The organism is Escherichia sp. E10V5 (genome assembly GCF_004212315.1).
Taxonomy (GTDB): domain Bacteria; phylum Pseudomonadota; class Gammaproteobacteria; order Enterobacterales; family Enterobacteriaceae; genus Escherichia.
Genome location: NZ_RHJM01000015.1, coordinates 114,672 through 230,014, shown reverse-complemented (window position 1 = coordinate 230,014; position 115,343 = coordinate 114,672). Strand labels below are relative to the sequence as shown.

Below are 115,343 nucleotides of genomic sequence, written 5' to 3'. Positions count from 1 at the left end.
CCTTTAAAATAGAATCAAAAGAGAAAATAATTCTCTGTGGATTGGCTATGTTAGATAAAATTGACCGTAAGCTGCTGGCCTTATTACAGCAGGATTGCACCCTTTCTTTGCAGGCACTGGCAGAAGCCGTTAATCTGACAACCACGCCTTGCTGGAAGCGTCTGAAACGGTTGGAAGATGACGGTATTCTTATCGGCAAAGTCGCGTTGCTGGATCCGGAAAAAATTGGCCTGGGTCTGACTGCTTTTGTGCTGATTAAAACGCAACATCACAGCAGTGAATGGTATTGTCGCTTTGTTACGGTCGTCACGGAAATGCCGGAAGTTCTCGGTTTCTGGCGCATGGCCGGTGAATACGATTATCTGATGCGGGTCCAGGTTGCTGATATGAAGCGCTACGATGAGTTTTATAAGCGTCTGGTTAACAGTGTGCCGGGGCTTTCGGACGTCACTTCCAGCTTCGCGATGGAACAGATTAAGTACACTACCTCGTTACCTATCGAATAATTATCCAGGATCAGGTCAGGACATAACGCGTGCGATTATTTGCTCAACTAAGCTGGTATTTCCGCCGGGAATGGCGCCGCTATCTCGGGGCTGTTGCCTTGCTTGTCATTATTGCGATTCTGCAACTGATCCCGCCAAAAGTCGTTGGTATTGTTGTCGATGGCGTGACAGAAAAACACTTTACTACCGGGCAGATCCTGATGTGGATCGCCACCATGGTGTTGATTGCAGTGGTGGTTTATCTCCTGCGTTACGTCTGGCGCGTACTGCTGTTCGGCGCGTCTTATCAACTGGCTGTTGAACTGCGTGAAGACTATTACCGCCAGCTAAGCCGCCAGCATCCAGAGTTTTATCTGCGTCATCGTACGGGCGACCTTATGGCCCGTGCGACAAATGACGTCGATCGTGTGGTATTTGCCGCCGGTGAAGGGGTGCTAACGCTGGTAGATTCGCTGGTGATGGGTTGCGCAGTGCTGATAATGATGTCAACGCAGATTAGCTGGCAGTTAACTTTAATAGCGCTGTTGCCGATGCCAGTGATGGCAATCATGATTAAACGCAACGGCGATGCCTTGCATGAACGCTTTAAGCTGGCACAAGCCGCCTTTTCCAGCCTTAACGATCGAACCCAGGAGAGTCTGACCAGTATTCGCATGATTAAATCCTTTGGTCTGGAGGATCGCCAGTCTGCGCTGTTCGCCGCAGATGCCGAAGATACCGGTAAGAAAAACATGCGAGTAGCGCGCATTGATGCTCGTTTCGACCCGACCATTTATATCGCGATTGGCATGGCGAATTTACTGGCGATTGGCGGTGGTAGTTGGATGGTCGTGCAGGGCAGCTTAACGTTGGGCCAGCTCACCAGTTTTATGATGTACCTTGGTTTGATGATTTGGCCGATGCTGGCGCTGGCGTGGATGTTTAACATTGTGGAGCGCGGCAGCGCGGCGTATAGCCGAATTCGTACCATGCTGGCCGAAGCGCCAGTCGTTATTGATGGTAAAGATAAGGTGCCAGAAGGTCGTGGTGAACTGGATGTGAATATTCGTCAGTTTACGTATCCTCAAACTCATCACCCTGCGCTCGAGAATGTCAGTTTTGCGCTGAAACCGGGTCAGATGCTGGGAATTTGCGGGCCGACCGGCTCCGGCAAAAGTACTGTGCTGTCATTAATTCAACGTCATTTTGATGTCACCGAGGGTGATATCCGTTTTCATGATATTCCTTTGACGCAGTTGCAACTCGACAGCTGGCGTAGCCGCCTGGCGGTAGTTAGCCAGACACCGTTCCTTTTTTCTGACACGGTTGCTAATAACATCGCGCTGGGTTGCCCGAATGCCACCCAGCAAGAGATTGAACACGTAGCGCGGTTAGCCAGCGTGCATGACGATATTTTGCGTCTGCCGCAAGGTTACGACACAGAAGTGGGCGAACGCGGCGTGATGCTTTCCGGTGGGCAAAAACAGCGAATCTCCATTGCCAGGGCATTGCTGGTCAATGCGGAAATCCTCATTCTTGACGATGCTCTATCGGCGGTAGATGGTCGCACGGAATACCAGATTCTCCATAACCTGCGCCAGTGGGGGCAGGGGAGAACGGTGATTATCAGCGCCCATCGCCTTTCTGCCCTGACCGAAGCGAGTGAAATTATTGTGATGCAGCATGGGCATATTGCCCAGCGCGGCGATCATGATGTGCTGGCGCAACAAAGCGGCTGGTATCGCGATATGTATCGCTATCAACAACTGGAAGCGGCGCTCAACGATGCTCCGGAAAATCACGAGGAGGCCGTTGATGCGTAGTTTTAGCCAACTCTGGCCGACTCTGAAGCGCCTGTTAGCTTACGGTTCACCATGGCGTAAACCGCTGGGTATCGCAGTGTTGATGATGTGGGTGGCAGCGGCGGCAGAAGTGAGCTGCCCGCTGCTCGTCAGTTACTTTATCGACAATATGGTGGCGAAAAATAATCTGCCGCTGAAAATGGTTGTCGGGCTGGCGGCGGCATATGTCGTACTGCAACTGTTTGCCGCCGGGCTACATTACGCGCAGTCGCTGTTGTTTAACCGGGCGGCAGTAGGCGTTGTACAACAGTTACGTACCGATGTGATGGATGCTGCACTGCGCCAACCGTTGAGTGAGTTTGATACTCAGCCGGTCGGGCAGGTGATTTCCCGCGTTACTAATGATACTGAAGTTATCCGCGATCTCTACGTTACCGTGGTCGCGACTGTTTTGCGTAGTGCCGCCCTGGTAGGGGCGATGCTGGTAGCGATGTTCAGTCTCGACTGGCGAATGGCGCTGGTAGCGATAATGATATTCCCTGTTGTGTTGGTGGTGATGGTGATATACCAGCGTTACAGTACGCCGATTGTCCGCCGAGTACGCGCCTATCTGGCTGATATCAACGACGGCTTTAACGAAGTTATTAACGGCATGAGCGTCATCCAGCAGTTCCGCCAGCAGGCGCGATTTGGCGAACGTATGGGCGAAGCCAGCCGTTCACACTATATGGCGCGAATGCAAACGCTACGGCTGGACGGCTTTTTACTGCGTCCCCTGCTGAGTCTGTTTTCATCGCTCATTCTTTGTGGCTTGTTGATGCTGTTTGGCTTCTCCGCCAGCGGCACCATTGAAGTGGGTGTGCTGTATGCGTTTATCAGCTATTTGGGGCGACTTAACGAACCCTTAATCGAACTGACCACGCAGCAGGCGATGCTGCAACAGGCCGTTGTTGCTGGCGAGCGAGTGTTTGAACTGATGGACGGACCGCGCCAGCAATATGGCAATGATGATCGCCCGTTACAGAGCGGCACCATTGAAGTCGAAAACGTGTCGTTTGCTTATCGCGATGATAATCTGGTGCTGAAAAATATTAATCTTGCCGTTCCTTCGCGCAGCTTTGTGGCGTTGGTGGGGCATACCGGTAGCGGCAAAAGTACCCTGGCAAGTTTGCTGATGGGCTATTACCCACTAACAGAAGGTGTGATTCGGCTTGATGGACGTCCGTTAAGTTCGCTCAGTCATAGCGCGCTGCGTCAGGGCGTGGCGATGGTGCAGCAAGATCCGGTAGTGCTGGCGGATACCTTCCTCGCCAACGTGACGCTGGGACGAGATATCTCCGAAGAGCGCGTCTGGCAGGCGCTGGAAACGGTACAACTGGCGGAACTCGCGCGTAGCATGAGCGACGGTATTAATACGCCGCTGGGCGAGCAGGGGAATAATCTCTCGGTCGGGCAAAAGCAACTGCTGGCACTGGCACGCGTGCTGGTGGAGACGCCGCAAATCCTGATCCTTGATGAGGCAACCGCCAGCATTGACTCCGGTACTGAACAGGCGATTCAGCACGCTCTGGCGGCGGTGCGTGAACACACTACGCTGGTGGTGATTGCTCACCGCTTATCGACCATTGTTGATGCTGATACCATTCTGGTGCTTCATCGTGGTCAGGCTGTGGAACAGGGCACTCACCAGCAACTGCTGGCCGCCCAGGGGCGCTACTGGCAGATGTATCAACTGCAACTTGCGGGCGAAGAGCTGGCAGCCAGCGTGCGTGAAGATGAATCTCTGAGCGCCTGATTAGCGCAAAATTTCATCGGTGGTGCAAAAATGTAACGCACTGTGCACTGTCATAGTGCGTTTTTATTTTCAATCTTCTTAACTTCCTGCTCTCTTTCTCGTTTTTCATTTCTGGCACACCGCTTGCAATACCTTCTTCGTGTAGCAGAACCATTACCGAATTCTGACCGGAGGGGATCTATGAAGCTGGTGACCGTGATAATCAAACCATTCAAGCTGGAAGACGTTCGTGAAGCGTTATCTTCCATTGGTATTCAGGGCCTGACCGTCACCGAAGTGAAAGGTTTCGGGCGTCAGAAGGGCCATGCTGAGCTGTACAGGGGCGCGGAATACAGCGTCAACTTCCTGCCAAAAGTAAAAATTGATGTGGCGATTGCTGATGATCAACTCGATGAAGTGATCGATATCGTCAGTAAGGCGGCTTACACCGGAAAAATTGGCGATGGCAAAATCTTCGTCGCTGAATTGCAACGCGTCATTCGTATTCGCACCGGCGAAGCCGACGAAGCGGCGCTGTAATCTCTGGCACACAGCAACAGGAACGAAACATGAAGATAGCGACGATAAAAACTGGGCTTGCTTCACTGGCGATGCTGCCGGGACTGGTAATGGCTGCACCTGCGGTAGCCGATAAAGCCGACAATGCGTTTATGATGATTTGTACTGCGCTGGTACTGTTTATGACTGTTCCGGGGATTGCCCTGTTTTACGGCGGGTTGATTCGCGGCAAAAACGTGCTGTCGATGCTAACGCAGGTGACCGTGACGTTTGCACTGGTCTGTATTCTCTGGGTGGTTTACGGTTACTCGCTGGCGTTTGGTGAGGGCAACAACTTCTTCGGCAACATTAACTGGTTGATGCTGAAAAACATCGAACTGACGGCGGTGATGGGCAGCATTTATCAGTATATCCACGTGGCGTTTCAGGGATCGTTTGCCTGCATTACCGTCGGCTTGATAGTCGGGGCGCTGGCGGAACGGATCCGCTTCTCAGCAGTGCTGATTTTCGTGGTGGTGTGGCTGACGCTCTCCTACATTCCAATTGCACATATGGTGTGGGGCGGCGGCTTGCTGGCTTCTCATGGTGCGCTGGATTTCGCGGGTGGCACGGTGGTGCACATTAACGCCGCAATCGCCGGTCTGGTGGGCGCGTATCTGATAGGTAAACGCGTGGGCTTTGGCAAAGAGGCGTTTAAACCGCACAACCTGCCAATGGTCTTCACCGGGACTGCCATTCTCTATATCGGTTGGTTTGGTTTTAACGCCGGGTCAGCGGGTACGGCGAATGAAATCGCGGCACTGGCATTTGTGAATACTGTGGTGGCAACGGCGGCGGCAATTCTTGGCTGGATCTTCGGTGAATGGGCGCTGCGTGGTAAGCCTTCACTGCTGGGAGCGTGTTCTGGCGCGATTGCCGGTCTGGTCGGCGTGACGCCAGCCTGTGGCTACATTGGGGTTGGCGGTGCGTTGATTATCGGCGTGGTAGCTGGTCTGGCGGGCTTGTGGGGCGTTACCATGCTCAAACGCCTGTTGCGGGTCGATGATCCTTGCGATGTCTTCGGTGTGCACGGCGTTTGTGGCATTGTTGGCTGTACCATGACCGGGATTTTTGCCGCCAGCTCGCTGGGCGGCGTGGGCTTCGCTGAAGGTGTGACGATGGGGCATCAGTTGCTGGTACAGCTGGAAAGCATCGCCATTACGATCGTCTGGTCTGGTGTGGTGGCATTTATCGGCTACAAACTGGCGGATCTGACGGTTGGTCTGCGTGTACCGGAAGAGCAGGAGCGAGAAGGGCTGGACGTCAACAGCCACGGCGAGAATGCCTATAACGCGTAACAAGCAATCAAATGCAATTTAGCCTGATGCGCTGCGCTTATCAGGCCTACATTAAAAATCACAATTTGTTGAATTTACAATAATTGGTGGGCCGGATAAGGCGTTTACGCAGCATCCGGCATCAACAAAAGCATGTTACCAACTATCTGGCAGCCGGACGGTTTTCACCTCCGGCTGTTTTTTTAATTGTGATTACGCATTACCCCTTCCTGAACGGTCGAGGCAACCAGTACGCCGTCCTGGGTATAAAACTCACCGCGCACAAATCCTCGGGCGCTGGACGCTGACGTGCTCTCCACGCTATACAGCAGCCATTCGTTTAAATTAAATGGTCGATGGAACCACATCGAATGGTCAATGGTGGCTATCTGAATCCCCGGTTCGAGAAAACCGATGCCGTGCGGCTGTAGAGCTACCGGCAGGAAGTTAAGATCAGAAGCGTACCCCAGCAGATACTGATGAACGCGCAGATCATCCGGCACGCTACCATTTGCGCGGATCCACACCTGACGATGCGGCGCGGCGACGTGACCTTTCAGTGGGTTATGAAATTCCACCGGACGCACTTCCAGCGGACGATCGCAGGTGAATTTATCTTTCAGCACTGGCGGCAGCAGGTGCGCCAGCGACTGGGCGATCTGTGTTTCCGAAGGCAAACCATCGGGCGCTGGGGCCGGAGGCATCTCTTTTTGGTGTTCGAATCCAACTTCTGGCGCCTGGAAAGACGCTGTCATATAAAAAATGGGGTTGCCGTTCTGAATCGCTGCCACACGGCGAGCACTGAAACTGTTGCCGTCGCGCAGCGTTTCAACATCATAAATAATCGGCTTCTTGCTATCACCAGGGCGAAGAAAGTAGCTGTGGAATGAATGCACCAGACGCTCTTCGGGTACTGTCTCCTTTGCGGCATACAGGGCCTGACCCACGACCTGGCCGCCAAACACCTGGCGTAAACCTAAATCTTCACTCTGGCCGCGAAAGAGTCCTTCCTCAATTTTTTCCAGATTCAACAATGTCAGTAAATTTTTTAAGGCCTGACTCATATTAACTCTCCAGTAACAAAGCTGCCGCAGCAAGCCAAAGTGAGTTGAGTATAACGCAATTTTGTCACTGGTCCGATGGGTGCAATGGTCTGAATTACGGGCTAAATGCAGGCGTAAATACGTGATTTGTGCCACACTTATTGACGTTACGATTTTGTTAACCACTCTTCCGGCGAGGAAAGTTAGCCCGCTGGTGCATTGATAATAAGGAGAAGTGAATGAAACTCGTGCACATGGCCAGTGGTTTAGCGGTTGCGATTGCGTTGGCGGCTTGCGCTGATAAAAGCGCGGATATCCAGACGCCAGCACCTGCTGCAAATACCTCTATTGCGGCGACACAACAACCTGCTATACAGCAACCTAATGTCTCCGGTACGGTCTGGATCCGTCAGAAAGTCGCACTGCCTCCTGATGCTGTGCTGACCGTGACACTTTCTGACGCGTCTTTAGCCGATGCGCCGTCTAAAGTACTGGCGCAAAAAGCGGTGCGTACCGAAGGTAAACAGTCGCCATTCAGCTTTGTTCTGCCATTTAACCCGGCAGACGTTCAGCCGAACGCGCGTATTCTGTTAAGTGCGGCGATTACCGTAAACGACAAATTGGTGTTTATTACCGATACCGTCCAGCCGGTTGTCAATCAGGGGGGAACCAAAGCCGACCTGACATTGGTGCCGGTTCAGCAAACCGCCGTGCCTGTCCAGGCCAGTGGTGGCGCAACAACTACCGTACCATCGACTTCACCGACCCAGGTGAATCCGTCTTCGGCAGTTCCAGTTCCTACGCAATATTAAGCGAAGTTAACCCTCTCCGCCCGGAGAGGGTTAGTAGTTCCAGCGATAACGCTGTAAGTCGATTTGTCCGTTTCCCGATACCATCACGCCTTCTGCCAGTAATGCCTGCCGCTGACGCTGTAAATCTGGTCCGGTTAATGAGATTGTGCCGTGGCGGTTAACCACCCGATGCCAGGGCAAAGTGCTGCCTTCGGGCAGGCGCTTTAACACACCGCCCACCTGGCGCGCGGCACGGGGCGATCCTGCCAGTTTCGCGACATCGCCGTAAGTAGTGACATACCCTTCGGGAATAGCGGCTACGATTTGCCACACGCGTTGGGGAAATGAATCTTCTTTTTCCATCTTTTCTTCCTGAGGTAATTTTTCAGCATAATCTGGAAAAACGTCCGAGTGAAGTCGCATTGCGCAAGAAACCAGCATCCGGCACGCAATGGGTTGCAATTAGCAGGGGCAGCAGTGATAATGCGCCTGCGCGTTGGTTCTCAACGCTCTCAATGGGGGCTCTGTTGGTTCTCCCGCAACGCTACTCTGTTTACCAGGTCAGGTCCGGAAGGAAGCAGCCAAGGCAGATGACGCGTGTGCCGGGATGTAGCTGGCAGGGCCCCCACCCATTTCTGCCTCCCACCGTTTCGTCAAAAAATCTCAATGTGGCTAAACTTTAACCACGACTGATGCCGCAAGAATTTTCTGGCTGCACGGTACGCTTCGGAGGTATGTCTGATGAAGTATGTTGATGGTTTTGTGGTTGCTGTTCCTGCCGACAAAAAGGATGCCTATCGTGAAATGGCCGCAAAGGCCGCGCCGCTGTTTAAAGAGTTTGGCGCCCTGCGCATTGTTGAATGCTGGGCCAGCGATGTACCGAATGGCAAAGTGACCGATTTTCGTATGGCGGTCAAAGCGGAAGAGAATGAGGAAGTGGTTTTTAGCTGGATTGAATACCCTTCAAAAGAGGTCCGCGACGCTGCCAATCAGAAGATGATGTCGGACCCACGGATGAAAGAGTTCGGTGAGTCCATGCCGTTTGATGGTAAACGAATGATCTACGGTGGGTTCGAGTCAATCATTGACGAGTAGCGTGACGGGCTGTGCGGCGTGCCGCCAGCCCCAAAATTCACAGATGGCGTTCTGCCCAGCGTATAAACTCCTCTTTCGGTAATGCTTTGCTGTACAACCATCCCTGGCCGTAATGCACGCCATGCTGGCGTAGCCACTCTTCCTGTTTGCTGGTTTCGATCCCTTCCGCCACCATTTTAAGTTTCAGCGTTTTTGCCATTTCGATGATATGCGGTGTGACATTTTTATATTCCAGCGCATCAACAAAAGATTTATCGATCTTCAGAATATCGACATCCAGATCCTGCAAATAACTTAAGCTCGAATAACCGGTACCAAAATCATCAAGATAAATTTCATGACCAACCTGTCGATATCGGGAGATTACCGGGGCGCTGATTTTTGGATCAGCAAACTCGCGTTCAGTGAGTTCAAGAGCGATCTGTTTGGGATTGACCTGGTAGTGATTGATCATTTCACGCAGCAATTGCGGGATTTTTTCCGAGGTGAGCACAGTGGATTCAAGATTGATCGAAATATGTTGCTGCGGATGCTGACGCAGCCAGTCGCCCATATCTTCAAAGACCGTTTTGATAATAAGCAGAGTCAGAGATTCTGACAGGCTCGTTTGTTGCGCCAGCGGGATAAAACTATCCGGTGACAACCAGCTACCGTCTGTCTGCGGCCAGCGCGCCAGCGCTTCGGCTCCGACAATCTTTCCATTCGATAAGGAGATAATAGGCTGATAGTGCACGCAAATATCGCGGTTTTCGATAGCATCTTGCAGGCGATGATGCGGTGACTGGATACGGCGTAAAATCCGCAGGACGAACATTGCCGCCAGTAGGCCAATTAACAATCCGACAGGCAACCAGATAAAGACCTGCCGATGCCAACCTTTTTGTAACGTTTTTGTCGAAGCCCAGGTGATTATGGAAATATTCATCTCGGGGAGAGGCAGGATATCGTAAATGATTCCATTCTTTTCGATGTGTTCACCCGGTGTTTTTTGCAGCTGGGTAATAATTCCCTGGGCTATTTCGTCACTGCTGGTAATGATAATGTTATGCACATTGCCAATAATCGCGGCATCAATTTGCCACGAGCTATAAGGAATCACATCTATAAATGAGGCGGGGTCAATCATCACTATGTAATGTGCAGTTCCCATTGCAACCATGTAGCGGGTAATACCTAAATCGTTGTGCGAGGTTAACCATACCCGATAACCATCGTTCGATATTTTACCTGGCTCGGGGAAGGTATCTGGCGGACTTTCATGTTCCAGAGAAGAGCACTGAGGCACGTTGTTATCAACATAGACCACTTCCTGAATATAACGATAACTATAAGATACCCGGCGCATTTCCATTAGATGAGCCTTGCTACAGGCTGCGCCTTGCCATTTTTCCAGTTTTTGTAGTGCATCTTTCCCTTGCGACGCCACTTTGTTGGCGCGAATAGCGACGCGGGATGAGTAGGTATGTAGCTCCTCAACAAATGACGTTTCTACCTGTTGATGAGCCAGCCAGATGCTTAAGCCCACTGGTAGAAGTACGGAAAGGATCAGTACTCCTGAAATTAGGCTGACCAGATGTCGTGTTCTCACCAGCATGTCCTTATTTACGCAGTGTAGGGAAAGTATATCCGATAGCGAATAAGGGCATGCAAAAGATAAGTGATGCGGGGGAGTTTCGTTAAATGCGTTGTGGCAACGATTGTTGTCAATTCACCAGGCGCGGATGTTTACGCCTGGTGAGGGCGATACAACTTATGGTGTCGCTTCGGTGCGGGCGAGAGTGAAAATATCGTAAAAGGACAACTCACCTTTACGAGCGATCATTTTCTGCAACTGTTCTTTGTGGATGTTCGCGACACGCGGCGAGTTCAGAATAGCGTCGACCAATGCAGTTGGAACAAAGCGTGTATTGTACCATTCGCCGTTGTAGCAAACCCGGAAATCAAGAACGTCGATATCTTCGTAATGGTAACGCGGATAAACGTCAAAAAAGAAGAAACCGTTAAGCAGGATGAACAATACCACCAGGAGCCAGACTGAACCAACCAGCGTTTCAGACTGTAACATCACAGCCAGAGTGGCAAAAAAAGCGACATACATACCGATAAACAGCCCCGGATGTTTACGGATAAAACTGATACTAAAGCGAGGTTTATTATCGCGTTTTTCGTGTGCATTTAGTGCATCAATTGTTTCGGTCAGCAGGCGTTGTATTTCAGTCATTTTTTGCCTTTGTGGTATCTGCAACTTTTCAGGGAACACCCTATTTTAACGTGGGAATCATATGATGAAAGTAACAGATTAACCACAATTTTGCATAACAGTTGCAACTATGGTTACAGTTTTTTAATGACAGTAGCCGGGTTACCGCCCACGACAACGTTAGCCGGAACATCTTTTGTGACGACGGCGCCAGAGGCCACCACGACGTTATCGCCAATGGTTACACCAGGGTTGATGACAGCACGTCCGCCAATCCAGACGTTATTACCGATAGTCACAGGTTTCCCCAGTTCAGCGCCACTATTACGGGCTACTGGGTCGACAGGGTGCGTTGCGGTATAAATGTGAACACCTGGTGCCAACATGCAATTATCACCGATACGAATTGGGCAGACATCGAGCATCACGCAATCGAAGTTGGCGTAAAATCCTTTGCCCAAAAAAATGTTATAGCCATAGTCGCAGCGAAAAGAGGGTTCAATATAAGCATCTGCTACCTGACTGAATAAATCGGTGAGAATTTTCTGGCGTAATGTTTGTTCTTCCGGTGCGGAGTGATTGTATTGGTGAATAAGCTGACGAGCGCGCAGGCGATCGCGAGATAACTCCTCATCTGCCGAGCGATACAACTCACCAGCAATCATTTTTTCTTTTTCTGTGCTCATTACTGACCTCCCGTTGCTGAAAATGCGGCAACACGGTAATGCGAATAGTCAGTTAAGAGAACGTTCCCGTTTTCCGAATGTGATGAAGGTCACATGCAGTATGCTTTCATTGCGAATAATATAATAATGTTAATAAACAGTCGGTTACATTTTCGAATGTCTGCTATTTAATTACCGAATAAATTTCCATACAGAGGAGGGGATCTTGTCGTACAGTTTATTCATGGTCAATTCTGCGAGGCGGTGATCTGCGGCTGAGTAAAATACCGCCAGTTCATTATCTGATAATTCGTATTTATTTTTCTCGATAACACGCTCTAGCGTGTCAATTGTCTGGCAACGACGCAGACGCATCAAATAATCGGTTTTCGTTAAAGGTTTATCGGACATACTTCTACCCATGGTTGTAATAATTCTAACAAGATAAACTCGCAGGATTCTCTTTAGTGGCATTCACAAAACAACGGAACAGTCGGTTACCTGACTTCCGCCATTTCTGGAGATCCTGCATATTAATACCATAACTACTGAACAACATAAAGGTGTCGTCCAGATATTCATCTATCTGCTCAATGAGCTTATTGTCTTCATTATACTTAATTTTGTAATTAAGTGCGAAGGTTGCTATATGTTCAATGAGTTCATTAAGCTGCAGATTGATGGCCGAGGTAGGGTCGTTAACCCAACCATGGTTACTTTCTTCAAGGTTTGCAAGACAGTCATGATACAAGGTTTCGCAGAGAAATTTAAGCTGCGCGACATCATGTCTTTTTGGTGAGTATTCATCCATAACGCGTCCCCCTTCTTAGCGGTTGAACTAACGGACACCTTTTGGGATGGAAAACTTACAGACCTGGCCTGCCCTCTCACTTGTTAGATTAACTATAAGCTACTCTTTGGCGGTTTTCATCGTATTATTACGAAAAATTACAATTAGGAGGAGGGAAGGGAAAAGACTCTCTTCCTCATTCCAGCGCTGACGACGTAATGGCTAAAGCACTTTGTCTGATGCTATTCATAACATAATGTAATCAGGATGTTTGAGAGTGATAAAATGGTCTGACGATTTGTCACACTAATACCCAGGATTACTCTGATTATGATGTAATTGACATGAACAAATAAAGAATTGCCGCAAATAATTAAGAATAGCCTCTAGATGCCTGGGGGTTATTAAATCCATCGGTACGACTTAATATAAATTAACTAACAATAAGTATTTTTTATGAATTTTATGCGGTGTTAAAACTAACTTACGTTTGAAATCATTAACTATAAACATTTCAACATTAAGATTACGCGTATAAAAAAGGCCGCTTGCGCGGCCTTAGTGATTACGACGTTAATCAATGATGATCGACTGTATGGTTATGTTCGATATCTTCATTTTTGCGGCTAAAGCGGCGGCGAACCACCACGAAGAACACCGGAACGAAGAAGATCGCCAGTACCGTTGCGGTCACCATCCCGCCCATTACACCAGTACCTACTGCGTTCTGCGCGCCGGAACCAGCACCGGTGCTGATAACCAGCGGCATAACACCGAGGATAAATGCCAGTGAAGTCATCAGGATTGGGCGTAAACGCATCCGCACCGCATCCAGAGTTGCTTCAATCAGACCTTTACCTTCTTTATCCATCAAGTCTTTGGCGAATTCGACGATAAGTATCGCGTTCTTCGCCGACAACCCAATGGTTGTGAGCAGGCCCACCTGGAAGTAAACGTCGTTGGTCAGGCCGCGGAAGGTGGCTGCCAGCAACGCACCGATAACCCCCAGCGGCACGACCAGCATAACGGAGAACGGAATCGACCAGCTCTCGTACAATGCCGCCAGACACAGGAACACGACAATCAACGAAATCGCATACAGCGACGGCGCCTGGTTGCCGGAGAGACGTTCCTGATAGGACATCCCCGTCCAGTCGTAGCCAACACCGGTAGGCAGTTTGCTCGCCAGTTGTTCCATCAGCGCCATTGCTTCACCGGTACTCTTACCTGGTGCCGCTTGGCCTAAGATCTCCATGGATGGCAGGCCGTTGTAACGTTCCAGACGCGGCGAACCGTACTCCCAACGCGAAGATGAGAATGCCGAGAACGGCACCATCTGGCCATCAGCAGCACGCACATACCAGTTACCGATATCTTCCGGCAGCATGCGGTATTTTGCTTCTGACATGACGTAAACTTTTTTCACACGACCGCGGTCGATAAAGTCGTTCACGTAGCTGCCGCCCCATGCAGCGCCCAGGGTAGTGTTAATATCGTTAATAGAAACACCCAGTGCCTGAGCTTTCTCCTGGTCGATATCAATCTTGAACTGCGGAGTATCTTCCAGACCGTTTGGACGCACGCTGGTCAACAGATCAGGATGTTTCGCCGCTTCGCCCAGCAGCTGGTTACGCGCTTGAGTCAGTTTTTCGTGACCGAGGCCCGCCTGGTCAATCAGCTCAAAGTCGAAGCCCGTTGCCGTACCCAGTTCCACAATCGCAGGCAGGTTAAAGGCGAAGACCATCGCATCTTTAATCTGCGAGAAAGCGCGCGTTGCACGCGTGGTAATCGCTTCAACTTTGTTTTCATCACCCGGACGGTCAGCCCAGTCCTTCAACGAAACGAACGCAATACCGGTGTTCTGACCACGTCCCGCAAAGCCGAAGCCGTTAACGGCGAATACCGACTCAACGTTGTTCTTCTCTTTGGTCAGATAGTAATCCGTCACCTCATTGAGCACTTTCTGCGTACGTTCCTGCGTCGCACCCGCTGGCAGTTGGACCATGGTCATAAATACACCCTGGTCTTCATCTGGCAAGAAGGAACTTGGCAGACGTACAAACAGATAAGCCATGCCGACCACAATGATCAGATACAGCACCAGATAACGCCCCGTGCTGCGCAGAATACCGCCTACGCTGTCGGTGTAGTGGTGCGTGCTCTTCTCGAACATGCGGTTAAACCAGCCGAAGAAGCCTTTTTTGCCTTCGCCGTGATCGCCTTTAGCGATAGGTTTCAGCATAGTGGCACAAAGTGCCGGAGTCAGGATCAACGCCACCAGCACTGACAGTGCCATTGCCGAAACAATGGTAATGGAGAACTGACGATAGATTGCACCAGTAGAGCCGCCGAAGAAGGCCATCGGGATAAATACCGCCGACAGCACCATCGCGATACCCACCAGTGCGCCCTGAATCTGTCCCATCGACTTACGTGTGGCTTCTTTCGGCGGCAAACCTTCTTCCGCCATTACACGCTCAACGTTTTCTACCACAACGATGGCGTCATCAACCAACAGGCCGATGGCGAGCACCATCCCGAACATCGTTAGCGTGTTTATCGAGAAGCCAAAGGCGGCAAGGACGGCAAAGGTCCCCAGCAATACCACCGGTACGGCAATGGTCGGAATCAACGTCGCGCGGAAGTTCTGCAGGAACAGATACATAACCAGGAACACGAGGATGATCGCTTCGACCAGGGTTTTAACCACTTCGTGAATAGAGATTTTCACGAACGGCGTCGTGTCGTACGGATAAACGATTTTCAGACCTGACGGGAAGAATGGCTCCATCTTCGCCAGTTCAGCACGGATTGCCGCAGCAGTTTCCAGCGCGTTCGCACCGGTTGCCAGCTTGATACCCAGACCAGAAGCCGGTTGTCCGTTAAATTCCGCGATGATGTCGTAGTTCTCACCACCCAGCTCAATCTTCGCCACATCACGCAGCAGCACGCGGGAACCATCCTGATTCACTTTCAGCAGAATTTTGCCGAACTCTTCAGTAGAGGTCAGACGCGTCTGAGCAATAATAGAGGCGTTAAGCTGCTGGCCTTTCACCGGCGGTGTACCGCCGAGCTGACCGGCTGCGACCTGGGCGTTCTGTGCTTTGATAGCGGTAATGACATCAACCGGCGTTAGCTGGTATTTGTTCAACTCATTCGGGTTCATCCAGATACGCATCGCGTACTGTGAACCGAACAGCTGAACGTCACCAACGCCCGACGTACGGCTAATGGCATCTTTCATATTTGCCGCTACGTAGTCGGAGATATCTTCCTGCGTCATGGTGCCGTCAGTGTTGATAACACCGACAACCATCAGGAAGCTGCTGGAAGATTTCTCAACGCTCACCCCTTGCTGCTGTACTTCTTGCGGCAGCAACGGCATCGCCAGTTGCAGTTTGTTCTGCACCTGAACCTGCGCGATATCCGCATCAGTACCAGACTCAAAGGTCAGGGTGATCTGCACAGTACCCGTGGAGTCACTGTTAGAGGACATATACATCAGGTTATCGATACCGTTCATATTCTGTTCGATAACCTGTGTCACCGTGTCCTGCACTGTTTTCGCATCAGCGCCGGGGTAGGAAGCGGAGATCGTGACCGCCGGTGGTGCAATCGTAGGATATTGCGCCACCGGCAGTTTGAGGATCGCCAGCCCCCCTGCCAACATGATAATGATGGCGATCACCCACGCAAAAATCGGGCGATCGATAAAGAAATTAGGCATGTCTTAACGGCTCCTGTTTAAGTTAAGACTTGGACTGTTCAGGCTGAGCACCGCTTGCGGCTTGCTGGTTATTATCAGCGGTAACTTCTTGTGCTTTTACCTGGACACCAGGACGCACTTTCTGCAGCCCACTTATTACTACGCGGTCGCCTGCTTTCAGACCTTCTGTCACCAGCCACTTATCGCCAATAGCCTGGCTTGCGACGATTGGGCGGGTTTCCACTTTGTCATCCGCGCCAACCACCAGAACGGTAGCCTCACCGCGTGGTGTACGAGTTACACCCTGTTGCGGAACTAAAATGGCGTTAGGATTAAGCCCTTCTTCCAGACGAGCGCGCACGAACATACCCGGCAGCAGAGTGTGATCCGGGTTCGGGAAGATAGCGCGTAAAGTGATAGACCCAGTGGTCTGATCGACAGTCACGTCAGAGAACTCCAGCGTACCGTCCTGCGGGAACTTAATGCCGTCGCTGGTGATCAGCGAGACTTTGGCCTTGCCGTTCTCTTGCTTCAGCGTACCGTTTGCCAGTTCCTGTTTCAGACGCAGGAAGTCGTTGCTGGACTGGGTAACATCCACATAGATAGGATCAAGTTGCTGCACGGTTGCCAGCGCAGTCGCCTGACCGTTTTGCACCAGGGCACCTTCCGTCACGTTTGATTTACCAATACGGCCAGTAATCGGAGAGGTGACTTTGGTGTAAGCCAGATTGATCCGCGCGGTTTCAACAGCCGCTTTTGCCGCAGTGACAGCCGCATTTGCCTGTTGCGCATCAGCCAGCGCCTGATCGTACTCTTGCTTACTGATGTACTGAGTACCCAGCAGTTTCTGGTAACGATTAACAGTCAGTTGCGCGATATTGGCTGCCGCCTGCGCTTTCGCCAGATCGCCTTTTGCACTGTCGTACGCCGCCTGGTAGGTAGCAGGATCAATCTGATAAAGAGAGACACCTGCTTCGATGTCGCTACCCTCTTTGAAATTACGCTTCAGGATAATCCCGCTAACTTGAGGACGAACTTCTGCGATCCGGAAAGCACTGGTGCGGCCCGGAAGCTCGGTTGTGATCTGCAGAGGTTCAGTTTTGACTGTTACTACCCCAACGGCGGGCATCTGCTGGCCACCTTGTTGGGCCTGTTTGTCGTCACATCCTGTAAGCGCTAAGCTGCCTGAGAGCATCAGAACGATCGCCAGAGGCGTAAACCCTCTGTTTTTGTTCATATGTAAACCTCGAGTGTCCGATTTCAAATTGGTCAATGGTCAAAAGTCGATAAACCCATTGCTGCGTTTATATTATCGTCGTGCTATGGTACATACATTCATAAATGTATGTAAATCTAACGCCTGTAAATTCACTAACATATGGCACGAAAAACCAAACAAGAAGCGCAAGAAACGCGTCAACACATCCTCGATGTGGCGCTACGTCTTTTCTCACAGCAGGGGGTATCATCCACCTCACTGGGAGAGATTGCAAAAGCGGCAGGCGTTACGCGCGGTGCAATCTACTGGCATTTTAAAGACAAGTCGGATTTGTTCAGTGAGATCTGGGAGCTGTCAGAGTCCAATATTGGTGAACTAGAGCTTGAGTATCAGGCAAAATTCCCTGACGATCCACTCTCAGTTTTAAGAGAAATACTAATTCATGTGCTTGAATCGACGGTGACGGAAGAACGGCGTCGATTATTGATGGAGATTATTTTCCACAAATGCGAGTTTGTCGGAGAAATGGCGGTTGTCCAACAGGCACAACGAAATCTCTGTCTGGAAAGTTATGAACGTATAGAGCAAACGTTAAGACATTGTATTGAAAAAAAATTATTACCAACCAATTTAATGACGCGCCGTGCGGCGATAATTATGCGCGGTTATATTTCCGGCCTGATGGAAAACTGGCTGTTTGCACCGCAATCTTTTGATCTCAAAAAAGAAGCCCGCGATTACGTAGCCATCTTGTTGGAAATGTATCTTCTTTGCCCGACTCTTCGTACTCCCGCCGCCAACGAAAAATCCTGAATCAGACTCCAGGATTTATCCTGGACATTTTCGCTGTTGCTATTCTGGCTCTCTACACCGTGATATTCTAGCCACCCGACTCGTTCAGGTCGTTCTTCAGGTTCAGAAACCTTCATTCATCATGACTATGTTCCAGTATTACAAACGATCACGGCATTTTGTTTTTTCAGCATTTATTGCTTTTGTTCTTGTCTTGTTATGCCAGAACACGGCGTTTGCGCGGGCGTCATCGAATGGTGATCTACCGACGAAAGCAGACCTGCAGGCACAACTTGACTCACTGAATAAACAAAAAGATCTTTCTGCCCAGGACAAGCTGGTGCAGCAAGATATTACTGACACGTTAGCCACCCTCGAGAAAATCGATCGCATAAAAGACGAAACGGTGCAATTACGGCAAAAAGTTGCCGAAGCGCCAGAGAAAATGCGTCAAGCGACCGCAGCGTTAACTGCGCTCAACGATGTGGATAACGACGAAGAAACCCGCAAAATTCTGAGTACGCTATCGTTGCGCCAGTTGGAGTTACGTGTCTCCCAGGCGCTGGACGATTTGCAGAATGCACAAAATGATCTGGCTTCTTATAACAGCCAGTTAGTTTCGTTACAGACGCAGCCTGAACGCGTGCAAAATGCGATGTATACCGCCTCGCAGCAATTGCAACAAATTCGCAGCCGCCTGGATGGAACCGAGGTCGGCGAAGCCGCCTTACGTCCCAGCCAGAAAGTGTTAATGCAGGCACAGCAGGCTTTGCTGAATGCCGAGATTGACCAACAGCGTAAAAGCCTGGAAGGGAACACTGTCTTACAGGACACCCTGCAAAAGCAGCGTGATTACGTGACGGCGAACAGTACGCGACTTGAACATCAGCTACAACTGTTGCAGGAGGCGGTGAACAGCAAGCGCCTGACATTAACCGAAAAAACGGCGCAGGAAGCCGTTACCCCGGATGAAGCTGCGCGTATTCAGGCTAATCCGCTGGTGAAGCAGGAGCTGGAAATAAACCAGCAATTAAGCCAGCGTCTGATTACCGCTACCGAAAACGGTAATGTCCTGATGCAGCAAAACATCAAAGTCAAAAACTGGCTGGAGCGGGCGCTGCAATCGGAACGTAACATCAAAGAGCAGATTTCTGTCCTGAAGGGCAGTCTGCTGCTTTCACGCATTCTTTATCAGCAACAACAAACGCTGCCCTCGGCGGATGAACTGGAAAATATGACCAACCGCATCGCGGACTTGCGTCTCGAACAGTTTGAAGTCAACCAGCAACGTGACGCGCTGTTCCAGAGCGATGCGTTCGTCAGCAAGCTGGAAGAAGGTCACGCCAACGAAGTCAACAGCGAAGTTCACGATGCGTTATTGCAAGTGGTTGATATGCGTCGCGAACTGTTGGATCAGCTTAACAAACAGTTGGGTAACCAGCTGATGATGGCCATTAACCTGCAAATCAACCAGCAGCAGTTAATGAGCGTATCGAAAAACCTGAAATCCATCCTGACTCAGCAAATTTTTTGGGTGAACAGTAACCGTCCGATGGACTGGGACTGGATCAAAGCGTTCCCGCAAACCCTGAAAGATGAGTTTAAATCGATGAAAATTACGGTGAACTGGAAAAAAGCCTGGCCCGCCGTATTTATCGCTTTCCTTGCCGGTTTGCCGCTGCTGTTGATTGCAGGGCTGATTCACTGGCGTTTAGGCTGGCTGAAAGCATATCAACAAAAACTGGCTTCGGCGGTAGGTTCCCTGCGTAACGATAGCCAGCTCAATACGCCAAAAGCGATTCTTATTGATCTGATCCGCGCACTGCCGGTGTGCCTGATTATTCTCGCTGTCGGTCTGATTCTACTGACGATGCAACTCAACATCAGTGAATTATTGTGGTCGTTCAGCAAAAAACTGGCGATTTTCTGGCTGGTGTTTGGCCTGTGCTGGAAAGTGCTGGAGAAAAACGGTGTTGCCGTGCGTCACTTTGGTATGCCGGAACAGCAGACCAGCCACTGGCGTCGGCAAATTGTCCGCATCAGCCTCGCGTTGCTGCCGATCCATTTCTGGTCTGTGGTGGCAGAACTTTCCCCGCTGCATCTGATGGATGATGTGCTGGGGCAGGCGATGATTTTCTTCAACCTGCTGCTGATTGCCTTCCTGGTGTGGCCGATGTGCCGCGAAAGCTGGCGTGATAAAGAGTCGCACACCATGCGACTGGTCACCATTACCGTGCTGTCGATTATCCCGATTGCGCTGATGGTGCTGACCGCTACAGGTTACTTCTACACCACGCTGCGCCTCTCCGGGCGTTGGATTGAAACCGTTTATCTGGTGATCATCTGGAACCTGCTCTACCAGACAGTATTGCGCGGTTTAAGCGTAGCGGCGCGGCGTATCGCCTGGCGTCGTGCGCTGGCGCGTCGGCAGAATCTGGTGAAAGAGGGCGCAGAAGGTGCCGAACCGCCGGAAGAACCCACCATCGCGCTGGAGCAGGTTAACCAACAGACGCTGCGTATTACCATGTTGCTGATGTTTGCGCTGTTCGGTGTCATGTTCTGGGCAATTTGGTCCGATTTGATCACCGTGTTCAGCTATCTCGACAGCATCACGCTCTGGCATTACAACGGCACTGAAGCTGGCGCTGCGGTGGTGAAAAACGTCACCATGGGCAGTCTGTTGTTTGCGATTATCGTCTCAATGGTGGCCTGGGCGTTGATTCGCAACCTGCCTGGTTTGCTGGAAGTGCTGGTGCTGTCGCGCCTGAACATGCGCCAGGGAGCATCGTATGCCATCACCACTATCCTTAACTACATCATCATTGCCGTTGGTGCGATGACGGTGTTCGGATCGCTGGGCGTCTCGTGGGATAAACTCCAGTGGCTGGCAGCAGCATTATCCGTAGGTCTTGGTTTTGGCTTACAGGAGATCTTCGGTAACTTTGTCTCCGGTTTGATCATCTTGTTCGAACGTCCGGTGCGCATTGGCGATACGGTAACCATTGGTACCTACTCTGGGACGGTCAGTAAGATCCGTATTCGTGCGACAACGATTACCGATTTCGATCGCAAAGAAGTGATCATCCCGAACAAAGCGTTTGTTACCGAGCGTCTGATTAACTGGTCGTTGACTGATACCACCACGCGTCTGGTGATCCGTCTGGGCGTGGCCTATGGCTCCGATCTGGAAAAAGTCCGCAGAGTCCTGCTCCAGGCAGCGACAGAGCATCCAAGGGTGATGCACGAGCCAATGCCAGAAGTCTTCTTTACTGCATTTGGCGCCAGCACGCTGGATCACGAACTGCGCTTGTATGTTCGTGAACTGCGCGACCGTAGCCGCACCGTCGATGAACTGAACCGTACTATCGATCAGTTATGCCGTGAAAACGACATCAACATTGCCTTTAACCAGCTTGAAGTGCATTTGCATAACGAGAAGGGCGATGAAGTGACGGAAGTGAAACGTGACTACAAAGGTGACGATCCGACGCCTGCGGTAGGATAATAACGAAAGGGGCGGCATTTAGTTGCCCCCGAGATTGCTGACAAAGTGCGCGTTGTTCATGCCGGATGCGGCGTGACCGCCTTATCCGGCCTACGAAACCGCGAAAATTCAATATATTGCAGGAGCGGTGTAGGCCTGATAAGCGTAGCGCATCAGGCAGTTTTGCGTTTGCCCGCAATCTTAGGGGACATTTAGCGGCCCCTTTTATTTATCACTTTTCGCCTCATCATCCCGCGTTAATTTCTTTTCATAATCACGCTTTACAATATCCAGCGCGCGCAGCACGGTGCTGGCAGGGATTTGATTTTCTTCCAGTAGCACAATTAAATCGACGGCCAGTTTGACATCGTCAGGGGCATTTTCCAGTGACATACTTTCTCCATTGTTAGCGGGTTAAACGCGCTAACCTGTTTTCGATTTTTTCCAACGCATGACGGCAACGCGCCAGGCGCGCTTCATAGGCTTCCACTTCACGATGTAGCGTTTGCTGTTCCACGAGATCGGTCGCCCGCACCAGACGGGCTTTACGTTCGGCAACCATTTCACGTAGCCGTCGTTCAAACTCCTGATGCTGAATACGTTTACGCTGCCAGCGGGCAATTTTTGGTGGTGCGCTATCCCACTCGCGTAGCGACCAGGCTGCGGCTTCACGCGCGATGGCTTCCAGTTGTGCCGCCAGATGTTCTGCCAGCCAGGCGACTTGCGGCAGTTGCTGTTGCTCAACCGCATGGCGAAGCGCTGACAAATTATCTCCCGCTTCTTCCAGGTACGCCTGTAACGTTGTCGCACGGGTCTGAAAAAGGTGCCTGTCGAAACGGGCGCTTAACGTGGCGAACTGCGCCACCGGGGCACAACGCTGGCGCAGCGTGGCGAGCTGACCTTCCAGTTTTTCCAGCAGCAGGGCAGTTTTCACGATAAGACCTCAATGAAAATGATAATTGTTATGCTAAAGTAGCCACTCTGTATGCTGACTACACATAATATGCAACGAATCATTTTAATCATCATTGGCTGGCTGGCGGTAGTGTTGGGTACGCTGGGCGTGGTATTACCGGTATTGCCGACGACGCCATTTATCCTACTGGCCGCCTGGTGCTTTGCCCGTTCATCGCCGCGCTTCCACGCCTGGTTGCTGTACCGCTCATGGTTTGGCAGCTATTTACGCTTCTGGCAGAAATATCATGCAATGCCACGCGGCGCAAAGCCTCGGGCGATATGCATTATTTTACTGACTTTTGCTATTTCACTTTGGTTCGTCCATATGACGTGGGTGCGGATTCTGTTATTGGTGATCCTCGGCTGTTTGCTGATTTTTATGTGGCGAATCCCGGTGATTGATGAAAAGCAATAAAAACGGCAAAGCACAACAATCGCTGTTGCAATTATCGCCCACAGCCAGTACATTCTGGCGTTTTCGAGCACAGGCGCAGGCGGTCAAAGGTTAAACAACTGTTACTTTTGACTCGTTTAAAACGCGCCGTGAGTACCACCGTAACAAGCAGGCATACACTTATGACCGCGACTGCACAGCAGCTTGAGTATCTCAAAAATAGCATCAAAAGCATTCAGGACTACCCGAAACCCGGCATTCTTTTCCGTGATGTCACCAGCTTACTGGAAGACCCGAAAGCTTACGCTCTCAGCATCGATTTACTGGTTGAGCGTTACAAAAATGCGGGCATTACCAAAGTTGTCGGCACTGAAGCTCGTGGCTTCTTGTTCGGCGCTCCGGTAGCATTGGGTCTGGGCGTTGGTTTTGTGCCGGTACGTAAACCAGGCAAACTGCCGCGCGAAACTATCAACGAATCTTATGAACTGGAATACGGCACCGATAAGCTGGAAATCCACGTTGATGCCATTAAACCTGGCGACAAAGTGCTGGTGGTTGATGATTTGCTGGCAACAGGCGGCACCATTGAAGCGACGGTTAAACTGATCCGCCGTTTAGGTGGTGAAGTTACTGACGCTGCGTTCATCATTAATCTGTTCGATCTTGGCGGAGAACAGCGCCTCGAAAAGCAGGGCATTACCTGTTATAGCCTTGTCCCGTTCCCGGGCCATTAATTTTCGCCAGCCCACGTCATGGGCAGCACAAGTTGTACATTCAGCCTCGCCGTTCTGACGGGGCTGTGTTAGCATTACCCCTTCGTGAATCCACCTTCCAGCGTTTCAGAGCCTGCCAATGAGTTATCAGGTCTTAGCCCGAAAATGGCGCCCACAAACCTTTGCTGACGTCGTCGGCCAGGAACATGTGCTGACCGCACTGGCGAACGGCTTGTCGTTAGGGCGTATTCATCATGCTTATCTTTTTTCCGGCACCCGTGGCGTCGGAAAAACCTCTATCGCCCGACTGCTGGCGAAGGGGCTAAACTGCGAAACCGGCATTACCGCGACGCCGTGCGGCGTATGCGATAACTGCCGTGAAATCGAGCAGGGGCGCTTTGTCGATTTGATTGAAATCGACGCCGCCTCGCGCACTAAAGTTGAAGATACCCGCGACCTGCTGGATAACGTTCAGTACGCTCCGGCGCGTGGTCGTTTTAAAGTCTATCTGATCGACGAAGTGCATATGCTGTCGCGTCACAGCTTTAACGCACTGTTAAAAACCCTTGAAGAGCCGCCAGAGCACGTCAAGTTCCTGCTGGCGACGACCGATCCGCAGAAATTGCCAGTGACGATTTTGTCACGCTGTCTGCAATTCCATCTTAAGGCGCTGGATGTCGAGCAAATTCGCCACCAGCTTGAGCACATCCTCAACGAAGAACATATCGCTCACGAGCCACGCGCACTGCAACTGCTGGCGCGCGCAGCCGAAGGCAGTTTGCGAGATGCCTTAAGTCTGACCGACCAGGCGATTGCCAGCGGCGACGGCCAGGTTTCGACCCAGTCAGTAAGCGCGATGCTGGGTACGCTTGACGACGATCAGGCGCTGTCGCTGGTTGAAGCGATGGTCGAGGCCAACGGCGAGCGCGTAATGGCGCTGATTAATGAAGCCGCTGCCCGTGGTATCGAGTGGGAAGCGTTGTTGGTGGAAATGCTCGGCCTGTTGCACCGCATTGCGATGGTACAACTTTCGCCTGCTGCACTTGGCAACGACATGGCCGCCATCGAGTTGCGGATGCGTGAACTTGCGCGCACCATACCGCCGACGGATATTCAGCTTTACTATCAGACGCTGTTGATTGGTCGCAAAGAATTACCGTATGCGCCGGACCGCCGCATGGGCGTTGAGATGACACTGCTGCGCGCGCTGGCGTTCCATCCGCGTATGCCGCTGCCTGAGCCAGAAGTGCCACGCCAGTCCTTTGCGCCCGTCGCGCCAACGGCAGTAATGACGCCAACCCAGGTGCCGCCGCAACCGCAACCAGCGCCGCAGCAGGCACCGACTGTACCGCTCTCAGAAACCACCAGCCAGGTGCTGGCGGCGCGTCAGCAACTGCAGCGCGCTCAGGGAGCAACCAAAGCAAAAAAGAGTGAACCGGCAGCCGCTACCCGCGCGCGGCCGGTGAATAACGCTGCGCTGGAAAGACTGGCTTCGGTCACCGATCGCGTTCAGTCGCGTCCTGTGCCATCGGCGCTGGAAAAAGCGCCAGCCAAAAAAGAAGCGTATCGCTGGAAGGCGACCACCCCAGTGATGCAGCAAAAAGAAGTGGTCGCCACGCCGAAGGCGCTAAAAAAAGCGCTGGAACATGAAAAAACGCCGGAACTGGCGGCGAAGCTGGCGGCAGAAGCCATTGAGCGCGACCCGTGGGCGGCACAGGTGAGCCAACTATCGCTACCCAAACTGGTCGAGCAGGTGGCGTTAAATGCCTGGAAAGAGGAGAGCGACAACGCTGTATGCCTGCATTTGCGCTCCTCTCAGCGGCATTTGAATAACCGCGGCGCACAGCAAAAACTGGCTGAAGCGTTGAGCACGTTAAAAGGTTCAACGGTTGAACTGACTATCGTTGAAGATGATAATCCCGCGGTGCGTACGCCGCTGGAGTGGCGTCAGGCGATATACGAAGAAAAACTTGCGCAGGCGCGCGAGTCCATTATTGCGGATAATAATATTCAGACCCTGCGTCGATTCTTTGATGCAGAGCTGGATGAAGAAAGTATCCGCCCCATTTGATCGTAAGCACTGCTTACGATCGTCATCCTTAACGTGATTGAGAGAGAAACCTATGTTTGGTAAAGGCGGTCTGGGCAACCTGATGAAGCAAGCCCAGCAGATGCAAGAAAAAATGCAGCAGATGCAGGAAGAAATCGCGAAGCTGGAAGTGACTGGCGAATCCGGCGCAGGTCTGGTGAAAGTGACCATCAATGGCGCTCACAACTGCCGTCGCGTAGAGATCGACCCGAGCCTGCTGGAAGACGACAAAGAGATGCTGGAAGATTTGGTCGCTGCGGCATTCAACGACGCAGCGCGTCGCATCGAAGAAACCCAGAAAGAAAAAATGGCCTCTGTTTCCTCCGGAATGCAGCTGCCGCCAGGCTTTAAGATGCCGTTCTGATGCAAACCAGCCCGCTGTTAACACAGCTTATGGAAGCACTGCGCTGTCTGCCGGGCGTTGGCCCGAAGTCGGCGCAGCGTATGGCGTTCACGCTGCTTCAGCGCGATCGTAGCGGCGGGATGCGTCTGGCGCAGGCGCTCACCCGGGCGATGTCGGAAATCGGCCACTGCGCCGATTGTCGGACCTTCACTGAACAGGAAGTCTGTAACATCTGTTCAAATCCGCGTCGTCAGGAAAACGGTCAAATCTGCGTGGTGGAGAGTCCGGCGGACATCTACGCCATTGAGCAGACGGGGCAGTTTTCCGGTCGTTATTTTGTGTTGATGGGGCATCTGTCACCGCTGGACGGTATTGGCCCGGATGATATCGGACTTGATCGACTGGAACAGCGTCTGGCGGCAGAAAAAATCACCGAAGTGATCCTCGCCACCAACCCGACGGTCGAAGGTGAAGCCACCGCTAACTACATTGCCGAGCTTTGCGCGCAATATGACGTGGAAGCCAGCCGAATCGCTCATGGCGTACCGGTTGGCGGCGAGCTGGAAATGGTCGATGGCACCACGCTGTCACACTCCCTTGCCGGGCGTCATAAGATTCGTTTTTAAGCAAACGAGAGCAGGATCACCTGCTCTCGCTTGAAATTATCCTTCCTTGTCCCCATTTACCCCTCATCCTGTTTTTAACCTTAAAATGGCATTATTGAGGTAGACCTACATGAAAGGACAAGAAACTCGTGGTTTTCAGTCAGAAGTGAAACAGCTTCTGCACCTGATGATCCATTCTCTGTATTCCAATAAAGAAATCTTCCTGCGTGAGCTTATCTCTAACGCCTCCGATGCGGCGGACAAGCTGCGTTTCCGCGCGCTCTCTAACCCGGATCTGTACGAAGGTGACGGCGAACTGCGCGTTCGTGTTTCTTTCGATAAAGACAAGCGCACGCTGACCATCTCCGATAACGGCGTGGGGATGACCCGCGACGAAGTGATTGACCATCTGGGGACTATCGCTAAATCCGGCACCAAATCATTCCTCGAATCCCTGGGCTCTGACCAGGCAAAAGACAGCCAGCTGATCGGTCAGTTCGGTGTTGGTTTCTACTCTGCGTTTATCGTGGCCGATAAAGTGACCGTGCGTACTCGTGCGGCGGGCGAAAAACCAGAAAACGGCGTGTTCTGGGAATCGGCTGGTGAAGGTGAATACACCGTTGCCGACATCACCAAAGAAGATCGTGGTACTGAAATCACCCTGCATCTGCGTGAAGGCGAAGACGAGTTCCTCGATGACTGGCGCGTGCGTTCCATCATCAGCAAATACTCCGACCATATCGCGCTGCCGGTAGAGATCGAAAAACGCGAAGAGAAAGACGGCGAAACCGTTATCTCCTGGGAGAAAATCAACAAAGCGCAGGCGCTGTGGACCCGTAACAAGTCGGAAATCACCGATGAAGAGTACAAAGAGTTTTACAAACACATCGCCCACGACTTTAACGATCCGCTGACCTGGAGCCACAACCGCGTTGAAGGTAAGCAGGAGTACACCAGCCTGCTGTACATCCCGTCGCAGGCACCGTGGGATATGTGGAACCGCGATCATAAACACGGCCTGAAACTGTACGTCCAGCGCGTGTTCATCATGGACGACGCAGAACAGTTCATGCCGAACTATCTGCGCTTCGTGCGTGGTCTGATTGACTCCAGCGATCTGCCGCTGAACGTTTCCCGTGAAATCCTCCAGGACAGCACCGTAACCCGCAATCTGCGCAATGCGCTGACCAAGCGTGTGCTGCAAATGCTGGAAAAACTGGCGAAAGACGACGCGGAAAAATACCAGACCTTCTGGCAACAGTTTGGCCTGGTACTGAAAGAAGGTCCGGCGGAAGATTTCGCTAACCAGGAAGCGATCGCCAAACTGCTGCGTTTTGCGTCTACCCATACCGATTCTTCTGCGCAGACCGTGTCTCTGGAAGACTACGTTTCCCGCATGAAAGAAGGGCAGGAGAAAATCTACTACATCACCGCAGACAGCTATGCGGCAGCGAAGAGCAGCCCGCACCTGGAACTGCTGCGTAAGAAAGGCATCGAAGTTCTGCTGCTTTCCGACCGCATCGATGAGTGGATGATGAACTATCTGACTGAGTTCGACGGTAAACCGTTCCAGTCAGTGTCTAAAGTTGACGAGTCGCTGGAAAAACTGGCTGATGAAGTCGATGAAAGTGCGAAGGAAGCGGAAAAAGCACTGACTCCATTCATCGACCGTGTGAAAGCCCTGCTCGGCGAGCGCGTGAAAGATGTCCGTTTGACTCACCGTCTGACCGATACGCCAGCGATTGTTTCTACCGACGCGGACGAAATGAGCACCCAGATGGCTAAACTGTTCGCCGCAGCGGGCCAGAAAGTGCCAGAAGTGAAATACATCTTCGAACTGAACCCGGATCACGTACTGGTGAAACGTGCTGCAGATACTGAAGATGAAGCCAAGTTCAGCGAGTGGGTAGAACTGCTGCTGGATCAGGCGCTGCTGGCAGAACGCGGTACGCTGGAAGATCCGAACCTGTTTATTCGTCGTATGAACCAGTTACTGGTTTCCTGATGTAATGCCGGATGAATTTTATCCGGCATACAGCTGAATGTGGTGCCGGATGACCTTCGTGTCATCCGGCATTTTTCTTTTCATCCTCTGCACTTTCCGCAAATTATCTCACCATTAACCGTTTCAGCCCCGGGCGCCTTTCTTGAGGCAATCGCCTGTTGGTGGTATCGTTTATCGCTTTTTCAAAAAATTCGACACAATTTAAGGGGATTTTCGCAATGCGTATCATTCTGCTTGGCGCTCCGGGCGCGGGGAAAGGGACTCAGGCTCAGTTCATCATGGAGAAATATGGTATTCCGCAAATCTCCACTGGCGATATGCTGCGTGCCGCAGTCAAATCTGGCTCCGAGCTGGGTAAACAAGCTAAAGACATCATGGACGCTGGCAAACTGGTCACCGATGAACTGGTGATCGCGCTGGTTAAAGAGCGCATTGCTCAGGAAGATTGCCGTAATGGTTTCCTGTTGGACGGCTTCCCGCGTACCATTCCGCAGGCAGACGCGATGAAAGAAGCGGGCATCAATGTTGATTACGTTCTGGAATTCGACGTGCCGGACGAACTGATTGTTGATCGTATCGTGGGCCGCCGCGTTCACGCGCCGTCTGGTCGTGTATATCACGTTAAATTCAATCCGCCGAAAGTAGAAGGCAAAGACGACGTGACCGGTGAAGAGCTGACTACTCGTAAAGACGATCAGGAAGAAACCGTACGTAAACGTCTGGTTGAATACCATCAGATGACTGCACCGCTGATTGGCTACTACTCCAAAGAAGCAGAAGCGGGTAACACCAAATACGCGAAAGTTGACGGCACCAAACCGGTTGCTGAAGTTCGCGCGGCTCTGGAAAAAATCCTCGGCTAATCAAGCCGCAGCAGATCTGCTCTCGGGCAGGTCTGCGTATCCTCCTCAGGCCAGGCCTCTCACAGCAATTAGTTCTTCTTCCTCACTTTTCCGCTACAATTATCAACAAGTTGAATCGATAAGAGGCGGTAATGCGTCAGACTAAAACCGGTATCCTGCTGGCAAACCTGGGGACGCCCGATGCCCCCACTCCTGAAGCGGTAAAACGCTATCTGAAACAATTTTTAAGCGATAGACGCGTGGTTGATACCTCACGGCTGTTGTGGTGGCCGTTGCTGCGTGGTGTGATTTTGCCGCTGCGCTCACCGCGCGTGGCGAAGCTGTACGCCTCGGTCTGGATGGAAGACGGCTCGCCGCTGATGGTTTACAGCCGCCAGCAACAGCAGGCGCTGGCACAACGTTTACCGGATACGCCAGTGGCGCTGGGCATGAGCTACGGCTCGCCATCACTGGAAAGTGCCGTCGATGAACTACTGGCAGAACATGTTGATCATATTGTGGTGCTGCCGCTCTATCCGCAATACTCCTGCTCTACGGTTGGCGCTGTGTGGGATGAACTTGCACGCATTCTCGCGCGCAAGCGTAGCATTCCGGGGATTTCGTTTATTCGTGATTACGCCGATAACCACGATTACATTAATGCGCTGGCGAACAGCGTGCGGGCCTCTTTCGAAAAACATGGCGAGCCGGATCTGCTGCTGCTCTCTTATCATGGCATTCCTCAGCGTTACGCGGATGAAGGTGATGATTACCCGCAGCGTTGCCGCACAACGACTCGCGAACTGGCTTCCGCACTGGGGATGGCACCGGAAAAAGTGATGATGACCTTTCAGTCGCGCTTTGGTCGGGAACCCTGGCTGATGCCTTATACCGATGAAACGTTGAAAATGCTCGGAGAAAAAGGTGTCGGTCATATTCAGGTGGTGTGTCCGGGCTTTGCGGCGGATTGTCTGGAGACGCTGGAAGAGATTGCCGAGCAAAACCGTGAAGTCTTCCTCGGCGCTGGCGGGAAAAAATACGAATATATTCCGGCGCTTAATGCTACACCGGAACATATCGAAATGATGGCTAATCTTGTTGCAGCCTATCGCTAAAGAATCGAGCACCGTCGCGTAGAGCATCGTCGGCGGTTTTCATCATCCGTGAATAATGCAAAAAGGCGTGCAGCGTACCGGAGTAGAGTTTGAACTCACAAGGTTGCTGATGCGCCGCTAACGTCTGGTAAAGCAGGCGACTGTCATCCAGCAGCGGATCGAACTCCGCTCCGGCGATATAACAGGGCGGCACATTTCGAGTGAGATCATTATTAAACAGGCAGTAATACGGCGACTCGCGATCCGCTTCGCTGCCTAAATATGCCTCTTCATACATCTGCAAATCCTGTTGCGTTAAGCCATCCCAGGCACCGCCCAGCAGGCGACGAGTCACGGAATCCCGTAACCCATAAAGTCCATACCACAGCAAAACGCCCACAACCTTACCGCAATCGATCTGTTTATCCCGCAGCCACAAGGCGCTGGCGAGCGCCAGCATTGCGCCAGCGGAATCACCGGCAAAGCCAATATGTGACATATTAATTTGATAATCGCCCGCCTGCTGGTGGAAGTGACAACAGGCGGCCACGATTTCCTCTATCGCCTGCGGAAAACGCGCTTCTGGCGAAAGGGTGTAATCAATGCCAATCACCGTACACTGAGTGTAGATTGCCAGCAGGCGCATGATGCGATCGTGAGTATCGAGATTGCCGAGAATAAAACCTCCGCCGTGAAGATAAAATAGCGTCGCTGGGCTATCTGAATTTGGACAAAATAAACGGGCCTCCACTTGTCCATATTTTGTCGGAACTGCGTAATCCTTGGTTTCCATTTCTGGAGCGCCCGCATTCCAGAATCGCCGCTCGAGCGTGTAATGCTGACGCTGCTCGGCAAGTGTTCCTTCTGCGGGCCAGGGCGGTAAATCAGGCTGAAGCGTATTAACAACGGCCCTCATTTCGGCAGAAATCAGTTCCAGTGCGGGTAATTTGTTTTCCATCTTCATAGAAAAACTCCTTTCAAATTACGCCATTGTAAGGAAGCTCTGCCATGATAATGCGATCTCGTCTGCTGATATTGAAACTGGCTGCATCTCGCGCGTTCCCGTGAGATTGTGTTAACATTCGCCGCTCAGTTAACCACCCGTAAAAACAACCATGAAATTTCCCGGTAAACGTAAATCCAAACATTACTTCCCTGTAAACGCACGCGATCCGCTGTTGCAGCAAATCCAGCCAGAAAACGAAACCAGCGCTGCCTGGGTGGTGGGTATCGACCAGACGTTGGTAGATATTGAAGCAAAAGTGGATGATGAATTTATTGAGCGTTATGGATTAAGCGCCGGGCATTCACTGGTGATTGAAGATGATGTTGCCGAAGCACTCTATCAGGAACTTAAAGAGAAAAACCTGATTACCCATCAGTTTGCGGGTGGCACTATTGGTAACACCATGCATAACTACTCGGTACTGGCGGATGACCGCTCGGTACTACTGGGCGTGATGTGCAGCAATATTGAAATTGGCAGCTACGCCTATCGTTATTTGTGTAATACCTCCAGCCGTACCGATCTTAACTATCTGCAAGGCGTAGACGGCCCGATTGGACGCTGCTTTACGCTGATTGGCGAGTCTGGCGAACGCACTTTTGCCATTAGCCCTGGCCACATGAACCAGCTACGGGCAGAAAGCATTCCGGAAGATGTGATTGCCGGAGCGTCGGCGCTGGTACTCACCTCATATCTGGTGCGCTGCAAGCCGGGCGAACCGATGCCGGAAGCGACCATGAAAGCCATTGAGTACGCGAAGAAATATAACGTGCCGGTGGTGCTGACGCTGGGGACTAAATTTGTCATCGCCGAGAATCCGCAGTGGTGGCAGCAATTCCTCAAAGAACACGTTTCCATCCTTGCGATGAACGAAGAAGAAGCCGAAGCGTTGACCGGAGAGAGCGATCCGCTGCTGGCGTCTGACAAGGCGCTGGACTGGGTGGATCTGGTGCTGTGTACCGCCGGGCCAATCGGTTTGTATATGGCGGGCTTTACTGAAGACGAAGCGAAACGCAAAACCCAGCATCCGCTGCTGCCGGGCGCTATCGCGGAATTTAACCAGTATGAGTTTAGCCGTGCTATGCGCCACAAGGATTGCCAGAATCCGCTGCGCGTCTATTCGCACATTGCGCCGTATATGGGCGGACCAGAAAAAATCATGAACACCAACGGTGCCGGAGATGGGGCGCTGGCGGCGCTGTTGCATGACATTACCGCTAACAGTTATCACCGTAGCAACGTACCAAATTCCAGCAAACATAAATTCACCTGGCTGACGTATTCGTCATTAGCGCAGGTGTGTAAATACGCCAACCGTGTGAGCTATCAGGTGCTTAACCAGCATTCTCCACGCTTAACGCGCGGGCTGCCGGAGCGTGAAGACAGCCTGGAAGAATCTTACTGGGATCGTTAAGTTATCGTCGGTTCGTAGGCCAGATAAGGCGTTCACGCCGCATCTGGCATTTTGCGCTCGATGCCTGATGCGACGCTGGCCGCGTCTTATCAGGCCTACATATCCGCGCCTATTATCCGGCAACCACCGTTTACCCCGTCACCACTTCACCTGCCGGTGGCGTTTCCAGCAGTTCCAGCATGGTGCGGGCAATTTCACGCTCGCCCATCACCACCTGATTTGCGCCACGTTCGGTGATATATGCCACCTCGTCGTCATAATGGGCGCGGGCGATAATCTCAATATCCGGGTTTTTCGCGCGAGCAGACGCCACAATCTCGCCGGCTTCGTAACCGTTGGGAATCGTCAGGATCAGCCATTTTGCACATTCCAGATGCGCCAGTTGCATAATCTCTTCGTTAGCCGCGTTGCCTAATACCGCCCGGACTCCGCGCTCACGCAGTTCGTCGACGCGAGTACGTGACGTCTCAATCACCACTAAAGGAATATCAGACGCGAGCAATTTCTCCCCCAGCAGGCTGCCCACACGACCATAACCTACCAGCAGCGCATGGTTGCAGATATCAACCGGAATCTGCTTCTCTTCTTCGATAGCTTCCTCCAGCGTCTGCTCTTCCAGCGTTTCGGTTTTCGCCAGGTATTTCTCCAGCAGCGCGAACAGCACCGGGTTGAGCATAATCGACAAAATCGCCCCCGCCAGCACCAGGTTTTGCCCGGCCTGCGGCAGCAGATTCAGCGCCATCCCCAGACCCGCCAGAATAAAGGCGAACTCACCAATTTGCGCCAGGCTGGCGGCGATGGTCAATGCCGTACGCTGGGAGTGACCAAACAACCGGACGAGGAAAAGCGCCGCAACCGATTTACCAAACAGAATAATCGCCAGCGTAGCCAGCACCGCCAACGGCTGCTGAATCAGGATTAACGGATCAAACAACATCCCGACAGAGACGAAGAACAACACTGCAAACGCATCACGTAATGGCAGTGTATCGTGGGCGGCACGGTGGCTAAGTTCGGACTCATTCAGCACCATCCCGGCAAAGAACGCGCCGAGTGCAAAGGAGACGTCAAACAGCTCCACCGCGCCAAAAGCAATCCCTAACGCCAGCGCCAGCACCGACAGGGTAAACAGCTCGCGCGAACCCGTTGCCGCGCTACGTGCCATAATCCACGGCACCAGACGGCGACCTACCAACATCATAATGGCAATAAACGCGACGACTTTGCCGATGGTGATACTCATATCCAGCGCCAGCGTCGCAAAGCCCACATCGCCCTGTTCCAGCATTCCGGCTACCGCTGGCAGCAACACCAGCGTCAGGACCATCACCAGGTCTTCCACAATCAGCCAGCCAATGGCGATTTGCCCTCGCTGGCTGTCTATCAACTGCCGTTCTTCAAGTGCGCGCAGCAGCACCACGGTACTGGCGGTGGAAAGACACAAACCGAACACGATGCCGGTCATTAACGACCAGCCGATCACGGCAGAAAGAGCCATACCCAGCAGTGTCGCCACGGCTATCTGGGCGACCGCGCCGGGAATGGCGATGGACTTTACCGCCATCAAATCCTTGAGCGAAAAATGCAAACCGACGCCGAACATCAGCAAAATAACGCCCAGTTCCGCCAGTTCAGGCGCAAGTTTTGTATCGGCAACAAAACCTGGGGTAAAGGGGCCTGCCAGCACACCCGCTAACAGATATCCCACCAGAGGAGAAATACGCAGTTTATTGGCCAGCATGCCGAGGATAAAGGCAAGCACAAGGCCGCCAACAATTGTGGTGATAAGCGGGGTGGCGTGATGCATTCCGTCTCCTTTTCCTGGTGGTGGTTGTCCATATTTTGGCCGGGAAAACCAAAATTACAGGTAATAGTTTATGACAATTTCATAGATGATGTTTATGAATAATTATTGAATTTTGCAGAAAAATGGAATCAGCCGCAAAAAAGGCACGGATCGGAAAAGTGATGAGGTGTATGAAGAGGAAAGGCTTATGGTTACTGCAAAATGAAGCAGCCAAAGTTTACCTTTGGCTGCCGGGAATTCAGGATTTATGCCGATTATCAGGTAAGAATATGGTCAACATGCCAAGAAGCGGCAGGAAAGCACAGATTTTATAAACTAACTCGATACTGGTATGGTCGGCGATAAGCCCCAGAACTGCGGCTCCAAGGCCACCCATGCCAAAAGCAAAACCGAAAAAGAGCCCGGAAACCATGCCGATACGCCCCGGCAACAGCTCTTGCGCATAAACCAGAATGGCAGAAAACGCCGAGGCGAGGATAAATCCAATAATCACCGTCAAAACCCCCGTCCAGTGCAGGCTTGCGTACGGTAAAATAAGCGTAAAAGGCGCAACGCCGAGGATAGAGCCCCAAATTACATATTTTCGACCAATCTTATCGCCAACAGGCCCGCCAATCACCGTCCCCGCCGCAACGGCAAACAGGAAGGCAAACAGATGAAGTTGGGCATTCTGGATGGATAATCCGAATTTTTCCATCAGATAAAAGGTGTAATAGCTGCTGATGCTCGCCATATAGAAATATTTCGAGAAAATCAGCACTAACAGTACGCAAACAGCCAGCACGACCTTATTTCGTGGCAGCGGATTGATTATTGGCGCTTTCGGCTTGCCTTTACTCATTCGGTGCTGCGCAGAGTACCAGCGGCTGATTTGCGCCAACACCACGATTGCCAGCAGTGCCGCCAGTACAAACCATGCAACGTTGCCTTTGCCATAGGGGGCGATGAGCACCGCCGCCAGCAAAGGTCCCAACGAACTGCCAAAGTTACCGCCGACCTGGAAGATGGATTGCGCCAGACCATGACGTCCGCCTGACGCCATACGTGCCACGCGGGAAGATTCCGGATGAAAGACCGACGAACCGGTACCGACCAGCGCCGCCGCCAGCAACACCGAGCCAAAACTGCCCGCCAGCGCCAGCAATACCAGGCCGCTTAAGGTAAAGCACATGCCAATTGGCAACGACCACGGCATTGGGTATTTATCTGTCCAGTAGCCGACGACCGGTTGCAGCAGCGAAGAGGCGAGCTGGAAGGTGAGGGTTATCAGCCCAATCTGCATAAACGTCAGGGAAAACTCTGACTGTAATAGCGGATAAATCGCCAGAATCAGCGATTGGATCATGTCGTTCAGCAGATGCGAAAGGCTGATAGCGCCTAAAATGCCAAACGATGTGCGAGCCTTAGTGGTCGATGCAGCCGCGCCCGCCACAGGCTGGGTTTGTTCACTCATTGCCATAGGAAAGTCACTTTTTTAGGGTTGCGATGTAAAGAATGATCTTATTTGTGATTATTACCCGACTAACATACCTGTATGCGCTGATTGAAGGAAGTCTCAATGTGGAAAACAGAATTTCCAATCTGGATGTAGATTTATCGTAACCGAACGCAGACTTGTCTATGATGTCGCGTCATACTAATTTTCAACACGTTATTATCTGGTCAGGGAGAGAAGTATGAAATTATTGCAGCGAGGTGTGGCATTAGCACTGTTAACCACATTGTCACTGGCGAGTGAAACTGCGTTGGCCTATGAGCAGGATAAAACCTATAAAATTACGGTTCTGCATACCAACGACCATCACGGTCATTTCTGGCGCAATGAATATGGCGAATACGGTCTGGCGGCACAAAAAACGCTGGTGGACGGTATTCGTAAAGAGGTCGCCGCTGAAGGCGGGAGCGTGCTGCTACTTTCTGGTGGCGACATTAATACCGGTGTGCCGGAGTCTGACTTACAGGACGCAGAGCCAGATTTTCGCGGCATGAATCTGGTGGGCTATGATGCAATGGCGATTGGCAATCATGAATTTGATAACCCGCTCACCGTATTACGCCAGCAGGAAAAGTGGGCAAAGTTCCCGTTGCTCTCTGCCAATATCTATCAAAAAAGTACCGGCGAGCGCCTGTTTAAACCCTGGGCGCTGTTTAAGCGCCAGGATCTGAAAATCGCCGTTATCGGTTTAACAACTGATGAAACAGCGAAGTTAGGTAACCCAGAAAACTTCACCGACATTGAATTCCGTAAACCTGCCGACGAAGCCAAACTGGTGATCCAGGAGCTGCAACAGACAGAAAAGCCGGACATTATTATCGCGGCGACCCATATGGGGCATTACGACAACGGTGAGCACGGTTCTAACGCGCCGGGGGATGTAGAGATGGCGCGCAGTTTGCCGGCCGGATCGCTGGCGATGATTGTCGGCGGACATTCGCAAGATCCCGTTTGTATGGCTGCGGAAAATAAAAAGCAGGTAGATTACGTTCCTGGTACGCCATGCAAACCGGATCAACAAAACGGCATCTGGATTGTACAAGCACATGAGTGGGGCAAGTACGTTGGTCGGGCCGACTTTGAGTTTCGCAACGGCGAAATGAAAATGGTCAACTACCAGCTGATTCCGGTGAACCTGAAGAAAAAAGTCACCTGGGAAGACGGGAAAAGCGAGCGTGTGCTGTACACCCCTGAAATAGCTGAAAACCAGCAAATGATCTCGCTGTTATCGCCGTTCCAGAACAAAGGCAAAGCGCAGCTGGAAGTGAAAATAGGCGAAACCAACGGTCGTCTGGAAGGCGATCGTGACAAAGTGCGTTTTGTACAGACCAATATGGGGCGGTTGATTCTGGCAGCCCAAATGGATCGTACTGGTGCTGACTTTGCGGTGATGAGCGGAGGCGGGATTCGTGATTCTATCGAGGCAGGCAATATCAGCTATAAAAACGTGCTGAAAGTGCAGCCGTTCGGCAATGTGGTGGTGTATGCCGACATGACCGGTAAAGAGGCGATTGATTATCTGACTGCCGTCGCGCAGATGAAGCCGGATTCCGGTGCCTACCCGCAATTTGCCAACGTCAGCTTTGTGGCGAAAGACGGCAAACTCAACGACCTGAAAATCAAAGGCGAACCGGTCGATCCGGCAAAAACCTACCGCATGGCAACATTAAACTTTAATGCTACTGGCGGTGATGGTTACCCGCACCTTGATAACAAACCGGGCTATGTGAATACCGGCTTTATTGATGCCGAAGTGCTGAAGGCATATATCCAGAAAAACTCGCCGCTGGATGTGAGTGTCTATGAACCGAAAGGTGAGGTGAGCTGGCAGTAATCTGAAAGTGCCGGATGCTCACATCCGGCACAATGCTTAATCGCGACGGGCGATATCAGCAAATTTAGCATCGAGGATCTTCGCCAAGTCGCCTGCCGCCAGTTCGATATCCAGCCCGCGTTTACCGCCGGAAACATAAATAGTGGCAAATTCTTGTGCGGGGGCGTCGATAATCGTCGGCAGACGTTTTTTCTGCCCTAATGGGCTAATTCCCCCAACCAGATATCCCGTTGAACGCTGCGCGACCATCGGATCGGCCATCTCTACTTTCTTGGCACCCAGCGCCTTTGCTACTTTTTTGAGATCTAATTGACCTGCGACTGGCGTGACGGCCACGGCAAGGTGTTTCATATCGCCATTCACTGCGACCAGCAGCGTTTTGTAGACCTGATCCGGATTCAAACCTAATTTTTTGACGACTTCATCGCCAAAATTGGTTTCTGCCGGATCGTGTTCGTAGGTATGAACCTGAAAAGAAATTTTGTTTTTTTCGAGTAATTTAACTGCCGGTGTCATCGTAATTTTCCTGCCTTAAACAAAAAAACGAAGCAAGCATACGCCTGATGGTGGTCCAAAAAAAGTGCCATCTTGCCTAAGAGTATTGGCAGGATGGTGAGATTGAGCGACAATCGACTTACACCGTCGTTTAAAGCGACGGCATAATAATAAAAATATGAAATTCCTCTTTGACGGGCCAATAGCGATATTGGCCATTTTTTTAGCGCAACATTTGCGGCAAATTTCCTTCTCCATACAGATGTAAAGCACCGACCGCGACCACATAGCGCCCTGGCGGCATGGCATGCAGTTTATCCCGCCAGGCGAGATTTCTCTGGTGCATCAGGACATCGTACAGCGACTGACTGAACGTATTGGGCAGCGTTATTTCATTATTTTGTGGCGGTGCATTCAGCCACCAACTCATCATTTGTTGCAGCAACCGTGCGTTGGTATGCCAGTGGGTCAGCGTATCGTCCAGCAGCGCCTGTCCTTTGTCGGGAAGCTGGAGCAACATGGCAATTTGCTTTTCTGCCCCTTCCAGTTCAATTACAGGTTTATGTTGTTGCTTCGCCGCCTGCAATAACTGGTAATCGATACCGTATTCTGCCCGCAGCCCCAGTTTTTGCGCCTGTGTCGCCTGAAGAACCATCGCGATTTGCCACAACGGTTGGGTAGAAAAGAGTGAGGGAGAAATGCCCATCTCCTGGCTAATGTGCTGCAGATTTTGCAATTGTTCTTCGCTAATGCGCTCTTCCAGCGCCTCGCAGGCTGGCAAATTGGCAAAAGGCGTATCGCTGGTGGAAACATCCGCCTCGACGATCAGCGCATCGGCGTTTTTGAGTTTTTTGAGCAAACGGGTGGGCAGGGGAGCCATATCGTGACTCCCCATATGAATACTGCCAATCAGATGAAAATGGCGATTGCCGGGAAGAGAGATATCGATAGCAGGCCAGGTGTAATGATTACCGCGCAGCGCGGCCCAAAGCGTTTTTACCCGGTACAACAGATCCATACGACCTCCCTTTGTGAAATATCATGCTAGCGCGCGGGGAGGGATGGCGCAAATAGCAAATGGAGTTGGGGACTTGTTTGATGTGTTTGTATGCTTCAGTATGTTCCTGTATCGCTATTTCACAAGGAAGCAACAGTTAAAAACCATGAAACAGGCGACAAGAAAACCGACGACACCCGGAGATATTCTTCTCTATGAATATCTGGAACCGCTCGATTTGAAAATCAATGAGTTAGCAGAGTTGCTGCATGTTCATCGTAATAGCGTCAGTGCACTGATCAATAACAATCGTAAACTCACCACTGAAATGGCATTTCGTCTGGCTAAAGTTTTTGATACCACAGTCGATTTTTGGCTAAACCTCCAGGCGGCGGTTGATCTTTGGGAAGTTGAAAACAACATGCGTACACAAGAAGAATTGGAACGGATTGAAACAGTGGCTGACTATTTGGCACGCCGTGAAGAGCGTGCAAAGAAGGTTGCGTAAGGTCAAAACATCGCTTCATCTCGTTGGTCGGATAAGGCGTTCACGCCGCATCCGGCATCCGAGCACCATTGCCTGATGCGACGCTGGCGCGTCTTATCAGGCCTACAAACTAATGCCTGAACCGTAGGCCGGATAAGGCGTTTACGCCGCATCCGGCAGTCATGCGTCGATGCCAAATGCGCCGCCCTAAGCAGCGCATCCGCAATGACGTACTTATTCCTTCGGTTTAAACCGCAGCAATCGGTTGGCGTTACTCACTACGGTAATCGACGAGAGCGCCATTGCCGCTCCGGCGACTACCGGGTTAAGCAGTGTTCCGGTGAACGGCCACAAAATACCGGCGGCGACCGGAATACCGATACTGTTGTAGATAAACGCGCCGAGCAGGTTCTGCTTCATGTTGCGCAGCGTTGCACGGGAAATCGCGAGCGCATCCGCAACACCCATCAGGCTATGGCGCATCAGGGTAATCGCCGCGGTTTCAATGGCAACATCACTGCCGCCCCCCATCGCAATACCGACATCCGCCTGGGCCAGCGCTGGCGCGTCGTTAATGCCGTCGCCCACCATTGCCACCTGACGTCCTTCACTTTGCAGACGTTTGATCGCTTCGGCTTTGCCGTCCGGCAGCACCCCGGCAATCACTTCATCAATTCCAGCTTCTTTGGCGATTGCTTTGGCGGTGGTTGGGTTATCCCCGGTCAACATCACCAGACGATATCCCGCTTTATGCAGACGTTGCAGCGCCGCCACGCTATCATTACGCAACGGATCGCGTACTGCCAGCAAGGCCACCGCTTTCCCGTCAACCGCCAGCAGCACAGGCGTTGCGCCTTGCGATGCCTGAGCTGAAATATCTGCTTCAATCGCTTTAGTATCGACTTGCTGGTCATTTAGCAACGCCTGATTACCCAGCAATAACGCATGACCTTCTGCTTCACCGCTCACGCCCAGCCCGCGCAATGTGCGGAAATCGTTGACCTGCGGTAGCTGCATATCGCCTGCTTTATCGAGGATCGCTCGTGCCAGCGGATGGCTGGAACCTTGCTCCAGCGCCGCCGCCAGACGCAATGCCTGCGCTTCATCAACATCAGCAAATGTTTTTACCGCGACAACCTGCGGCTTCCCTTCGGTCAGCGTCCCGGTTTTATCGAACACGACGGTATCAAGCGTACTGGCGCGTTGCAGTGCGTCGGCGTCCCGCACCAGCACACCAAACTCAGCCGCCCGCCCGACGCCGGAAATAATCGACATCGGCGTCGCCAGCCCCAGCGCACACGGACAGGCGATAATCAGCACCGTGGTGGCGATCACCAGGGTATAGACAATCTGCGGTGCCGGACCAAAGAAATACCAGATTGCCGCACTGATCAGCGCAATAACCACCACTACTGGCACAAATACGGCAGAGATTTTATCCGCCAGCTGACCGATTTCTGGCTTGCTGCTCTGGGCCTGGCGCACCATGCGAATAATCCGCGACAGCGTGGTATGGCTGCCAACCGCACTGGCACGAAACAGCACGCTACCGTCCTGAACCACTGTCCCGGCATGGACGCTATCGCCTTCGCCCTTTTGCTGCGGGATAGGTTCGCCCGTCAGCATCGCTTCATCCAGCCACGCTTCGCCCTGGGTAATTTCACCATCTACCGGCACGCGGTCGCCCGTCGTCAGGCGCAGTAGCATGCCTGGCTGAACTTCCGCCAGCGGCACGCTTTTTTCACCTTCGTCAGTAACCAGGCGCGCCGTTGGCGGCGTTAAATCGAGTAACTTCTCCAGCGCCTTTGAAGAACGCTGACGTGCGCGCGCTTCCAGCATATGACCGAGATTGATCAGACCGATAATCATCGCGCTGGCTTCGTAATAAAGATGTCGCGCTTCCATCGGGAACCACTGCGGCCACAGGTTGACGCTCATTGAATAGAGCCACGCCACGCCCGTACCCAGCGCCACCAGCGTATCCATCGTCGCCGCACCGTTGCGCAGGCTTTTCCATGCGCTACGGTAAAAATGTCCGCCCGCGAAAACCATCACCGCCAGCGTTATCAGGCCGATAACCAGCCACAGGCTGCGGTTGTCGGCGGTAACCATCATGTTATCGCCGATCATCCCCCAGACCATCACCGGGATACCCACCGCCAGGGCGACAATCGCCTGCCAGCGGAAGCGCTTCATTGTAGCGATGGCGGTTTCTTGCTGGCGCTCACGACGTTTAGCGTCATCTTCAATTGCCTCTGCGCCGTAACCTGCTTTCTCCACCGCCTGGACTAAATCTTGTGGGGAGGCACTGCCCATCACCAGCGCAGTACGCTCCGCCAGGTTTACCCGTGCCTGGGTGACGCCCGGTACGCTTTGCAGCGCATTTTGTACGCGGGTGACACAGCTGGCGCAGCTCATGCCGCTCAGCAGCAACTGCTGGCTGTCATCGTCATCGGCGGTCGCTGCCGGAAGCTCATCAGAAACCGCTGTCAGTGCTTCCGACGGGATTGATGACTCCGCCAGCGGTTTAGCCTTTGGGTGGCTTAGAGATGCGTCATAACCCGCTTGTTTGATGGTTTCGATCAGCTGTTCTGCACTTGCAGTGCCGGTAACGTGTGCTTCAGTGACAGACACATCCGCCTGCTCAACGTCCGGGCGCTGTTCGAGACTTTCTTTCACGCGTTTAACGCAGTGACCGCAGGACAGGCCGTCCAGGGTCAGGTCGATAGTTTGTGACATAACGTACTCCTTTAAGACAGTGTTGACTGACTGTGATAAAGGGTAAACCTTCCAGCAAGGGGAAGGTCAAGAAATTATTTATCAGCGAAATGAAAAGTCGGCAGAGATTAAAAAATTGGCGCAATTAGCATCAGAATTAGACATTTATCTCTTTGTTTTCCTTTATCTAAAGTACGGGTGCTAAGTTAAATCAGGATGCCTGAAAACTGGCATCGGGGTGAGGAAATACCTCCCGCATCTATAAAAAGGAGTTAACAAAAGATGTTAGATGCAAACAAATTACAACAAGCAGTGGATCAGGCGTATACCCAATTTCACTCACTTAGCGGCGGACAAAACGCCGACTACATCCCCTTTCTGGCGAATGTCCCCAGCCAACTGGCGAGCGTCGCTATCGTAACCTGCGATGGCAATATCTATAGTGCCGGTGACAGTGATTACCGCTTTGCGCTGGAATCCATCTCCAAAGTCTGTACGTTAGCCCTCGCGTTAGAAGATGTCGGCCCGCAGGCTGTACAAGATAAAATTGGCGCAGATCCCACCGGACTTCCCTTTAACTCGGTCATTGCCTTAGAGCTTCATGGTGGCAAACCGTTATCACCGCTGGTTAATGCGGGGGCTATCGCCGCCGTCAGTCTGATTAAAGCCGAGAATGCAGAACAACGCTGGCAGCGAATTTTACATATTCAACAACAGCTTGCAGGAGAACAAGTCGCGCTCTCTGACGAAGTCAACCAGTCGGAACAAACAACCAACTTCCATAACCGCGCTATTGCCTGGCTGCTGTACTCCGCCGGATATCTCTATTGCGATGCGATGGAAGCCTGTGATGTCTACACTCGCCAATGTTCCACGCTCATCAATACCGTGGAACTGGCGACGCTTGGCGCGACGCTGGCGGCGGGCGGTGTTAATCCGCTAAGTCAAAAACGCATTCTGCAGGCCGACAACGTGCCATACATTCTGGCCGAAATGATGATGGAAGGGCTGTATGGTCGCTCCGGTGACTGGGCGTATCGCGTTGGTTTGCCAGGAAAAAGCGGCGTTGGCGGCGGCATTCTGGCGGTAGTACCTGGCGTGATGGGGATTGCCGCGTTCTCCCCGCCGCTGGATGAAGACGGTAATAGTGTTCGGGGTCAGAAAATGGTGGCATCTGTTGCTAACCAACTCGGCTATAACGTGTTTAAGGGCTGATCATGATGAACGCGGAAGGTGATAACGGTAACAAACCCCTCGGGCTATGGAACGTCGTTTCCATTGGCATCGGGGCAATGGTGGGGGCAGGGATCTTTGCCCTGCTGGGGCAGGCGGCGTTGTTAATGGAAGCCTCAACCTGGGTCGCCTTTGCCTTTGGCGGCATAGTGGCGATGTTTTCCGGTTATGCCTATGCGCGACTTGGGGCGAGTTATCCCAGTAATGGCGGGATTATTGACTTCTTTCGCCGGGGATTAGGGAACGGCGTCTTTTCACTGGCATTATCCTTGCTTTACCTGATGACGCTGGCGGTGAGTATTGCTATGGTTGCCCGCGCATTTGGTGCTTATGCCGTGCAGTTTCTGCATGAAGGCAGCCAGGATGAGCATCTTATTTTGCTGTACGCGCTGGCTATCATTGCGCTGATGACTCTCTTCAACTCTTTAAGCAACCACGCGGTAGGTCGACTGGAAGTTATCCTCGTTGGCATCAAAATGATGATCCTGTTGTTGTTGATCATTGCGGGTGTCTGGTCGCTACAACCTGCGCACATTTCTGTCTCCGCGCCCCCCACTTCCGGCGCGTTCTTCTCTTGTATCGGGATTACCTTCCTTGCCTACGCGGGCTTTGGCATGATGGCGAACGCAGCGGATAAAGTGAAAGATCCGGCGGTCATTATGCCACGGGCGTTTCTGGTGGCGATTGGCGTTACTACGCTGCTTTACATCGCACTAGCGCTGGTACTGCTTAGCGATGTTTCGGCATTAGAGTTAGAAAAATATGCCGATACCGCGGTAGCGCAGGCCGCTTCTCCGCTGCTCGGGCATGTGGGGTATGTGATTGTGGTGATCGGCGCTTTACTGGCGACGGCTTCAGCCATTAACGCTAACCTGTTCGCGGTATTTAATATCATGGACAACATGGGCAGCGAGCATGAACTGCCGAAGCTAATGAATAAATCCCTGTGGCGGCAGAGCACATGGGGCAACATCATCGTGGTGGTGTTGATCATGCTGATGACGGCGGCGTTGAATTTAGGCTCGCTCGCCAGCGTCGCCAGTGCCACTTTTTTGGTCTGTTACCTGGCGGTGTTTATGGTCGCTATCCGCCTGCGTCATGATATCCACGCCTCGTTGCCAATCCTCATCGTTGGCACGCTGGTTATGTTGTTGGTGATCATCGGTTTTATTTACAGCCTGTGGTCCCAGGGCAGCAGTGCGCTGATGTGGATTATAGGCGCACTATTACTAAGCCTTATTGTGGCAATGGTAATGAAACGGAATAAAACGGTATAAACCTTCTTGTGCGCAGTGCTTTCTGCACTGCGCTTTTATTTTTTATCCTTAATTTAATCCCTTGCTTATGCTTTTAATAAATAATTCACACCAAAAAGATATATAGACGATAAAACTGTGATTTCTATCACTTCTTATCGTGGATTATTCTTAACGAGGATGATGGTAAACTAAAAGTCGTAGTGTATTCTTAATAAATAACGTATAAGCTTTTTCACTGCATTTCTTTTAATGGGGGAAGTAAAAACAAAAGAGATGCACAAGTTATTACCCTTCTTAAATAAAATGATGCTGGTTATAAAGATCAGTTAAAATAATGACCTGGAAGGAAGTGACTTATCTATGGCGCGATTACAATTAAAAAACCGTAAAAATAAAGGTCTGATATTTTTAATCAGTTTTATTGTGATGGGTGGAGACGCGCTTGCTGCGCCATTACCGCAATGGGCCAATGCTCCTGCGGTTACGCCGGTTGCCAGTTTATCGTTACAGGAAAGCATATTGCGTGCCTTTGCGCGAAACCCCGACGTCACCCAACAGGCGGCGCAGATAGGTATTGGTGAAGCGCAAATCGATGAAGCCAAAAGCGCCTGGTATCCGCACATCGGTTTAACGGGTAATGCGGGGCCTTCCCGGCAAACGGACTCCAGCGGCAGGCTGGATAACAACGTTTCTTATGGCATAACCCTGACGCAGCTGGTGTATGACTTTGGTAAAACCAGTAACGATATCAAACTGCAAACTGCTGCTCGTGACAGCTACCGCTTTAAATTGATGGCAACCTTAACCGACGTAGCCGAAAAGACGGCGACGACCTATATGGAAGTCAGTCGTTATCAGGCTTTGTGCGACGCAGCGCAACGTAACATTCACTCTCTGGAAAACGTCTACAACATGGCCGCACTACGCGCCAACGCCGGGCTTAATTCATCATCCGATGAGTTACAGGCGCAAACGCGTATAGCGGGAATGCGCTCGACGCTGGAACAATATCAGGCACAGATGACAAGCGCCAAAGCACAGCTGGCGGTGCTCACAGGCGTACAGCCGGAGGCGATAGCTTCGCCGCCAGCCGCATTAGCCGAACAGCCAGTGTCGCTAAAAAATATCGACTATCAGTCCATCCCGCTGGTACTGGCGGCAGAAAACTTACGCCAGTCTGCCCAGTACGGCGTGGAGAAAACCAAATCGCAATACTGGCCTACGCTCAGTATTCAGGGCGGCAAAACGCGCTACCAGACCAGCGACCGCTCGTATTGGGATGATCAGTTACAACTGAACGTCAACGCGCCGCTGTATCAGGGCGGCGCGGTTTCAGCCCAGGTGCAACAGGCCGAAGGGCAACAAAAAATCTCTGCTTCGCAGGTTGAGCAGGCAAAACTGGACGTGCTTCAACGAGCGTCGGTGGCGTATGCCAACTGGACTGGCGCACGGGGTCGTGAAGAGGCTGGGTTAGCGCAATCTGAAAGTGCGCACAAAACGAGAGATGTGTACCAAAATGAATATAAATTGGGTAAACGCAGCCTGAATGATCTATTAACCGTCGAGCAAGATGTCTTTCAGGCGCAATCGGCTGAAATAAATGCCAATTATGATGGCTGGGTCGCCGCAGTGAATTATGCCGCTGCGGTTAATAACCTTATTCCATTAGCGGGAATTAAACAGGGCTTATACAACGACTTACCCGACTTGAAATAATCCTGCCATTATTAATATCAGGTATGCATCGTTGTTGAGTGATTACCTTTGTCTTATTTAGATAAATGGACTCGCTAAGGATGTGCGCCATTTATCAGGAATGCCATTATGAGCCTGATTATTGATGTTATTTCGCGAAAAACATCCGTCAAACAAACGCTGATCAATCCTGGCGACGTTACGGTTGTCATTTATGAGCCCTCTGTGGTGCAGGTTCATGCTCAGGCATCTGCCGTTGCGCGTTATGTTCGTGACGGAAATGACTTGTTGATCTATATGCAGGACGGCACGGTGATCCGCTGCAACGGTTATTTCCTGCAAGCGGCAAATACCAGCGAACAATCCGAACTGGTGTTTGCCGATGGTCAACAGCTGACTCATGTCACCTTTGCCGATACCGCGGCAGGTGGATTAGCGCCTGTGGAGCTGACCGCTCAGACCACCGCAATTGAAAGCATTGCGCCATACCTTGATATCGTCGGCCAGACGACGGCTTTCCCGTGGGGATGGCTGGCGGGGGCGGCGGTAGGTGGCGGCGCGCTTGGCGCTTTACTGGCAAGCGGTGGCGATGATGGCTCAAAAACTGAAGTGGTTAACAACCCACCGCCAGCCGAGCCCGGCAACGCCACGCCATCGTTTTTGGTAACCGATAATCAGGGCGATCAACGCGGTATTCTTTCCGCCAACGATACCACCGATGACACTACGCCAACCTTTAGCGGCAGCGGGCAGGCGGGGGCGACCATCCAGATTAAAGACAGCAATGGTGACACCATCGCCAGTACTCAGGTCGGTAGCGATGGACGCTGGAGCGTCGATTTGCCCACGCAAAGCGCGGGCGAACATACCTGGTCAGTGGTGCAAATCGTCGGTAGCACCATTACCAACGCCGGGTCGATAACGTTAACCATCGACAATAGTCAGGCCGCCATACAGCTCGCCACTACCGCAGGCGACAACATTATTAACGCCAGCGAACAGGCCGCTGGATTTACGCTTTCTGGCACCAGTAGCCATCTGGCACAGGGAACAGAACTCACCGTTACGCTAAACGGCAAGACCTACACCACCACCGTTGGGGCTAACGGTGTCTGGAGCGTACAAGTACCGACCGCCGATGCACAGGCGTTAGGCGAAGGGAATCAGGCGGTGCTGGTCAGTGGGAAAGATGCCACGGGCAATACGGTCACTGGCGCGCAACTGTTAACGGTCGATACCCAACCGCCGACACTTGCTATCAACACCATCGCCCAGGACAACATTGTCAGTGCCGCGGAACATAACGCCGCGCTGGTGTTAAGCGGTACATCGAATGCGGAAGCGGGGCAAACCGTAACCCTGAACCTGAACGGCGTCACCCACACAGCAACCGTCGGTAGCGACGGAACCTGGCAAGTGACGCTGCCTGCCGCAGAAGTGCAGGCGCTGGCCGATGGCAACTACGCCGTAAATGCCAGCGTCAGCGACCGGGCAGGAAATACCACCAGTAACAATGCGAATTTCACGGTAGACACCACTGCGCCAGTGGTCAGCGTTAACACCATCGCTGGCGACGATATTCTTAACACCGCTGAACAGATTGTGGCGCAGATTATTTCCGGTCAGGTCAGTGGGGCTTCTCCGGGGGATATCGTCACCGTGAAGTTAGGTGCCACTGTTCTGACAGGCGTAGTGCTGGCGGACGGCACATGGAATGTGGCGCTGGATCCGGCGGTAACCCGTACTCTGGCGCGTGGCCCTAACGACATCATCGTCACGGTGACCGATGCCGCTGGAAATACCGGTACAGCGACCCATAACATCACGCTGGCAGGCGTCGCGCCGCAGGTGGCAATAGATACCATCAGCGGTGATAACGTACTGAATGCGCTGGAATCTCAGCAGCCGCTAACGTTAAGTGGCACCAGCAATTTACCTGACGGCGGCACGGTTAACGTGACGCTGAATAATGTCACGTATAGCGCTCAGGTCAGCGGCGGCGTCTGGTCGCTGAATGTTCCGGTGAGCGATGTCCTGAATCTGGCAAACACCAATTACACCGTTACCGCCAGCGCCACCGATGTGACCGGCAACACCGGCACCGCGCAGAGCAATTTGCTGGTCGATACGGTGCTGCCGCAGGTGATCATCAACACCTTTGCAGGCGACAACATTGTTAACAACGCCGAAGCAGCGGCAGATCAAACCCTCAGTGGGCGCGTCGTGGGTGCGGTGCAGGGCGATACCGTCACTATTGAACTGGGCGGTCATACCTACACGGCGACGGTGGGCAGCAACCTTACCTGGAGCGTGAACGTACCGACGGCGGATTTACAGGCGCTGGGCGATGGGGCGTTAACGATAAATGCTTCTGTGACGAACGGGCATGGCAACACTGGTAATGGTGAGCGTGATATCACCATCAGCGCCACGCTGCCGGGACTGCGTATCAATACTGTCTCCGGCGATGACGTTATTAACGCTCTCGAACAGCAGCAGGATTTGGTCATTTCTGGCAGCAGTAGCCATTTACCTGCGGGCACTACCGTGACGGTAACACTCGGCAACGAAAGCTATCAGGGCGTGACCGACAGCAACGGCAACTGGCAGGTGGGTGTTCCAGCTGCGGACTTGCAGGCGCTCACTGCGGGCACGGTTATTGTTACCGCCAGTGCGGAAGATCCGGCAGGTAACCCGGTTTCTATCAACCATAATGTGCTGGTTGATGCGGGTAGCGTGGCGATTGTTATCAATACCGTCTCCGGCGATGACATTATCAATGCCGCAGAAAAAGGTGCGCCGCTGACGCTGACCGGCACCACTCAAGGAGTAGAGGCCGGGCAAACGGTAGTCGTGAAATTTGCCGGGCAAACCCTGACGACCACTGTTCAGAATGACGGTTCCTGGAGCCTGACCGTTCCCGCCAGCGCGGTAAGCAGCCTGCCCGATGGCGCAGCGGAAATCACCGCGACCGTCACTAATATCAGCGGTAACACTGGCGACACCTCCCGCACCATTACCGTCGACAGTCAGGCGCCAGCCTTAAGTATCGATTCGCTGACCGCCGATAACATCATCAACGCCGCCGAAAGTGGTCAGGATCTGCAAATCACTGGCACCACTGACGCCCAGCCGGGGCAGACGGTGACCGTCACGCTGAATGGGCAGACGTATCAGGGCGTCGTGCAGGCAGACGGCACCTGGAGTGTGACCGTACCTGCCGCCAACGTTGGCGCACTGGCTGACGGCAACGCCACGGTCACCGCCAGCGTGAACGATGTCGCAGGTAATCCGACCAGCGTCTCACGTGTGGCGCTGGTGGATGCCACGCCGCCCGTGGTGACCATTAATCCGGTGGCGAGCGATAACGTCATCAACACGCCGGAACACACCCAGGCGCAAATCATCAGCGGCACGGTCGCTGGCGCGCAGGCTGGCGATATCGTCACTGTGACGTTGAATAATGTGAATTACACCACCGTGGTGGATGCTTCCGGCAACTGGAGTCTGGGCGTTCCGGCCTCGGTGGTCAGTGGGCTGGCGGACGGCAGTTATCCTGTCAACGTTTCAGTGACTGACCGCGCCGGAAACACGGGCAGCCAGTCACTGACCGTCACGGTCGATACCGCCGCGCCAGTAATTGGTATTAACACCATTGCTGGCGATGATGTGATAAACGCCAGCGAAAAAGGGGCCGATGTCCAGATTACCGGTACCAGCGATCAGCCAGCCAATACCGCCATCACCGTGACGCTGAACGGGCAAAATTACACCACCACGACCGACGCCTCCGGCAACTGGAGCGTCACGGTTCCGGCATCGGCGGTCACCGCACTGGGCCAGGCCAACTACACGGTGACGGCAGCGGTGACCAGCAGTATCGGCAACAGCGCCACCGCCAGCCATAACGTGCTGGTCGACAGCGCGCTGCCCGGTGTGACCATTAACCCGGTGGCAACCGACGATGTTATTAACGCCGCCGAAGCGGGCGTTGCGCAAACCATCAGCGGGCAGGTTACCGGAGCCGCCGTTGGCGACACGGTAACGATTACGCTGGGCGGCAATACTTACACCACCACCGTCCAGCCGGGATTAAGCTGGAGCGTGAGCGTTCCGGCGGCAGATATTCAGGCGCTGGGTAATGGCGATTTAACGGTGAGCGCCTCGGTCACCAATCAAAACGGCAACACCGGCAGCGGCACGCGGGATATCACCATCGACGCTAATCTGCCCGGTCTGCGGGTCGATACGGTGGCGGGCGATGATGTGGTCAATATCATCGAACACGGGCAGGCGCTGGTTGTCACCGGCAGCAGCTCGGGGCTGGCAGAAGGCACGCCGCTTACCGTTACGATTAATAATGTGGACTACACCACTGCGGTGCAGGCCGATGGTAGCTGGAGCGTGGGCGTCACGGCGGCGCAGGTTAGCGCCTGGCCTGCGGGGACGGTTAATATTGCCGTTTCCGGGGAAAGTAGCGCCGGAAATCCGATAAGCATTACGCATCCGGTAACGGTGGATCTCACTCCGGCGGCTATCACCATCAACACTATCGCCACGGACGATGTGATTAACGCCGCAGAAAAAGGCGCTGATTTAACGCTTTCCGGCACCACCACGAATGTAGAAGCCGGGCAAACGGTCACCGTGACCTTTGGCGGTAAAAACTACACCGCTACCGTGGCGAGCGATGGTAGCTGGACCGCCACCGTTCCCGCCGCCGATCTGGCGTCATTAACCGATGGCAGCGCCTCCGCGCAGGCCAGCGTCAGCAATATCAATGGCAATAGCGCCTCGGCGGTGCATAACTACAGCGTCGACAGCAGCGCGCCGACCATCATTATCAATACCGTTGCCAGCGACAATATCGTTAACGCCAGCGAAGCTGACGCGGGCGTGACGGTGAGCGGCACCACCACTGCCGAGGCAGGGCAGATCGTTACGATAACGCTCAATAGCCCGACCGTGCAGACGTATCAGGCAACGGTACAGGCCGACGGCAGCTGGAGTATTAATATTCCGGCGGCAGATCTTGAGGCATTGACGGATGGCAGCCACACCCTGACGGCGACGGTCAATGACAAAGCGGGCAACCCGGCGAGCACCACGCATAATCTGGCGGTGGATCTCACCGTTCCGGTACTCACCATCAACACCATTGCGGGCGACGATATTATTAACGCCACCGAGCACGGGCAGGCGCTGGTGATTTCCGGTTCCAGCACAGGCGGAGAAGCGGGAGATGTCGTCAGCGTCACGCTAAACAATAAAACTTACACCACCACCCTGGATGCCTCCGGCAACTGGAGCGTCGGCGTTCCGGCAGCGGACGTCACGGCGCTGGGCAGCGGCCCGCAAACTGTTACCGCCACGGTGACTGATGCGGCGGGTAATAGCGATAACGAGACGCACACGGTTACCGTTAACCTTACTGCGCCGACCATTGGCATCAACACCATCGCCACCGATGACGTGATTAACGCCACCGAAAAAGGCGCGGACCTGCAAATTTCCGGCACCAGCAATCAGCCCGCAGGCACCACAATTACGCTGACGCTTAACGGGCAAAATTACTCCGCCACGACGGACGCCGCAGGCAACTGGAGCACCACGGTGCCAGCCTCCGCCGTCGGTGCGCTGGGCGAAGCCAGTTACACGGTGACGGCGAACGTCACCGACAGCGCAGGCAACAGCAATTCCGCCAGCCATAACGTGCAGGTCAATACCGCGTTGCCGGGTGTCACCATTAATCCGGTAGCGACTGACGATATTATTAACGCCGCCGAATCGGGCGTGGCGCAGACCATCAGCGGTCAGGTGACGGGCGCGGCGGCGGGCGATACGGTTACCGTGACGCTAGGCGGGAAAACCTACACCGCTACCGTGCAGGGGAATTTAAGCTGGAGCGTGGACGTTCCGGCAGCGGATATTCAGGCCATCGGTAATGGCGACCTCACGGTTAACGCCTCGGTGACCAACGGCGTTGGCAATACCGGCAGCGGTTCGCGCGATATAACTATCGATGCCAACCTGCCAGGTCTGCGCGTTGATACCGTGGCGGGCGATGATGTGGTCAATAGCATCGAGCATGGTCAGGCGCTGGTGATTACAGGTAGCAGCAGCGGGCTGGCGACGGGCGCGGCGCTGACGGTGGTGATAAACACGGTCACTTACGCTGCGACAGTATTAGCCGATGGCACGTGGAGCGTTGGTGTTCCGGCGGCAGATGTGGGCAACTGGCCTGCGGGGACGGTGAATATCATGGTTTCAGGTGCTACTAGCGCAGGAAACCCGGTCACCATCACCCATCCGGTCACCGTCGATCTGGCGGCGGTGGCTATTTCCATTCACACCGTTTCCGGCGACGATGTGATTAACGCCGCCGAAAAAGGGGCCGATTTAACCCTTTCCGGCAGCACTTCCGGCGTGGAAGCGGGGCAAACCGTCACCGTCACCTTTGGCGGTAAAACCTACACCGCCACCGTAGCGGGCGATGGTAGCTGGACAACCAGCGTGCCTGCCGCCGATCTCGCCGCATTACGCGACGGCGACGCCACGGTACAGGCCAGCGTCAGCACTATTAACGGCAACACGGCTTCGGCAACCCACGCTTACAGCGTCGATGCCTCAGCCCCGACGCTTGCCATTAACACCATCGCCACCGACGATATTCTTAACGCCGCCGAGGCGGGCAATCCGCTAACCATCAGCGGCAGCAGTACCGCCGAAGCGGGGCAGACGGTAACCGTCACGCTTAATGGCGTGACTTACAGCGGCACCGTCCAGGCGGACGGCAGCTGGAGCGTCAGCGTGCCGACGGCAGATCTCGGCAATCTGACCGCCAACCAGTACACGGTCAGCGCCTCGGTGAACGACAAAGCGGGTAACCCGGCGACTGCGACTCACGGTCTGGCGGTAGATCTCAGCGTTCCAGTGCTGACCATCAACACCGTCTCCGGCGATGACATTATTAACGCCGCCGAACACGGGCAGGCGCTGGTGATCTCCGGTTCCAGCACTGGCGGCGAAGCGGGCGATGTCATCACCGTCACGTTAAACAGTAAAACCTACACCACCACGCTGGACGCTTCCGGCAACTGGAGCGTCGGCGTTCCGCTGTCAGATGTCACTGCGCTGGGCAGCGGCCCGCAAACCATCACTGCCACCATTACCGATGTAGCAGGTAATAGCGATGACGCCAGCCGCACGGTCACTGTGAATCTCACCTCGCCAACCATTGGCATCAACACTATCGCCAGCGATGACGTCATTAACGCCACGGAAAAAGGCGCGGATCTGCAAATCACCGGCACCAGTAATCAGCCCGCAGGCACCACCATTACGGTGACGCTGAACGGGCAAAATTACACCACTACTGCCGATGCCTCAGGTAACTGGAGCGTGACCGTTCCGGCATCCGCCGTGAGCGCGCTCGGTGAAGCTACTTACACGGTAACCGCCTCCGCTACTGACGTTGATGGCAACAGCGGTTCCGCCAGCCATAACGTGCAGGTCAATACTGCGCTGCCGGGCGTCACCATTAACGTTGTGGCGAGCGACGATATTATTAACGCTGCCGAAGCGGGCGCGGGCCAGACCATCAGCGGTCAGGTCACAGGCGCGGCGGCGGGCGACACGGTAACCGTCACGCTCGGCGGGGCGACTTACACCGCCACGGTGCAGGCGAATTTAAGCTGGAGCGTCAATGTTCCGGCAGCCGCTTTACAGGCGCTGGGAAACGGCGAACTGACCATTTCGGCTTCGGTAACGAACAGCGTAGGCAACACCGGTAGCGGCACGCGCGAAATCACCATCGACGCGAATCTGCCCGGTCTGCGGATTGGTACCGTGGCTGGCGATGATGTGGTCAATATCATCGAGCACGGGCAGGCGCTGGTGATTACCGGCAGCAGTTCCGGTCTTGCGACGGGCAGTAACGTCACGCTGACCATTAACGGGCAAACCTATGTTGCGGCGGTGCTGGCGGATGGCACCTGGAGCGTCGGCGTTCCGGCGGTGGATGTCAGCGCCTGGCCTGCGGGGACGGTCACAATTACGGCGAGCGGCAACACCACCGCCGGAAACCCGGTCAGCGTCACGCATCCGGTGACTGTTGATCTCACAGCGGTGGCGGTCAGCATCAACGCCATTACCGCCGATGATGTGATTAACGCCGCTGAAAAAGGCGCGGCGTTAACGCTCTCCGGCAGCACCTCTGGCGTGGAAACCGGGCAAACGGTTACCGTCACCTTTGGTGGCAAAACCTACACGGCAAGTGTCGCGGCGAATGGTTCCTGGAGTACCACTGTTCCGGCGGCGGATATGGCAGCCCTGCGTGATGGCGATGCCAGCGCACAGGCCAGCGTCAGCAATGTTAACGGCAACAGCGCCACCACGACCCACGCTTACAGCGTCGATGCCAGCGCGCCAACGGTGACCATCAACACTATCGCGAGCGACGATATTCTTAACGCTACCGAAGCGGGTACGGCGCTGACCATCAACGGCAGCAGCACGGCGGAAGCGGGGCAGACGGTGACCGTCACGCTCAATGGCGCAAACTATACCGGCACTGTACAGACGGACGGCAGCTGGAGCGTCAGCGTGCCGCCCGCAGCCTTAAGTGCGCTGACCGCCAGCAACTACACCGTCAGCGCGGCGGTGAGCGACAAGGCCGGAAACCCGGCCTCGGTTAATCACAACCTGACGGTGGATACTTCCGTTCCGGTCGTCACCATCAACACGGTGGCGGGCGATGATGTGATCAACGCGACGGAACACGCCCAGGCGCAGATTATCAGCGGCTCCGCTACTGGCGCGGCAACCGGTAGTACCGTGACGGTGACTATCGGCACAAACACCTTTACCACCGTGCTGGATGCCAGCGGTAACTGGAGCGTCGGCGTTCCGGCAAGCGTCGTCTCGGCGCTGGCGAACGGCACGGTGACCATTAACGCCAGCGTCACCGACGCCGCCGGAAACAGCGGCAGCACCACGCATCAGGTGACGGTCAATACTGGCCTGCCGTCAATTACCTTTAACGCCATCAGCGGCGATAACGTCCTGAACGCCGATGAAAAAGGCCAGCCGTTGGCCATTAGCGGTAGCAGTACGGGGCTGGCGACAGGCGCACAGGTTACCGTCACGCTCAACGGTCATAACTACAGCGCCACCACCGACGCAGCAGGCAACTGGACCTTAACCGTGCCGGTGAGCGATCTGGCGGCTTTAGGCCAGGCAAACTATACCGTCAGCGCCAGCGCCACCAGTCCGGCAGGCAACACCGCCAGTAGCCAGGCGAATTTACTGGTCGACAGCGGCCTGCCGGGCGTCACCATCAATACTGTGGCGGGTGACGATATTATCAACGCCGCCGAAGCGGGCGCCGATCAAACCATCAGCGGGGTGGTCACTCGTGCCGCCGCTGGCGATACGGTCACCGTGACGCTGGGCGGCAACACTTACACCACCACGGTACAGGGCAACTTAAGCTGGAGTATCAGCGTTCCTGCAGCCGATCTCCAGGCGCTGGGCAATGGTGATTTGACCATTACCGCCTCGGTCACCAACGCGAATGGCAATACGGGTAGCGGCACGCGGGATATCACCATTGACGCCAACCTGCCGGGGCTGCGCGTGGATACGGTAGCGGGCGATGATATCGTCAACAGTATCGAACACGGGCAGGCGCTGGTAATCACTGGTGGCAGTAGCGGCCTGAATGCAGGCGCAGCGCTGACGGTCACCATCAACGGTGTGGCCTATGCCGCCACGGTACAGGCGGATGGGAGCTGGAGTGTCGGCATTCCGGCGGCAAACGTCAGCGCCTGGCCTGCGGGGCCGTTAACCGTTGACGTGGCAGGACAGAGCAGCGCCGGAAACCCGGTCAGCGTCAGCCATCCGTTCACCGTCGATTTAACGACGGTGGCGATCAGCATCAATACGGTTGCCAGCGATGACGTGATTAACGCCGCCGAAAAAGGCACCAATCTGACCCTTTCTGGTAGCACCAGCGGGATTGAAAGCGGGCAAACCGTTACCGTCACCTTTGGCGGCAAAACCTACACCGCAAGCGTCGCCGCTAACGGGAGCTGGAGTGTAACGGTTCCGGCGGCGGATCTGGCAACTCTGCCAGACGGCGCGGCGAACGTGCAGGCCAGCGTCAGCAGCGCGAGCGGCAACAGTGCCTCGGCGACCCATGCGTATAGCGTTGACGCCAGCGTGCCGACGCTCACCATTAATACCATCGCCAGCGACGATATTCTTAACGCCACGGAGGCCGGAAGCCCGCTCACCATCAGCGGCACCAGCACCGCCGAAACCGGCCAGACGGTCACCGTCACCCTTAATGGCGCAACCTACAGCGGTAATGTACAGGCGGACGGTAGCTGGAGCATCAGCGTTCCCACCTCAGCCTTAGGTGCGCTGACCGCAAGCAATTACACCGTCAGCGCCACAGTCAATGACAAAGCGGGTAACCCCGGCAGCGCCAGCCATAATCTGGCGATAGACACCACCGCGCCCGTTCTCACCATTAACACCGTGGCGGGCGATGACATCATCAACGACGCCGAACACGGGCAGGCGCTGGTGATTTCCGGCACCAGCACGGGCGGGGAAGCGGGCGATGTGGTGAGCGTCGTGCTCAACGGCAAAACCTACACCACCACCCTGGATGCCTCCGGCAACTGGAGCGTCGGCGTCCCGGCGGCGGATGTTACGGCACTCGGTAGCGGTGCGCAGACGATCACCGCCAGCGTCAGCGATCGGGCGGGCAACAGCGACGACGCCAGCCGCACCGTTACCGTCAGCCTCACCGCGCCAGTGATTAGCATCAACACCATCGCGGGTGATGACGTGATCAACGCCACTGAAAAAGGATTGAATCTGGCGCTTTCCGGCACCAGCGATCAACCTGCGGGCACGGCGATCACCGTGACGCTGAACGGACAAAACTACAGCACTACCACCGACGCTTCCGGCAACTGGAGCGTTACCGTACCCGCCTCGGCAGTCAGTGCGCTGGGCGAAGCTACCTATAGCGTGACGGCGAGCGTCACCAACGCCCAGGGCAACAGCAGCACCGCCAGCCATAACGTGCAGGTCAATACCGCGCTGCCGGGTGTGACCATTAATCCGGTGGCGACGGACGATATTATCAATGCCGCCGAAGCAGGCAGCGCACAAACCATCAGCGGTCAGGTAACCGGTGCGGCGGCGGGCAGCACCGTCACCGTTGAACTGGGCGGTAAAACTTACACCGCCACCGTCCAGCCAGATTTAAGCTGGAACGTGAGCGTACCAGCCGCCGACTGGCAGGCGCTGGGCAACGGAGAGTTAACCGTCAACGCCTCGGTGACCAACGCCGTTGGCAACACCGGCAGCGGCACGCGCGATATCGCCATCGATGCCAGTCTGCCAGGTCTGCGAGTCGATACCGTTGCAGGCGATGATGTGGTCAATATCATCGAGCACGGTCAGGCGCAGGTGATTACTGGCAGCAGTTCAGGTTTTGCCGCAGGTACGGCGTTGACGGTGGTGATTAATAACCAAACTTACGCCGCCACGGTGCTGGCGAACGGCACCTGGAGCGTCGGCGTTCCGGCGGCGGATGTCAGCAACTGGCCTGCGGGAACGCTGAACATTAGCGTGAGCGGCGCGAACAGTGCCGGAACGCAAACCAGCATTACCCATCCGGTCACGGTTGATCTCACTACCGTCGCCATCAGCATGAACAGCATCACCAGCGATGATGTGATTAACGCCGCCGAAAAAGGCGCGGCGCTAACGCTCTCCGGCAGCACGTCCGGCGTCGAAGCGGGGCAAACCGTTACCGTCACCTTTGGTGGCAAAACCTACACCACCACGGTGGCAGCAAACGGTAGCTGGAGCACCACCGTTCCGGCTGCGGATATGGCGACGTTGCGTGACGGTGATGCCAGCGCTCAGGTGCGGGTGACCAACGTTAATGGCAACAGCGCCACGGCAACACATGAATACAGCGTCGATAGCGCCGCGCCGATCGTCACCATCAACACGATAGCCAGCGATAACATCATCAACGCCAGCGAAGCCGCGGCGGGCGTAACGGTGTCTGGCACCAGTACGGCGGAAACGGGGCAGACGCTGACCGTCACGCTTAACGGCAGTAACTACCAGACCACGGTGCAGGCGGACGGTAGCTGGAGCTTAACGCTGCCTGCCAGCGCCTTAACCACGCTTGCTAATAACGGCTACACCCTGACCGCCACGGTCAGCGATCTGGCGGGTAACCCCGGCAGCGCCAGCAAAGGCGTGACCGTCGATACCACCGCGCCCGTCATCAGCTTTAACACCGTGGCGGGCGATGATGTGATTAACAACGTCGAACATACTCAGGCGCAGATTATCAGCGGCACCGCCACGGGCGCGGTCGCGGGCGACCGCCTGGTGGTGACCATCGCCGGGCAGCAGTACGTTACCAGCACCGATGCCAGCGGCAACTGGAGCGTTGGCGTGCCAGCCAGTGTGATTTCCGGCCTTGCGGACGGCACGGTGACCATCAGCGCCACCATCACCGATAGCGCAGGCAACAGCAGCACGCAGACGCACAACGTGCAGGTGAACACGGCGGTGGTGTCGCTCTCGGTCAGCACCATCAGCGGCGATAACCTTATTAACGCCGCCGAAGCAGGCAATGTGCTGACCCTTAGCGGCACTGGCACTAATTTTGCGACAGGCACGGTGGTGACCGTGTTGCTTAACGGCAAAGGCTACAGCGCCACTATTCAAAGCAACGGGAGCTGGAGCGTGAATGTGCCAGCGGCAGACGTTGCGGCGCTGGCGGATGGTACCAGCTACACGGTCAGCGCTTCCGCTCAGGACAGCGCCGGAAACAGCGCCACGGCCTCGCGCAGCGTAGCGGTGGATCTCACCGCACCGATTATCAGCATTAACACCGTTTCGACGGACGACCGACTTAACGCCGCAGAACAACAGCAGCCGTTAACCCTTAACGGCTCGACCAGCGCGGAAGTGGGGCAGACGGTCACCGTCACCTTTGGCGGCAAAACCTACACCGCCACGGTTGCTGCCAATGGCACCTGGGCGCTGAACGTGCCTGCGGCGGATCTGGCAGCGCTCGGGCAGGGCGCGCAGACCATTACCGCCAGCGTGAACGATCGCGCGGGCAACCCCGGACAGGCCACGCACGCTCTGACCGTTGACACCGTTGCGCCAACGGTGACCATCGCCACCGTGGCGGGTGACGATATTATCAACAACGCCGAGCAGCTTGCCGGGCAGACCATCAGCGGCACCACCACCGCCGAAGTGGGTCAGACGGTGACCGTCACCTTTAACGGTCAGAGCTGGACCGCCACGGTCGGCAGCGGCGGAAGCTGGTCGGTCTTTATTCCGGCGCAGCAGTTTACCGGATTAAGCGACGGCAGCTACACCATTAGCGCGACGGTCAGCGATCAGGCGGGAAACCCCGGTAGCGCCAGCCGTGGCGTGACGTTGAACGGCGATGTGCCTACCGTCACCATCAACACTTTTGCGGGCGACGATGTAGTGAACGCGGCGGAACATGGCTCGTCGCTGGTGATCAGCGGCACCACCACCGCCCCAGTTGGGCAGACGCTGACCCTGACCTTAAACGGCAAAACCTACACCACCACCGTGCAGACGGGCGGTAGCTGGAGCTACACGCTCGGCAGCGCCGATGTCACTGCGCTGGCGGACGGCAACGCCTACGTGATTAACGCCTCGGTGAGCAACGCCATTGGCAACACCGGCATCAGTAATCACACTATTACCGTCGATCTCAGCGCCCCGGCGATGGGCATTAATATTGATTCCCTGCAAGCAGACACCGGGCTTAGCGCCAGCGACTTTATCACCAGCGTCAGTCCGGTGGTGGTCAACGGCTCGCTCACCGCCGCGCTTGCCAGTAACGAGACGGCGCAAATCAGTATCGACGGCGGCGCAACCTGGACCACGCTTACCGTCACTGGCACGACCTGGCGCTATAACGACAGCCGCACGCTGACCGATGGCAACTATCTCTATCAGGTGCGGGTGATTGACGCAGCGGGCAACGTTGGCGCGACCGACAGCCAGAACGTGGTGATCGACACCATCGCGCCAGATCCAGCGGTGAAAACCATCGCCATCAGCGCGATCACTACCGATACCGGCTTGATCACTAACGATTTTGTCACCAGCGACACGACGCTTGCGGTAAGCGGCACGCTGGGGGCGACGCTGGCTGCCGGTGAGTTCGCGCAAATCAGCATCGACGGCGGCACCACCTGGCAGAATCTGTCGGTAAGCGGATTAACCTGGACGTACCTTGACGGACGCACGCTGGCTGACGGTAACTACAACTATCAGGTGCGGGTGATCGACACCGCCGGAAATATCGGTGCGACCGCCAGCCAGATTGTCACCGTTGACACCACCGCGCCGCTGGCGAGCAAAACCATCGCCATTGCGGGCATCAGCGATGACACCGGGTTAAGCAGCAGCGATTTTGTTACCCGCGATACCACGCTGACCGTGCGCGGGACGCTCGGTGCGGCGCTGGCCGCTGATGAACGGGCGCAAATCAGCCTCGACGGCGGTGTCACCTGGACAACCTTAACCGTTATCGGCACCAGCTGGAGCTATGCCGATGGTCGCACACTGACCGACGGCACCTGGAACTACACGGTGCGGGTGGTGGATCTGGCGGGGAATGTTGGGCAGACCGCAACGCAAAACGTGGTGGTCGACACCACCAGCCCGGAAGCGGCGAAAAGCATCACCATTACCGGCATCAGCGATGACACCGGAGCCAGCAGCAGCGATTTTATTACCAGCGATACCTCGCTTACCGTGCGCGGCGTACTGGGCGCGGCGCTCGGCACTAATGAATTCGCGCAAATCAGCACCGACAACGGTGCAACCTGGGTGAACGTAACGCTGGCGGCAGACGGCTTGAACTGGAGTTACGTTGACGGACGCACGCTAACGAATGGCACGACGACCTGGCAGGTACGAGTGGTCGATCTGGCGGGCAACGTTGGCGCAACCGGCAGCCAGTCGGCGCAGATTGACACCGTTAACCCGGCGCAGGTGTTGACCATCGCCAGCATTAGCACCGACACGGGGAGTTCGTCCACCGACTTTATCACCAGTGATACCACGCTCACGTTGACCGGTTCGCTGGGGGCGGGGCTTGCCAGCGGCGAAGTGGCGCAGATTAGCCTTGATGGCGGTGCGACCTGGACCACGCTCACTACCAACGGCACGCAGTGGACTTACACCGACAGCCGCACGCTGACCGATGGCAGCTACGTTTATCAGGTTCGGGTGCTGGATCTGGCGGGGAACACCGGCCCGGTGGTGTCTAAAACGGTGGTGGTCGATACGATTAACCCCACCGCCACGCCGACCATTGTGTCGTATACCGATGATGTCGGGCAGCGGCAGGGGACGTTAAGCAGTTCGCAGGCCACCGACGATACCACGCCACTGCTGAACGGCGTGCTCTCCGGCCCGCTGGCCAGCGGTGAAGTGGTTTACCTCTACCGCAACGGCCTGCTGTTAGGCGCGGTGACGATGGTAGGTGCGCTGAACTGGACCTACAGCGACAGCGGTCTGGTCAGCGGCGCCTATACCTACAGCGCGCGGGTAGTGGATCTGGCAGGGAATATCACCTCCTCCAGTGATTTTATCCTGACGGTCGATACTTCTATTCCGACCACGCTGGCGCAAATCACCAGCCAGACCACGCGCGATACCACGCCGATTATCAGCGGGGTGATCACTGCCGCGCTCGCCAGCGGGCAGTATGTCGAAGTGGTCATCAATGGCAAAACCTACACCTCGCAGCCGGGCGGTGCGGTGGTAGTCGATCCGGCGCATAACACCTGGTATGTGCAGTTACCGGATACCGATGTGCTGGCGGCGTCCGCGACCGCCTATAACGTCACCGCGCAGGTAAAAAGCTCGGCGGGCAACGGCAACACCGCCAACGTCAGCAACGGCACGGTGACGGTCAACGCGGCGATTGATTACACGCCCGCCTGGACAACTGCCAATAAAACGACCGCCTGGGGGCTGACCTACGGCCTCGACAACCACGGGATGTGGACGGTGCTGGCTAACCAGCAAATTATGCAATCAACCGATCCGCTCACCTGGTCGAAGACCGCACTGACGCTGGTGCAAAGCGGCAACAACTACGCCACCAGTTCAATTGCCGATTATGACCGTAACGGCACGGGCGATCTGTTTATCACCCGTGATGACTACGGCACGGGCTATATCAACGGTTTTACCAACAACGGCGACGGCACCTTTTCCAGCGCGATTCAGGTGAACGTCGGCACGCTGACGTGGTATGGCTCGATTGTGGCGTTTGATAAAGAGGGCGACGGCTATCTCGATTTCTGGATTGGCGACGCAGGCGGGCCGGACTCCAACACCTTCCTGTGGAATAACGCAGGCACCTTGGTAGGCAACTCCACCACCGCCAACAACGGAGGGAGCGCCACGGTCGGCGGGGTGGTGAACGGCTATCTTTCCCTTAACGAAGGTTCCGGCGTCGATCTCAACAATGACGGCAGGGTAGACCTGGTTCAGCACACCTTCAACCTGAATAACTACTACACCCTTTCATCGCTCATCAGCCAGGGCAACGGCACGTTTGTCTGGGGGCAGAACACCATCAACACCTTCCTCAGCGTTGCAGGCAGCGGTGGTAACTCGACGTCTGTGTCCATGACCTGGGCAGATTTCGATGGTGACGGCGATATGGACCTCTTCCTGCCCGCCAGCCAGGGAAGAGCTAACTACGGCTCTCTGTTATTCAATACCAACGGCGTGTTGGGGAATCCGGTGGCGGTGGGGGCAACGGGTACAACCTATGCCAGCCAGTTCAGCGTGGCAGTGGACTGGGATCATGACGGGTTAATGGATATCGCGCGTATTGCTCAGACCGGGCAGTCGTACCTCTATACTAACGTCAGTAATGCCAGTAACTGGACACAATCTACCCTCGGCGGCAGCCAGAGCGGCATCACCAGCGGCGTGGCGGCAATGGATTACGACTGGGACGGCGCGGTGGATGTGCTGGTGACCAAACAGTCGGGCAGCGTGTTCCTGATCCGCAATACTAACACGGTGAGCTACGGCACCTCGCTGCACCTGCGTATCACCGATCCCAACGGCATTAACGTCTATTACGGTAATACCGTAAAACTCTACAACTCGGCGGGAGTGCTGGTCGCTACGCAAATCATCAACCCGCAGTCGGGGATGGGCGTCAACGACACCTCGGCGCTGGTCAATTTCTACGGGCTGAATGCCGGAGAAACCTACAACGCGGTGCTGATCAAATCCACCGGCACCACTGCCAGCAATATCGACCAGACGGTGAATACCAGTTGGGGCGGTTTACATGCCACTGATGCTACCCACGCTTACGATCTCAGCGCCGAAGCAGGCACGGCGAGCAACAACGGTAAGTTCGTTGGTACCGGCTATAACGACACCTTCTTCGCTACTGCTGGCACCGACACCTACGACGGTTCCGGCGGCTGGGTGTACAGCTCCGGCACCGGAACCTGGCTGGCGAACGGCGGGATGGACGTGGTCGATTTCCGCCTCTCCACAGTGGGGATCACCGCCAACTTAAGCACCACCACTGCCCAGGCGACCGGCTTTAACACCTCGACATTTACCAATATCGAAGGCATTTCCGGCTCCAACTTTAACGACACCCTGACGGGCAGCAGCGGCGATAACCAACTGGAAGGGCGCGGCGGTAACGACACCATCAACATCGGCAACGGGGGCCATGACACCTTGCTCTATAAACTGCTCAACGCCAGCGACGCCACTGGCGGCAATGGCTCGGACGTGGTGAATGGCTTTACGGTAGGGACATGGGAAGGCACCGCCGACACCGATCGCATTGATATCCGCGAGCTGTTACAGGGCAGCGGCTATACCGGCAACGGCAAAGCCAGCTACGTCAACGGCGTGGCAACGCTGGATGCGCAGGCCGGAAACATCAGTGATTTTGTCAAAGTCACCCAGAGCGGCAGCGACACCATCGTGCAGATCGACCGCGACGGCACGGGCGGCACTTTTGCGGCAACTAACGTGGTCACGCTGACGGGCGTGCATACCGACCTCGCCACTTTGCTGGCGAATCATCAGTTGATGGTGGTGTAGATAATGAAAAAAAATGCCCAGTCCGTGGAAGCCTGGCTGGAGGCGATGATCGCCGTGGCGCGCTATTATCGCCTTGATTTTTCACAGGAGAACGTGCGCGCGACCGTCAACTGGGAGCGCGACAGCAAACGGGAAGAGTTGCTCACCGATATGGCGCGGCAATTGGGAATGGGGCTGCGATTGGTGGAGTTTTCTGCCGATTCGCTTAACCCGTGGCGGCTGCCGCTGATTGCGGTTTTTGATAATCAGCAGATTGGCGTAATCACCCGCCGCGACAATCACGACAATATCAGCGTTCAGTTCAGCGGTGACGAAGGGCTGGAAACCACGCTGAACGTCGCGGATATTGAAGATAAAATCGTCGAACTGGCGCTACTGCGCCCGCTTAGCGCCATCCCTGATGCGCGGGTGGATGACTACATTCGCCCGTATCAGGCGAACTGGTTCTGGAGTCTGTCGCTGAAAGACTGGCGGCGCTACGGCGATATTATGCTGGCCTCACTGGTGGCGAACGTGCTGGCGCTGGCGGCGATGATTTTCTCGATGCAGGTTTACGACCGCGTCGTTCCGGCGCAATCGTACCCGACGCTGTGGGTGCTGTTCGCCGGGGTGATGATGGCGATTCTGTTTGAGTTCTGTATGCGCATGGTGCGCACGCACCTCTCAGATATGATTGGCAAGCGGGCGGATCTGCGCATTTCGGATCGCGTTTTTGGTCACGCATTACGGCTGAAAAACAACGTGCGATCGAAATCCACCGGATCGTTTATCTCGCAGATCCGCGAACTGGAATCGGTGCGGGAGCTGATCACTTCCACCACCATTGGCGCGGTGGCGGATCTGCCGTTCTTCCTGCTGTTTGTCTTTATTCTGTGGATGATCGGCGGCTGGCTGGTGCTGGTGGTTTTGCTGGCGCTGCCATTACTGGTGATCCCCGGTCTGCTGATTCAACGCCCGCTGGCGCGGCTGGCGAACGAAGGGATGCGCGAGTCAGCGGTACGCAACGCTACGCTGGTGGAAGCGGTGCAGTCGATTGAAGACATTAAACTGCTGCGCGCCGAGCAGCGTTTTCAGAATCAGTGGAACCACACCAACGACGTGGCCTCGTCCATCAGCATGAGGCAACGTTTTCTCACCGGGCTGCTGCTTACCTGGACGCAGGAAGTGCAGTCCATCGTCTACGTGGTGGTACTGCTGGTGGGCTGCTTTATGGTGATGAACGGTGACATGACCACCGGCGCGCTGGTCGGGACGACGATCCTGGCTTCGCGCACTATTGCGCCGCTGTCGCAGATATCCGGCGTGCTCTCGCGCTGGCAGCAGGCGAAAGTGGCGCGTAACGGGCTTGATGAACTGATGAAGCGCCCGGTGGATCAGCCGGAACACGGCAAACTGGTGCATAAAGCGGTGCTGCACGGCAATTATCAGTTCAGCAACGCGGTGTTTTATTACGACGAAGAAGAGAAAATTGCCGATGTGGCGATTGGCAAACTCAACATTCAGGCCGGAGAGAAAATCGCCATTCTTGGCCGCAACGGCGCGGGTAAATCGACGCTACTGCAAATGCTCGCCGGAATGCGTATCGCCCAGCAGGGGCAGGTGCTGCTGGATAACATCAGTATTGGGCAGCTTGATCCGGCGGATCTGCGCCGCGACATGGGGCTGCTCAGCCAGACCGGACGACTGTTCTTCGGCTCGCTGCGGGAAAACCTCACCATGGGGATGCCGGAAGCCAGCGATGAAGATATCGAACGCGCGTTAACCCTCAGCGGGGCGCTGCCGTTTGTGCAGAAGCAGAAAAACGGCCTCAACTACATGATTCAGGAAGGGGGATTTGGCCTCTCTGGTGGTCAGCGGCAAACGCTGTTGCTGGCGCGGCTCCTCATCTCTCAACCGAATATCGTCCTGCTCGACGAACCCAGCGCTTCGCTGGACGAAATGGCGGAAGCGCACTTAATCGAACAACTGAAACAGTGGATTGGTCATCGCACGCTGGTCATCGCCACTCACCGCACGGCAATGCTGCAACTGGTGGACAGGATAATCGTGATGGATCAGGGGCGGATTGTGATGGATGGTGCGAAAGAGGCCATTTTGCGTGAACAGGGCGAACCCACGGCGCGACGGGTGGTGTTGCAGGAGAAGAATAAGGGGTCTGCCGCATGAACGGACAACTGCAATATAACCGTGGCCTGACTGAACCCCGCCTGCCGCGCTCGGCACTGGCGGTACGTGTGACCGTCGTCATGCTGCTCTGTTTTCTCGGCTGGGCGTGGTATTTCCAGCTTGATGAAGTCACTACCGGTAGCGGCACCGTAGAACCTTCCGGGCGTGAACAGGTGGTGCAGTCGCTGGAAGGCGGGATTTTGTATCATCTCGACGTGAAAGTGGGCGATATTGTTGAGCAAGGCCAGCCGCTGGCGCAGCTTAACCGCACCAAAACCGAATCCGACGTGCAGGAAGCAATGTCGCGGCTGTACGCGGCGCTTGCGACCTCGGCGCGGCTGCGGGCAGAAGTGAGCAATAAACCGCTGGTGTTCCCCGACGAACTGAATAAATTCCCCGAGCTTATCGAGTCGGAAACGGCGTTGTACAACACTCGCCGCGACGGGCTGAACAAAGCCACCACCGGGCTGACACAAGGAATTAGCCTGGTCAATCGCGAACTGGCGATGACCCAGCCGCTGGTGAAACAGGGGGCGGCGAGCAGCGTCGAAGTGCTGCGTTTGCAACGCCAGGCCAATGAACTGGAAAACAAACTCAGCGACGTGCGCACGCAATATTACGTTCAGGCACGGGAAGAGTTAGCAAAAGCCAACGAAGAGGTCGAAACCCAGCGTTCGGTGATCCGCGGGCGGGAAGACTCTCTCACCAGGCTGGACTTTACCGCGCCGGTGCGTGGCATTGTCAAAGACATTGACGTCACTACGGTTGGCGGCGTCATCGCCCCAGGTGGTAAACTCATGACCATCGTGCCGCTGGATGAGCAACTGCTGATTGAGGCGAAAATCTCCCCGCGCGATGTGGCGTTTATCCATCCGGGGCAAAAATCACTGGTGAAAATAACCGCTTACGATTACTCCATCTATGGCGGCTTACCAGGAGAAGTTGCGGTGATTTCACCGGACACCATTCAGGATGAAGTACGGCGCGATGTTTATTACTATCGAGTGTACATTCGCACCTTCAGCAACCATCTGGAAAATAAACATAAACAGCAGTTTCCGATATTCCCCGGTATGGTGGCGACGGTCGATATCCGCACGGGTAAAAAAAGCGTGCTGGATTATCTGTTGAAACCCTTTAACAAAGCACAGGAGGCGTTGCGCGAACGATGAACATTAGCGATGTGGCAAAAATTACCGGCCTGACCAGCAAAGCCATTCGCTTCTATGAAGAGAAGGGACTGGTGACACCGCCGATGCGCAGCGAAAACGGTTATCGTACCTATACGCAGCAGCATCTCAACGAACTGACCTTACTGCGTCAGGCACGCCAGGTGGGCTTTAACCTGGAAGAGAGCGGCGAACTGGTGAATCTGTTTAACGACCCGCAGCGTCATAGCGCCGATGTAAAACGGCGCACGCTGGAGAAAGTCGCGGAGATCGAGCGACATATTGAAGAGCTGCAAGCCATGCGCGACCAGCTACTGGCATTGGCGAATGCCTGCCCCGGCGATGACAGCGCCGACTGCCCGATTATCGAAAATCTCTCCGGCTGCTGTCATCATCGGGCGGGGTGAAAATCAGTTAATCCCCGTTTGCACTGAAAGAATATGCTGCAAACTTTCTACCATAATGCGCCCCGACTGAAATAAGCTTTCCTGGATTTCGTTGTTAACATTCACAGCGTGAACCAGGGAGGCTAATAACACCACTTGCAGGAAGGCAAAAATAAACGCACCGATAATCATAATATGCGTCATGGCTATTTTCTTTTGCTCCTTCATTTTAAATAGCCCACAAACTGGCCTTCTTTCATTAAGGCGACTTTTCCTGTGTGATGATAAACAATGACGTTATACAGACCCGACTGATATACGGTGGCATCTTTATTATCTTCATCTATGGCACATAATGAATCATTGAGATAAGCGAAGTTCTTACTGCTCATTCTGAAGGTAAGGCCAAATCCTTTATAAATGGATTTTTTAGTGGCCTGGGCATGTTGTGCGGCTTCTGCATTTTTAAATGCCTGCGCCTCTGATGCACTTAAAATAGCCGCCTGACGCTGTTGTTCTGCGAGATAACAGGTGTCATGACTGACGCCCTGCGCCTGGCAATCTGCGATGCGGGAAGTGGGGGAGCTACAGCCAGCCAGTAATATAACCGCCAGCAGGGAAAACGATTTAATGGTGCTATTCATCATTGTTAACCTTAAATAATGTGCGGATAATTGCGAATAAGAAATTGCTATTAAAATTAGAACGAATATCCCACGCCGACACCTGCGCCAAAATCAGATTGTGTATCCGCTGAGACTCCCGCTTTAATTACCGTATGAATTCCGGCATTAAAAGATGTTCCGACAGACACCGCAGATTCACCGTTGAACGTTCCTGCTCCCGCTGACACCATCATTAAATCACCGGTTTTCACCTGCGGCTGTGAGGCAATGGCAATGGCTGACGCGATCCCCGCATTAGCATCTTTACGGTTATCTTCAACTTCGTTTTTCAGCGAACTGAAATTGTTATTGAGCGTGTTAATCTGCTGGCTGTTATCAGCGACCTGGTTTTGGGTGTTGGTTAACTGTTGCTGCGTTTGTGCGGAATCTTGTCTCAGACTTTCAATTTGCTCATGTGCCTGGGCTGACTTCTGCGCCAGACTTTGCATTTGTTTATCGTATTGAGTCCTTTCATTTTGCTGTTGTGCTGCCACATCGGTTGTCAGCGCATTCATTTTCTGCCCTTGTTCAGTGGTAGTGCGCTGATTAGCCTCATTTTGAGCCGCCAGTCTGGCATTAATCATCTCCTGATAATGCGCGGTATTTTGCGTATCTCCAGTCGCGGCGAGCGTTTTTTGTGTGGCTACGATCTGCGCCTGTTGCTCTGTAATTTGCGTTTGCTGGGCATCAGTTACCGCAGACTGTCGGGCGTTGATCATGCTCTGATAACGGGCAGTTGTCTGTACATCACCTGTAGCGGCAACGGTTTTTTGTCCTGCGTCAGGATCTGTCTGGACAGGGGGAGGCTGAGTGGTATCAGATGTTTCAGAAGGGATGTAGTGATGTTCAGTCAAATAGGTATACGCAGCGGGGCTGTTGTCTGTGCGTTCTAAAAAGCGGGTAATCTTCTGCTCAATCTCCGATTGCGACATGCCAGAGTTAATGGCTGAAAGCTCTGTTGCCGCCGCTTGAATGGTATCACCAGCTAAAACAACAGGGCTGGATGTTGCTGAAATTATGAGTGCCAGTAAAGCTACGTTTACAGTTTTCATTCATTTTCTCTCGTGCAAAATAAGTCGCATTAGTGTTTCTATAAGAAACAAATAATATTATTTTAAGAAATAAACTACGTTGCAATTTAATCGAAATCTACGCCGCCATTTGTGTGATGTAAAGCGCATTTTTGGTTGGTGTAAGCGTAAATATCGCCAATAAGAAACAAAAAATGTTTCTTATATAAATAAAATAGAAAATCATTTTGTGCTTTTTCAATGTAAAAAAGAGTAAAGACTTGTTTTGATAAGCGAAATAAATGTTGTTTCTAGGCTAAACGTGAAGCTGTTCCTGATGTGTGCTAGAATGCGTTTCTTTGATAAATCTCAATTTTTAAGAGGTTTACGCCAGGCAGGAAAATTAAATGAATGAATTTGAGAAGATTTTTAATGAAATGAATCTGGACAGGGCGCTGCTCCCCATCCTTTTTCGTTCGAATCGCTCTACGGTGTGGAAGTATTTAAGCGGCGATAGTACGGCTCCTGCCTCTGCCATGTCGCTGATCATGCTGTTGCAGTTGATCCAGAAGAGAAACCCCGATCTGTTAGCCGAATGGTTAACGCTTTCTGATTTCACCATTCCGCCAGAAGTTTACCTGGACCAGCCTGATTACTGGAAAGGGTGGGTGTATACCCAACACAAGGTCAATAAAAACGTCCTGGAATATCTAAAAAAACACTATCCGGATGAAGACCAAAAAAACATGAATAAAGGCAGTGACGAGTAATTTGCCAATGCCAGTTAATATGGCGGAGGCGGCCGACGCGCCCGCGTTGCATCAGGCGTCGGTGCGCGACTGCCGGATGCGGCGTAAACGCCTTTCCGGCCTACGTTCAGGCACAGATTTCCAGGCATGATAAGACGCGTCAGCGTCGCATCAGGCGATGACCGCACGGATGATCAGCGTTATCCCTTCAATCGCAATAACCTCAACATGCGTACCTGCACCGAGATCCTCGCTGGCGCTGACGGGCCATGAACTGTCGCCGACGCGCATATGACCGCGCCCGTTGACTAACGGTGATTCCAGCACAAATCGTCTGCCGATCAATTGCTGTCCGCGCTGGTTTAAATGACTGTCACTGTGCTTTTGTTCGCGCACGCCTCGTGCCAGCCATTTCCACCACAGCCAGGCGGCAAGTAGCGTCAGGACGGCAAACATCACCCCTTGCCACTCCCAACCCAGCGGCAGCAACCAGACCACCAGGCCAGTAATCACCGCCGCGACACCGCTCCACAACAGATAACCATTGCCGCCCAACATCTCGGCTGCCAGCAGCAGACCGCCGAGACTCAGCCAAAAAATATGCGGATGGATAACTATCATCTCGATCATGATTTATTTCGCTCGTTCGCGCTGTCTTTCACCAGTTCAGCAATCCCGGCAATCGATCCCATCAGGCTGCTGGCGTCTAATGGCATCATCACCACTTTGCTGTTGCTGGAGGAACCAATCTGCTGTAACGCTTCGGTGTATTTCTGCGCCACGAAGTAATTCACCGCCTGAATGTCACCAGAAGCAATGGCTTCAGACACCATTTGGGTTGCGCGTGCTTCTGCTTCAGCCGAACGTTCACGCGCTTCGGCCTGTAAGAATGCCGACTGACGTTCACCTTCCGCTTTCAGGATTTGTGACTGTTTTTCACCTTCGGCTTTGAGAATTTCCGCCTGACGAATCCCTTCTGCTTCAAGGATGTAAGCGCGTTTGGTACGTTCCGCTTTCATCTGCGCGTTCATTGAAGAGATAAGTTCAGCCGGTGGGCGCACATCGCGAATTTCAATACGGGTGACTTTTATCCCCCACGGATTAGTGGCTTCATCGACAATATGCAGCAGACGCGAGTTAATGCTGTCGCGCTGAGAGAGCATTTCATCAAGTTCCATCGAACCCAGAACGGTACGGATGTTGGTCATGGTCAGGTTGATGATTGCCAGTTCCAGATTGCTAACTTCATAAGCCGCGCGCGGGGCATCAATCACCTGAATAAAGCAAACGGCGTCGATAGTGACGTTGGCGTTATCTTTCGAGATAACTTCCTGGGATGGGATGTCGAGCACTTGCTCCATCATATTGATCTTACGACCAATGCGGTCCATAAACGGCACCACCAGACTTAGCCCCGGCTGTAACGTTTTGGTATAACGACCAAATCGTTCTACCGTCCACTGATAGCCCTGCGGCACGATTTTGACGCCCGCGCCAACAATCACCAGCGCGACAAAAATGAGAATCGGGATAAAAATAAGCATCGGAAAAACCTCCTGTTGTACCGTCCATAAAGAGCAAAGTTGCTGCTTGATTAAACAAATTATACCTGATTACTGAAAGAGAGTTCCCCCTTATTCTTGCGGAGGATAAACTGTTTTTAGTAAAAATCAGAAAAAGGGATGGGCAATGCAGGAAAATAGTCTTTTTCTCCAACTGCAAAATGTTGGATATCGGGCGGGCGATACGAACATTCTCAATAACATCAATTTTTCGCTGCGTGCTGGCGAATTTAAGTTAATTACCGGCCCTTCTGGCTGCGGTAAAAGTACGCTACTAAAAATAGTTGCTTCATTAATCAGCCCGACCTGCGGAACGTTACTGTTTGAAGGTGAGGATGTCAGCACACTAAAGCCAGAAACCTATCGCCAACAAGTTTCTTACTGCGCCCAAACGCCGGCTCTGTTTGGCGACACGGTCTACGATAACCTGATCTTTCCCTGGCAGATCCGTAACCAGCAGCCTGATCCGGCCATTTTTCTCGATTTTCTCGAACGTTTTTCCTTGCCGGACACCATTTTGACGAAAAATATCGCCGAGCTATCTGGTGGTGAAAAACAACGCATCTCATTGATTCGTAACCTACAATTTATGCCGAAGGTTTTATTGCTCGACGAAATCACCAGTGCGCTGGATGAAAGCAACAAACGCAACGTCAATGAGATGATCCACCGCTATGTACGTGAGCAAAATATTGCTGTGTTGTGGGTGACGCACGATAAAGACGAAATTAATCATGCGGATAAAGTGATTACACTGCAACCGCATGCCGGAGAAATGCAGGAAGCACGCTATGAACACGCATAATATTACCAACGAGTCACTGGCACTGGCATTAATGCTGGTGGTTGTCGCAATCTTAATTAGCCATAAAGAAAAACTGGCGCTGGAGAAAGATATTCTCTGGAGTGTGGGGCGCGCGATAATTCAGCTGATTATTGTCGGCTATGTATTGAAATATATTTTCAGCGTTGATGATGCCAGCCTGACATTATTGATGGTGTTATTTATCTGCTTTAATGCGGCGTGGAATGCGCAAAAACGCAGTAAATATATTGCTAAAGCGTTTATCTCATCGTTTATTGCCATTACGGTCGGGGCGGGAATTACCCTGGCGGTGCTGATTCTCTCAGGGTCGATTGAATTTATCCCGATGCAGGTGATCCCTATTGCCGGGATGATAGCCGGTAACGCGATGGTGGCAGTCGGGCTGTGTTATAACAATCTCGGGCAGCGGTTTATCAGCGAACAGCAACAGATTCAGGAGAAACTGAGTCTTGGGGCGACGCCGAAACAGGCTTCAGCGATATTGATTCGCGACAGTATTCGCGCGGCTTTAATTCCGACGGTCGATTCAGCAAAAACGGTTGGCTTAGTGAGTTTACCGGGAATGATGTCCGGGCTGATATTTGCCGGGATTGATCCAGTGAAGGCGATTAAATATCAGATTATGGTGACCTTTATGTTGCTCTCAACCGCCAGCCTGTCGACCATTATTGCCTGTTATTTAACCTATCGTAAATTTTACAATTCGCGCCACCAGTTGGTGGTGACGCAATTGAAGAAGAAATAATGTGATGCCGGATGCGCAGCATCGCATCCGGCGTTGTGGTTCATGCGCCGATCAACGGAAAATCAATACAACAACGCATACAGCTGGCGGCGATACTTCGACGCCAGTGCATCCCCCGTACCCAGCGCAGCGAGGATCTCCTGGAACGTTTTACGCGTCTGACCGTCTGCGGCGGTGAGATCTTTACGCAGATGCCCAAACAGTAACTCCAGCGCCTCTTCATTGCGCCCAACTTGATGCAGTTGCAGTGCCAGTTGCGTCGCCAGTGCGGCATCTTCTGGGTTCTCCGCCACCTGCTGTTGCAGCTGTTGAATTTCCGGCGTATCTGCCGCCTGCTTCAGCAGTTCGATTTGCGCCACCAGCCCCTGATAGCGGGTGTCCTGATCCTGCAACGGAATGGTTTTCAGCACGGCTTCTGCATCTTCAGAACGGTTCAGCGCAATCAGCGTTTCTGCCAGCAGCAGACCGATTTCCCCGTTCTGATTCGACAACTGCCAGGCGTCTTTCAGCAATGGCAGGGCGTCGGTGTAATTGCCTTCCTGCATCAGTTGCATCGCCTGCTGCGCTTTCAGCTCTTCTTCACGCGGCAGCACTTTATCCAGCAGGGCGCGGATCGCTTCTTCCGGTTGCGGTCCCTGGAAGCCGTCTACCGGTTGCCCGTTCTGGAACAGATACACGGTCGGAATCGCGCGCAGACCAAACTGGGCGGCAATCATCTGCTCCGCGTCGCAGTCCAGCTTCGCCAGAATAAATTGCCCGTTGTACTGCGCCGCGAGGCTTTCCAGAATTGGGGTTAACTGCAAACAGTGCTGGCTACGTTCAGACCAAAAATAGAACAGCACAGGTGTGGTCATTGACTGTTCAAGAACCTGTTGCAGGTTAGATTCGTTAATGTTGACAATATTTTCTACGGACATGGAGTCGCTCTCTGTTGTCGATATTTTCTTTGACATGGGGGCTTAAGCGCGCGCTTCAACTCACCCCTGCAATATTTTGTCCATCGCGCACCCTGGCAGCAGGCGCTTAAGCACCATGACTGCCCAGGTCACCAGCGTCACCGGATAGCGCATCTTCGGCTTCTCGCTGATAAAAGCATGGCGCACTTTGGCAACCACCGCTTCCGGCCCCAACGTAAAGCGGGCGGCGATGCCGGGGTTTTCGACCGGTTTATCGCTTTGCGTCTGGTTGACGTTGTCGGTGAAACGAGTACGAATGGGACCAGGCTCAACCAGGCTGACCTTGATTCCGCTGTGGCGCAGTTCCATGCGCAGTGCGTCTGACCACGCCTCCAGCGCATATTTACTGGCCGCGTAAGCGCCGCGGCCCGGCGTGGAGATTAATCCCATCACCGATGAGGTCATCACAATACGCCCTTCACCGTGCGGCAACATAGCCGGTAACAGGCGCATGGTGAGCTGGTGTGCGCCGAAAAAGTTGGCGGAAAACTGCTGTTCCATCTGCGCACGGCTGATGGTGGAAAGGGGGCCATACATGCCGAATCCGGCATTGTTAAAGATCCCATACAGACAATTATCGGTCAGGGCGATCACTTCGTCGGCTGCGCGATCAACACTTTCTGGCGAATCCAGATCGATCAACACGCCGGTGAATCCCATATTGTTCATGCGCTCAACATCATCCGGTTTCCGGCAACCTGCCAGCACATGAAAACCCTGGCGTTTTAATTCGAGCGCGCTTTCCAGGCCAATTCCACTGGAACATCCGGTAATTAAGACCGATTTTTGCATAACTTTACCTGTCAGGATCTCCGTTGCTTTATGAGTCATGATTTACTAAAGGCTGCAACTGCTTCGCCATCCAGTCGGCAATAAACGGCTGGGCGTCGCGGTTGGGATGAATACCGTCATCCTGCATCCATTGTGGCTTGAGGTAGACCTCTTCCATAAAAAAGGGCAGCAGCGGAACATCAAACTCTTTGGCGAGTTTGGGGTAAATGGCACTAAAGGCTTCATTATAACGGCGACCATAGTTTGCAGGCAGACGTATTTGCATTAACAATGGTTCAGCGTTGGCGGCTTTGACATCCTGCAAAATCTGGCGCAGCGTTTGCTCGGTTTGTTGTGGCTGAAAACCACGCAAACCGTCATTGCCGCCCAGTTCAACCAGCACCCAGCGCGGCTGATGCTGTTTCAGCAGAGCCGGAAGGCGCGCCAGCCCTTGTTGCGAGGTGTCGCCGCTGATGCTGGCATTGACTACCGACGTTTTGCTCTGCCACTTATCATTCAACAAGGCAGGCCAGGCCGCGCTGGCAGACATTCGATACCCGGCGCTCAGGCTATCACCCAGAATTAATAACGTGTCCGCTGCGGCGGCACGGAAAGTTAACAGGACCAGGAACAGGAAGGGCAAATGCCAGCGGAAAACATTGTTGAAGTTCATCATCTTAAGAAGTCCGTCGGTCAGGGGGAGCATGAACTCTCCATCCTCACCGGAGTTGAGCTGGTTGTCAAACGTGGCGAAACCATCGCGCTGGTGGGCGAGTCGGGATCGGGTAAGTCAACCTTGCTGGCGATCCTCGCCGGGCTGGATGACGGCAGCAGTGGCGAAGTGAATCTGGTAGGACAACCGCTACATAATATGGACGAAGAAGCGCGGGCAAAGTTGCGCGCGAAGCATGTAGGCTTTGTTTTTCAGTCATTTATGTTAATTCCGACCCTTAACGCGCTGGAAAACGTCGAGCTTCCGGCGCTGCTGCGCGGTGAGAGTAGCGCGGAAAGTCGTAACGGGGCGAAAGCATTGCTCGAACAGTTAGGGCTGGGCAAACGTCTTGATCATCTTCCGGCACAGCTTTCCGGCGGCGAACAGCAACGTGTGGCGCTGGCGCGTGCCTTTAACGGTCGGCCAGATGTGCTATTTGCTGATGAACCTACCGGCAACCTTGACCGCCAGACGGGTGATAAAATTGCCGACCTGCTGTTTACCCTCAACCGTGAGCATGGCACCACGTTGATTATGGTGACCCATGACCTGCAACTGGCGGCACGCTGTGACCGCTGCTTACGGCTGGTGAACGGGCAGTTGCAGGAGGAAGCATGATTGCACGTTGGTTCTGGCGCGAATGGCGCTCGCCGTCGCTATTAATTGTCTGGCTGGCGCTTAGCCTGGCGGTGGCCTGTGTGCTGGCGCTGGGCAATATCAGCGATCGCATGGAGAAAGGTTTAAGCCAGCAAAGCCGGGAGTTTATGGCGGGCGATCGGGCGTTGCGCAGTTCGCGCGAAGTGCCGCAAGCGTGGCTGGAGGAAGCGCAAAAGCGCGGCCTGAAAGTCGGCAAGCAGCTGACTTTCGCCACGATGACATTTGCAGGCGACACACCGCAGCTGGCGAACGTCAAAGCGGTGGATGAGATCTACCCGATGTATGGCGATCTGCAAACTAATCCCCCTGGCCTGAAACCGCAGGCGGGCAGCGTATTGCTGGCCCCACGCCTGATGGCACTGCTTAACCTGAAAATCGGCGATACCATCGACGTGGGCGATGCCACGCTGCGGATCGCCGGAGAAGTGATTCAGGAACCGGATGCCGGTTTTAACCCCTTCCAGATAGCCCCACGCCTGATGATGAATCTGGCGGATGTCGATAAAACCGGAGCCGTGCAGCCGGGGAGTCGGGTCACCTGGCGCTATAAATTTGGTGGCAGCGAGAATCAGCTCGACGGCTATGAGAAATGGCTGTTACCCCAGCTTAAACCCGAACAACGCTGGTACGGTCTGGAACAGGACGAAGGCGCGCTGGGGCGCTCGATGGAACGCTCGCAACAGTTCCTGCTGCTTTCGGCGCTTCTGACCTTGCTGCTGGCAGTGGCTGCGGTGGCGGTGGCGATGAATCATTACTGTCGCAGTCGCTACGATCTGGTGGCGATCCTCAAAACGCTGGGGGCAGGGCGAGCGCAACTGCGTAAGTTAATCGTCGGTCAGTGGTTGATGATTCTGGTGCTTTCAGCCGTTACCGGCGGGGCGATTGGCCTGTTGTTCGAAAGCGTATTGATGGTACTGCTCAAGCCCGTTCTGCCTGCCGCACTACCGCCTGCCAGCCTCTGGCCGTGGCTGTGGGCGCTCGGCACCATGACAGTCATCTCGCTGCTGGTGGGGCTACGACCGTACCGCCTGTTGCTGGCAACGCAGCCTTTACGCGTACTACGTAATGATGTGGTAGCGAACGTCTGGCCGCTGAAGTTTTATCTGCCGGTTGTCACTGTGGTGGTTGTGCTGCTGCTCGTCGGGCTGATGGGCGGCAGTATGCTGCTGTGGGCGGTGCTGGCGGGCGCGGTGGTGCTGGCTTTGCTGTGCGGTGTGCTGGGCTGGATGCTGCTGAATGTACTTCGCCGCATGACGCTGAAATCGCTGCCTCTGCGCCTGGCGGTCAGCCGCCTGTTACGTCAGCCGTGGTCAACGTTAAGCCAGCTTTCGGCATTTTCGCTCTCCTTTATGCTGCTGGCGCTGCTGCTGGTGTTGCGTGGCGATCTGCTTGACCGCTGGCAGCAGCAGCTACCGCCAGAAAGCCCGAACTACTTTTTAATCAACATCGCCACAGAACAGGTTACGCCGCTAAAAGCGTTCCTCGCGGAACATCAGATAGTCCCGGAATCATTTTATCCAGTGGTGCGTGCGCGGCTGACGGCGATTAACGACAAGCCGACAGAAGGTAATGACGATGAGGCGCTTAACCGCGAACTCAATCTTACCTGGCAAAATACGCGGCCCGATCATAATCCGATTGTCGCTGGTAACTGGCCGCCAAAAGCCGATGAAGTGTCGATGGAAGAGGGGCTGGCGAAACGCTTAAACGTTGCCCTCGGCGATACCGTGACTTTTATGGGCGATACCCAGGAGTTCCGCGCTAAAGTGACCAGCCTGCGCAAAGTGGACTGGGAAAGTCTGCGGCCTAATTTCTATTTTATTTTCCCTGAAGGGGCGCTGGATGGACAGCCGCAAAGCTGGCTCACCAGTTTCCGCTGGGAGAATGGCAACAGCATGTTGACGCAACTCAACCGTCAGTTCCCGACCATTAGCCTGTTAGACATTGGCGCGATTTTAAAACAGGTCGGTCAGGTGCTGGAGCAGGTAAGTCGGGCGCTGGAAGTGATGGTAGTGCTGGTCACCGCCTGCGGTATGTTGCTGTTGCTGGCACAGGTGCAGGTGGGAATGCGTCAGCGTCATCAGGAGCTGGTGGTGTGGCGCACCCTAGGCGCGGGCAAAAAACTGCTGCGCACAACATTGTGGAGTGAGTTCGCCATGCTCGGGTTTGTTTCTGGTCTGGTGGCCGCAACTGGTGCGGAAACGGCGCTGGCAGTGTTGCAGGCGAAAGTGTTCGACTTCCCGTGGGAACCGGACTGGCGGTTGTGGATTGTGCTGCCGTGCAGCGGTGCACTGCTGCTGTCACTTTGCGGCGGCTGGCTCGGCGCGCGACTGGTTAAGGGTAAGGCGCTGTTCAGGCAGTTTGCGGGGTGATGACAGGCGTTAGATTGCCTGATGCGCTACGCTTATCAGGCCTACGAGGATCGTGCAATATATTGATTTTGCAAGATTGTGTAGGCCGGATAAGGCGTTTACGCCGCATCCGGCAGTCTTGCTACTAGCGTCGGGATTGTATCGCCAACATAGCTGTTTGAATATGTAGGCATCCTGACTTATAATTCACTTGCTAGATGAGGACTGTTTCATTTCTGCCCGGAACCACCAAGTCTTGGGCGGAAAAAATAAAAAAACCGACTGTCATGTCGGTTTTTTTATATCTGTATTCTGGTGCAACCATTCTGTTCTCACGACAATCGCCGTTTCAGAATACCGCCCATTACCGCGCCTTAACCCATTCCGCTACTTCCGCCCACTCACCGCGAAAGACAACTTTTTCCGCTTTTTTCTCAAGCTGATAGCGATACATCGGGTCGTAATACTCTTCAAGCAGCGGCACCAGCCAGGCCAGATGACCGTCGGTTGTGCCGGTTGAAAGTTGCGTTGTCAGCGCTGCATCCAGCCTTGCAGCCAGTTCGTTATAGCGCTGTAGCCCCAGCCGACGCTTAATCGCCGAAAGACCATGATGCAGGTATTCGCAATACTCTTGCCAGCCCTGTTCGTCGCCGTACGCATGGGTAAAATCATGATGCATACGCAAGAAATACTCTTCGTTCAGGCGCTCAAGACGGATCTCAAACGGATCTTCTACCACCGCAATCGTCGCCTGAGTCATTCGTTCGCGCAGGCATTCCGGCAGGTGATTCGAACCGATCATCCGGCTTTCATCTTCCAGCACCCACAGGCGCAGCTCCTGACGGGCGTCGGTTTTTAGCATTTCGGCAGCCAGCAGGTTTTCAAAACTCGCCTGGCTAAGTTGCGGCTGCAATGTGCGACCAAAAGCAGAACCGCGATGGCGCGCCAGCCCTTCCAGATCAACACCGTTCGGCTGTTGTTGCACTAACAGCGTTTTACCGCTGCCGGTACAACCGCCAATCAGCACTATCGGTTTTTGTGACAGTTCAATGGTCGCCTGAATCGCAGTCTGGCGCAGTACCTTATAACCGCCTTCCACCAGCGGATAATCAATCCCCGCTTCATGCAGCCAGCGTTGCACAATATGTGAACGTTGACCGCCACGGGCGCAGCAGAGAATACCTTGCGGATTTTGCAGACACGCTGCCCGCCAGGCATCCATGCGCTGCTGACGAATTTCACCCGCCACCAGTTTATGCCCCAGCGCCAGCGCCGCGTCAGACCCTTGCTGTTTATAGCAGGTGCCAACGGCGGCGCGTTCATCATTATTCATTAACGGCAGATTGATAGCGGCGGGCATTGCGCCTTGCTCAAACTCGATGGGGGCGCGAACATCAATAATGGGCGTATCAGCAATCAGCAGGGCACGATAGTCCTGTTCCGTGTGTCTCTCTTGCATAGTAAAAAGTGAACCTCAAATCAGCTTGCGCGCTATTTTACGCGCCAACGCGCAAGGAAACTTGATTTTTAACTGTGTGAGTTGCCGAAAATTTCTAAAAATCCACTGATTTCCGGCCTGCGCTGGGTAAATAAGGCCACAATATCTTCCACCGCCTTGCCGCTGCCAAATTTACGCCATGCCAGACTCAATGGCGAAGGCGGGCGCATCGTCGGGATGACCCGGCTGACCAGTTGTTGATTATCAATCATCGACTGGCAAAGTGATTTTGGCAAAAAAACAATGCCAACGCCCGCCAGATGGGCGGCGATTTTCGTTTCCATATCAGGAACAATAATCTCTTTTTGTCCCGGCAAACGCCAGGCGACGCGTTTGGTTAAGGTGCGGGCGCTGTCTTCAATATTGACCGCAGGAAAGCGCCGCAATTGCGCTTCTGTTAGCGGCTCTTCAACCTTTGCCAGTGGATGATCTGCCGCCATGACAAAGCGCCATTGCACCGAACCTAAGGGATCAAGGCTAAAAGTATTTGCCAGTGCTTCTGTTCCCGTGACGCCGATAGCCAGTGAAAAACCTTCGTACAATAGCGAGTCCCAGACGCCCATATAGATTTGTCGGGAGATGTGAAACTGGGTAAAGGGGTAACGTTCATTCAACCACGCCAGCAACTGGGCGACGGCCTCGGAATTATAGAGCAGGTTGTTGATGACGATATTCACCTGGCGTTCCACGCCATCATTCACCTGTTGTAGCTCGCTCGGCATGCTTTCCAGCCAACTCAGCCAGTCTCTGGCCTGACAAAGCAGATGCTCGCCAGCCGCTGTCAACGTCACGCTGCGAGTCGTGCGGAAAAACAGCGCTACTCCGGTATTCTCTTCCAGAAGCTTAATGCGATAACTGATGGTCGCTGTCGTTTTACATAATCGTTCTGCCGCTTTTGAAAAACTTCCCGTTTCGGCAACAGCAATGAAAGTCCGCAAAGTTTCTGGATCAAACATCTTCAGGTATCCCCTTTTAAATCAGCAGGTTGCGTGATTTTCCTGTTCGTTGATTTACCTGTATTTTCACATGATAACCCTGCGTGATTTGTGGGCTAAATCTAGTTTTGGAAAAATATTCCAACTTTTGTATTGATGTTGTTCTCTTAAGGTTTTAGATTGCCTGTTATTGAAACCTGGCTGACCGGTCGGCGGTGGTTGAACGGAATTATGTTACAAGGACAAAAAGATGAAACTTCAGGTATTACCGTTAAGTCAGGAAGCCTTCTGTGCTTATGGCGACGTTATCGAAACGCAGCAACGGGATTTTTTCCATATTAACAATGGCCTGGTGGAGCGCTATCACGATTTGGCGCTGGTTGAGATTCTTGAGCAAGACCGTACGCTTATCAGCATTAACCGCGCGCAACCGGCGAATCTGCCGCTGACCATCCACGAACTCGAACGTCATCCGCTGGGTACTCAGGCATTTATCCCGATGAAAGGTGAAGTGTTTGTAGTGGTCGTGGCGTCAGGTGACGATAAACCAGACCTGTCAACGCTGCGGGCGTTTATCACCAACGGTGAGCAGGGGGTGAATTATCATCGTAACGTCTGGCATCACCCGCTTTTCGCCTGGCAGCGCGTCACCGATTTTCTGACTATCGATCGCGGCGGCAGTGACAACTGTGATGTTGAAAGTATTCCTGAGCAGGAACTCTGTTTTGCGTGACGCCTGCAACCGACTTGCATAAGATAAACTAATTGTTCATTGTTTATGCTCACTTGTAGGTCGGAGTTAACGTAGGTATGACGGAAGTTAGACGGCGCGGCAGGCCAGGACAGGCGGAGCCTGTGGCACAGAAGGGCGCACAGGCGTTAGAGCGGGGAATTGCGATTCTGCAATATCTGGAAAAAAGTGGGGGAAGTTCGTCGGTTAGCGATATTTCTCTCAATCTGGATTTGCCGCTCTCGACGACCTTTCGCCTGTTAAAGGTTTTACAGGCAGCGGATTTTGTCTATCAGGACAGTCAGTTAGGCTGGTGGCATATAGGATTAGGTGTCTTTAACGTCGGCGCGGCGTACATCCATAACCGTGATGTCCTCTCCGTTGCCGGGCCGTTTATGCGCCGCCTGATGCTGCTTTCCGGCGAGACGGTCAATGTCGCGATTCGTAACGGCAATGAAGCGGTATTAATTGGTCAGTTAGAGTGTAAATCGATGGTCAGGATGTGTGCGCCGCTGGGCAGTCGTCTGCCGCTGCATGCTTCCGGTGCGGGCAAGGCGCTGCTTTATCCGCTGGCGGAAGAGGAGTTGATGAGCATCATTCTGCAAACCGGTTTGCAGCAGTTTACGCCAACTACGCTTGTGGATATGCCTACCTTGCTGAAGGACCTGGAACAAGCGCGTGAACTGGGCTATACCGTAGATAAAGAAGAGCATGTTGTAGGCCTGAATTGCATAGCTTCAGCAATTTACGATGATGTAGGTAGTGTTGTTGCCGCTATCTCCATCTCCGGGCCTTCATCAAGACTGACAGAAGATCGTTTTGTCAGTCAGGGTGAGCTGGTCAGAGACACCGCCCGCGATATCAGCACGGCGTTGGGGCTGAAAGCACATCCATAGTGTCTGTCGCATCCCGCTCTGCGGAGCGGGTTTTTTTGACAAAATTTGAAAGTTGGAAAATTTTTCCAATTAATAGAGGTAGGAATAAAATGGCAAAAATGAGAGCCGTTGACGCGGCAATGTATGTGCTGGAGAAAGAAGGTATCACCACCGCCTTCGGCGTTCCGGGAGCAGCAATCAATCCTTTCTATTCAGCGATGCGTAAGCACGGCGGTATTCGTCACATTCTGGCGCGTCACGTGGAAGGTGCGTCGCACATGGCGGAAGGCTATACCCGCGCAACGGCTGGGAATATCGGCGTTTGTCTGGGGACTTCAGGTCCGGCGGGTACTGACATGATCACCGCGCTCTATTCTGCTTCTGCTGATTCAATTCCTATTCTGTGCATTACCGGCCAGGCACCGAGAGCCCGTCTGCATAAAGAAGATTTTCAGGCCGTAGATATCGAATCTATCGCCAAGCCGGTCAGTAAAATGGCGGTTACAGTACGTGAAGCGGCGCTGGTGCCTCGTGTGCTGCAACAGGCATTTCACCTGATGCGTTCTGGTCGTCCGGGGCCGGTACTGGTGGATTTACCGTTCGACGTACAGGTTGCGGAAATCGAGTTTGATCCTGACATGTACGAGCCGCTGCCGGTCTACAAACCTGCAGCCAGCCGTATGCAGATCGAAAAAGCGGTAGAAATGTTAATTCAGGCCGAACGTCCGGTGATTGTTGCCGGGGGCGGGGTGATCAACGCTGATGCCGCGGCGCTGTTACAACAGTTTGCCGAACTGACCAGCGTTCCGGTTATCCCAACGCTGATGGGCTGGGGCTGTATTCCGGACGATCACGAACTGATGGCCGGGATGGTGGGTCTGCAAACCTCGCATCGCTACGGTAACGCAACGCTGCTGGCGTCGGACATGGTGTTTGGTATCGGTAACCGTTTTGCTAACCGTCATACCGGTTCGGTAGAGAAATACACCGAAGGGCGCAAAATCGTTCATATCGATATTGAACCGACGCAAATTGGTCGCGTGCTGTGTCCGGATCTCGGCATTGTCTCTGATGCTAAAGCGGCGCTGACGCTGCTGGTTGAAGTGGCGCAGGAGATGCAAAAAGCAGGTCGTCTGCCATGCCGTAAAGAGTGGGTTGCTGAGTGCCAGCAGCGCAAACGTACTTTGTTGCGTAAAACTCACTTCGACAACGTGCCAGTGAAACCACAGCGCGTGTATGAAGAGATGAACAAAGCCTTTGGACGTGATGTTTGCTATGTCACCACCATCGGCCTGTCACAAATCGCTGCGGCGCAAATGCTGCATGTCTTTAAAGACCGTCACTGGATCAACTGTGGTCAGGCAGGCCCGCTGGGCTGGACCATTCCGGCGGCGCTGGGCGTGTGTGCTGCTGATCCAGAACGTAATGTGGTGGCGATTTCCGGTGACTTCGACTTCCAGTTCCTGATTGAAGAATTAGCCGTTGGCGCACAGTTCAACATTCCGTACATCCATGTGCTGGTGAATAACGCCTATCTCGGTCTGATTCGCCAGTCGCAACGCGCATTTGATATGGATTACTGCGTACAGCTCGCGTTCGAAAATATTAACTCCAGTGATGTGAACGGTTATGGCGTTGACCACGTGAAAGTAGCGGAAGGTTTAGGTTGTAAAGCTATTCGCGTTTTCAAACCGGAAGATATTGCTCCAGCCTTTGAACAGGCGAAAGCCTTAATGGCGCAGTACCGTGTCCCGGTGGTGGTGGAAATTATGCTGGAACGTGTAACCAATATTTCGATGGGCAGTGAACTGGATAACGTCATGGAATTTGAAGATATCGCCGATAACGCAGCGGATGCACCGACTGAAACCTGCTTCATGCGCTATGAATAAGGGAGATAAATAATGTTACGTTTCTCTGCTAATTTATCGATGTTATTTGGTGAATATGATTTTCTTGCCCGTTTTGAGAAAGCTGCGCAGTGTGGTTTTCGCGGTGTTGAATTTATGTTCCCTTATGACTACGACATTGAAGAATTAAAACAGGTGCTGGCGAGTAATAAACTCGAACATACGCTGCACAATTTACCGGCAGGTGACTGGGCGGCGGGCGAGCGGGGTATTGCCTGTATTCCTGGCCGTGAAGAAGAGTTTCGGGATGGCGTAGCAGCAGCGATTCGTTATGCTCGTGCACTGGGTAATAAAAAAATTAACTGTCTGGTCGGTAAAACGCCGGCTGGTTTCAGCAGTGAACAGATTCACGCAACGCTTGTAGCAAACCTGCGTTATGCCGCGAATATGCTGATGAAAGAAGATATTTTATTACTGATTGAACCTATTAACCATTTTGATATTCCTGGTTTCCATCTCACCGGAACTCGGCAGGCGCTGAAATTGATTGATGATGTTGGTTGCTGCAATTTGAAAATTCAGTATGACATTTATCACATGCAGCGGATGGAAGGTGAATTAACCAATACCATGACTCAGTGGGCCGATAAAATTGGTCACCTGCAAATTGCCGATAATCCACATCGCGGCGAACCAGGGACCGGAGAAATTAATTACGAATATCTCTTTACGGTAATTGCGCAATCAAACTACGATGGGTGGGTAGGATGTGAATATAAACCGAAGACCACTACGGAAGAGGGATTAGCGTGGATTACCCCTTACTGCTAAATTAAAATATGCTGCAGACAAGGTTTTTAATACCTGGCTGGTGGGGAATGAAGTTATCTGTATTCGATAAATGATAGCAGTTGGCGCGATTTTAACAGGTGTTCCTATGTTTAATATTTCATTTAACCGCGAAAATATGTTGTCTGGTTTTCAGTGGTTTTTCTTCATTTTTTGTAACACCGTAGTGGTTCCGCCAACGTTGCTTTCGGCATTTCAGCTACCGCAAAGCTGTTTGCTGACACTGACGCAATATGCATTTCTGGCAACCGCATTAGCCTGTATCGCTCAGGCATTTTTCGGTCATCGCCGCGCTATTATGGAAGGGCCTGGAGGTTTATGGTGGGGAACGATCCTCACCATCACGTTGGGTGAATCATCGCGAGGTACACCGCTCAATGATATTGCCAATAGTCTGGTAGCAGGAATTGCGATTTCCGGCGTACTGACTATTTTAATTGGTATTAGTGGGTTAGGTCACCGTCTGGCACGCTTGTTCACCCCAACCGTGATGGTCGTTTTTATGTTGATGCTGGGCGCGCAGCTTACCACTATCTTCTTTAAGGGAATGTTAGGTTTGCCGTTTGGTATTGCCGACCCAAATTTTAAAATTCAGTTTCCAGCGTTTGCTCTGTCGGTAGCGGTAATGTGTCTGGTGCTGGCGATGATTATTTTTCTTCCCCAGCGTTTGGCACGTTATGGGGTATTGGTGGGGACAATACTAGGTTGGCTACTTTGGCGTTTCTGCTTTCCTTCATCGCCAATCATTCATTCTGAACTGCACTGGCAATGGTTTCCCTTGGGGAGCGGAGGCAAGTTATCCCCAGGGATTATTGTGACGGCGGTAATTACCGGTCTGGTTAATATCAGCAATACTTATGGCGCAGTCCGGGGTACTGATATTTTTTACCCACAACAAGGGGCGGGAAACAGACGTTATCGTCGAAGTTTCGTGGTCACAGGGGTGATGACGCTGGTGACGGTGCCGATGGCTATTATTCCCTTTTCGCCGTTCGTTTCGTCTATTGGTTTATTAACGCAAACTGGCGATGCGACACGTCGTTCATTTCTCTACGGTAGTGCGATTTGTTTGTTGGTAGCGATGACTCCGCCACTGACGCGCTTATTCAGCAGTATTCCGCTGCCGGTAACGAGTGCGGTAATGTTAGTGTCTTATTTGCCATTACTCTTTTCTGCGCTACTTTTTAGCCAACAAATTAACTTTACGGCGCGTAATGTTTATCGACTCGCACTACCGTTATTTGTTGGGATCTTTTTAATGGGATTACCGCCTGTCTATTTACAGGATCTGCCATTAACGCTTCGCCCATTATTAAGTAACGGATTGCTGGTTAGTATTTTGTTGGCGGTGTTAATGGATAATCTGATTCCGTGGCATCGGCTGAAATGAGGTGACGGGTGACGAGAATTAGCCACCCGATATGGCTCAACTGAACTTACTCTGCGCCCACATCACGCCGCTGGCATACTCCGGCGGCAGTAATGGGATCAGCGCTTCCAGCGTCGCGGTCAGACGCGATGTGTCGCTGTCGGTCAAATTCAGATGCCCCACTTTACGGCCCGGACGGACTTCTTTGTCGTACCAGTGCAGATGCACCAGCGGCAGTTTCAGCCAGTCATAATTCACATCGCTACCAATCAGGTTGATCATCACCGACGGACTATTCACTACCGGTTGCGGTAACGGCAGATTGGTAATCGCCCGCAGATGCAGCTCAAACTGGCTGATGCTGGCACCGTTTTGCGTCCAGTGACCGCTGTTATGCACACGCGGTGCCAGTTCGTTGATCAGCAGACCTTGCGGGGTGACAAAACACTCCATCGCCATCACGCCCACATAGCCCAGTTCCTGCATTATCGCCGACAGCATCTCTTCGGCTTGCGCCTGTTGCTGTGCGTTGGCCTGCGGAAAAGCGACGCTGGTGCGCAAAATACCGTCCTGGTGCAGGTTATGCGTCAGCGGATAAAACACGGTGCTGCCGTCAAAGCCGCGTGCGCCAACCAGCGACACTTCACCAGAGAAGTTAATGCCCTGCTCGACAATACATTCGCCGTAACACTCTGCCGGTAACTGTTTGGTTTCATCGGCGCGTAAACGCCATTGACCGCGACCGTCATAGCCACCAGTGCGACGCTTAACAATCGCCAGCTCACCTAAACGATCAAACACCGCAGGCCACTCGCTACGATCGGCAAGTAACTGCCACGGCGCGGTCGGCAGGTGGAGCTTGTCGAAAAGCTGCTTCTGAGTCAGACGGTCGGCAATAATCGGGAACACATCGCGGTTTACAAATGCCGGATGGCGCGCCAGCTCGCGGGTTAATGCGGTTTCCGGCCAGCGTTCGATCTCAGCGGTAATCACGCTTTGTTGAAAAGGCACCGCCGCCGGTTCAGCGTCCAGCCCAACCGGCCAGACAGTAATGCCTAACGGTTCGCCTGCCTGACGCAGCATACGGCCTAACTGCCCGTTCCCGAGGACGCAAACCTGTTTCATGCCGCACCTCGAGGGTCCGGGTTTTCCAGCACTTCGTCGGTCTGGGCTTTGCGCCAGTCATTCAGACGCTGGTGCAGTTCTTTATCATGAGTCGCAAGAATTTGTGCTGCCAGTAACGCCGCGTTTGCCGCGCCTGCTTTACCAATCGCCAGCGTACCTACAGGAATGCCGCGCGGCATTTGTACGATGGAGTAGAGGCTATCGACACCGCTCAGTGCGGCGCTCTGTACGGGCACGCCCAGCACTGGCACCAGCGTTTTGGCGGCAATCATGCCCGGCAGGTGTGCAGCGCCGCCTGCGCCCGCAATAATCACCTGATAACCGTTCTCTTCGGCGCTTTCGGCGAAGCTGAACAGTTTATCGGGGGTACGGTGAGCAGAAACCACTTCAACGTGGTGCGGGACATTCAGGATTTCGAAGATTTCGGCGGCGAACTGCATGGTAGCCCAGTCGCTTTTGGACCCCATCACGATGGCGACACGCGCCGGATTATTGCGGGAAGACATGCGTCTTAAAACTCCTGTGGTGCACAACTCTCGGCTTTAGAGGGCACAGAGAATAGCACGGAAAGAGAGCAAGGAAAACGGTTGCGTAGGCGGAATTAACCGTCAGTTGTTGAGTTTTTAGTCTGCTCTGCGTGTTGATTATGCGCTCTGGCTGAACTGGCAAAGAATGCCCATATCAGCACAATGCTCCACGGAAAAAAGCAAATACCAACAATCAATATAAATCTTTCTACAAAGCGTTGGTTGTGAGGGCGGGTGAGTACTAAATAAATGAGCCAGAAATAGACTATCCACGAAATGACCGCCGCAGCTACCAGTGACAATGCGCCAAAATAGAAGCCGACAAGACCGAACCAGCTAATACACAGAGGTGCACCTGCCGTAAGAGCGATGCCAGAAATCAAAAATCCGTTGCAGCGTTGCATAATAATATTCCCTGTTGTTATTTCACTCAGGGATTTATTACCTTGCTGGCTCAGAAAAAGATATACAGGTTGCGTTAGTCCGGCGCTTTTTCAGAATCTATTCATTCGTGTTCAGAAGGGAAAATGAATTAATTCAACGTCATCTGCCGTGACTTTCACCATTGAACCTTTCGTATGCCAGGCACCGAGTACCACGCGAAAAGCCGGTTGCGCATTGGCGATGAGCTCATGCACTGCCGGGCGATGGGTATGCCCGTGAATCAGCCATTGCACCTGATGTTTTTCCATCGCACTGACTACCGCGTTTTGGTTAACGTCCATGATTGCCAGCGATTTACTGCTGTTGGCTTCTTTACTGTTCGCTCGCATTCGCGCGGCAATACGTTTGCGCACAAACAACGGCAGGGCGAGGAATAGCGTTTGCAACCAGGGTTTGTGGACTTTAGCGCGAAAAGCCTGATAACCCACATCGTCAGTGCACAGCGTGTCACCATGCATAATCAATACCCGACGACCATAAAGTTCGAGCACCTTCTCTTCCGGCAATAACGTCATGCCGCTTTCACGGGCAAAGCGTTTGCCGAGCAGAAAATCACGGTTGCCATGAATGAAATAACAGGGAACGCCGGAATCGGATACCGCTTTGATCGCAGCCGCCATCTGGCGATGAAACGGGCTGGGATCGTCGTCGCCAATCCAGGCTTCAAACAGATCGCCAAGAATATACAGCGCGTCGGCCTTGCGGGCTTCTCCCGCTAAAAAACGCAGAAAACCGGCGGTGATCGCCGGTTCTTCCACGCAGAGATGAAGATCTGCAATAAAGAGTGTCGCCACGATTACTCGCTAACGGTCACGCTTTCAATGATAACGTCTTCTTTTGGCACGTCCTGGTGCATACCGCTACGACCGGTAGCGACACCTTTGATTTTGTCGACTACGTCCATGCCTTCAACCACTTCAGCAAACACGCAGTAACCCCAACCTTGCAGGCTCTCGCCGGAGAAGTTCAGGAAGTCGTTATCAACCACGTTGATGAAGAACTGGGCAGTTGCAGAGTGCGGTGCCTGAGTACGGGCCATTGCCAGCGTACCACGGGTGTTTTTCAGACCGTTGTTGGCTTCGTTTTTGATCGGCTCTTTGGTGGCTTTTTGTTTCATGCCCGGCTCAAAACCGCCGCCCTGAATCATAAAACCGTTGATAACACGGTGGAAAATGGTGTTGTTGTAAAAACCTTCGCGGCAGTAGTCCAGGAAGTTTTTAACTGTTTCAGGTGCTTTATCGTCAAAAGTTTTGATGACAATATCGCCGTGATTGGTGTGGAAAGTAACCATTTTTGCATCCTGTTCCGTTTGATTGGTGCTTCAACCCGGTTCGGGTCATATATAGGGTGGTGTTATAGCATAACCGCACGATCGGATCATCTCGCAATGTATGCTGATTCGCGCGGGAAATATGGGTATTATACGCAACTCAATTACCCACACATGTCTAAACGGAATCTTCGATGCTAAAAATCTTCAATACTCTGACACGCCAAAAAGAGGAATTTAAGCCTATTCACGCCGGGGAAGTCGGCATGTACGTGTGTGGAATCACCGTTTACGATCTCTGTCATATCGGTCACGGGCGTACCTTTGTTGCCTTTGACGTGGTTGCGCGTTACCTGCGTTTCCTCGGCTATAAGTTGAAGTATGTGCGTAACATTACCGATATCGACGACAAAATCATCAAGCGCGCCAATGAAAATGGCGAAAGCTTTGTGGCGCTGGTGGATCGCATGATCGCCGAAATGCACAAAGATTTTGATGCTTTGAACATTCTGCGCCCGGATATGGAGCCGCGCGCGACGCACCATATCGCAGAAATTATTGAACTCACTGAACAACTGATCGCCAAAGGTCACGCTTATGTGGCTGACAACGGCGACGTGATGTTCGACGTCCCGACCGATCCGACTTATGGCGTGCTGTCACGTCAGGATCTCGACCAGCTGCAGGCAGGCGCGCGCGTTGACGTGGTCGACGACAAACGCAACCCGATGGACTTCGTTCTGTGGAAGATGTCGAAAGAGGGCGAACCGAGCTGGCCGTCTCCGTGGGGCGCGGGCCGTCCTGGCTGGCACATTGAATGTTCGGCAATGAACTGCAAGCAGCTGGGTAACCACTTTGATATCCACGGCGGCGGTTCAGATCTGATGTTCCCGCACCACGAGAACGAAATCGCTCAGTCCACCTGTGCCCATGATGGTCAGTATGTGAATTACTGGATGCACTCCGGGATGGTGATGGTTGACCGCGAGAAGATGTCGAAATCGCTGGGTAACTTCTTTACCGTGCGCGATGTGCTGAAATACTACGACGCGGAAACCGTGCGTTACTTCCTGATGTCGGGCCACTATCGCAGCCAGCTGAATTACAGCGAAGAGAACCTGAAGCAGGCGCGTGCGGCGCTGGAGCGTCTCTACACTGCGCTGCGCGGTACAGACAAAACCGTTGCTCCTGCTGGTGGCGAAGCGTTTGAAGCGCGCTTTATTGAAGCGATGGACGATGATTTCAACACCCCGGAAGCCTATTCCGTGCTGTTTGATATGGCGCGTGAAGTGAACCGTCTGAAAGCAGAAGATATGGCAGCGGCGAACGCAATGGCATCTCACCTGCGTAAACTTTCCGCTGTATTGGGCCTGCTGGAGCAAGAACCGGAAGCGTTCCTGCAAAGCGGTGCGCAGGCAGACGACAGCGAAGTGGCTGAGATTGAAGCGTTAATTCAACAGCGTCTGGATGCCCGTAAAGCGAAAGACTGGGCGGCGGCAGATGCGGCGCGTGACCGTCTTAACGAGATGGGGATCGTGCTGGAAGATGGCCCGCAAGGGACCACCTGGCGTCGTAAGTAATTGCGCTATTGCCGGATGCGAGTTCTCGCATCCGGTTATCGCCTGCGCCACCACAACATTCCCATCAGCACCATCCCCGGCAACCATACCCACATCAATTCAGAAATTATCACCTGATGCCCGTACGGTGTGGTGTAACGAGACAACGCAAACGGCGCGACTTTAATCACCTGCCAGGGCGCGAAAAAGCGTTCATCTGACCACGGCCACAGCCAGCCAACGCCTTTACCGCCAGTGGTTACCGAATCCAGCAAGCTGTGCGATAGCAATGAGACGGTTAAAAACAGCCAGCAGCGAATCAGCCCAGCCCTGAACCATCGACGCCCAATCAGTACGCATAACAGCGGGACAACAAACGCAAACACCAGCGAATGGGTAAACCCGCGATGACCAAAAACATTGCCGTAAGCAACGCCAAATTTAAACGACAATACATCGGCATCGGGCAGCATCGCCAGGATGATTCCGGCAAATAACAGACGCGGCGGGATGATTTTCGAGCCCAATCCTAAACCAATACAAAGGGGAACGGCGGCGTGGGTAATAACGGTTGGCATAATGATCGCTTCGGCAAAATGTCGACGCTATCAGCCTGTATGAAAGCGACGAAGAGGGCAAAGGTCTGAAAAGAGAATCGGCCTGCGTACAGGCAGGCCGAAGTGGGCTCAGGCAACAACCTGTACGCTGTGACCCGCAAAACTCACAGTCTGACCGGCGACGATTTTGCAACGTTTACGCGTCTCAACTTCGCCGTCGACTTTTACCTGGCCTTCTGCAATCGCGATTTTCGCCTGCGCGCCGCTTTCGCTCCAGCCTTCCAGTTTCAGCAAGTCGCACAGCTCAACGTGCGGATGTTTACCTAAAGAAAATGTCGCCATGTTACTCACCCTGTGGATCATGATATTCAACGCACGCCTGTAGCGTGTTTTCAATCAGCGTGGCAACCGTCATCGGGCCAACGCCGCCGGGGACAGGCGTAATCCAGGAGGCGCGTTTAGCCGCGTCTTCAAACACTACGTCGCCCACAACTTTGCCATTTTCCAGACGGTTGATGCCGACATCAATCACAATTGCGCCTTCTTTGATCCAGTCACCTGGAATAAAGCCCGGCTTACCGACGGCAACGATCAACAGATCGGCGTTTTCTACATGATGACGCAGATTTTTAGTGAAGCGGTGAGTCACGGTGGTGGTGCAACCTGCCAGCAGCAGTTCCATGCTCATCGGGCGACCAACGATATTCGATGCGCCAATCACCACGGCGTTGAGGCCGAAAGTATCAATGTTGTAACGCTCAAGCAGCGTGACGATACCGCGCGGAGTGCAGGGACGTAGACGCGGCGCGCGCTGGCACAGACGACCGACGTTGTAAGGATGGAAACCGTCCACGTCTTTGTCCGGGTGAATACGTTCCAGCACTTTGACGTTATCAATACCTGCCGGTAATGGCAGTTGTACCAGAATGCCATCGATGGTGTTGTCGGCATTCAGTACATCGATAAGCTCCAGCAGCTCTGCTTCGCTGGTGGTTTCCGGAAGGTCGTATGAGCGGGAGATGAATCCCACCTCTTCGCAAGCTTTGCGTTTGCTTGCGACATAAATTTGCGATGCAGGGTTGCTACCCACCAGCACAACGGCCAGTCCCGGCGCCCGCAGTCCGGCTGCAATACGCGCCTGAACTTTTTGAGCAACCTCAGAGCGCACCTGCTGCGCAATCGTTTTACCATCTATAATCTTTGCTGCCATCAGAGAGAGGATTCCATCTGTTACGTAGGTCGAAGGGGATGTGCCTATTTTGTCAGAAGCGGGGCGCGCTGTCAGGTTTCGTTTTCTGGACTATCTGTAATCCGCTGTTTTTTTGGCAACAGAGAGTTGCTGGTTTGATAGTTACCCGGCTCATATAAACGCACAATTTTTCGTAACGTAAGAGAATTGTACTCTTTATCAATGAAAACAGGTTTACCTGTCCCAGACTGAGGGCGGATATGTGTTTCCTTGCTCTCATGGTGAGATAAATAGACACCGCCGTACACTTGTTCAGCAACCGGTTCAAAAGCCATTGACTCAGCAAGGGTTGACCGTATAATTCACGCGATTACAGCATCTCGCGGTGTAATGCGCCCTTAGCTCAGTTGGATAGAGCAACGACCTTCTAAGTCGTGGGCCGCAGGTTCGAATCCTGCAGGGCGCGCCATTACAATTCAATCAGTTACGCCTTCTTTATTTCCCCATAATTTCAGAAATGGAACATCTTTGGGACATCATCACCAAAAATGTCGTCAGTTTTCCTCGCGTGCTCCGTCAAATGATTAGGCGCAAGGTGAGCATATCTACGCACCATTTCTATGGATTCCCATCCGCCCATTTCCTGAAGCACTGATGAAGAACATCAATGAATGCACCAGGAGGAAACCAGTGAGTTAAGTTCAAACTGTAGTACAATTCTCTTCGGTATTAACAGGAAAGAATAGGCTATGAACCCTTATATTTATCTTGGTGGTGCAATACTTGCAGAGGTCATTGGTACAACCTTAATGAAGTTTTCAGAGGGTTTTACACGGTTATGGCCCTCTGTTGGTACAATTATTTGTTACTGTGCATCATTCTGGTTATTAGCTCAGACGCTGGCTTATATTCCTACAGGGATTGCTTATGCTATCTGGTCAGGAGTCGGTATCGTCCTGATTAGTTTACTTTCCTGGGGATTTTTCGGCCAACGGTTGGATCTGCCAGCCATTATAGGCATGATGTTGATTTGTGCCGGAGTGTTGGTGATTAACTTATTGTCACGAAGCGCACCACATTAAAAATAGTTTCGTTCGAGTTTAATAAAATGCATCAGCCCGTATGTTTATATGGGCTGCTTTTTTACGCTGCAATAATTCAAGTGATAGTGGACAAAAAGCACAATCAGTCGATGGGTTCACTGTAGGATGCAACTGCCTGAGCAGTGAACCCCCCGCTCAATTCCTGTCTGAACCCATCATTTTTCAGCCAATAATAAGTATTGTTTTCTTTATTAAAAGCGTAAATTCTACAAATACCTGCACACTCACTATTTGTGTTCCATCCACTATTAGCTACATTGCCCCATTCCTGGAAAAGTCCTGCGTTAACTTCTCGCTTGATAATATGTCCTGAATTATGATCATTATAATCGTAACTGTCGATATCCTGCGCTTCAGGAAATTCTCCGTTCATGTTTTCAATCCACGGTAAAATATTTTTAACTGATTTATAATTTTCAATGCTGTATTTGAAAAAACGCTTCACGAGAAAAGTATAAGCGCCGGCGGATTTATTCGTTATTTTATCAGTGGCAAAAATAGCAAAAATCTTCCAAACGCACCTTTCATCTACATTCGGAAAAGTCACTGTGCCATCCTGACTAACCGCCAGAGCATTATTGCCTGCATCAGTGCTACAGCTCCATATTACCTTGTCATTATTAACGGGGTCATTATCAATGACCATCTTGAAGGTGGCGCCTGGGAACAGGCTATTAGGAAAATTGTAACCACCCTTCATATCATTTTTAATATCATAGATATGGTTATCAACTAAAACACCTGTAATTTTACTCATCATTGACTCTCTTTGTGTATTAGATAAAAGTATATTTCCGTGTAAAGGAATATACTAATGCAACTGATGAGTAATTGTTCTTATTTAAAGATTATATGGTGGCATGAATATGATTATATAATGCCTCTGAGTAGTGGCTACACCGATTATTTGTGTCCAATTAATATTTACAGGATTCTGACCAGGAAAGTGAAAAGGAAAGGAGCAAGCAAAGTTGCTCCCTTAAATCATTAATACTCAAGAATGCCGTGAGCGACAGGCAAATAGCGCAGGGAGAAATAGAGCGTGTCTTTGCCGCAGGAGGAACGTTTCGCTAACAGCGAAGCAATTTCTGCATCCGGTTTTGGTTTTGCTTCAAAGGTTTTACCTTTACCGGCGACAAACAGTTCATAAACAACGCCGCTGGCGGGGGAGAAAGTTTGGCAATCGGCACTGGCCTGCAGATAACGCTCACGCTGTTCGGCAGTAAGTTTATCGACGCCGCTACCATCCTGAACCCAGACGTGGATGCCAGTAGATTTCACTTGTTCAAGCAGTTGCCGATAGCCATCGGGCGACATGTTTCCGGCGAAAAAGCTACTGATATAAACCGGTTTCGCCGAAACATCACTGATCAGCCGTTGTGAGTTGTTTAACCACTTCAGCAATGGCTGGCGAGCGGCTTCGCTGCGCCAGTTCAGGTCGTCAATTTCTGCGCTGATATACCAGCCATCCGGCGTAACGCCGGGTGCGGCGCTCCATAATCTGGCCTGCTGGAGATCGGCGACCAGCAAGCGATTAAGATAGCTCTCCAGCGCCGCGGACGACTGCTTCTGATGCAGAAAAAATTCCGGATCGGCATGCAAACCAACAATCAGCTTCAGGCCAGCTTGTTGCGCAGCTGCGGCACGCTTAAACAATAATGCCCGCTGTTCTGGCTGGGTGAACGCATCGCCGTAACGGGTCCATTGCAGAATCAGGGTGTCGAATCCTTGCAAATGCAACTGACTCATCAACCCACGCCACTGGGCGTCGGTGACCTGACTATCGCGATTTTGTGGCTGCCAGATAATACCTTTCATCGCAAAGGAAAAAGGACTGACCAACAAAAGTGTCAGCAATACGAAAATTAACTTACGCATTTACCAGTGCACTCCAATGGTGAGAAACGCGTTGTTGCGCTCCCCTGTACGTTGATTAATCGCCTTAAAGGTATGTTGATATTCGACGCCGAGACTGACTTTGTGCGGCCAGGCGTCGTAGTGCGTCTCGCCGGTCCAGATGTTCCAGCGAACGCCGACGCCGCCCACCTGCGCGCCCTGAGTACCTTTATCCCGATAGCCGTTACCTTGTACGTGAGCGTAAGGTTCAATAGTCTGCCCGTTCGCTACCTTCTGGTGCCAGCTAACTCGATAATCTGCCGTCCACGCCTGAATATCCTGACGAAAATATTGCGCCGCATCGAGATACAGGTTTTGCGCAAACCAGCCAGAACCGTTCGGGTGCCACTCATCGCTGTATTTTCCGCCGTTAAAGAACGAGGCGCTGGCACGCAGCATGGTGTCGGAGGCGCCATTTTGCCCGTTTAGTGGGAACTGCTGTTCAACGGCGAGGAAAAAGATCTGATCGCGCAGCGGCTTCCAGCGCAATCCGGTGCCTGACATCGGATTTTTCACCGGCATCATCACTCCGTTTTCTCCGGTATCGGCAAAGACGCGGCTATAAACCGAGAGCAGGTCGCCTTCCAGCAGCATATTGCGCCCGATGCGGTACTCCGCTTCCAGCTGCCCGTAACTGCGATAGCTTTTACCTGGCGCCGAACCGCCGACATTATTGCTTGCCGAGCTTATTGCCCCTGAGCGTAACCCGATAGAGGAATCAAAATTAAAACTCCAGCGGCGACCGGTATCCTCATGCAAACGACGGAAATTAAAGCGTTGTTGATTTTGTTCCGGCGTTAGCGGTGTAATCAGCGCCTGATTATCAATGTCATCAATCACCTGCCGTGCGTAGTGCTGCGTCGCAGGCATATCATCCAGACGTTGATTCACGTAGGCCAGTTGTCGGATCAGTGCCGGATCGTCCGGTAGTCCTTTATGCGCCTGTTCCAGCATCTCCCGCGACTGCGCGATATCACCACTATCCCACAGGGCGTAGCCGAGCGCCGCCTGGGTGTTGCTGTTATTGGGCTCCAGTTCAAGCGCGGCGCGCAGATCGCTCACTGCCGCTGAGACATTATGACGTTGCCGATAAATCGTTGCCCGCGCGACGTAAGCATTGGCAGAAGGCGCAATGTTAATTGAGCGAGTGAGATCGTTCAGTGCAAGTTCTGGCTGAGCTGGGATATAACGTTGCGCATGCAGCCACCAGTATTGGGCATTGTTTCCCAGCCCGCGTTGTTCTGCCTGTTGAAGCCAGCGATCGCGAGCCGCGCCATTTCCCGCCGCCTGAGCGGTATTGGCGGCGGCGAGCAGATCCTCATTGCTCATTTCGTGAAGGCTGATTTTCTCCCAGGCCGCCAGGGCGGTGCTGTAATCTTCCACCTGGTAAGCCTGATAAGCCACGGCGCGATGTTGCCAGGCGTTCGGTTGCCTTTTTTCCGCCTGAAGCCATGCATATAACGCCACGCCGGGGAGTGTTTCCCGATAACATTTCGCCAGGCGGTTCCAGGCGGCAGCATCGTAAGAAGGTGACATATCCCCAAGCAAACGAACGATTGCCGGGCAATTATCCGCAATACCCGGTAACTGGCTTTGCCACTGACGTTGCGCCGCCAGCGGCAAGGGTTTCGATAAAATCGCCACTTTTGCAGGCGTCGCCAGGTAAGGATGACTTTCCAGCAGAGAAGCCAGCCGTGTCATTAAAGTCTGGCTGACACGCGCATCGCCCTGGAAGGGATAGCGTTGCAATAATAAATCGGCAGCTTCGCGTGACTGCCCGGCCTGCATCAGTTGCCAGGTGAGTTGATCCAGTCGGGTAAGATTTGCCGGTTCTCGCTGAGACAACAATCGTGCCAGACGCAGCGCTTCTCCTTTATTATGGGTCGCCACGCTGATGGTATAACGCTCTTCAAGCATTTCATCGGCGGGGAGGGTAGCGAGCAGTCTTTGCGCCGCGTCGTACTGACCTTCTTTTAACAGCACCGGTAGCGTTGCGCCAACAACATACTGGCGGTTATCGGCAAACTGTACCTGATGATTCGCCAATGCCTGCACGGGATTGGCGCTGTATTTCGATAACAGATAGAGCCAGCTTTTCTCTTGTGCGTCCGTGGTAAACAGCGGCGTGTTTTCAGCGAGATAACGCTGGAGACGTGCTTTTTCGCCACGATAAGCCAGCGCGGTCGCGTAAGTAATGTATGACTGTGGATCGGTGAAGATCCCCACTGATTGCAGAGCAAGGATCCGATCGTCCAGTTCTCCGGCAAGAAGAACGTCAAACCACTGACGGCGCTCTGCCGCGTTTAATGTATTCTGCTGGCGTGCTTCATTGTATAGCGTATCTGCCTGCGACCATTGTTTCAGGTAGATTGCCCGTTGCAGTAGATCGGTTCGCAGCGTTTTTCCTTCCGGCGATGCGGCAAACGTTGCATCGTTCAGTTGCGCTCTGGCGACAGGCAACTGCGCCAGCCGCAGCGCATTCTGCCCGACTTCACTGCGACAACGCAGGGTCGGTGCAGCATCGCACGCTTTTTGCTGGGCGAGCAACTCTTCAACAGTAGTGACGCTTTTCACTTCCACTGGAATTGCCGCCAGATTTCGCTCAAGCCGGGCATCCCCTGGGTGACGTTTCAGTTGATCCTCAAGCAATAATCGCGCGCGGTCATCATGACCAAAATGGCGATAAGCTTCCGCCAGATATAACGTCAACGGAATATTATCCGGCACCTGCTGGTGTATATATTCAAATTCGCGGATGGCGGTTGCTTCGTCGTTATTTTTCTGTGCCTTCAGCGCCTTATCGAGACGGGGATAAATAACAAAATGGCGATAGTCGCTCAGCCCCAGCTCTTTTGCGCTGGTGCCGATATTGTCTGCGAGTGCGCTGGTACTCAATAAAGACGTCAGCAGTAAACCAGACCATCCGATGACGCGATTAAGGTTATTCTCCTTCATTTTCGGACTCCAGTTGCGCAACCTGTTCTGTGTTTAAACCTGCTTTAAGTAATAATGATTGCATCGAAACTTGTAATTCGCGTTGAATTGACAGTACGCGATCCAACGTTTCCTGGCTGATAACGCCTTCGGTGACCAAAAACTTGCCGAGCGGCAGAGAACTGCGTTCATGGCGCAATAACAACACGTTAATGGCTGAACGATTAATATGACCGAGCGTGGTCAGTATTTCGGCGAACAGGAATTGATGCGGCACATATTGCCGCCAGATTTCACCGGCCTGCTGTTCCGTGAGCCACTGATGCTGAACCGCATTGTACAACATTGCCCGTGGATCGTGGCCGCGCCGACGTGCATACCAGTGACGTAATCCAGTGACAATTTGTCCACGCAGAACAATGACGTAACGTACTTTCCGTCCGACCTTACGCGCCAGCGCCGCCAGAGAAACCGGGTCAATACCGTCTTCACTACCGACAATTAACTCATCATTTTCCAGACGCAGCGGCAGCACCGCATAATGTAGCGCCACGGAGGCCGGCATTTCGGCAATCAGCGAAGAAGGGATCTGCCAGGCATCGATGGATTCCCACGCCACGCCGTTTTGTTCAGCCAGCGCTTGCGCCAGTTGTTCGGCGCTGATCAATCCTTGCATTAGCATCGAACCGCCGAGACGTAAACCTTCGACACGATTACGCAGTGCTGTATCGAGTTGCTCTTCGGTGATGACCTGATTTTCCAGCAGAATTTGACCTAATGGGCGCAACGAACGGGTATCGCCAGTCACGCTGGGGAAATCGTGCGTCGTTTTATCCCACGCCACGCGACGCGGATCGCCGTGCTGAAGAACCTGTTTCAGCGCGCGCCAGTTAGCCATAAAGTTAATCAGGTTGCCCCAGAACAGACGCAGGATGGAAAGCAGGCCCTGTGTCAAACCGTAGTAGCCGGTGACAAAAATCACCCGCTGCACAATGCGGTTAACCATCAAGCCAAAGTTTAGCCACAGCAGGGTCATAAACCATGCACTGCCGCTGAAGATAGAAAGGAAATGCCAGGCATCAGGCCACAAGCTTTCATACGCCAGCAACAGCAAAAGCTGGATCATTACCAGCATCGCGAGGAAGCTGACAAAGTTACTGATTGCCCCTTTGCGGTCGCGCCAGAGAAAGTAGTTCAGCGTCAGGCTGGAGGTCCATTTGTGAGTTTTAAAACCCTGGAAAACAATGCCGATGATCCAACGAGACTTTTGCCGAACCGCAGTCGAAAAGGTATCGGGGAAATATTCGCGCACGCAGATCATGTTTGATGTCCGCGCGTGCTGTAAAAATTTACGCTGCTCGCGTTCTTTGGCTTCGTCCACCACCGGAAAACGGACAAAAATTTCCGTCATACCTTTCTCTTTCAGGCGGAAACCAATGTCGTAATCTTCAGTAAGACTCTGCACGTCGAAAGCGATACCGTCACCGTCGGCTAACAGCGCGGTCACGGCGCGGCGGCTGAAGCAGGTACCGACGCCTGCGCTAGGCACCTGTCCGGCGAGAGCTTCACGCACCGGAACATCTTTGCCATGCAGTTCTGAAAACTCATCGATATAGGTCATGCTGGTGAAGTGCGTCCATTCGCGTTCGAACGGATACACCGGGATCTGAATCAGATCTTTACGCTCGACCAGATAGTTGAACAGACGCAATTCCATTGGCGAAATCACGTCTTCAGCATCATGCAGGATAAAACCAGCAAAGGCGAAATTGGCGCTACGTTCAAACTGGGTAATGGCATCCAGCACATTGTTCAGACAGTCTGCTTTACTGGTGGGGCCAGGACGCGCGCAGACCACCTTGTGCACGTTCGGGAAGCGAGCGCACACTTCGTCAACATCACGCTGAGTGTCAGGGTCGTTGGGGTAAGTGCCAACAAAGATATGATAGTTTTCGTAGTCGAGCGTGGTCGCTGCCAGCTCGGCCATATTGCCGATGACGCCTGTTTCGTTCCACGCCGGAACCATAATCGCTAATGGTTTTTCATCCGGCTTATACAGTTCGCGGTAACTCATTCGCGGGTAGCGGCGATAAACACTCAACTTGCGCTTAATGCGGCGTACCCAGTAGACGACATCAATGAAAAAATCGTCCAGCCCGCTGATGAACATTATGACCGCTAACGTTATCGCGATTACTTTTAAGCCGTAGAGCCAGGTAGCAAAAACATCAAGAAGCCAGTCCACACAAAAACCTTACATTAACGCTGGTTATGTTTAGGGTGGCGTATATTAAGGTTTTTTATGAATTGTGACAGCTTTTTACCGTTAATAGGTATGACTATTGCGGCACGTTATTTTTACACTGGTTATAAAAGCTGCCGATTGCTGAATGATTAAGCGGGTAATGTGATAACAAACCTTGTCCCCCGCGCATCCGACGTTACCGCAACCGTGCCTTTATGCGCGACAACAATCGATTTCACTATCGCCAGCCCAATGCCGCTACCTTCGCCTTTTCGCTGGCGGGAGGGGTCAACGCGGTAGAAACGGTCAAACAATCTCGGTAAGTGTTCGGGCGCAATCGGCGTACCGGGGTTTTCGACGGTAACTTGCACCTGGTGATCGACCGTCTGGCAGCGCACTACAATTGTCTCTCCGGTTGGCGTATAACGCAGGGCATTAGAAAGCAGGTTGCTTAACGCCCGACGCAGCATCAGCGGATCGCCCGCAACCTGACATTCGTCGCCAACAAACCGCAGCTCCACGCCGCGATCTTCCGCTAACGCCTCGAAAAAATCGAACACTTTGCCGACTTCATCCGCCAGGTTGAGCATTTTCTTTTCGGGGATTAACTGGTTGTTATCGGCCTGGGCGAGAAACAGCATATCGCTGACCATTTTCGCCATTCGCGTCAGCTCTTCGAGATTAGAGTAGAGCACATCTTCCAGCTCTTTCTGGCTGCGCGACTGGCTGAGGGCGATTTCCGTTTGCGTAATGAGATTAGTAATCGGCGTGCGAATTTCGTGAGCGATATCCGCTGAGAAATTGGACTGGCGGGTAAAGACATCCTCAATGCGCTCAATCATATGGTTGAACGACAATACCAACTGTTCCAGCTCAATCGGCACGGTCTGCGGGTCGAGGCGAACGTCGAGATCTTTCGAGGTGATATTCTGGATTTGACGGCTGACGCTGCGGATCGGCGCGTGACCTTTATGTACCGCCAACAGCACGATAAAGACGATCAGGATGCTGATGATCGATGCGGTCATAATAAGTTTATTCATCAAATCATTTATGTAATGAAGATGAAAATCGATCGAAAGCGCGATGTAGAGCGTATAAATCGGTTTGCCGTCCGCCTGCGGGCCAACCGGCAAGCTAATCATCCGCCAGTTGCTGTGTTCCATATGCCCGTGACCGTGGCCCGGCATCATAATCGTCGGGCCGGAGAGGAGAAACACTTCGCCACCTTGGGCATCTGTATCGGGTATTGCGTCACGAGCAAATTCGCGGATATCCGGCGCACCGGGGGAGTGATACACCGTTTTACCCTGGCTATCTGCCAGGGAAATCAACACGTTGGAATAACCACTGACGATATCTTCCAGCGTCATTAAGCGTCGGGCTTGCGTTTCGTCAGGGTGATTAAGTACCCGTTCAAGGGTAGCGCTAATCTCTTTTAAATCATTAATATCCTGCTCGGCAAAATGCACTTTTACCGAGTGGATCATGATCCAGGCAAAGGCGAAAAACGCCGCGATGGTGGCAAGGCTGATAAAAAAGGTCAGGCGGGTTGCCAGTGAAAATGGGCGCTGAAACGGCTTACTGGCCATCCGGCACCTCAAGCATATAGCCTACGCCGCGCACGGTTTGAATCAGCTTTGGTTCAAAGTCGTTGTCGATTTTGCCGCGCAGCCGCTTCACCGCCACATCAATGGCGTTGGTGTCGCTGTCGAAATTCATGTCCCACACCTGCGAGGCGATAAGCGAGCGGGGCAGCACTTCGCCCTGATGACGAAGGAAAAACTCCAGCAGAGTAAATTCTTTACTGGTCAAAGTGATGCGCGTGCCGCTGCGGGTGACTTTGCGGCTGACGAGATCGACCATCAAATCGGCAACCTGAAACTGACTTTCGATAATCACCGCCGCCCCGCGCCGCAGTAGAGTGCGCACCCGCGCCAGCAGTTCAGCAAAAGCGAACGGCTTCACCAGATAGTCATCCGCTCCCAGCTCCAGCCCTTTGACGCGATGTTCAATGGTGCCAAGCGCGGTAAGCAACAGAATCGGCATCCCTTTATTGGCGGAACGCAACATGCGCACGATATCCCAGCCGTTCACGTCCGGCAGCATAATATCGAGGATTATCAGGTCATAATCACCGGTCATCGCCAGATGGTAGCCATTCAGCCCGTTGTCGGCCAAATCGACCACAAAACCGGCTTCGGTTAACCCTTTGGTCAAGTATTCTCCGGTTTTCTTTTCATCTTCGACAATCAACAGTTTCATATTTCCTCCGCATGTTGCCCGGGCAATTCTAGAGTAGCGGGATCAGATGGCAATCGCTTATTGGTAAAATGACAATTTTGTCATTTTCCTGTCACCGGAAAATCAGAGCCTGGCGAGTAAAGTTGGCGGCATAAAATCACCAGAAATTATGCGCCTATGTCTCATTGTAAATTCCTGACACTTTGTGTGGCCCTTGCGCTAAGCGGTTGCTCACTGGCACCGGATTATCAGCGTCCGGCAATGCCCGTGCCGCAGCAGTTCTCACTCAGCCAGAACGGCCTGGTTAACGCAGCGGATAACTACCAGAACGCGGGCTGGCGCACCTTTTTTGTTGATAATCAGGTGAAGACGCTGATTAGCGAGGCGCTGGTGAATAACCGGGATTTGCGCATGGCGACGCTGAAAGTTCGGGAGGCGCGGGCGCAATATCGTCTGACCGATGCCGAACGCTACCCACAGCTCAATGGCGAGGGCAGCGGCAGCTGGAGCGGCAATCTTAAAGGCGATTCCGCAACGACGCGGGAGTTCTCGACTGGCCTTAACGCCAGCTTTGACCTCGATTTTTTCGGTCGTTTAAAGAACATGAGTGAAGCCGAGCGACAGAATTATTTAGCCACTGAGGAAGCCCGACGCGCGGTGCATATTCTGCTGGTTTCTAATGTCGCGCAAAGCTATTTCAATCAGCAGCTGGCTTATGCGCAATTGCAAATAGCCGAAGAAACGCTGCGTAATTATCAGCAGTCATATGCGTTTGTCGAAAAACAATTGTTGACCGGTAGCAGCAATGTTCTGGCGCTGGAACAGGCTCGCGGAGTGATAGAAAGTACCCGCAGCGACATCGCTAAACGTCAGGGTGAACTGGCGCAGGCGAATAATGCATTGCAACTGTTACTGGGTAGCTACGGCAAGCTGCCGCAAGCGCAGACAGTAAACAGCGGAAGCCTGCAAAGCGTTAAATTACCGGCGGGCTTGTCGTCGCAAATTTTATTGCAGCGCCCGGATATTATGGAAGCTGAACACGCGTTAATGGCGGCTAATGCCAATATTGGCGCAGCACGTGCGGCATTTTTCCCGTCTATAAACCTGACCAGCGGAATATCGACCGCCAGCAGCGATCTGTCGTCATTATTTAACGCCAGCAGCGGGATGTGGAATTTTATTCCCAAAATTGAGATCCCCATTTTTAATGCCGGACGCAACCAGGCAAATCTGGATATCGCCGAAATTCGCCAGCAGCAGTCGGTGGTGAATTATGAACAGAAAATCCAGAATGCTTTTAAAGAAGTGGCAGATGCGCTGGCATTACGTCAAAGCCTGAACGATCAAATCAGCGCCCAGCAGCGTTATCTGGCATCGCTGCAAATTACTTTGCAACGGGCGCGGGCATTATATCAGCACGGCGCGGTAAGTTATCTGGAAGTGCTGGATGCCGAACGTTCTTTATTTGCAACCCGACAAACTTTACTTGACCTGAATTATGCCCGTCAGGTTAACGAAATTTCTTTATATACCGCACTTGGTGGCGGTTGGCAGCAATAATTTTTAACTCCAGGAGAGAATAAATGAAAAAAGCACTGCAAGTCGCAATGTTCAGTCTGTTTACCGTTATTGGCTTTAATGCCCAGGCTAACGAACATCATCATGAAACCATGAGCGAAGCACAACCACAGGTTATTAGCGCCACTGGCGTGGTAAAAGGTATTGATCTGGAAAGCAAAAAAATCACCATCCATCACGATCCGATTGCTGCCGTGAACTGGCCGGAGATGACCATGCGCTTTACTATCACCCCGCAGACGAAAATGAGTGAAATTAAAACCGGCGACAAAGTGGCGTTTAATTTTGTCCAGCAGGGCAACCTTTCTTTATTACAGGATATTAAAGTCAGCCAGTAACCCAGGTTTAATGAGATGAAAAAAATCGCGCTTATTATCGGCAGCATGATCGCGGGCGGTATTATTTCTGCGGCAGGTTTTACCTGGTTTGCAAAGGCGGAACCGCCTGCAGAAAAAACGCCGACCGCCGAACGTAAAGTCTTATTCTGGTACGACCCGATGTATCCCAATACACGGTTCGATAAACCAGGTAAATCGCCGTTTATGGATATGGATCTGGTGCCGAAATATGCCGATGAAGAGAGTTCTGCGTCTGGTGTGCGCATTGACCCGACCCAGACGCAAAATCTGGGGGTGAAAACGGCTACCGTCACGCGCGGGCCGCTGACTTTTGCCCAGAGTTTTCCGGCGAATGTCAGTTACAACGAGTATCAGTATGCCATTGTGCAGGCCCGCGCCGCCGGGTTTATCGATAAGGTTTATCCGCTTACCGTAGGCGATAAAGTGAAAAAGGGCGCGCCGCTTCTCGACCTGACCATTCCCGACTGGGTGGAAGCGCAGAGTGAGTATTTACTGCTGCGCGAAACTGGCGGTACGGCGACCCAGACCGAAGGCATTCTTGAGCGGCTGCGACTGGCGGGAATGCCGGAGGCGGATATTCGCCGCCTGATTACCACGCAAAAAATCCAGACTCGCTTTACGCTCAAAGCGCCCATTGATGGCGTGATCACCGCGTTTGATCTGCGCGCGGGTATGAATATTGCCAAAGATAACGTGGTCGCGAAAATTCAGGGTATGGACCCGGTGTGGGTCACTGCTGCGATCCCGGAATCCATCGCCTGGCTGGTGAAAGATGCCTCGCAGTTTACGCTCACCGTTCCGGCGCGACCCGATAAAACACTCACCATCCGCAAATGGACGCTGCTACCCGGCGTGGATGCCGCGACCCGCACGCTGCAGCTGCGTCTGGAAGTCGACAACGCCGACGAGGCGCTAAAACCGGGCATGAACGCCTGGTTGCAACTCAACACTGCCAGCGAACCGATGCTGCTCATTCCGTCACAGGCGCTGATAGATACCGGCAGCGAACAGCGGGTGATTACCGTTGATGCCGACGGGCGCTTTGTACCGAAACGCGTTGCCGTTTTCCAGTCATCACAAGGCGTCACCGCGTTACGCTCTGGTCTGGCGGAAGGTGAAAAGGTGGTTTCCAGCGGCCTGTTCCTGATTGATTCTGAAGCCAATATTTCTGGCGCTCTGGAGCGGATGCGCTCTGAAAGTGCTACCCATGCGCATTGAGGGAATAACCAATGATTGAATGGATTATTCGTCGCTCGGTGGCAAACCGTTTTCTGGTGCTGATGGGCGCGTTGTTTCTAAGTATCTGGGGTACCTGGACCATCATTAACACGCCAGTGGATGCGCTGCCGGATCTCTCCGATGTGCAGGTGATTATTAAAACCAGCTATCCCGGTCAGGCACCGCAAATCGTTGAAAATCAGGTGACTTATCCGCTAACCACCACCATGTTGTCGGTGCCTGGCGCGAAGACTGTGCGCGGTTTCTCGCAGTTTGGCGACTCTTATGTATATGTCATTTTCGAAGATGGCACCGATCCGTACTGGGCGCGCTCGCGGGTGCTGGAGTACCTCAACCAGGTACAGGGTAAGCTGCCTGCGGGAGTCAGCGCCGAGCTGGGGCCAGATGCCACGGGTGTTGGCTGGATCTATGAATATGCACTGGTGGATCGCAGCGGTAAGCACGATCTGGCCGATTTACGCTCATTGCAGGACTGGTTTCTCAAATATGAGCTAAAAACCATCCCTGACGTTGCGGAAGTGGCGTCGGTGGGCGGTGTGGTAAAAGAGTATCAGGTGGTTATCGATCCCCAGCGCCTGGCGCAATATGGCATCAGTCTCGCCGAAGTGAAAAATGCGCTGGATACTTCAAACCAGGAAGCGGGCGGTTCGTCGATCGAACTGGCGGAAGCGGAATATATGGTGCGCGCCAGCGGCTATCTGCAAACGCTCGACGACTTTAATCACATCGTTTTAAAAGCCAGTGAAAATGGCGTGCCTGTTTATCTGCGTGATGTTGCCAAGGTCCAGATTGGACCGGAAATGCGCCGGGGCATTGCCGAACTGAACGGCGAAGGCGAAGTGGCTGGCGGGGTGGTGATCCTGCGCTCCGGCAAAAACGCCCGTGAAGTGATCGCCGCCGTGAAGGACAAACTGGAAACGCTGAAAAGCAGTCTGCCGGAAGGCGTGGAGATAGTTACAACATACGATCGCAGCCAGCTCATTGACCGCGCCATCGACAACCTCAGCGGCAAGTTGCTGGAAGAGTTTATTGTGGTGGCGGTAGTCTGCGCGCTGTTTCTCTGGCATGTGCGCTCGGCGCTGGTGGCGATTATTTCGTTGCCGCTGGGGTTGTGTATTGCTTTTATTGTCATGCACTTCCAGGGGCTGAATGCCAATATTATGTCGCTGGGCGGCATTGCGATTGCCGTCGGGGCGATGGTCGATGCCGCTATCGTCATGATCGAGAATGCACATAAACGGCTCGAAGAGTGGCTGCACCAGCATCCTGACGCCACGCTGGATAATAAAACGCGCTGGCAGGTGATCACCGATGCATCTGTTGAAGTAGGTCCGGCGCTGTTTATCAGTCTGCTGATTATCACGCTGTCGTTTATCCCGATCTTCACCCTGGAAGGGCAGGAAGGGCGTCTATTTGGCCCGCTGGCGTTCACCAAAACTTATGCGATGGCGGGGGCGGCGCTGCTGGCGATCGTAGTGATCCCTATCCTGATGGGGTACTGGATCCGTGGCAAAATTCCGCCAGAAAGCAGTAACCCGCTCAATCGCTTTTTGATTCGTATTTATCATCCGCTGTTGCTGAAAGTATTGCACTGGCCAAAAACCACGCTGCTGGTGGCGGCACTTTCGGTGCTGACGGTTATCTGGCCGCTCAATAAAGTTGGCGGGGAATTTTTACCGCAGATCAATGAAGGCGACTTGTTGTATATGCCATCGACGCTGCCGGGGATTTCCGCAGCAGAGGCGGCGAGTATGCTGCAAAAAACCGACAAGCTGATTATGAGCGTGCCGGAAGTGGCGCGGGTATTTGGCAAAACCGGGAAAGCGGAAACCGCCACCGATTCTGCTCCGCTGGAGATGGTCGAAACGACCATCCAGCTTAAGCCGCAGGATCAGTGGCGGCCAGGCATGACGATGGACAAAATCATTGAGGAACTGGATAACACCGTGCGTCTGCCGGGGCTGGCGAATCTGTGGGTGCCGCCAATTCGTAACCGTATCGATATGCTCTCAACCGGCATTAAAAGCCCCATCGGCATTAAAGTTTCCGGCACTGTGCTGGCGGATATCGACGCGATGGCGGAGCAAATTGAAGAAGTGGCGCGAACGGTGCCAGGCGTGGCTTCTGCTCTTGCCGAGCGTCTGGAAGGTGGGCGCTATATCAACGTCGAGATTAACCGTGAAAAAGCCGCGCGTTACGGTATGACGGTGGCGGATGTGCAGTTGTTTGTGACTTCTGCAGTGGGCGGGGCGATGGTTGGCGAAACGGTGGAAGGGATTGCCCGTTATCCAATTAATCTGCGTTATCCGCAAAGCTGGCGCGATAGTCCGCAGGCGCTGCGTCAGCTGCCGATCCTGACGCCGATGAAGCAGCAAATTACCCTCGCAGACGTGGCCGACGTTAAAGTCTCTACCGGACCGTCGATGCTGAAAACCGAGAATGCGCGCCCGACGAGCTGGATTTATATCGATGCCCGCGATCGTGACATGGTGTCGGTGGTTCACGATCTGCAAAAAGCGATTGCCGAGAAAGTGCAGTTAAAACCGGGCACCAGCGTGGCGTTTTCCGGGCAGTTTGAGTTGCTGGAGCGTGCCAACCATAAGCTGAAACTCATGGTGCCGATGACGCTGATGATCATCTTCGTGCTGTTGTATCTGGCGTTCCGTCGGGTGGGCGAAGCGTTGCTGATTATCAGCAGCGTACCGTTTGCGCTGGTGGGCGGCATCTGGTTGCTGTGGTGGATGGGCTTTCATCTTTCCGTGGCGACGGGCACCGGTTTTATTGCCCTTGCTGGGGTCGCCGCCGAATTTGGCGTGGTGATGCTGATGTATTTACGTCACGCCATAGAGGCCGAGCCGTCGCTGAATAATCCGCAAACATTCAGCGAGCAGAAGCTGGATGAGGCGTTGTATCACGGAGCGGTACTGCGCGTGCGCCCGAAAGCGATGACTGTGGCGGTGATTATCGCTGGTCTGCTGCCGATTCTGTGGGGAACGGGAGCGGGTTCAGAGGTGATGAGCCGCATCGCCGCGCCGATGATTGGCGGCATGATCACCGCACCTCTGCTATCGCTGTTTATTATCCCGGCGGCGTATAAGCTGATGTGGCTGCATCGGCATCGGGTTTGGAAATAAAAGTAGAGCCGGGGAAGGATACCCGGTTTAACTGTGTGGATTGTGTCTTGCGACGATGGGCACTAAATGTTAAAAGGTGCCCCTCAACAAAAAAGACACACAGGGGAAAGGCGTGAAAAACGCGTCAACCGTATCGGAAGATACTGCGTCGAATCAAGAGCCGACGCTTCATCGCGGATTACATAACCGTCATATTCAACTGATTGCGCTGGGCGGCGCTATTGGTACTGGTCTGTTTCTTGGCATTGGCCCGGCGATTCAGATGGCGGGTCCGGCTGTATTGCTGGGCTACGGCGTCGCCGGGATCATCGCTTTCCTGATTATGCGCCAGCTTGGCGAGATGGTGGTCGAAGAGCCGGTATCCGGTTCATTTGCCCACTTTGCCTATAAATACTGGGGACCGTTTGCGGGCTTCCTTTCTGGCTGGAACTACTGGGTGATGTTCGTGCTGGTGGGAATGGCAGAGCTGACCGCTGCGGGCATCTATATGCAGTACTGGTTCCCGGATGTCCCCACCTGGATCTGGGCTGCCGCCTTCTTTATTATCATCAACGCCGTTAACCTGGTGAACGTGCGCTTATATGGTGAAACTGAGTTCTGGTTTGCGCTGATTAAAGTGCTGGCGATTATCGGCATGATCGGATTTGGCCTGTGGCTGCTGTTTTCTGGTCATGGCGGCGAGAAAGCCAGTATCGACAACCTCTGGCGCTACGGTGGTTTCTTTGCCACCGGCTGGAATGGGCTGATTTTGTCGCTGGCGGTGATTATGTTCTCCTTCGGAGGGCTGGAACTGATTGGTATTACTGCCGCTGAAGCGCGCGATCCGGAAAAAAGCATCCCTAAAGCAGTGAATCAGGTGGTGTATCGCATCTTGCTGTTTTATATCGGTTCACTGGTGGTTTTACTGGCACTCTATCCGTGGGTGGAAGTGAAATCCAACAGTAGCCCGTTTGTGATGATTTTCCATAACCTTGACAGCAACGTGGTGGCTTCTGCGCTGAACTTCGTTATTCTGGTAGCATCATTATCGGTGTACAACAGCGGGGTTTACTCTAACAGCCGGATGCTATTTGGCCTTTCTGTGCAGGGTAATGCACCGAAGTTTCTTACCCGCGTTAGCCATCGCGGCGTGCCGATCAACTCGCTGATGCTTTCCGGGGCGATCACTTCGCTGGTGGTGCTGATTAACTATCTGCTGCCGCAAAAAGCGTTTGGTCTGCTGATGGCGCTGGTGGTAGCAACGCTGCTGTTGAACTGGATTATGATCTGCCTGGCGCATCTGCGTTTTCGCGCGGCGATGCGACGTCAGGGGCGTGAAACACAGTTTAAGGCGCTGCTTTATCCGTTCGGCAACTATCTCTGCATTGCCTTTCTCGGCATGATTTTGCTGCTGATGTGCACGATGGATGATATGCGCTTGTCGGCAATTCTGCTGCCGGTGTGGATTGTATTCCTGTTTGTGGCGTTTAAAACGCTGCGTCGGAAAGCGAAATAATAGTGCCGATTGGATAAGGCATTCACGCTGCATCCGACAACACGATGACAACAATCTGAAGCCGCTCTCATCCATTCGATGAGAGCGGTTTTTTAATTACTGCTTAAATGCGTCCGCCAGGGAGCGAATATCATTGCTGGTTGGCGACTGATGAAGTCGCAGACCAAACTCTTCGACGATCGCAAATATGTGGTCGAATATATCAGCCTGAATGCTTTCATATTCCAGCCATACCACGGTATTAGTAAACGCGTAGATCTCAAGCGGTAAACCGTTATCGCCCGGAGCTAACTGGCGCACCATTAAGGTCATATCTTTACGAATCCGCGGATGGTTACGCAGATATTCGTTCAGATAGGCACGAAAGGTTCCAATATTGGTCATTCGGCGCAGGTTTAATACCGACTCCGTAGAACCTTGCTGGCGATTCCACTCATTAATTTCCTGATGGCGGCTGGTTAAATAAGGCTTTAACAAATGCGCTTTATTCAGCCGCTGCATTTCAGTTTCATCAAGAAAACGAATACTGGTGACATCAATACTGATACTGCGCTTAATACGTCGCCCACCGGATGCTGACATCCCGCTCCAGTTTTTAAAAGAGTCAGATACCAGCGACCAGGTGGGAATAGTGGTAATAGTATTGTCCCAGTTGCGCACTTTGACGGTGGTTAAACCAATATCAATTACTGCGCCATCCGCGCCGTATTTTGGCATTTCCAGCCAGTCGCCCAGTTTCAACATATCGTTCGCGGAAAGCTGAATACCTGCAACCAGACCAAGAATCGGATCTTTAAACACTAACATCAGCACGGCGGCCATCGCGCCAAGACCACTGATCAGAATCGCCGGTGACTGACCAATCAGCAGTGAGATCATCAAAATGCCGACCAGAATCGCGCCGATCAGTTTAATCCCCTGAAATATCCCTTTTAACGGCAACTGCTTTGCCGCCGGGAATTTCTGCGCCAGATTCAAAATAACATCCAGCAACGAGAAGACTGAAAGCAGCGCATACATCATGATCCACAACTGCGCGCAGGTGGTCAGAATATCAGCTGCTTCAGTGCCTTTTTGCAGCCAGAATACCGCCTGAATATTGACGATAATCCCCTGGAGGGTAAAAGCTAAACGGTGGAAGAGTTTATTTTGGGTAATGATTTGCAGCCACAGCCGTGAGCTGGCGATGGCACGTTTTTCGAAGGTACGTAGTACCACCCAGTGCAAAATAATATGCACTACAACGGCGGTCAGAAAAATAATACCAAAAATCATCACCATCGAGGTGGTGTGATCAAACTCAATACCCGCTAAATCTTCAACCTGGGATATTAAATCCTGCATAACATCTCCTATATACAACAGCGGCCTATGATGGCGGCTGAAAGGGAGTTATGCAAATCAGGAAAATCTGATGAAGGAATTTCCTGCGAGAGCTGATGGCAAATATAAAATTGCCTGATGCGCTACGCTTATCATGCCTACCTTGAATGAACTGGACGAACTTGTAGGCAGGATAAGGCGGTCACGCCGCATCCGGCATAAACAAAGCGCACTTTGTTAGCAATCTGAGCCGGGATGGGTTCCCGGCTGTCAGGATAATTACACTTCGGTTAAGGTGATACTTTGTGGCAGACGAGATTTCGGCAGCGTCGCGTTAAAATCTTCAACGCTGTGATGACCTACCGGAACAACCACCAGACTGGTATAGCCTTTCTCTTTCAGACCAAATTCTTCATCGAGGATGGCGGCGTCAAAACCTTCGATTGGCACCGCGTCCAGACCAAGCGCCGCAACGCCCAGCAGGAAATTACCGACGTTGAGGTAAACCTGTTTTGCCATCCACTCAGCATCATCATGCAGATCTTTACGGTGCATATCGGCGAAGAATTTGCGACCTTTATCGTTCGCGGCTTTCGCTTCCGGCGTGGCAAAGCGGCCATCGGCATCTTCCTGGTCAACAACCTGTTTCAGCCAGGCATCGTCCATCGCGGTTTTCGCGCAGAACACCACGACGTGCGAGGCATCAAGCATTTTACGCTCGTTGAACACATAATTACCGGCGGCGGATTTGGCAACACGCGCTTTGCCTTCTTCAGTGCTGGCAACAATAAAATGCCACGGCTGGGAGTTGGTGCTGGATGGGCTGTATTGCAGTAGAGTTTTGATCTGCTCGGCCTGTTCCGGGGTAAGTTTTTTGCTGGCATCAAATGCCTTAGTGGAATGACGCTTTAAGGCGACAGAAAT

Annotated in this window: 88 protein-coding genes, 1 tRNA gene, 1 other RNA gene, 1 pseudogene and 1 other annotated feature (1 of these 92 only partly in view); of the genes and pseudogenes, 46 read left to right on the top strand and 45 right to left on the bottom strand. The window is 53.2% G+C overall.

Annotation, left to right across the window (positions count from 1 at the left end; translation table 11 throughout):
• The first annotated feature begins 47 nt into the window (after positions 1 to 47).
• The 5 genes from decR to amtB all read left to right on the top strand — a co-directional run bounded on the left by decR (position 48) and on the right by amtB (position 5,917).
• On the top strand, positions 48 to 506 hold the full coding sequence (gene decR / locus D9738_RS12545) for a DNA-binding transcriptional regulator DecR (RefSeq protein WP_000884589.1): 459 nt from the start codon (positions 48 to 50) through the stop codon (positions 504 to 506).
• Positions 507 to 535: 29 nt separating this feature from the next.
• Positions 536 to 2,308: a SmdA family multidrug ABC transporter permease/ATP-binding protein gene (locus D9738_RS12540; RefSeq protein ID WP_130260299.1), complete on the top strand. Its 1,773-nt coding sequence runs from the start codon at positions 536 to 538 to the stop codon at positions 2,306 to 2,308.
• Positions 2,301 to 4,082 (top strand): SmdB family multidrug efflux ABC transporter permease/ATP-binding protein, encoded by a 1,782-nt coding sequence (locus D9738_RS12535; protein ID WP_130260298.1) that lies wholly within the window; start codon positions 2,301 to 2,303, stop codon positions 4,080 to 4,082. The genes D9738_RS12540 and D9738_RS12535 overlap by 8 nt, the downstream gene beginning before the upstream one ends.
• 180 nt (positions 4,083 to 4,262) lie before the next feature.
• Positions 4,263 to 4,601, top strand: coding sequence for a P-II family nitrogen regulator (gene glnK, locus D9738_RS12530; protein WP_000780338.1), 339 nt, complete (start codon positions 4,263 to 4,265; stop codon positions 4,599 to 4,601).
• Positions 4,602 to 4,630: 29 nt separating this feature from the next.
• Complete coding sequence (gene amtB, locus D9738_RS12525; protein WP_130260297.1) at positions 4,631 to 5,917, top strand: ammonium transporter AmtB; 1,287 nt, start codon at positions 4,631 to 4,633, stop codon at positions 5,915 to 5,917.
• Positions 5,918 to 6,099: 182 nt separating this feature from the next.
• On the opposite strand, the gene tesB is transcribed toward amtB, so the two are convergent.
• A complete protein-coding gene (tesB, locus tag D9738_RS12520) occupies positions 6,100 to 6,960 on the bottom strand; it encodes an acyl-CoA thioesterase II (RefSeq protein ID WP_130260296.1) in 861 nt (286 codons plus the stop codon).
• A gap of 218 nt (positions 6,961 to 7,178) precedes the next feature.
• On the opposite strand from tesB, the gene D9738_RS12515 reads away from it, so the two are divergent.
• On the top strand, positions 7,179 to 7,751 hold the full coding sequence (locus D9738_RS12515) for a YbaY family lipoprotein (RefSeq protein ID WP_130260295.1): 573 nt from the start codon (positions 7,179 to 7,181) through the stop codon (positions 7,749 to 7,751).
• Positions 7,752 to 7,781: 30 nt separating this feature from the next.
• Here the strand turns inward: D9738_RS12515 and D9738_RS12510 are convergent, their stop codons facing one another.
• Complete coding sequence (locus D9738_RS12510) at positions 7,782 to 8,093, bottom strand: MGMT family protein (RefSeq protein ID WP_130215477.1); 312 nt, start codon at positions 8,091 to 8,093, stop codon at positions 7,782 to 7,784.
• Between the two features lie 162 nt (positions 8,094 to 8,255).
• On the opposite strand from D9738_RS12510, the gene ffs reads away from it, so the two are divergent.
• An RNA gene (ffs, locus tag D9738_RS12505) (signal recognition particle sRNA small type) lies at positions 8,256 to 8,352 on the top strand.
• Positions 8,353 to 8,471: 119 nt separating this feature from the next.
• Positions 8,472 to 8,825, top strand: coding sequence for a DUF1428 domain-containing protein (locus tag D9738_RS12500; RefSeq protein ID WP_064529090.1), 354 nt, complete (start codon positions 8,472 to 8,474; stop codon positions 8,823 to 8,825).
• 37 nt (positions 8,826 to 8,862) lie between these two features.
• On the opposite strand, the gene D9738_RS12495 is transcribed toward D9738_RS12500, so the two are convergent.
• The 7 genes from D9738_RS12495 to acrA all read right to left on the bottom strand — a co-directional run bounded on the left by D9738_RS12495 (position 8,863) and on the right by acrA (position 17,423).
• A complete protein-coding gene (locus tag D9738_RS12495; RefSeq protein ID WP_130260294.1) occupies positions 8,863 to 10,413 on the bottom strand; it encodes an EAL domain-containing protein in 1,551 nt (516 codons plus the stop codon).
• A gap of 162 nt (positions 10,414 to 10,575) precedes the next feature.
• Complete coding sequence (locus tag D9738_RS12490) at positions 10,576 to 11,046, bottom strand: YlaC family protein (protein WP_130206287.1); 471 nt, start codon at positions 11,044 to 11,046, stop codon at positions 10,576 to 10,578.
• Positions 11,047 to 11,159: 113 nt separating this feature from the next.
• Complete coding sequence (gene maa / locus D9738_RS12485; RefSeq protein WP_130260293.1) at positions 11,160 to 11,711, bottom strand: maltose O-acetyltransferase; 552 nt, start codon at positions 11,709 to 11,711, stop codon at positions 11,160 to 11,162.
• Positions 11,712 to 11,882: 171 nt separating this feature from the next.
• Positions 11,883 to 12,101 (bottom strand): HHA domain-containing protein, encoded by a 219-nt coding sequence (locus tag D9738_RS12480; RefSeq protein WP_001280991.1) that lies wholly within the window; start codon positions 12,099 to 12,101, stop codon positions 11,883 to 11,885.
• A 25-nt stretch (positions 12,102 to 12,126) separates the two neighbouring features.
• Positions 12,127 to 12,501, bottom strand: a complete 375-nt coding sequence (tomB, locus tag D9738_RS12475; RefSeq protein ID WP_021532618.1) for an Hha toxicity modulator TomB — start codon at positions 12,499 to 12,501, stop codon at positions 12,127 to 12,129.
• Positions 12,502 to 13,057: 556 nt separating this feature from the next.
• Complete coding sequence (acrB, locus tag D9738_RS12470; protein ID WP_130206291.1) at positions 13,058 to 16,207, bottom strand: efflux RND transporter permease AcrB; 3,150 nt, start codon at positions 16,205 to 16,207, stop codon at positions 13,058 to 13,060.
• Between the two features lie 22 nt (positions 16,208 to 16,229).
• Complete coding sequence (acrA, locus tag D9738_RS12465) at positions 16,230 to 17,423, bottom strand: multidrug efflux RND transporter periplasmic adaptor subunit AcrA (protein ID WP_130206293.1); 1,194 nt, start codon at positions 17,421 to 17,423, stop codon at positions 16,230 to 16,232.
• 141 nt (positions 17,424 to 17,564) lie between these two features.
• Between acrA and acrR the strand changes: the two genes are divergently transcribed.
• Positions 17,565 to 18,218 carry a multidrug efflux transporter transcriptional repressor AcrR gene (gene acrR / locus D9738_RS12460; protein ID WP_130206295.1) on the top strand — a complete coding sequence of 218 codons (654 nt, stop codon included), beginning with the start codon at positions 17,565 to 17,567 and terminating at the stop codon, positions 18,216 to 18,218.
• Between the two features lie 121 nt (positions 18,219 to 18,339).
• The gene (gene mscK / locus D9738_RS12455; RefSeq protein WP_130260292.1) at positions 18,340 to 21,702 is read left to right on the top strand and encodes a mechanosensitive channel MscK; all 3,363 of its coding nucleotides are present in this window, start codon (positions 18,340 to 18,342) and stop codon (positions 21,700 to 21,702) included.
• A 204-nt stretch (positions 21,703 to 21,906) separates the two neighbouring features.
• On the opposite strand, the gene rsmS is transcribed toward mscK, so the two are convergent.
• A complete protein-coding gene (gene rsmS / locus D9738_RS12450; protein ID WP_000051154.1) occupies positions 21,907 to 22,074 on the bottom strand; it encodes a pleiotropic regulatory protein RsmS in 168 nt (55 codons plus the stop codon).
• 13 nt (positions 22,075 to 22,087) lie between these two features.
• Entirely contained in the window at positions 22,088 to 22,615 is a 528-nt protein-coding gene (priC, locus tag D9738_RS12445) for a primosomal replication protein N'' (protein WP_130206301.1), read from the bottom strand.
• A 69-nt stretch (positions 22,616 to 22,684) separates the two neighbouring features.
• Between priC and D9738_RS12440 the strand changes: the two genes are divergently transcribed.
• From D9738_RS12440 to hemH, 8 genes are all read left to right on the top strand, one after another.
• Positions 22,685 to 23,053: a DUF454 family protein gene (locus tag D9738_RS12440; protein WP_130215613.1), complete on the top strand. Its 369-nt coding sequence runs from the start codon at positions 22,685 to 22,687 to the stop codon at positions 23,051 to 23,053.
• 161 nt (positions 23,054 to 23,214) lie between these two features.
• Positions 23,215 to 23,766, top strand: a complete 552-nt coding sequence (gene apt / locus D9738_RS12435) for an adenine phosphoribosyltransferase (protein WP_064529079.1) — start codon at positions 23,215 to 23,217, stop codon at positions 23,764 to 23,766.
• A 118-nt stretch (positions 23,767 to 23,884) separates the two neighbouring features.
• Complete coding sequence (gene dnaX / locus D9738_RS12430; RefSeq protein WP_130206303.1) at positions 23,885 to 25,816, top strand: DNA polymerase III subunit gamma/tau; 1,932 nt, start codon at positions 23,885 to 23,887, stop codon at positions 25,814 to 25,816.
• Positions 25,149 to 25,213, top strand: a sequence feature (DnaX frameshifting element). Its footprint overlaps the gene before it by 65 nt.
• A 52-nt stretch (positions 25,817 to 25,868) precedes the next feature.
• A complete protein-coding gene (locus tag D9738_RS12425; RefSeq protein WP_001515903.1) occupies positions 25,869 to 26,198 on the top strand; it encodes a YbaB/EbfC family nucleoid-associated protein in 330 nt (109 codons plus the stop codon).
• A complete protein-coding gene (gene recR / locus D9738_RS12420; RefSeq protein WP_130206305.1) occupies positions 26,198 to 26,803 on the top strand; it encodes a recombination mediator RecR in 606 nt (201 codons plus the stop codon). Before D9738_RS12425 ends, recR begins: the two co-directional genes overlap by 1 nt.
• Positions 26,804 to 26,912: 109 nt before the next feature.
• Positions 26,913 to 28,787, top strand: coding sequence for a molecular chaperone HtpG (htpG, locus tag D9738_RS12415; protein ID WP_000678201.1), 1,875 nt, complete (start codon positions 26,913 to 26,915; stop codon positions 28,785 to 28,787).
• Positions 28,788 to 29,005: 218 nt separating this feature from the next.
• Positions 29,006 to 29,650 carry an adenylate kinase gene (adk, locus tag D9738_RS12410; protein ID WP_001313630.1) on the top strand — a complete coding sequence of 215 codons (645 nt, stop codon included), beginning with the start codon at positions 29,006 to 29,008 and terminating at the stop codon, positions 29,648 to 29,650.
• 131 nt (positions 29,651 to 29,781) lie between these two features.
• Complete coding sequence (gene hemH, locus D9738_RS12405) at positions 29,782 to 30,744, top strand: ferrochelatase (RefSeq protein ID WP_130260291.1); 963 nt, start codon at positions 29,782 to 29,784, stop codon at positions 30,742 to 30,744.
• Here hemH and aes read toward each other — a convergent pair.
• A complete protein-coding gene (gene aes / locus D9738_RS12400; protein WP_130260290.1) occupies positions 30,719 to 31,687 on the bottom strand; it encodes an acetyl esterase in 969 nt (322 codons plus the stop codon). The two genes, hemH and aes, sit on opposite strands and share 26 nt — an antisense overlap.
• Before the next feature lie 151 nt (positions 31,688 to 31,838).
• Between aes and gsk the strand changes: the two genes are divergently transcribed.
• Complete coding sequence (gsk, locus tag D9738_RS12395; protein ID WP_130206313.1) at positions 31,839 to 33,143, top strand: inosine/guanosine kinase; 1,305 nt, start codon at positions 31,839 to 31,841, stop codon at positions 33,141 to 33,143.
• Positions 33,144 to 33,273: 130 nt separating this feature from the next.
• On the opposite strand, the gene ybaL is transcribed toward gsk, so the two are convergent.
• The gene (gene ybaL / locus D9738_RS12390; protein WP_130260289.1) at positions 33,274 to 34,950 is read right to left on the bottom strand and encodes a YbaL family putative K(+) efflux transporter; all 1,677 of its coding nucleotides are present in this window, start codon (positions 34,948 to 34,950) and stop codon (positions 33,274 to 33,276) included.
• 238 nt (positions 34,951 to 35,188) lie between these two features.
• Positions 35,189 to 36,409 carry a fosmidomycin MFS transporter gene (gene fsr / locus D9738_RS12385; RefSeq protein ID WP_130206317.1) on the bottom strand — a complete coding sequence of 407 codons (1,221 nt, stop codon included), beginning with the start codon at positions 36,407 to 36,409 and terminating at the stop codon, positions 35,189 to 35,191.
• 217 nt (positions 36,410 to 36,626) lie between these two features.
• Here fsr and ushA point away from each other — a divergent pair, with 217 nt between their 5' ends.
• Entirely contained in the window at positions 36,627 to 38,279 is a 1,653-nt protein-coding gene (gene ushA / locus D9738_RS12380) for a bifunctional UDP-sugar hydrolase/5'-nucleotidase (RefSeq protein WP_130206319.1), read from the top strand.
• Positions 38,280 to 38,315: 36 nt separating this feature from the next.
• On the opposite strand, the gene ybaK is transcribed toward ushA, so the two are convergent.
• Both ybaK and D9738_RS12370 read right to left on the bottom strand, forming a co-directional pair.
• Positions 38,316 to 38,795 carry a Cys-tRNA(Pro)/Cys-tRNA(Cys) deacylase YbaK gene (gene ybaK / locus D9738_RS12375; protein WP_130260288.1) on the bottom strand — a complete coding sequence of 160 codons (480 nt, stop codon included), beginning with the start codon at positions 38,793 to 38,795 and terminating at the stop codon, positions 38,316 to 38,318.
• 202 nt (positions 38,796 to 38,997) lie between these two features.
• Positions 38,998 to 39,792 carry a TraB/GumN family protein gene (locus tag D9738_RS12370; RefSeq protein WP_130260287.1) on the bottom strand — a complete coding sequence of 265 codons (795 nt, stop codon included), beginning with the start codon at positions 39,790 to 39,792 and terminating at the stop codon, positions 38,998 to 39,000.
• 145 nt (positions 39,793 to 39,937) lie between these two features.
• Here D9738_RS12370 and D9738_RS12360 point away from each other — a divergent pair, with 145 nt between their 5' ends.
• Positions 39,938 to 40,279 carry a HigA family addiction module antitoxin gene (locus D9738_RS12360; protein ID WP_130260286.1) on the top strand — a complete coding sequence of 114 codons (342 nt, stop codon included), beginning with the start codon at positions 39,938 to 39,940 and terminating at the stop codon, positions 40,277 to 40,279.
• Between the two features lie 213 nt (positions 40,280 to 40,492).
• On the opposite strand, the gene copA is transcribed toward D9738_RS12360, so the two are convergent.
• The gene (copA, locus tag D9738_RS12355; RefSeq protein WP_130260285.1) at positions 40,493 to 42,997 is read right to left on the bottom strand and encodes a copper-exporting P-type ATPase CopA; all 2,505 of its coding nucleotides are present in this window, start codon (positions 42,995 to 42,997) and stop codon (positions 40,493 to 40,495) included.
• A 261-nt stretch (positions 42,998 to 43,258) separates the two neighbouring features.
• On the opposite strand from copA, the gene glsA reads away from it, so the two are divergent.
• From glsA to cueR, 7 genes are all read left to right on the top strand, one after another.
• Positions 43,259 to 44,191, top strand: coding sequence for a glutaminase A (glsA, locus tag D9738_RS12350; protein ID WP_130215511.1), 933 nt, complete (start codon positions 43,259 to 43,261; stop codon positions 44,189 to 44,191).
• Between the two features lie 2 nt (positions 44,192 to 44,193).
• Positions 44,194 to 45,486 carry an APC family permease gene (locus tag D9738_RS12345; RefSeq protein WP_130206329.1) on the top strand — a complete coding sequence of 431 codons (1,293 nt, stop codon included), beginning with the start codon at positions 44,194 to 44,196 and terminating at the stop codon, positions 45,484 to 45,486.
• A 342-nt stretch (positions 45,487 to 45,828) separates the two neighbouring features.
• Positions 45,829 to 47,184, top strand: a complete 1,356-nt coding sequence (locus D9738_RS12340; RefSeq protein ID WP_130215513.1) for a TolC family outer membrane protein — start codon at positions 45,829 to 45,831, stop codon at positions 47,182 to 47,184.
• 108 nt (positions 47,185 to 47,292) lie between these two features.
• Positions 47,293 to 65,367, top strand: a complete 18,075-nt coding sequence (locus D9738_RS12335; protein WP_130260284.1) for an Ig-like domain-containing protein — start codon at positions 47,293 to 47,295, stop codon at positions 65,365 to 65,367.
• Positions 65,368 to 65,370: 3 nt separating this feature from the next.
• Positions 65,371 to 67,533, top strand: coding sequence for a type I secretion system permease/ATPase (locus tag D9738_RS12330; protein WP_130260283.1), 2,163 nt, complete (start codon positions 65,371 to 65,373; stop codon positions 67,531 to 67,533).
• Positions 67,530 to 68,705: an HlyD family type I secretion periplasmic adaptor subunit gene (locus D9738_RS12325; RefSeq protein ID WP_130206337.1), complete on the top strand. Its 1,176-nt coding sequence runs from the start codon at positions 67,530 to 67,532 to the stop codon at positions 68,703 to 68,705. The genes D9738_RS12330 and D9738_RS12325 overlap by 4 nt, the downstream gene beginning before the upstream one ends.
• Complete coding sequence (gene cueR, locus D9738_RS12320; protein WP_001026744.1) at positions 68,702 to 69,109, top strand: Cu(I)-responsive transcriptional regulator; 408 nt, start codon at positions 68,702 to 68,704, stop codon at positions 69,107 to 69,109. Before D9738_RS12325 ends, cueR begins: the two co-directional genes overlap by 4 nt.
• Before the next feature lie 3 nt (positions 69,110 to 69,112).
• On the opposite strand, the gene D9738_RS12315 is transcribed toward cueR, so the two are convergent.
• The 3 genes from D9738_RS12315 to D9738_RS12305 are packed head-to-tail and all read right to left on the bottom strand — an operon-like array spanning position 69,113 to position 70,805.
• Positions 69,113 to 69,316 (bottom strand): hypothetical protein, encoded by a 204-nt coding sequence (locus tag D9738_RS12315; RefSeq protein WP_130260282.1) that lies wholly within the window; start codon positions 69,314 to 69,316, stop codon positions 69,113 to 69,115.
• Positions 69,313 to 69,735 carry a hypothetical protein gene (locus tag D9738_RS12310; protein ID WP_130260281.1) on the bottom strand — a complete coding sequence of 141 codons (423 nt, stop codon included), beginning with the start codon at positions 69,733 to 69,735 and terminating at the stop codon, positions 69,313 to 69,315. The genes D9738_RS12315 and D9738_RS12310 overlap by 4 nt, the downstream gene beginning before the upstream one ends.
• Before the next feature lie 53 nt (positions 69,736 to 69,788).
• Complete coding sequence (locus tag D9738_RS12305; protein WP_130260280.1) at positions 69,789 to 70,805, bottom strand: YadA family autotransporter adhesin; 1,017 nt, start codon at positions 70,803 to 70,805, stop codon at positions 69,789 to 69,791.
• A 365-nt stretch (positions 70,806 to 71,170) separates the two neighbouring features.
• Here D9738_RS12305 and D9738_RS12300 point away from each other — a divergent pair, with 365 nt between their 5' ends.
• Positions 71,171 to 71,533, top strand: coding sequence for a hypothetical protein (locus tag D9738_RS12300; RefSeq protein WP_001001643.1), 363 nt, complete (start codon positions 71,171 to 71,173; stop codon positions 71,531 to 71,533).
• 150 nt (positions 71,534 to 71,683) lie between these two features.
• Here D9738_RS12300 and D9738_RS12295 read toward each other — a convergent pair whose 3' ends face one another.
• Both D9738_RS12295 and D9738_RS12290 read right to left on the bottom strand, forming a co-directional pair.
• Complete coding sequence (locus D9738_RS12295; RefSeq protein ID WP_130260279.1) at positions 71,684 to 72,142, bottom strand: NfeD family protein; 459 nt, start codon at positions 72,140 to 72,142, stop codon at positions 71,684 to 71,686.
• Positions 72,139 to 73,056: an SPFH domain-containing protein gene (locus D9738_RS12290; RefSeq protein WP_000904498.1), complete on the bottom strand. Its 918-nt coding sequence runs from the start codon at positions 73,054 to 73,056 to the stop codon at positions 72,139 to 72,141. The genes D9738_RS12295 and D9738_RS12290 overlap by 4 nt, the downstream gene beginning before the upstream one ends.
• Positions 73,057 to 73,201: 145 nt before the next feature.
• Between D9738_RS12290 and fetA the strand changes: the two genes are divergently transcribed.
• Together fetA and fetB are read left to right on the top strand one after the other, a co-directional pair.
• Positions 73,202 to 73,879, top strand: a complete 678-nt coding sequence (fetA, locus tag D9738_RS12285) for an iron ABC transporter ATP-binding protein FetA (RefSeq protein WP_130260278.1) — start codon at positions 73,202 to 73,204, stop codon at positions 73,877 to 73,879.
• On the top strand, positions 73,866 to 74,645 hold the full coding sequence (fetB, locus tag D9738_RS12280; RefSeq protein ID WP_130206349.1) for an iron export ABC transporter permease subunit FetB: 780 nt from the start codon (positions 73,866 to 73,868) through the stop codon (positions 74,643 to 74,645). The genes fetA and fetB overlap by 14 nt, the downstream gene beginning before the upstream one ends.
• Positions 74,646 to 74,707: 62 nt before the next feature.
• Here the strand turns inward: fetB and cnoX are convergent, their stop codons facing one another.
• The 3 genes from cnoX to tesA are packed head-to-tail and all read right to left on the bottom strand — an operon-like array spanning position 74,708 to position 77,045.
• The gene (gene cnoX / locus D9738_RS12275) at positions 74,708 to 75,562 is read right to left on the bottom strand and encodes a chaperedoxin (protein ID WP_001295322.1); all 855 of its coding nucleotides are present in this window, start codon (positions 75,560 to 75,562) and stop codon (positions 74,708 to 74,710) included.
• Between the two features lie 60 nt (positions 75,563 to 75,622).
• Positions 75,623 to 76,432 carry an NADP(+)-dependent aldehyde reductase gene (gene ybbO, locus D9738_RS12270; RefSeq protein WP_130206351.1) on the bottom strand — a complete coding sequence of 270 codons (810 nt, stop codon included), beginning with the start codon at positions 76,430 to 76,432 and terminating at the stop codon, positions 75,623 to 75,625.
• Positions 76,422 to 77,045 carry a multifunctional acyl-CoA thioesterase I/protease I/lysophospholipase L1 gene (tesA, locus tag D9738_RS12265; protein ID WP_001295836.1) on the bottom strand — a complete coding sequence of 208 codons (624 nt, stop codon included), beginning with the start codon at positions 77,043 to 77,045 and terminating at the stop codon, positions 76,422 to 76,424. The genes ybbO and tesA overlap by 11 nt, the downstream gene beginning before the upstream one ends.
• On the opposite strand from tesA, the gene ybbA reads away from it, so the two are divergent.
• Together ybbA and ybbP are read left to right on the top strand one after the other, a co-directional pair.
• Entirely contained in the window at positions 77,016 to 77,702 is a 687-nt protein-coding gene (gene ybbA, locus D9738_RS12260) for a putative ABC transporter ATP-binding protein YbbA (protein WP_130260277.1), read from the top strand. The genes tesA and ybbA overlap by 30 nt on opposite strands.
• The gene (gene ybbP, locus D9738_RS12255; protein WP_130260276.1) at positions 77,699 to 80,113 is read left to right on the top strand and encodes a putative ABC transporter permease subunit YbbP; all 2,415 of its coding nucleotides are present in this window, start codon (positions 77,699 to 77,701) and stop codon (positions 80,111 to 80,113) included. The genes ybbA and ybbP overlap by 4 nt, the downstream gene beginning before the upstream one ends.
• A 343-nt stretch (positions 80,114 to 80,456) precedes the next feature.
• Here the strand turns inward: ybbP and mnmH are convergent, their stop codons facing one another.
• The gene (gene mnmH, locus D9738_RS12250) at positions 80,457 to 81,551 is read right to left on the bottom strand and encodes a tRNA 2-selenouridine(34) synthase MnmH (protein ID WP_130260275.1); all 1,095 of its coding nucleotides are present in this window, start codon (positions 81,549 to 81,551) and stop codon (positions 80,457 to 80,459) included.
• 68 nt (positions 81,552 to 81,619) lie between these two features.
• A complete protein-coding gene (gene allS, locus D9738_RS12245; protein ID WP_130260274.1) occupies positions 81,620 to 82,546 on the bottom strand; it encodes an HTH-type transcriptional activator AllS in 927 nt (308 codons plus the stop codon).
• A gap of 229 nt (positions 82,547 to 82,775) precedes the next feature.
• Here allS and allA point away from each other — a divergent pair, with 229 nt between their 5' ends.
• The 5 genes from allA (at position 82,776) to D9738_RS12220 (ending at position 88,219) form a co-directional block, all read left to right on the top strand.
• Positions 82,776 to 83,258 (top strand): ureidoglycolate lyase, encoded by a 483-nt coding sequence (gene allA, locus D9738_RS12240; RefSeq protein WP_130206359.1) that lies wholly within the window; start codon positions 82,776 to 82,778, stop codon positions 83,256 to 83,258.
• A gap of 77 nt (positions 83,259 to 83,335) precedes the next feature.
• Positions 83,336 to 84,151: an HTH-type transcriptional repressor AllR gene (allR, locus tag D9738_RS12235; RefSeq protein ID WP_000141275.1), complete on the top strand. Its 816-nt coding sequence runs from the start codon at positions 83,336 to 83,338 to the stop codon at positions 84,149 to 84,151.
• Positions 84,152 to 84,240: 89 nt separating this feature from the next.
• Positions 84,241 to 86,022, top strand: coding sequence for a glyoxylate carboligase (gene gcl, locus D9738_RS12230; RefSeq protein ID WP_130260273.1), 1,782 nt, complete (start codon positions 84,241 to 84,243; stop codon positions 86,020 to 86,022).
• Positions 86,023 to 86,034: 12 nt separating this feature from the next.
• Positions 86,035 to 86,811, top strand: a complete 777-nt coding sequence (hyi, locus tag D9738_RS12225) for a hydroxypyruvate isomerase (RefSeq protein ID WP_130260272.1) — start codon at positions 86,035 to 86,037, stop codon at positions 86,809 to 86,811.
• 106 nt (positions 86,812 to 86,917) lie between these two features.
• The gene (locus D9738_RS12220; RefSeq protein ID WP_130206365.1) at positions 86,918 to 88,219 is read left to right on the top strand and encodes a uracil/xanthine transporter; all 1,302 of its coding nucleotides are present in this window, start codon (positions 86,918 to 86,920) and stop codon (positions 88,217 to 88,219) included.
• A 36-nt stretch (positions 88,220 to 88,255) separates the two neighbouring features.
• Here the strand turns inward: D9738_RS12220 and purK are convergent, their stop codons facing one another.
• From purK to ppiB, 5 genes are all read right to left on the bottom strand, one after another.
• A complete protein-coding gene (gene purK, locus D9738_RS12215) occupies positions 88,256 to 89,323 on the bottom strand; it encodes a 5-(carboxyamino)imidazole ribonucleotide synthase (RefSeq protein ID WP_130260271.1) in 1,068 nt (355 codons plus the stop codon).
• Positions 89,320 to 89,829 carry a 5-(carboxyamino)imidazole ribonucleotide mutase gene (purE, locus tag D9738_RS12210; protein WP_001295318.1) on the bottom strand — a complete coding sequence of 170 codons (510 nt, stop codon included), beginning with the start codon at positions 89,827 to 89,829 and terminating at the stop codon, positions 89,320 to 89,322. The genes purK and purE overlap by 4 nt, the downstream gene beginning before the upstream one ends.
• A gap of 95 nt (positions 89,830 to 89,924) precedes the next feature.
• A complete protein-coding gene (locus D9738_RS12205; RefSeq protein WP_130260270.1) occupies positions 89,925 to 90,254 on the bottom strand; it encodes a hypothetical protein in 330 nt (109 codons plus the stop codon).
• Between the two features lie 111 nt (positions 90,255 to 90,365).
• Positions 90,366 to 91,088 (bottom strand): UDP-2,3-diacylglucosamine diphosphatase, encoded by a 723-nt coding sequence (gene lpxH, locus D9738_RS12200; RefSeq protein WP_130206371.1) that lies wholly within the window; start codon positions 91,086 to 91,088, stop codon positions 90,366 to 90,368.
• A 2-nt stretch (positions 91,089 to 91,090) separates the two neighbouring features.
• A complete protein-coding gene (gene ppiB / locus D9738_RS12195) occupies positions 91,091 to 91,585 on the bottom strand; it encodes a peptidylprolyl isomerase B (protein ID WP_000256002.1) in 495 nt (164 codons plus the stop codon).
• 173 nt (positions 91,586 to 91,758) lie between these two features.
• Here ppiB and cysS point away from each other — a divergent pair, with 173 nt between their 5' ends.
• Positions 91,759 to 93,144 carry a cysteine--tRNA ligase gene (gene cysS / locus D9738_RS12190; protein WP_000912345.1) on the top strand — a complete coding sequence of 462 codons (1,386 nt, stop codon included), beginning with the start codon at positions 91,759 to 91,761 and terminating at the stop codon, positions 93,142 to 93,144.
• Positions 93,145 to 93,179: 35 nt separating this feature from the next.
• Here the strand turns inward: cysS and D9738_RS12185 are convergent, their stop codons facing one another.
• The 4 genes from D9738_RS12185 to D9738_RS12170 form a co-directional block, all read right to left on the bottom strand.
• The gene (locus D9738_RS12185) at positions 93,180 to 93,701 is read right to left on the bottom strand and encodes a metal-dependent hydrolase (RefSeq protein WP_130260269.1); all 522 of its coding nucleotides are present in this window, start codon (positions 93,699 to 93,701) and stop codon (positions 93,180 to 93,182) included.
• 108 nt (positions 93,702 to 93,809) lie between these two features.
• The gene (gene ybcJ, locus D9738_RS12180; protein ID WP_130206373.1) at positions 93,810 to 94,022 is read right to left on the bottom strand and encodes a ribosome-associated protein YbcJ; all 213 of its coding nucleotides are present in this window, start codon (positions 94,020 to 94,022) and stop codon (positions 93,810 to 93,812) included.
• Between the two features lies 1 nt (position 94,023).
• A complete protein-coding gene (gene folD / locus D9738_RS12175; protein WP_130206375.1) occupies positions 94,024 to 94,890 on the bottom strand; it encodes a bifunctional methylenetetrahydrofolate dehydrogenase/methenyltetrahydrofolate cyclohydrolase FolD in 867 nt (288 codons plus the stop codon).
• 71 nt (positions 94,891 to 94,961) lie between these two features.
• Positions 94,962 to 95,204 (bottom strand): hypothetical protein, encoded by a 243-nt coding sequence (locus D9738_RS12170; RefSeq protein ID WP_130260268.1) that lies wholly within the window; start codon positions 95,202 to 95,204, stop codon positions 94,962 to 94,964.
• Positions 95,205 to 95,261: 57 nt separating this feature from the next.
• On the opposite strand from D9738_RS12170, the gene D9738_RS12165 reads away from it, so the two are divergent.
• Positions 95,262 to 95,338: transfer RNA gene (locus D9738_RS12165), tRNA-Arg, on the top strand.
• Between the two features lie 42 nt (positions 95,339 to 95,380).
• Here the strand turns inward: D9738_RS12165 and D9738_RS12160 are convergent.
• Positions 95,381 to 95,524, bottom strand: a pseudogene (locus tag D9738_RS12160) (integrase); the annotation flags it as partial.
• A gap of 94 nt (positions 95,525 to 95,618) precedes the next feature.
• Between D9738_RS12160 and emrE the strand changes: the two are divergent.
• Complete coding sequence (emrE, locus tag D9738_RS12155) at positions 95,619 to 95,951, top strand: multidrug efflux SMR transporter EmrE (RefSeq protein WP_001070440.1); 333 nt, start codon at positions 95,619 to 95,621, stop codon at positions 95,949 to 95,951.
• A 103-nt stretch (positions 95,952 to 96,054) separates the two neighbouring features.
• Here the strand turns inward: emrE and D9738_RS12150 are convergent, their stop codons facing one another.
• The 6 genes from D9738_RS12150 to cusR all read right to left on the bottom strand — a co-directional run bounded on the left by D9738_RS12150 (position 96,055) and on the right by cusR (position 105,312).
• A complete protein-coding gene (locus tag D9738_RS12150) occupies positions 96,055 to 96,732 on the bottom strand; it encodes a hypothetical protein (protein ID WP_130206379.1) in 678 nt (225 codons plus the stop codon).
• A gap of 227 nt (positions 96,733 to 96,959) precedes the next feature.
• Positions 96,960 to 97,850 carry a DUF4434 family protein gene (locus D9738_RS12145; protein WP_130260267.1) on the bottom strand — a complete coding sequence of 297 codons (891 nt, stop codon included), beginning with the start codon at positions 97,848 to 97,850 and terminating at the stop codon, positions 96,960 to 96,962.
• The gene (nfrA, locus tag D9738_RS12140; RefSeq protein ID WP_130260266.1) at positions 97,851 to 100,823 is read right to left on the bottom strand and encodes a bacteriophage adsorption protein NfrA; all 2,973 of its coding nucleotides are present in this window, start codon (positions 100,821 to 100,823) and stop codon (positions 97,851 to 97,853) included.
• Complete coding sequence (gene nrfB / locus D9738_RS12135) at positions 100,810 to 103,047, bottom strand: cyclic di-3',5'-guanylate-activated glycosyltransferase NrfB (RefSeq protein WP_130206385.1); 2,238 nt, start codon at positions 103,045 to 103,047, stop codon at positions 100,810 to 100,812. Before nrfB ends, nfrA begins: the two co-directional genes overlap by 14 nt.
• A 149-nt stretch (positions 103,048 to 103,196) precedes the next feature.
• Positions 103,197 to 104,639 (bottom strand): Cu(+)/Ag(+) sensor histidine kinase CusS, encoded by a 1,443-nt coding sequence (gene cusS / locus D9738_RS12130; protein ID WP_130260265.1) that lies wholly within the window; start codon positions 104,637 to 104,639, stop codon positions 103,197 to 103,199.
• A complete protein-coding gene (gene cusR, locus D9738_RS12125; protein WP_000770953.1) occupies positions 104,629 to 105,312 on the bottom strand; it encodes a copper response regulator transcription factor CusR in 684 nt (227 codons plus the stop codon). Before cusR ends, cusS begins: the two co-directional genes overlap by 11 nt.
• A 156-nt stretch (positions 105,313 to 105,468) precedes the next feature.
• Between cusR and cusC the strand changes: the two genes are divergently transcribed.
• From cusC to pheP, 5 genes are all read left to right on the top strand, one after another.
• A complete protein-coding gene (gene cusC / locus D9738_RS12120; protein ID WP_130260264.1) occupies positions 105,469 to 106,851 on the top strand; it encodes a Cu(+)/Ag(+) efflux RND transporter outer membrane channel CusC in 1,383 nt (460 codons plus the stop codon).
• A gap of 23 nt (positions 106,852 to 106,874) precedes the next feature.
• Positions 106,875 to 107,207 (top strand): Cu(+)/Ag(+) efflux RND transporter periplasmic metallochaperone CusF, encoded by a 333-nt coding sequence (gene cusF, locus D9738_RS12115; RefSeq protein WP_000709870.1) that lies wholly within the window; start codon positions 106,875 to 106,877, stop codon positions 107,205 to 107,207.
• Between the two features lie 15 nt (positions 107,208 to 107,222).
• Positions 107,223 to 108,446 carry a Cu(+)/Ag(+) efflux RND transporter periplasmic adaptor subunit CusB gene (gene cusB / locus D9738_RS12110; protein ID WP_130260263.1) on the top strand — a complete coding sequence of 408 codons (1,224 nt, stop codon included), beginning with the start codon at positions 107,223 to 107,225 and terminating at the stop codon, positions 108,444 to 108,446.
• 11 nt (positions 108,447 to 108,457) lie between these two features.
• The gene (gene cusA, locus D9738_RS12105) at positions 108,458 to 111,601 is read left to right on the top strand and encodes a Cu(+)/Ag(+) efflux RND transporter permease subunit CusA (protein WP_130260262.1); all 3,144 of its coding nucleotides are present in this window, start codon (positions 108,458 to 108,460) and stop codon (positions 111,599 to 111,601) included.
• Between the two features lie 112 nt (positions 111,602 to 111,713).
• Positions 111,714 to 113,096, top strand: a complete 1,383-nt coding sequence (gene pheP, locus D9738_RS12100; RefSeq protein ID WP_064529014.1) for a phenylalanine transporter — start codon at positions 111,714 to 111,716, stop codon at positions 113,094 to 113,096.
• A 96-nt stretch (positions 113,097 to 113,192) separates the two neighbouring features.
• Here pheP and ybdG read toward each other — a convergent pair whose 3' ends face one another.
• The gene (gene ybdG, locus D9738_RS12095) at positions 113,193 to 114,440 is read right to left on the bottom strand and encodes a mechanosensitive ion channel YbdG (RefSeq protein WP_130206401.1); all 1,248 of its coding nucleotides are present in this window, start codon (positions 114,438 to 114,440) and stop codon (positions 113,193 to 113,195) included.
• Positions 114,441 to 114,698: 258 nt separating this feature from the next.
• Positions 114,699 to 115,343 carry the 3' portion of an oxygen-insensitive NAD(P)H nitroreductase gene (gene nfsB / locus D9738_RS12090; protein ID WP_130260261.1) on the bottom strand. It continues 9 nt past the right edge of the window, so 645 of the gene's 654 nt are visible here — the last part of the coding sequence; its start codon lies beyond the right edge, outside the window; its stop codon occupies positions 114,699 to 114,701.

Excerpts from the sequence above, each read along its gene's own strand:
- gsk (WP_130206313.1), top strand. The coding sequence starts at position 31,839 with ATGAAATTTCCCGGTAAACGTAAATCCAAACATTACTTCCCTGTAAAC.
- purK (WP_130260271.1), bottom strand. The coding sequence starts at position 89,323 with ATGAAACAGGTTTGCGTCCTCGGGAACGGGCAGTTAGGCCGTATGCTG.
- tesB (WP_130260296.1), bottom strand. The coding sequence starts at position 6,960 with ATGAGTCAGGCCTTAAAAAATTTACTGACATTGTTGAATCTGGAAAAA.
- decR (WP_000884589.1), top strand. The coding sequence starts at position 48 with ATGTTAGATAAAATTGACCGTAAGCTGCTGGCCTTATTACAGCAGGAT.
- cusR (WP_000770953.1), bottom strand. The coding sequence starts at position 105,312 with ATGAAACTGTTGATTGTCGAAGATGAAAAGAAAACCGGAGAATACTTG.
- D9738_RS12220 (WP_130206365.1), top strand. The coding sequence starts at position 86,918 with ATGTTTAATATTTCATTTAACCGCGAAAATATGTTGTCTGGTTTTCAG.
- ybbA (WP_130260277.1), top strand. The coding sequence starts at position 77,016 with ATGCCAGCGGAAAACATTGTTGAAGTTCATCATCTTAAGAAGTCCGTC.
- tesA (WP_001295836.1), bottom strand. The coding sequence starts at position 77,045 with ATGAACTTCAACAATGTTTTCCGCTGGCATTTGCCCTTCCTGTTCCTG.
- cusB (WP_130260263.1), top strand. The coding sequence starts at position 107,223 with ATGAAAAAAATCGCGCTTATTATCGGCAGCATGATCGCGGGCGGTATT.
- D9738_RS12185 (WP_130260269.1), bottom strand. The coding sequence starts at position 93,701 with ATGCCAACCGTTATTACCCACGCCGCCGTTCCCCTTTGTATTGGTTTA.
- emrE (WP_001070440.1), top strand. The coding sequence starts at position 95,619 with ATGAACCCTTATATTTATCTTGGTGGTGCAATACTTGCAGAGGTCATT.
- cueR (WP_001026744.1), top strand. The coding sequence starts at position 68,702 with ATGAACATTAGCGATGTGGCAAAAATTACCGGCCTGACCAGCAAAGCC.
- D9738_RS12500 (WP_064529090.1), top strand. The coding sequence starts at position 8,472 with ATGAAGTATGTTGATGGTTTTGTGGTTGCTGTTCCTGCCGACAAAAAG.
- cysS (WP_000912345.1), top strand. The coding sequence starts at position 91,759 with ATGCTAAAAATCTTCAATACTCTGACACGCCAAAAAGAGGAATTTAAG.
- D9738_RS12360 (WP_130260286.1), top strand. The coding sequence starts at position 39,938 with ATGAAACAGGCGACAAGAAAACCGACGACACCCGGAGATATTCTTCTC.
- D9738_RS12205 (WP_130260270.1), bottom strand. The coding sequence starts at position 90,254 with ATGCAACGCTGCAACGGATTTTTGATTTCTGGCATCGCTCTTACGGCA.
- D9738_RS12300 (WP_001001643.1), top strand. The coding sequence starts at position 71,171 with ATGAATGAATTTGAGAAGATTTTTAATGAAATGAATCTGGACAGGGCG.
- dnaX (WP_130206303.1), top strand. The coding sequence starts at position 23,885 with ATGAGTTATCAGGTCTTAGCCCGAAAATGGCGCCCACAAACCTTTGCT.
- D9738_RS12305 (WP_130260280.1), bottom strand. The coding sequence starts at position 70,805 with ATGAAAACTGTAAACGTAGCTTTACTGGCACTCATAATTTCAGCAACA.
- mscK (WP_130260292.1), top strand. The coding sequence starts at position 18,340 with ATGACTATGTTCCAGTATTACAAACGATCACGGCATTTTGTTTTTTCA.
- D9738_RS12510 (WP_130215477.1), bottom strand. The coding sequence starts at position 8,093 with ATGGAAAAAGAAGATTCATTTCCCCAACGCGTGTGGCAAATCGTAGCC.
- D9738_RS12515 (WP_130260295.1), top strand. The coding sequence starts at position 7,179 with ATGAAACTCGTGCACATGGCCAGTGGTTTAGCGGTTGCGATTGCGTTG.
- copA (WP_130260285.1), bottom strand. The coding sequence starts at position 42,997 with ATGTCACAAACTATCGACCTGACCCTGGACGGCCTGTCCTGCGGTCAC.
- hyi (WP_130260272.1), top strand. The coding sequence starts at position 86,035 with ATGTTACGTTTCTCTGCTAATTTATCGATGTTATTTGGTGAATATGAT.
- cusA (WP_130260262.1), top strand. The coding sequence starts at position 108,458 with ATGATTGAATGGATTATTCGTCGCTCGGTGGCAAACCGTTTTCTGGTG.
- htpG (WP_000678201.1), top strand. The coding sequence starts at position 26,913 with ATGAAAGGACAAGAAACTCGTGGTTTTCAGTCAGAAGTGAAACAGCTT.
- cusF (WP_000709870.1), top strand. The coding sequence starts at position 106,875 with ATGAAAAAAGCACTGCAAGTCGCAATGTTCAGTCTGTTTACCGTTATT.
- D9738_RS12425 (WP_001515903.1), top strand. The coding sequence starts at position 25,869 with ATGTTTGGTAAAGGCGGTCTGGGCAACCTGATGAAGCAAGCCCAGCAG.
- rsmS (WP_000051154.1), bottom strand. The coding sequence starts at position 22,074 with ATGTCACTGGAAAATGCCCCTGACGATGTCAAACTGGCCGTCGATTTA.
- cusC (WP_130260264.1), top strand. The coding sequence starts at position 105,469 with ATGTCTCATTGTAAATTCCTGACACTTTGTGTGGCCCTTGCGCTAAGC.
- adk (WP_001313630.1), top strand. The coding sequence starts at position 29,006 with ATGCGTATCATTCTGCTTGGCGCTCCGGGCGCGGGGAAAGGGACTCAG.
- ybbP (WP_130260276.1), top strand. The coding sequence starts at position 77,699 with ATGATTGCACGTTGGTTCTGGCGCGAATGGCGCTCGCCGTCGCTATTA.
- D9738_RS12480 (WP_001280991.1), bottom strand. The coding sequence starts at position 12,101 with ATGTCCGATAAACCTTTAACGAAAACCGATTATTTGATGCGTCTGCGT.
- fetA (WP_130260278.1), top strand. The coding sequence starts at position 73,202 with ATGCAGGAAAATAGTCTTTTTCTCCAACTGCAAAATGTTGGATATCGG.
- cnoX (WP_001295322.1), bottom strand. The coding sequence starts at position 75,562 with ATGTCCGTAGAAAATATTGTCAACATTAACGAATCTAACCTGCAACAG.
- hemH (WP_130260291.1), top strand. The coding sequence starts at position 29,782 with ATGCGTCAGACTAAAACCGGTATCCTGCTGGCAAACCTGGGGACGCCC.
- acrB (WP_130206291.1), bottom strand. The coding sequence starts at position 16,207 with ATGCCTAATTTCTTTATCGATCGCCCGATTTTTGCGTGGGTGATCGCC.
- D9738_RS12535 (WP_130260298.1), top strand. The coding sequence starts at position 2,301 with ATGCGTAGTTTTAGCCAACTCTGGCCGACTCTGAAGCGCCTGTTAGCT.
- D9738_RS12490 (WP_130206287.1), bottom strand. The coding sequence starts at position 11,046 with ATGACTGAAATACAACGCCTGCTGACCGAAACAATTGATGCACTAAAT.
- ybaL (WP_130260289.1), bottom strand. The coding sequence starts at position 34,950 with ATGCATCACGCCACCCCGCTTATCACCACAATTGTTGGCGGCCTTGTG.
- D9738_RS12150 (WP_130206379.1), bottom strand. The coding sequence starts at position 96,732 with ATGATGAGTAAAATTACAGGTGTTTTAGTTGATAACCATATCTATGAT.
- purE (WP_001295318.1), bottom strand. The coding sequence starts at position 89,829 with ATGTCTTCCCGCAATAATCCGGCGCGTGTCGCCATCGTGATGGGGTCC.
- D9738_RS12170 (WP_130260268.1), bottom strand. The coding sequence starts at position 95,204 with ATGGCTTTTGAACCGGTTGCTGAACAAGTGTACGGCGGTGTCTATTTA.
- gcl (WP_130260273.1), top strand. The coding sequence starts at position 84,241 with ATGGCAAAAATGAGAGCCGTTGACGCGGCAATGTATGTGCTGGAGAAA.
- D9738_RS12345 (WP_130206329.1), top strand. The coding sequence starts at position 44,194 with ATGATGAACGCGGAAGGTGATAACGGTAACAAACCCCTCGGGCTATGG.
- fetB (WP_130206349.1), top strand. The coding sequence starts at position 73,866 with ATGAACACGCATAATATTACCAACGAGTCACTGGCACTGGCATTAATG.
- mnmH (WP_130260275.1), bottom strand. The coding sequence starts at position 81,551 with ATGCAAGAGAGACACACGGAACAGGACTATCGTGCCCTGCTGATTGCT.
- ybaK (WP_130260288.1), bottom strand. The coding sequence starts at position 38,795 with ATGACACCGGCAGTTAAATTACTCGAAAAAAACAAAATTTCTTTTCAG.
- ppiB (WP_000256002.1), bottom strand. The coding sequence starts at position 91,585 with ATGGTTACTTTCCACACCAATCACGGCGATATTGTCATCAAAACTTTT.
- D9738_RS12315 (WP_130260282.1), bottom strand. The coding sequence starts at position 69,316 with ATGAAGGAGCAAAAGAAAATAGCCATGACGCATATTATGATTATCGGT.
- maa (WP_130260293.1), bottom strand. The coding sequence starts at position 11,711 with ATGAGCACAGAAAAAGAAAAAATGATTGCTGGTGAGTTGTATCGCTCG.
- D9738_RS12340 (WP_130215513.1), top strand. The coding sequence starts at position 45,829 with ATGGCGCGATTACAATTAAAAAACCGTAAAAATAAAGGTCTGATATTT.
- acrA (WP_130206293.1), bottom strand. The coding sequence starts at position 17,423 with ATGAACAAAAACAGAGGGTTTACGCCTCTGGCGATCGTTCTGATGCTC.
- allR (WP_000141275.1), top strand. The coding sequence starts at position 83,336 with ATGACGGAAGTTAGACGGCGCGGCAGGCCAGGACAGGCGGAGCCTGTG.
- D9738_RS12440 (WP_130215613.1), top strand. The coding sequence starts at position 22,685 with ATGCAACGAATCATTTTAATCATCATTGGCTGGCTGGCGGTAGTGTTG.
- D9738_RS12145 (WP_130260267.1), bottom strand. The coding sequence starts at position 97,850 with ATGCGTAAGTTAATTTTCGTATTGCTGACACTTTTGTTGGTCAGTCCT.
- glsA (WP_130215511.1), top strand. The coding sequence starts at position 43,259 with ATGTTAGATGCAAACAAATTACAACAAGCAGTGGATCAGGCGTATACC.
- D9738_RS12370 (WP_130260287.1), bottom strand. The coding sequence starts at position 39,792 with ATGGATCTGTTGTACCGGGTAAAAACGCTTTGGGCCGCGCTGCGCGGT.
- folD (WP_130206375.1), bottom strand. The coding sequence starts at position 94,890 with ATGGCAGCAAAGATTATAGATGGTAAAACGATTGCGCAGCAGGTGCGC.
- aes (WP_130260290.1), bottom strand. The coding sequence starts at position 31,687 with ATGAAGATGGAAAACAAATTACCCGCACTGGAACTGATTTCTGCCGAA.
- cusS (WP_130260265.1), bottom strand. The coding sequence starts at position 104,639 with ATGGCCAGTAAGCCGTTTCAGCGCCCATTTTCACTGGCAACCCGCCTG.
- D9738_RS12325 (WP_130206337.1), top strand. The coding sequence starts at position 67,530 with ATGAACGGACAACTGCAATATAACCGTGGCCTGACTGAACCCCGCCTG.
- ybbO (WP_130206351.1), bottom strand. The coding sequence starts at position 76,432 with ATGACTCATAAAGCAACGGAGATCCTGACAGGTAAAGTTATGCAAAAA.
- recR (WP_130206305.1), top strand. The coding sequence starts at position 26,198 with ATGCAAACCAGCCCGCTGTTAACACAGCTTATGGAAGCACTGCGCTGT.
- ushA (WP_130206319.1), top strand. The coding sequence starts at position 36,627 with ATGAAATTATTGCAGCGAGGTGTGGCATTAGCACTGTTAACCACATTG.
- D9738_RS12295 (WP_130260279.1), bottom strand. The coding sequence starts at position 72,142 with ATGATCGAGATGATAGTTATCCATCCGCATATTTTTTGGCTGAGTCTC.
- fsr (WP_130206317.1), bottom strand. The coding sequence starts at position 36,409 with ATGGCAATGAGTGAACAAACCCAGCCTGTGGCGGGCGCGGCTGCATCG.
- acrR (WP_130206295.1), top strand. The coding sequence starts at position 17,565 with ATGGCACGAAAAACCAAACAAGAAGCGCAAGAAACGCGTCAACACATC.
- D9738_RS12335 (WP_130260284.1), top strand. The coding sequence starts at position 47,293 with ATGAGCCTGATTATTGATGTTATTTCGCGAAAAACATCCGTCAAACAA.
- ybcJ (WP_130206373.1), bottom strand. The coding sequence starts at position 94,022 with ATGGCGACATTTTCTTTAGGTAAACATCCGCACGTTGAGCTGTGCGAC.
- allS (WP_130260274.1), bottom strand. The coding sequence starts at position 82,546 with ATGTTTGATCCAGAAACTTTGCGGACTTTCATTGCTGTTGCCGAAACG.
- apt (WP_064529079.1), top strand. The coding sequence starts at position 23,215 with ATGACCGCGACTGCACAGCAGCTTGAGTATCTCAAAAATAGCATCAAA.
- allA (WP_130206359.1), top strand. The coding sequence starts at position 82,776 with ATGAAACTTCAGGTATTACCGTTAAGTCAGGAAGCCTTCTGTGCTTAT.
- glnK (WP_000780338.1), top strand. The coding sequence starts at position 4,263 with ATGAAGCTGGTGACCGTGATAATCAAACCATTCAAGCTGGAAGACGTT.
- D9738_RS12310 (WP_130260281.1), bottom strand. The coding sequence starts at position 69,735 with ATGATGAATAGCACCATTAAATCGTTTTCCCTGCTGGCGGTTATATTA.
- nfrA (WP_130260266.1), bottom strand. The coding sequence starts at position 100,823 with ATGAAGGAGAATAACCTTAATCGCGTCATCGGATGGTCTGGTTTACTG.
- amtB (WP_130260297.1), top strand. The coding sequence starts at position 4,631 with ATGAAGATAGCGACGATAAAAACTGGGCTTGCTTCACTGGCGATGCTG.
- tomB (WP_021532618.1), bottom strand. The coding sequence starts at position 12,501 with ATGGATGAATACTCACCAAAAAGACATGATGTCGCGCAGCTTAAATTT.
- ybdG (WP_130206401.1), bottom strand. The coding sequence starts at position 114,440 with ATGCAGGATTTAATATCCCAGGTTGAAGATTTAGCGGGTATTGAGTTT.
- D9738_RS12330 (WP_130260283.1), top strand. The coding sequence starts at position 65,371 with ATGAAAAAAAATGCCCAGTCCGTGGAAGCCTGGCTGGAGGCGATGATC.
- D9738_RS12290 (WP_000904498.1), bottom strand. The coding sequence starts at position 73,056 with ATGCTTATTTTTATCCCGATTCTCATTTTTGTCGCGCTGGTGATTGTT.